Here is a 111,972-nt window from a genome sequence, read left to right on the forward strand (position 1 = left end):
TCACCACGAGCGCCACCGCGCCGCCGACCAGCGGCGTGCTGGCCGGGACCGGGTGCTCTGCCCACGGCAGCAGGGTGGCGAAGCCGGCGGCCGCGACGAGCGCGACGGTGACGGCCAGGCCCTGCGCGTCGCCGGCGCTGCCGATCGGATACCTGCCGTAGATCCGGAACCGCAGCAACGTGAGCACGGCGTACAGCGCCGCGCAGGCCAGCGCCAGGCCGAGGGTGCGGAGGCTGACCGCGGCGGTGAGGTCGAACTCGTACCGGGTCCAGGCGGCGCCGAGAAAACCTCCGCACCACGCGGCCGTGTCCAGCGTTAACAGGGAGGAGGTGGCGGCGCGGTGGGTGATCCGGCCGGAGGGTTGTACGGGGGTGATCGCGTCACGATCCATGTGCTGTCCCTGCATCCTATCCGTATTGAAAGGATTAGACCGTCTATGCCTGTCCGGTCGTTTACTGTCGTCTCATCACGCGAAGTCGTGAATGGGCGATTCGATCCTGGCACGGTTACTGGGGTATTTAGGGGGCTTTCGTGCAGTTTCATGGGCAGACCGGCGTGTCGCGAGGGGGAGCGTGATGGACGTTCTCGGCTACCTGCGGCTGGTCCGACGCCGCTGGTGGATCGTGCTGGTGGTGGTGATGCTCGGTCTGGGCGCCGCCGCGCTGGTGACGGTCCAGACGGCGCCTCGGTACGAGGCCTCGGTGACGTTCTTCGTCACCACGCCCAGCCAGGGGGTCACCGACGCCTACCAGGGCAGCCTCTTCCTCCAGCAGCGGGTGAAGTCCTACGGTGACCTGCTCACCAGCGACCGGCTGGCGCAGAGCGTGGTCGCCGACACGCCGCTCGGCCTCACCGCCGACCAGGTGCGCAGCCGGATCAGCACCGCCACCACGACCGGCACGGTCCTGCTCAAGGCGACGATCACCGACACCGACCAGACCCGGGCGCTGAAGACCACCGAGACGCTCGCGACGAAGTTCACCGAACTGGTCCGCAAGGTCGAGACGCCACCGGACGGCAAGGCCCCACCGATCAAGATCGAGGTGGTGAGCGGCCCGCGCGTCACCTCCAGCCCGGTCTCACCGCAGCCCACCCGCAACCTGGTCCTCGGTGGTGTGCTGGGCCTGCTGCTCGGCGCCGGCCTGGCCGTGCTGCGCGGGCTGGCCGACGTCCGGATGCGCGACGGCGCCGCCCTGCAACGGGTGACCGGCAGTCCGCTGCTGGGCGAGGTCCCGTACGAGGCAAGCGCGCGGTCGGCGCCGCTCATCGTGGGCGACGCGGCCACCTCGGCCCGCGCCGAGGCGGTCCGCAAGCTGCGCACCAACCTGCGCTTCGTGGACGTGCACGAACCGGCCCGGGTCATCGCGGTGACCAGCGCGGTGCAGGGCGAGGGCAAGACCACGATGGCCTGCAACACGGCCATCGCGCTGGCCGAGGCGGGCTGGCGGGTGCTGCTGATCGACGCCGACCTGCGCCGCCCGAAGGTCGCCGACTACCTCGGGCTCGACGGCGGCGTCGGCCTCACCGACGTGCTCGTCGGCGACGTCCAGGTCGGTGACGTGGTGCAGCGCTGGGGGGAGAAGTCGATGCTGGTGCTGCCCAGTGGCGCCACCCCGCCCAATCCGAGCGAGCTGCTCGGCTCCAAGTCCATGGCGGACCTGCTGGTCGCGCTGCGGGACTCGGCGGACATCGTGGTCATCGACACCGCCCCGCTCCTGGCCGTCACCGACGGCGTGGTCGTGGCCGTGCAGGCCGACGGCGCGCTCCTGATCACCCAGCAGGGGCGTACCTCCCGCAGTCAGGTGGCCGCGGCGGCGCACGCGCTCCGCTCGGTCTCGGTACGCCTGCTCGGCTGCGTGCTCAACATGGCCAAGGTGGGCAAGGCGGACGCCTACCAGTACGAGGCGTACAAGGTGGTCCTGCCGCCCGCGGCGCCCTCCGTGCCGGCCGACCGGGCCGGTACCCGCCGCGGCGCGAAGGCCGTGGGCGACCGGACGCAGGAACTCACCCGGCTGTCGCGATGAGCGCGAGCACGGGCCGGATCGACCGCTCGATCTCCTCGGCGCAACGCCGGAAGTCGGCGGGCGAGCCGCCGATCGGATCGCGCAGGTCCTCCGCGTCGGGGGCGGCGGGTTGCAGCCGCCCTCGGGCGCGGACGGCCGCCGACACCGCCGCTCGCAACGGCGTGCCGGCCTCCGCCTCGGCGGGCCGGGCGGCGGTGGCCAGCCGGGCGAACTGCCGCAGCGTGAACGTCCGGGCCAGCGCGGCCGGGGCCAGCGCGGTGCAGGCCGAGCGTTGCCGGCGGGTCGCGGTCAGCACCAGCGCGGCCCTGGTCAGGTGCTCGGGGCGGAGCCGGCGGGTGCGGAAGCCCGCCGGGTCCGCGCCGGTCCGCGCGGTCACCTCGACCGCGTACGGGTGCATGGCCGCGCCGTCGATCGCGTCGGTGCCCGCGCTGGCCACCGCCAGCGGCAGGCCGGCCAGCATCCGGCGGGCGATGAACTCGGCCATCGGTGACCGGCACATGTTCGCGTGGCAGACGAACAGGACCTCGTCGACCATCTGCACCCCTCTCGTCGGCGCGGCCGCGACGGAGGGCGCCGCGACGGCGTTCTTCCGGCGGTCGCGGCCGGACGCAGAGGGGATGCGGGAATGGTACGCGGCGCGGCGCCCGGCCGTCCGGCAAGCCGCGCCGGGAGCGCGGCCATGAGGGTCGGCATCCTGTCCTACCACTTCCCGCCGGAGCCGGCGTTCATCCCCGGCAGCCTGGCCGAGGAACTGGTGGCCCGGGGCCACGAGGTACGGGTGCTCACCGGTTTCCCGGACTACCCGGGCGGCCACGTCTATCCCGGCTGGCGGCAGCGCTGGCGGCACCAGACGCAGAGCGAGCGGCTGACCGTGCGCCGGGTGCCCCGGTACGCCGCTGGTGACGGTTCCGCCCGTGCCCGTACCGCGAGCTGGCTCTCCTTCGCCGCCGGTGCCGCGCTCGCCGGCCGGGGCCTGCTGCGCGACGTCGACGTGCTCTACGTCCACGGCCACCCGGCGGTCACCTTCGCGGCGACCGGGCTGCTGCGGCTGCTCGGCCGTACGCCCACCCTGCTGCACGTACAGGAGGTCTGGACGGAACGGGACCGGCGCACGGCGCCGGACAGCGGGTGGCCGGCGCGGCTGGAGACCGCCACCGGGCGCCTGTACCGGGAGGCCGCGGTGGTGGCTGTCGGTTCGCCGGCCATGGCGGATCTGGTCCACGCCGCCGGCGCCGATCCGGGCCGGGTGCGCACGGTGCCGAACTGGACCGACGAGCGTGTCTTCCGACCCACCCAGGCCGGTCCGGCGGTGCGGCGGCTGGTCCGCCGGGACGACCGCTGCGTGGTGATGCACGCCGGCACGATCGGCGCGCGCCAGGATCTGGAGACGGCGGTCCGGGCGGCGGCGGCGCTCGGCGACCGGATGGACCTGGTACTGGTGGGCTCGGGTCCCGCGGAGCGGCAGGTACGTGGGCTCGCCACCGATCTCGGCGCGGCGAACGTCCGGTTCCTGGAACGACGGTCCGCTGTGGACATGCCGCAGCTCTACGCCGCCGCCGACTACCAGCTCGTGGCGCAGCGGGATCTGCCGGAGCTGCGCGGACGGGTGCCCGGCAAGCTCCAGGCCGCGCTGTCCTGCGCCGCGCCGGTGGTCGCCGCCGCAGCGGGGGAGACGGCGGAGCTGGTGGAGCGGGCCCGCGCCGGCCTGTCCTGCCCGCCGGAGGACTGGGCCGCGCTGGCCGACCGCTTCTGGCTGGCCGCGGCGATCCCGTCGGCCGCCCGGACCGACATGGGCAGGCGGGGCCGCGACGCGTACCTGCGGGACATGGCGATGCGGACCGGTGTGGACCGGATCGAGGCGCTGATGCACGAGGCGACTGAGCGGGCGCCGAAAAGAACAAAAGCCGTGAAGAGCGACTAACCCCGCATGAAGCCTTGAACGGGCACTTACTCGTGCTAAAAACCACTCGACCGCGCATTGTGTCCGATTCGACCGACAGGCAGGGGGAGATCCGTGACCGAAGCTGGGACCACGCCCGGGCGGCGGCGCCGCTCGCGACGGCGCCGGCGCGCGCGGATCCGCCGGATCCTGCTGACCGGGCTGGTCGTGGTGTCGGTGCTGCTCAGCGTCGGCGGTTGGGTCGCGTTCCGGGGCTGGCAGGCCCGGGCCCACCTGGTCAACGCCGCCGGGCTGGCCAAGGAGCTCAGTGCCCAGGTGCTCGACGGCGACGTGGTCCGGGCCCAGCGCACGCTCGCCGCCTTGCAGGAGCAGGCCGCCGCCGCGCGCGGCGCCACCGGGGATCCGGCGTGGTGGGCCGGCCAGCAGACCCCGTACGCGGGCGGCAACCTGGCCGCGGTCCGGCAGATCTCGGTGGCGGTCGACGACCTGGCCCGGCTCGCGTTCCCCACGCTGCTGCGGGTCGACCTCGCCTCGCTGGTGCCCAAGCAGGGCAGGCTGGACCTGGCCCGGTTGCGCGCCGTCTCGGCCGAGGTCTCCGCCGCCGACCAGGCGGTTCGCAGGACCGCCGACCGGCTCCGGCAGGTGACCACCGACGACCTCGTGACGCAGGTACGCGACGCGGTCACCGCGCTGCGTGCGGAGCTGGACCAGCTCGGCGAGCTGACCTCGGCGGCTGATCGCGGGGTGCGGCTGCTGCCGCCGCTGCTCGGCGCGGACGGACCGCGCAGCTACCTGCTGATCTCGCAGAACCCGGCCGAGTTGCGCGCCACCGGCGGCATGTTCGGCGCGTACGCCGTCCTGCGCGCCGAGGACGGCCGGATCAAGCTGGTCAAGCAGGGCAGCTCGTCGGACATGGGCTTGTTCGACCCACCGCTCACGACAGACGCGGAGACGCGGCGCCTCTGGGGGGACCTTCCGGGCATCTATCCGGCGGACGTGAACCTCAACCCGGACTTCCCGGCCGCCGCCGCGCTCTACCGGGACATGGTGCGCCGCCGGATCGGCACCACAGTGGACGGCGTGTTGGCGGTGGACCCCGTGATGCTGTCGTACCTGCTCGGCGTCGTGGGGCCGGTGGCCGTGCCGGACGGGCCGTCGCTGGCGGCGAGCACCGCGGTGCGCACGCTCCTCAGTGACTCGTACCGGGACCTCGGCACCGACGCCCAGGACCGGTTCTTCGCCCGGGCCGCCTCGGGCGTGTTCGACTCCCTGTTCACCAGGGCGGTGGATCCGCGTGCGCTTTTGACCGTTATTGCCCGTTCGGTCCATGAACGCCGGATATTGTTCTGGAGTGTCCGATCCGAGGAGCAGCGCGCACTGGCCGGCAGCGGGCTGGCCGGTCAGCTCCCGGCCAAGGACACCACGCCGACCGTCGGCGTGTTCCTCAACGACGGCAGCGGCGCGAAGCTCGGCTACTACCTCAGGTTCTCGGCCACCGTGACGGTCGGTGAATGCCAGCCGGACGGACACCGCGAACTGAAGCTGCGGGTCACGGTGCACTCCACCGCCCCGAGGTCGGGCCTGACCGAGTCGGTCACCGGGCTGGCCCTGGCCGGCGACAAGTACACCGCGCGCACCTTCGTCTCCGTGCACACGCCCACCGACGGCGCCGTCCTCACCGGCCGGTTGGACGGGCGGGACACCGCGATGGGCAGCGGCACCGACGGCCGCCGCCAGGTGGCGGTGGCGCAGGTGGACACCCGCCCGGGGCAGACCAGGACGCTCGACGTCACCGTTCTCACCGGCCAGACCGGCGCCGGGACGGCCGAACTGGTGCACACGCCCACCGTCACCCCATGGACCACCCAAGTAGTCAACGCATCAAGCTGTGAACAGTAGGAGGGAAACCATCATGCGGCTATCCCGCATCATCATGGCGCTCACGGTGGGCCTGGCCGTCGCGGCCGCGCCGACCGCAGCCGGGGCGGCGCAGTCGCACCCCCCGGTCTACCCGCCCCACCACGGCGCGTGGCTGACCGTCTCACCGCACACCATCTGCGTCGGCGAGACGTTCACCCTGAGTGGCTCGAACTTCGCGCAGAACGAGACGGTACAGATCGCCGTGGAGATCTCCGGTCGGCCCGTGGCCGCCCCCGCCGAAGGGGCCGCGCGGCGCAGCGACGGCAGCACCGTGGCGATGGCACCGGTCGCCTACACGCCCGGCCGCGCCCAGCCGCAGCCCGCGCCGACCACGTTCACCGTGACGACCGACGCCAGCGGCAACTTCACCACCACCTACCGGCCGGACCGGCCGGGCCGGTACACGTTCACCGCCACCGGCAAGCGAACCGCCAGCGCCACCGGTATCGTCCGGCCGCCGCGGCCGACCCCATCGCCGCACCACGGCGGACTGCCGGTCACCGGTGACAGCGTCGGCACGCCGCTGAAGCTCGGTGGGGGCCTCGCCGCCGCCGGCGCGGTGCTGCTGCTGGCCTCCATGGCCTGGCGCCGCCGTCGCCTCGGCTGATCCGAGGCGCGCCGGGCACGACCCGTCCCGCACGTGAGTGCCCGCCGGACCCGGTCCGGCGGGCACTCACGTGTCCGCGCCACGCGACACAATGAGCCATGGACGCGACACCGTGGACCGACCCGGCCGGCCTGCTCACGCTGCCCGGCGGCGCCACCGTCCGCGGGCGCCGGATCGCCGGGCCCGGTTCACCGGCCGACTTCGCCCTGCTGCTGGCACCCGGTCCCGAGCCGGCCTGGCCGTCCCGGCGAGTCCGCTGGCCCGACTTCTGGATCCCGTCCGACCGCGCCGACGCCCTGGACGCGTTGCGGGAGGCGTGGCGGCGCGCGTACGCGGGCGAGCGGGTCGAGATGGCCTGCCACGGCGGCGTCGGGCGCACCGGCACCGCGTTGGCCGCCCTCGCCGTGCTGGACGGGCTGCCGCCCGCGCGGGCGGTGGCCTGGGTCCGGTCCCGCTACCACCGGCGCGCGGTGGAGACGCCGTGGCAGCGGTGGTGGCTGCGCGGCGTGCGCTGAGACCCGCGCCGGTCACCGAGCGGGGCCACGCGATCGGCACGGCGTCACGACACCGGTGAGCCGTTCCGAGCCGATCATCGGGCTCGGTAGGGTGCCTCCTCATGACAGCCCGGGTCCTGGCCGCCGCCACCGCCGTCACCCTGCTCGCCACCGGGGCACCCGCCCCGGCCGCGACACCCGCCACAGTCGCCGCCCCGGGCGCCGCTCCCGCCACCACGCCCTGCCCGCGCCTGCCCGCGCCGAAGGTCAGCCGGCCGCCCCGGCCGACGCCGCCGCCCTCGACGCCCGAACAGCAGGCGGTGGGCGGCGCGGCGCTGGCCGGCGCCGGGCTGGCCATGCCCCCGGGCAGCCCCGCGCCCCCGGCGGTCACCGCCACCACCTGGCTCGTGGCCGACCTGGACACCGGCGCGGTCCTCGGCGCGTGCGGCGCGCACCTCCCCGGCACCCCGGCGAGCACCCAGAAACTGCTGCTGGCCGCCACCATGCTGAGCCGGCTGGACCCGAAGCAGGTAGCCGTGGCGACCCGGGACGACCTGGACATCGAGCCGGGGAGCTCGGCCGTCGGCCTGCTCGTCGGCGGGCGCTACAGCGTGGCGACGCTGTGGCTGGGTCTGCTGCTCCAGTCCGGCAACGACGCCGCGAACATGCTGGCCCGCCTCGGCGCGGGCAGCGCGCAGGCCGGCGTCGCCGAGATGAACGCCGAGGCCCGCCGCCTCGGCGCACGGCAGACGCACGCGGTCACCCCGTCCGGACTCGACGGTCCCGGCCAGTTCACCACCGCGTACGACCTGGCGCTCATCGCGCGCGCCTGCTTCGCCGACGCCGCGTTCCGCCGGTACGCGCGCACCGAGCGCACGCAGATCCCGGCCCAGCCCGCGCTGAAGAAGGGCGGGTTCCAGATCCAGAACGAGAACCAGCTCATCTACCGCTATCCCGGCGCGCTCGGCGGCAAGACCGGCTTCACCGAGCTGGCCCGGCACAGCTACGTCGGCGCCGCCCAGCGCGACGGACGCCGCCTCGTCGTGACGCTGCTCGGCGGCGAGGCCCGCCCGGTGCGCGGCTGGCAGCAGGGCGCCCAGCTCCTCGACTGGGGCTTCCGGTTGCCCCGGGACGCCTCGGTCGGCCGGCTGGTCGAGCCGGGCGAACCGGCCGCCGAGGCGGTGGAGCCCCGGCAGGCGGCGGCCGCCGAACCCACCCGTACCCCCGCCGAGCCCTGGCGGGGGCCGGCCGGTACGGCGCTGCGCCGCATCGGCGACGGGGACTGGCGGATGATCGTGCCGGTCGCCGGTCTGCTGGCCCTCACTGTCGGCGGAGTGGTCGCGGTGCTCGCCGCCCGCCGGGGCCGGCCCGGCCGACGTGGGCGTCGCCGCGCCTGACCCGACACGGGCCGATGACCCTACCGCCTGGCAGCGGCGCCGAGGCCCGAATCCCGGAGCCGGTGACCCGTTCGGGTCGGCGTGGCTAGCGTGCGGGTCATGAGGACCTGGGGATCCTTCGTGGCGCTGGCCGCCGCCCTGCTGCTGCCGGCGTCGGCGACACCCGCGGTGGCCGCCGTCCGCGCGCCCGTACGCCGGCTGCCGTCCGCGCCGCCCTGCCCGAACGTGCCGGCCCCGGCGACCCGGCCGCCCCAGCCGCCGCCGGCGCCCGACCCGGCCGCGCGGGGCGTCGGCGGCGCCGCGCTGGACACCACGGGTCTGGTCGTCCCGCCCGCGTCGACCGCGCCGCCGGCGGTGACCGCCACCTCCTGGGTGGTCGCCGACCTGGACAGCGGCGCGGTGCTGGGCGGCTGCGGCCCGCACGAGTACGGGGTGCCCGCGAGCGTGCAGAAGCTGCTGCTGGCCGCCACGATGCTGCCCCGGCTGGACCCGAACCGGGAGGTGACGGTGACCGCCGGCGACCTGGCAGTCGAGCCGGGCAGCTCGACGGTCGGGCTGGTCGAGGGCGGGCGCTACCGGATCGAGACGATCTGGCTCGGCCTGCTGCTGCGCTCCGGCAACGAGGCGGCGAACGCGCTGGCCCGCCTCGGGGGCGGCCCGGACGGGCTGGCCGGCGGGATCCGAGCGATGAACGAGGAGGCGCACCGGCTCGGCGCCCGGCAGACGCACGCGGTCACCCCGTCCGGGCTGGACGGGCCGGGGCAGTTCACCAGCGCGTACGACCTGGCGCTCATCGCGCGGGCGTGCTTCGCCGACCCGGCGTTCCGGCGGTACGACACCACCCGGACCGCGCCGATCCCGGCCCAGCCGGCGCAGCGGGCGAAGGGGTTCGCCATCTCCAACGACAACATGCTGCTGGACCACTATCCGGGCGCGCTCGGCGGCAAGACGGGCTTCACCGACCTGGCCCGGCACACGTACGTCGGCGCGGCCGAGCGCGGCGGGCGGCGTCTCGTGGTCACGCTGCTCGGCGCCGAGGTGACCACCCAGCGCGGCTGGCAGCAGGGCGCGGCGCTGCTGGACTGGGGGTTCGCCCAGCCCCGCGACGCCTCGGTGGGACGGCTGGTCGAGCCGGGGGAGCTGGACCGGGCCGCGCCACCGGCGGGCGGGGCGGCCTCGGCCTTGGCCGGGCACGCCGGCCTGCGCGGCGGCGGGGCGGCACCCGGACCACGGCCCGGCCCCGGAGTGACGGTCGCGGTGGGCGCGGTGCTGACGGCCGGGGGAGCGCTGCTGCTGGCCCGGCGCCGCCGCAACGCCGCAGCCGTCGCCATGTCGACCGGGCCGGCCCTGCGGGAGCCGGAAATTCCGGAACAGGAGTGAAAGCGGCGGCCCGGATCAGCGGCAGGCGGGCCCCGCGGTGCTGTCCCGCACCACGAGTTCGGTCGCCAGCTCGACCCGGGGCGAGTCGATCTCCTCGCCCTGGGCCAGCCGCAGCACCGTGCGGGCGGCGAGCCGGCCCATCTCCACGAGCGGCTGGCGCACGGTGGTCAGCGGCGGTGAGGCCCACCGCGCCTCGGGCAGGTCGTCGAAGCCCACCACGCTCACGTCGTCGCAGACCCTCAGCCCGCGGCGGCGTATCGCCTCGTACACCCCGAAGGCCATCTGGTCGCTGGCGGCGAAGATGGCCGTGGGCGGGTCGTCGAGGTCGAGCAGCGCACCACCGGCGGTGAACCCGGACGCGTGGTAGAAGTCGCCGGGCTGCACCAGCCGGTCGTCGGCGGTGACCCCGGCGGCGGCCAGCGCGGCCCGGTAGCCGTCCAGCCGGGCCCGGCTGCACAGCAGGTGCGGCGGGCCGGCCACGAAACCGATCCGGCGGTGGCCGAGCTTGAGCAGGTGCTCGGTGGCGGCCAGGCCGCCGGTCCAGTTGGTGGCGCCGATCGCCGGCACGTCGGTGGAGGCCACGCCGGCCGCCGGGTCGACCACGACCACCGGCACGTTGAGGCGCCGCAACTGGGCCTGCACGGGCGGGCTCAGGTGCGAGGTCACCACGATCACGCCGTCGGACGCGCGGGCGCGCAGGTTGTGCAGCCACTGCCGGGTGGAGCTGGACTCGCGGTGGATCGCCGAGACGACGGTGCCCACCCCGGCGGCGTGGCTGACGTCCTCCACACCGCGGATGATCTCCACGGCCCACGGGCTGTCCAGGTCGTTGAAGACCAGGTCGACCAGGTCCGCCCGGCGCACCGTGCGGCTGCCCCGGCGCCGGTAGCCGTGGTGGCGCAACAGCTCCTCGACCCGCTCCCGGGTGTCCGGCGCGACGTCGGAACGCCCGTTGAGCACGCGCGACACGGTCGGCACCGAGACGCCGGCCTCCCGTGCGATAGCGGTGATGGTCACCCTGCGCTCGTCGTCCGCGCTCACCCGTGTTCCCTTCGCCGGCTGCCGGAACCGACCGGTAGACCGTCCCGCCCCACGCACATCTTGCCGTACGGCGAGGGCTTGACGACAGGCCGGACCGGCCCTAGCGTTCGCACGAGTTGCGGAAACGTTCCGGAAATGTGCCAGTCACCTCCGGCGGCTCGCCGTCCACCCCCGACGAACGACGAGGAATCCGAGGCGTGTTCACCGACTTTGCCGAGGCCGGACTCCGTGCCTACCGCAGCGACCTGCGCGAGCCGCCGGACTTCGACGCCTTCTGGGCTGACACTCTGGCACAGGCGCGCTCCTGCGGTGACCCCGTGTCGGTGACCCCGCTGCCCACGCCGCTGACCGGGATCGACGTGTTCGACGTGACCTTCCCCGGCTTCGCCGGCCAGCCGATCCGGGCCTGGCTGCGGGTGCCGCGCGGGGCGACGCAGCCGCTGCCCACGATCGTGCAGTACGTCGGGTACGGCGGCGGGCGCGGCCACGCGCTGGAGAACCTGCTCTGGTCCGCCGCCGGCTTCGCCCACCTCCAGATGGACACGCGCGGCCAGGGCTCGGGGTGGAGCCGGGGCGACACGCCGGACGTCGCCGCCGGCGGACCGCAGGCGCCGGGCATGGCGACCCGGGGCATCGAGGACCCGAACCGGTACTACTACCGGCGCTTCCTCACCGACGCGGTCCGCGCCGTGGACGCCGCGTGCGAGGTGCCGGCGGTGGACAGCGACCGGATCGCCGTTCTCGGGCACAGCCAGGGCGGCGCCGCAGCCCTCGCCGCCGCCGCGCTGGCGCCGAAGGTACGCGCGGCCGTCGCGCTCGTGCCGTTCCTCTGCGACATCCCGCGTGCGATCACCATCACCGACGCCACGCCGTACCGGGAGATCCGCGACTACCTCGCCGTGCACCGGGACCGCGAGGAGCAGGCGCTGCGCACGCTCGGCTACGTCGACGGCGTCGCGTTCGCCCGCCGCGCCACGGTGCCGGCCCGGTTCTCCGTCGCGCTGATGGACGAGATCACGCCGCCGTCCACCGTCTACGCCGCCTACCACGAGTACCGGGGCGACAAGGACCTGACGGTGTGGCGGTTCAACGGCCACGAGGCGGGCGGCATCGACGACGACGCCGCCGCCGTCGACTTCCTCCGTACCGTGCTGGGCGGCTGACCACCGGTTCCGCCGATGCCGGCCCGCCCGGGCTGGTAGACACGTCGGGTGGGCACCGGCAGACGCGCGACGGCGGTCCTGGCCGTCGCGGCCGCGCTGCTCGCCGGCGCCTGCCAGCGGCCCGCCCCGTCCCCGTCGCCGTCCGCGCCGCCGTCACCCACGCCGACCGGCCCGCGCGCCCCGGCGGACTTCGTGGACCTCACCACCGTCGACCCCACCGTCCGCACCGACATCCGGTACACGAGCCCGCACAACTTCGTCGGCCGCCCGATCGACGGGTACGCCGAGCCGCGCTGCCTGCTCACCCGCCCGGCGGCGCAGGCGCTGCACCGGGTGCAGACCGCCGCGCTCGCCGGCGGGCACAGCCTCAAGGTGTACGACTGCTACCGCCCGCAGCGCGCCGCCGACGACTTCGTGGCCTGGGCGAAGCTGCCCGGCGAGCAGCGGATGAAGGGGGAGTTCTACCCCGCCGTGCCCAAGGACCGGCTGTTCGCCGACGGGTACATCGGCGCGCCCACCGCGCACAGCCGGGGCAGCACCGTCGACCTGACCCTGGTCCCGGTCTCCGCCGTCGCGCAGCCCGCGTACACGCCCGGCCAGCCGCTCGTGCCCTGCACCGATCCGGCCGGCCGCCGCTTCGCCGACGACTCGATCGACATGGGCACCGGGTTCGACTGCTTCGACCCGCGCGCCCACACCGCCGACGCGCGGATCAGCGACACCGCCCGCGGCAACCGTGACCTGCTGCGCCGGCTGATGTCCGCGCAGGGCTTCGAGAACTATCCGCTGGAGTGGTGGCACTACCGGTACGTCGACGAGCCGTACCCGGACACCTGGTTCGACTTCCCGGTGGCCGGCTCGTCACTGCGGTGACGCGGTCGTTCCACCATGATCGGTTGCGGCTAGGCTGGGCGCTCATGGACACCGAACGGATCGGCCCGCCGCTGCTCGCCGACGAGCGGGAGTCGTTGCGCGCCTTCCTCGACTTCCACCGGGCCACGCTGGCCCTCAAGTGCGAGGGGCTGACCGGCGAGCAGTTGCGCCGGGCGGCGTCGCCACCGTCCACCCTGTCCCTGCTCGGCCTGGTCCGGCACATGGCCGAGGTGGAGCGCACCTGGTTCCGCCGGGTCATCGCCGCCGAGGACGTGCCGCTGGTGTGGTCGGACAGCGGCGACTTCCAGCAGGCGTACGACGCCCGCGACGCCGACGTGGCGGAGGCGTTCGAGGCGTGGCGGCGGGAGATCGAGCACGCCCGGCGCATCGAGCGGGAGGCCGCCTCGCTCGACGTGACCGGTCACCAGGCGCGCTGGGGCGAGGACGTCTCGCTGCGCCTGGTCATGCTGCACATGCTGCACGAGTACGCCCGCCACAACGGGCACGCCGACCTGATCCGGGAGGCGATCGACGGCACCGTGGGCGTCTGAGCGAGCCCGGTCAGCGCCCGCGCAGCGGCAGCCAGGCGAGCACGTCGGAGATCCGCGCGTCCCAGTACGCCCAGTCGTGGTCGCCCGGACCGAAGTCGACGGTGACCGGCACGTCGCGTTCGCGGGCCACGTCGAGGAACCGCAGGTTGTCCTCGTACAGGAAGTCCTCGGTGCCGCAGGCGACGTAGAGCGCCGGCAGGTCGTCGCCGGAGCGTTGCAGCAGCCCCACCGTGTCGTCGTCGGCGGGCACCGGGCCGTCCCCCCAGACGGTGTGCCACACCGCCGGGTCGACCGGGTGGGTGGGATGGTGACGGCGGCGCGTCACGTCCAGCGCGCCGGACAGGGTGGCCGCCGCCGCGAACCGTTCCGGGTGGCGCAGCGCCCACTTCACCGCCCCGTAGCCGCCCATCGACAGGCCCGCGACGAACGTGTCCTCCCGCCGGTCGGAGAGCCGGAACAACGACCGGCACACCTCGGGCAGCTCCGCGCTGAGGTACGTCCAGTAGCGGTTGCCGTGGACCTCGTCGCAGTAGAAGCTCCGCTGCACCTGCGGCATGACCACGGCGAGCCCCAGCGGCGCGACGTACCGCTCGATCGAGGTGCGCCGGGTCCACACGGTGTCGTCGTCGGTCAGCCCGTGCAGCAGGTAGAGCACCGGCGGGTCACCGCCGGCGGCGGCCCCCGGCATGCCGATCCCGGCCGCGCCGTGGTCGGGCAGCAGCACCGTCATCGAGGTGCCCATGCCGAGCGCCTCGGAGAAGAAGTCACAGCGGATGTGCGCCATGAGGCGGCAGCGTACCCGGAGGGGTTCGATGAGGGCGTTCCTCTTGCCCCGGGCGGTCGGGCGGGACAGGATGGCCGTGCGTGCCGGAAACGTGTTCGTAACCTGCGCGCTGCTGGTCTCTGTCACAAGGAAGTGGGAGTCAGGCATGAGCGACGTGTCCGCCGCACTGGGTGTGCGCCTCTACCCGGACCTGGTCGAGCCGGGCGGTCTCGCGCCCGCGCTCGTGGCGACGGCCGCCGCGCACCAGCTCGACGTCGGCGACGTGACCGCGCCCGAGCAGGGGCGCAGCCGCTTCACCTGCGCCGAGATGACCTCCGCCCGGGGCGTCGTCTGCGTCAGCCTCGGCTCGCAGGCCCGCTACTTCATGATCGATTTGCGGGTGGACGGCGACGTCCAGGCCCGGGGCGACGCCACCGACCTGCTCCAGGTCGCGCAGGTGGCCGCCGCCTGGCGGGCCGGCATCACGCTCGCCGAGCTGACCGCGCGTTACCCGTTCATGGAGGAGATGCGCCGCCATCCGGTGGCGCAGGCCGGCTGACCACGAAGGAATATCGTGTTGCCGCCCGAGTGCGGCGGTCGTACCGTGAGCGGGCAACGTCGATCTGATCCAGGGGAGCGCACCGTGTCGCAGCAGAACCGCACCCGCGCCGAGCGGCAAGCGCCGCGCGCCGGTGTCCTGCTGCCCGAACCGGGCGCGGGCCGCCGCTGTGGCGAGTGGCAACCAGGGTGGTGGCGCGTCTAGCGCCGGCGCGACGATCCGCGCGAACCGCCCGCCCCGACACCGGAGCCGGGCGGTTCTCCGTGTCCGGGGCGTTCCTGCCGACGGCGCCGCGCCGTCCAGGGGCCGTTGGAGCAACTGGCAGCTCACCCGGCTCTCATCCGGGAGGCTACGGGTTCGAGTCCCGTACGGCCTACGTCGAATGGACACGAGCAAGGAGACGACGATGGGTTTCACCCCGCTGGCCGGTACCCGGGCGCCGGTCCGGGTCTGGACCGACCCGTACGCGATCGAGGCGCAGGCGGCCCGGCAACTGCGCAACATCGGCGCGCTGCCGTGGGTGCAGGGCGTCGCGGTGATGCCGGACGTGCACTTCGGCAAGGGCGCCACTGTCGGCTCGGTGATCGCGATGCGGCAGGCCGTGTCGCCGGCCGCGGTCGGCGTGGACATCGGCTGCGGCATGTCCGCGGTACGGACCTCGCTGACCGCCGCCGACCTGCCCGACGACCTCGCGCCGCTGCGTTCGGCGATCGAGGCGGCGATCCCGGTCGGCTTCGCGATGCGCGACGACGCGGTCGACCCGCGCCGGGTCCGAGGGCTGGAGCAGGCGGGCTGGGACGACTTCTGGCGGCGGTTCGGCACGCTGGACCGGAAGGTCGCGCAGCTCCAGACGCGGGCGCAGCGGCAGCTCGGCACGCTCGGCGGCGGTAACCACTTCATCGAGGTCTGCCTGGAGCAGGGCGGCCCGGACGACGGCCGGGTCTGGCTGATGCTGCACTCCGGCTCCCGCAACATCGGCAAGGAGTTGGCCGAGCGGCACATGGCGGTGGCGCGCGGGCTGCCGCACAACACCGGCCTGCCGGACCGCGACCTCGCGGTGTTCCTCGCCGGCACGCCCGAGATGGAGGCGTACCGGCGGGACCTGTGGTGGGCGCAGGAGTACGCCCGGCGCAACCGGGCGGTCATGCTCGCCCTGCTGAGCCAGGTGGTCCGGGAGGCGTTCCCGCACGTCGGCTACGACGAGCCGATCTCCTGCCACCACAACTACGTGGCGGAGGAGAGCTACGACGGGGTGGACGTGCTGGTGACCCGCAAGGGCGCGATCCGGGCCGGCAAGGGCGACCTGGGCATCATCCCCGGCTCGATGGGCACCGGCTCGTACATCGTGCGCGGTAAGGGCAACCTCGACGCGTACTGCTCGGCGTCGCACGGCGCCGGGCGGCGGATGTCGCGGGGGCAGGCGAAGCGGACGTACAGCACCGCGGACCTGGCCGCGCAGACCGCCGGGGTGGAGTGCCGCAAGGACGCCGGGGTGGTGGACGAGATCCCCGGCGCGTACAAGGACATCACCGAGGTGATGGCCCGGCAGGAGGACCTGGTCGAGGTGGTCGCCCACCTCAAGCAGGTCGTCTGCGTGAAGGGCTGAGTGATGGGGCCGGCGTCGAGGGGGCGCCGGCCCTACCGGGTACGCCGGGCGACGCGCACGCCGACGGCGACCGCGCCGATGACGAGCAGCGCGGACAGGAGTTGGAGGCCGGGGGAGTCGTCCGCCTCCCCGTACACGAAGCCGGCGACGCCGAGCGCGACGGCGAGCAGGGCCACGGCGGCGGCCAGGTATCTCATCACTCCTCCTCGTCGGCGACCCATTCGAGCAGGTCGCCGGGCTGGCAGTCGAGCACCCGGCACATGGCCTCCAGGGTGCTGAACCGGACGGCCTTGGCGCGGCCGTTCTTGAGCACGGCGACGTTGGCCGGGGTGAGCCCGACGCGCTCGGCGAACTCGCCGACGCTCATCTTGCGCTTGGCCAGTTCGACGTCGATGCGCACGACGATCGGCATCAGATCACCGCTTCCATGTCGGTGCGCAGCGTGGTGGCCTGGCGCAGCAGCGCGCGCAGGACGACCATCAGCAGCCCCAGCACGCTGACGCCGGTGACCAGCAGGAACAGCAGCAGCGGCAGTCCGGGGTCGTCGGCGTTGAAGCCGACGTAGAGGAACACGCCGACGAGCACCACCCAGGCGGCGGCGACCGCCCAGACGATCCCGTCGACCCAGCCCAGGGACGCCTCGGTGAAGATGCGGTCGCGCTTGACCAGGGTGAGCAGCTGCCAGGTGCAGACGATCACCACCTGCACGCACAGCACCCAGAAGATCGTCACCGCGGTGGCGGGCCACCGCAGGTACGCCATGTCCGGGTTCTCGCGCGCCATGTGGGCGAACTGCCCGGGCAGCGACATGGTCTGGAACAGCACCAGGATCGCGAACAGCAGGACCAGGAATGCGCGGAGTGGCGTCACCGCGCGTTGCGCCGTCAACATGCATCGACTATCGCGCGGAAACTATCGAAAGTCAATCGGTATCGCTCACGCGGCGGCCGACGGCGTATCGGACGTGGACGGCGTACCGCGAGTGGTGCACCGCACGGATCTCCAGGTCGACGTCGCGGTCGAAGCCCTCGAACAGCCGCTTCCCGGCACGGAGGATCACCGGCGCGGCGGACAGGCCCAGCTCGTCGACCACGCCCGCCGCGAGCGCCTGCCGGATCACGTCGGCGCCCCCGCCGATGACCACCGCGCCGTCACCGGCCGTACGCCGGGCCGCCGCCAGCGCCGCGTCGAACCCGTCGACCATGAGGAAACCGGCGCTCGGATCGGGCTGGTCGGCGGTGCGGTGGGTGAGCACGACGAGGGGCGCCTGGAACGGGTTCCGGCCGCCCCACGCGCCGGCGCTGTCGTACATGCCCCGGCCGCACAACGCGGCACCGGTGCCCGCCAGCATCTCGTCGAAGTACGCGCGGTCCTCGTCGGTCATGCCGGCGCCGGGCTCGCGCGGCGAGTCGTACGTCCAGGGACCGCCCATCACCCAGTGGTGCAGCCGCTCGCCGCCGACGCCGAGCCCCTGGCCCGCGTGGTCGTCCGGGCCGGTGACGTACCCGTCCAGGGAGACGGTGACGAACGCCCGTACCCGGCCTCGCGCTTCGCTGGTGCTCATGTTTCCTCCCGGAGATTCGGAGCACACGGACCCAGGGAAGACCACCGGCCGGCGCCGGACTCATCGCCGCGTCGGCGCGGCGTCAGCCGTACACCGGATGCTCGGCCTGGAACGCCAGCCGCCGGTCCGCGCCGGCGGCCAGTTCGGCGAGTACGTCGTCGAGGTCCAGGAACGTCTGCCAGCGCTCCTGGCCGGTGATGCCGGCCAGCCGGTCGACCACGAGCTGTTCCAGGTCGGTGACGCGTCGGCCCTTCCACACCTTGTCGGCGAGGCTGACCAGCAGGTCCTCCAACTGCACGCCGGGGGAGTGCCAGGCGGCGTGGGTGGCGGCGAAGCGGGCCCGCTCCTCCGGTACGCCGAAGCGCAGCAGCAGCTGGTAGCCGGCCTCCTCGTGCGCCGACCCGGGGCCGGTCAGCTCGCCGGGATGCTCGACCTTGCCGAGGTCGTGCACTGCCGCGCCGAACAGCACCGCCTGCCTGTCGAACGGCACCGCGGCGAACCGGTCGGCGAACGCGGCGGTCAGGTGCCAGGCGACGTCGTGCACCAGCCGCAGGTGTGCGCCCAGGCGCGGCGGGGCGGCCAGGGCGTCCAGCAGCTCGACCACTACGCCGGGCAGCGGGAGCAGCGGCGGGTCGCCCGGTTCGGTGAGGGCGCGGCGCAGCGCGTCGGAGGTCACCGGGGCGAGCGTACCGGGCCGCTCCGGGCTCATCGGCGCTGATGGACGAGCAGCCGAGCGTGAAGCGGCCACTCGTCCGATTCCGGTGCGTCGATCCACTCGCGAGGGTGGGGGCCACGTCTATCGCGGGGGTTGTCGAATGACCGCACTGAATCGCCGTGCCCTGCTGCGCACCGCCGCGCTGACCGGCCTGGCCGCCGCGACCGGGCTGGCCGCCGCGTCCGCCGCACCGGCTGCCGCCGCCGACGTGGTGAACGGGTCGTGGCTGGTCAGCGTCGGCTGGGGTGTGCTCCAGGTCGACCCGGGCCGCACCACGCCACGCGAGCTGCTGCCGAACGGGGATCACGCGAAGGCCTCGCCGGACGGCCGGTACGTGGCCTGGGTCAACACGGCCCGCTCGGGCGACGGCACGCTGGAGCCGTTCGTGGCCGTGTACGACCGGATCACCGGCGAGAAGCGCACGCTGCTCGCCGACCCGTTCGGCGTCCGCTACGGCGCGCCCACCTGGTCGCCGGACGGGCGGGAGATCGCCCTGGTCACCGGGGAGAACAACGACCGGCTGATCGCTGTCGACGTCGCGACCGGCGGCACCCGCGTGCTGGTCCAGGGTCACTCCATGGCCGACCCGGACTGGTCCCGGGACGGCTCCATGATCGTCCTGCGGTGGCACAGCCGTTCGGAGGGTCCGCAACTGCGTGTGCTCGAACTGGCGACCGGCACGGCGCGGCGGCTCTACACGCCCGGCGCGCCGGGTGAGCTGTTCGGCTCGCCGGTCTTCACGCCCGACTCCGGGCGCGTGGTGTTCCGCACCGACCGCTGGTATCCCGACCTGGAGTCCAGCAACCACTCGCTGGCATCCGTGCGGATCGGGGGCACCGGGCTGAAGAAGCTCACCGACGAGCCCCGGTTCTACCTGTCGCCGGTGTTCTCCCCGGACGGCCGCTACTGCGCCGCGCTGTCGGTCCCGCCGGAGAACGAGTACCCCGACGGCGGCAACATCATCGTCTTCACCAGCGGCTTCGGCGAGCCGTGGTGGATCCCCGGCGACGAGTACGACGACAGCACCCGGCTGGACTGGGCGCCGGCCGTCTGACGCACCCGATCGACGCGGCGGCCGGACGACCGGCCGCCGCGTCGGCGTACCCCGGGCGGATGTGCACCCTGGAAGGCGGAAGCGGTGCGAGGCTTGGTGCGGACGCCGCCGACGGGGCCGGCGTCCGCTGTGGAGGGGTGATGGCCGAGCCGCCGACCGGGACGTCGTCGCACCGTGCGCAGGCGCACGGCCGGCACGCCAACCACCGCCGCTACCACGACGGCGCCGAGGTCGACGGGTACGTCGACGACCCGTACCACAGGGTGCGCCGCGCGGTCGCGGCCCGGCTGGTGGCCGACGGGGTGACCGGGCGCGGGCCGGTGCTGGAACTGGGCTGCGGGCCGCGCGGCATGCTCGACCCGGCCGCGCTGCCCGGCCCGGTGGTGCTGGCCGACACGGCCGAGGCGGCGCTGGGCGCGGCCCGCGCGGCGGCCGGCGGCCGGGCGCTGCCGGTCTGCCTGGACGCTACCCGGGGCCTGCCGTTCCGGGCGGGCAGCTTCGCCGGGCTGCTCGCCGGGGAGCTGATCGAGCACGTCTACGACCCGCTGGCGCTGCTGCGGGAGTGTCACCGGGTGCTGGCGCCCGGCGGCCTGCTGGTGCTCACCACCCCGAACCTGGCGCCGGTGCAGGACCGGCTGGCGTTCCTGACCGGCCGGGCGCCACGCCAGATCGACCCGCTGCACCCGTACCTGTGGCTGCACATCCGCCCGTTCACCGCCTCGCTGCTGCGCCGCACCCTGCGCCGGGCCGGGTTCACGCCGGTGGCGCTGCGCTCCAACGAGGTCGGCTGGCGGCTGCCGGGCGGCCGGTGGGTGGCCTCACGCCGGCTGGCCCGCGCCGCACCCGGGCTCGGCGGTTCGCTGATCTGCGCGGCCCGCCGGCCGGGCGTGCCGCCACCACCCGGAAACAGGGCGTGATTGCGACATTGACAGCGGGCTATCATGGAGGTTCCGTCGTCGACCGGGGGATGTCATGACGCGCCTGCTCGCCTGGGTCGTGACCAATCTCGACGCGTTCATCGGCCTGGTGCTGGCCATCACCGTCGCCGTGCTCGGCCTGACCAATGACAAGGTCGGCCAGGACGTCGTCAACAGCGCGATCCTGCTGGTGCTGGGCCTGCTCGCGCAGTCCGTGCTGCGGGACCGGCTGCGCCGGCGCACCACCGAGCGGGAGGTCCGCCAGGTCATCGTGGACACCCGCGACCGGCTGACCGACCTGGTGCCGCAGATGCGGGAGATCACCGGCCCGGAGGGCGCGCTGAACCGGGCCCGCGAGGCCATCGACAGCGTCTCCATGGTGCGCGTGCTGCACGGCAGTGAGGTCGGGCAGGCGCTCGCCGAGGCGCGACGGCACACCGACCAGTGGAGCTTCAAGGGCGGCACCGGCACCTACCTGCGTGCGGTGACGCTGCCGGAGTGCCTGGAACACGCCCGGCGGCGCAACGCCACGCTCACCGTCGCGGTCGAGATCATCGATCCGACCGACGAGGAGGTCTGCGAGCGGTACGCGCGGTTCCGGCGCAGCCTCGACCCGGACGCGCCGGGCGAGCCGTGGACCGTCGACCGCACCCGCAAGGAGTCGTACGCGACGGTGCTGGCCGCCTGCTGGCACCTGCAACGCTCCGGCCTGCTCACCGTCGACGTGCGGCTCTCCGCGCAGATGACCACGTTCCGCTACGATCTCTCGTCCTCCTGCGTCGTCATCACCCAGGAGAACCCGCAGACCCCCGCGCTGCGCATCGACCGCGGCGAGGTCTACTACAACCGTTTCAACATCGAGCTGGACTACAGCCGCCGGCAGAGCCGGCGCGTGCCGATCGAGGCCGCAGGCCAGGTCAAGCTCGACGACGAGCCGTCGGTCGAGCAGGTACGGCGGTTGTTCGCCGCCCTCGGCCTGACCCTGCCCCGTGCCTTCGGCGACCGGGAGGTCGCCGACATCATCGGCAAGGCCGTCCAGGCGAGGAACCCCTACTCATGACCAGTTACGCCGACCTGGAACGGGAGATCGACCGGGGCACCCGGCCGGAACTGCTGCGCGGCTGGGTGCTGGACGTGCTCGGCGACGTCGCCGAGGGGCGGCGTCCGCTGCGCGCGGTCCGGCACCCGCTCGGCTTCACCTGCCTGCCGGTGGAACGCGACGGTCCGGACGGCATCTGCGTGCACGCCTGGCCGGCCGACCCGCCGCCGGTGCGCCCGACCACCTCCACCATGCACTCGCACAGCTGGGACCTGCTCAGCCACGTGCTGCACGGCACCGTCCGCAACGAGCTGATCGAGGTCGACGACGCGCCGGCTGACCCGTCCTGGCGGATCTACGAGGTGCACAGCCTCGGCGAGGTGGACGAGATGGCCGCCACCGACCGGCTGGTCACCGCGATGACCGCGGCGGTGGAGACGCACTCCGCCGGCGACTCGTACGCGCTGCGCGCCGGTGGTTTCCACACCTCGGAGGTCGACGCCGGTGAGCCGGCCGTGACAGTGGCGCTGGGCCGGACCACTCCCGGCGCGTGCGACCTGAGCCTCGGCGCGGTGGACGGGCGCAGCCACCGGGTACGCCGGGACCGCTGCGACGCGGCGGAGACCGCGCGGATGGCGCGGGAGATCGCGCGACTGGTGGCACGGGGCTGACTGGCTGGAGGAGCCATGGATGTGGAGCCGAGCAGAGGCGGGCCCGACCTGCGCGAGGCGCACCGGTTCGCGGTGGAGGCCGCCCAGGCGGCGGGCCGCCTGCTGCGCCGGGGCACCCGGGGGGAGGTGCACGCCCGGGCCAAGAACGACACCGGTGACCTGGTGACCGACCTCGACCTGGCCGCCGAGCGGCTGATCGTCGACCGGATCCGGGCGCGCTGGCCGGAGCACGGCGTGATCGCCGAGGAGGGCGGCGAGTACGCCCCGGACACCACCTGGGCGTGGCTCGTCGACCCGCTCGACGGCACCAACAACGTGGCGATCGGGCTGCCCGCGTACGTGGTGGGGATCGCCCTGTGCGACCAGGGCTCGCCGGTGCTCGGGGTGGTGCACGACCCGGTCGCGGGCCGTACCTGGTCGGCGGTGCGCGGCCGGGGCGCGTTCGTGCACGCGTCCGGCCCGGCCGCGCGGCCGCTGCGGCCCGCGCACCGCCCGGTGCCGTCCGCGCCCGTGCTGGCCTGGACCCAGGGACACGAGGTACGCCGGGACGACAGCACCGCCCGGGCGCTGAAGGTGGTGCTGGACACCAGCGCGCGCCGGGTGCTGCAACTGTGGGCGCCGCTGCTGTCCTGGGTGATGCTGGCCCGCGGCGACATCGACGGCATCGTCGGCTACCGCCCCGAGGCGGTCGACCTGCCCGCCGGGATGCTGCTCGCCGTCGAGGCCGGCATGGCGGTGCGCGCGCTCGACGGCGGCACGTTCGACGACCGGTACGGCTGCCCGGCGGACCGGCGCAGCTTCGTGGCCGGGCCACCGGAGACCATCGACCGGCTGGTCAAGCTGGTCACCGCGGCACAGTGGATCGAGCCGCAGGTGCGCCGCCTCACCCCGGTCGGCCTCGGGTCGGTCGGCTGGTGAGGCGGGCCGGCCGGGTCCGCTAGCCTCGGCGGGATGGCCGCCAGACAGCTCAAGCTCGGGCTCCGGGTCCGTGACCTGGACCGTTCCCAGGGCCGGGTCGCCGGGCTCGGTTTCGTGCGCACCGTGCCCACCGCGAACCTGGACGTCACGTACGCGCTGTGGCGTGACGAGGGGCTGCCGGTGACGCTGGAGCCGGAGGACGTGGGGTGGGCGCGGATCTTCTACGGGCTCGACCCGGACGGCTACGAGGTGATGTTCGAGCAGTTCCACCCCGTCACGGGCGCCTGACCGTACGTGCCGGATGCTGCCGCCTGTTCATACGATTCGATGCCACGCCGCCCTGGCTAAGCTCCTCGCGTGTTCTCGCTGAGCAGTCCACATCGGACGGAAATCGACCGGCCGATCGGGCCGCGCCATGGGTGAGCCGGAAGACTACTGGACGGAAGTTCGGGCCCGTTGGTCGCGGGTCGTGTCCGCCGTCGACAACTCCGGGGCCGGCCACCCGGGTGGCCGGCGGGTGTCGATTGCCGAGACCACGCGACGACCCACGCGTGACATCATCCCGGTGCTGGTGGCGGGCCAGCGCGGGGTCGGCAAGAGCGCGCTGTACCAGGCGTTGCTCGGCGACAACGGCTACATCCGGCGACGCGACGAGGACCATGTGCCGCACCGCCTGGTGCTCGGGGCCGGCCGGCGTCAGGCCCATGTGACGCTCGTGGTGAGTCCGGGTCAGACCGCGGGCGGCGACTACTCCTCCGGCGAGGTGGACAAGTGGGACGCCATGCTGAAGCCGCCAAACCACCCGACGGGCGTCATCTACGTCGCCGCGGCCGGGTACGACGAGCCGTGGGATCCCCGCGAGGTCAACGTCCTCGAGGAGCGGCGGCAACGGCGTGAGGACGAGCTCCGCCGGCAGGTCGAAGCCCGGCTCTGGGAGCAGTGGCAGGCATCCCTCGACGGGATGCCCACCGAGGAGGAGCGGCGGGACCGGGCCGAGCAGATCGCCCGCGAGGTCGAGGAGGCGATCCCGTCGCCGTCCGAGCAGCTCTGGGCGCAGAACCGGAACGTCGAACTCGAACACTTCTCCCGGTTCTGCCAGAATCTGCTGCCCTGCTGGGTCGACAATCCGGCCGCCAAGGATCTCTGGTTGGTCCTGGCGGTCACCAAAGCCGACCTTTACTGGACCGACCAGCTGGGCCAGGTCGAGGAGTACTACCTGCCGGGCGCCGACGGTGAGCCCACATCGGACTTCCAGCGACAGTTGGTCACCCTCATCCGTGCCTTCGGCCACCGCAACCGTCCCCGGCTGGCTGTGCTGCCGGTCGCCGGCCGTCGGCAGGACTACCGCTTCATCCCGGGAGTCGGTGAGAAACAGGCGATGTTCGACGACATGAAGTTCGCCGCGGTGCAGCGGAGCCTCCGGACGACAGTGGGAGAGTTCTGTGGCCTGGGATCCTGAGCGGGGCGGTGACCTGTCCGGCCCGGAGTTCGAGCGGCTGCTGGGCGGGGCGGAGCACCTGCTGGCACGGGTGGACGCGGCGCGGGAGCGGCTGCGCTGGTACGAGGCGCTGCGGGCGGTCGTCCTGGCCGTACTGCTCCTCGTCGGCCTGGTGGCGGCCGTGTCGGCTTCTGACTGGTGGACCGGGGCGGGCGTCGCGGCAGGTGCCACGGTGATCGTCGCGTGGTTCGCCGCGACCTTCGCCCGAAGCGTCGTCAAGCCGCTGCTGAGCCAGATCTACCGCGACGAGAAGCTGATGGTCGCCACCGTGAACATGCTGCGTGAGCTGCTGCCGCTGCTGAGCCACGACGAGCGGTGGAGCGAGGTGAGGCAGGATCGAAGCCGCCTGCGTCTCGGCCGCTTCCCCATCGAGCCACGGGGCCTGTGATGGCGCGGACGGAGAACGCGGCAGGCGGTCGGCGCGAGGCCGGCATCTGGCTCGTCGCCGGACGCGTCGGTGTCACCCTCGGTGTGGTCAACGGGATCGTGCAGGTCGTCCGCACCGTCCTCGCCGGGCGGGCCGGCCTGCGAGGTGTGGTTACCGACGGGTGGGTGCTCGGCAGCGCGGTGCTGACCGGAGGCTTCGCCCTGGTGTTCGGAGCGGTGATGGTGCTGTACGCCCGCTTCTGGTTCCGGTCGAGCCCGTTCGACGACTTCCGCCCGGACCGGCAGGCCGTGCGCCGGCGCATCGACCGTGGCGGCTGGAGCCTGGCCGGGCTCGGCGCGGTGATCCTCGCCGTCACCGGGGCGGTCTGGTTGACCCTTCGCTGAGCGGCGCTCCGGCGGGTCAGGTTCTCGCCTTCCCGGTACGCCCGGCCGGCCCGCCCGGGAAACGCGCACCGGCAGCCGCGCCCGGCGCTTCCCGGTGGCCGTCAGGTATCCGGTCAGCAGGTCGACCCGCTGCAACCGCAGCCCGCCCGGCACCGGCACCACCGGGAGCCTCGTCATCGCCGCCAGCATGGACAGCACCAGGTCGTGCACCTGCGCGGCACGCAGCACCGTCCACGGGACGCCGGAGTCCACCGCCGCCGCCCGCGACGGCGACCTCGACATGCTGATCGCGGTGCTGCATCCGGACGTGGTGCTGCGCTCCGACGCCGGGAGCGTCCCGCGCCCGGCACACGGGCGGCCGGATCGCCGCCGTGGACGGTGATCGCCGACCCGCATCGGCTGGTCGCGCTCGGCCTCGCCGGCTGAGCCGCGTCCTACCAGGGCAGCTCGCCGTGCTCGTCCTGCAACGTCTCGGTCGGGCCGTCGGCGTCCGGCGTCGCCAGCCGTACGACCACCCGGGCGCTGTCCCGCGGCGACCGGCCGCCGGCCATCGCGGCGGTCATGTCGGTGGCGGTGAAGCCGGGCTCGACCGCGTTGAACCGGATGCCCGGGTACGCCTTGGCGTACTGGAGGGTCAACATGGTGGCCGCCGCCTTGGACGAGGCGTAGAGCAGTGCGCCGCGCAGGTGGAACTCCGGCCGTTCCGGGTTGGTGGTCGCCCAGAACGACCCGGCGCTGCTGGAGACCGTGACGACCGTGGGGTTCGGTGAGCGGCGCAGCAGCGGAAGCGCCGCCTCGGTGACGCGGACCACGCCTACCGCGTTGGTGTCGAAGACGCGCAGCGCGGTCGGCCCGTCCACCGTGTCGTTGAGCATCCCCGCGTTGTTCACCAGCACGTCGAGGCGGCCCTCGGCCGCGTCGACCGCGGCCAGCGCGGCGGCGACCGACGCGTCGTCGGTCACGTCTAGCGGCACGAACCGCGCGCCGAGCGTGGCCGCTGCCTTCTCGCCCCGCTCGGGGTCGCGGGCCCCGACGTAGACGACGTGCCCCAGGTCGAGCAACTGCCGGGCGGTCTCGAAACCGATGCCCTTGTTGGCGCCGGTGATCAGTGTGACGGTCATGTCTCTCCTCGGATGTGCGCGGCCCGAGCGGGCTGCGACGAACGCTACGAACGGCCGCCTGCCCCGGCCAGAGCCCTGTCGAGCCGGGGGCCTGCCAGGACCCCCTCTGCGGTGCGTCCCCCGCCGTACGGTGGGGGAGTGGACGAGAAGACGAACGCGCTCGGCGCGTACCTGCGGGCGCGGCGGGAACTGGTGACCCCGCGGCAGGCGGGCATCCCGGACGGGGGAGTGCGGCGGGTGCCCGGGTTGCGGCGCGAGGAGGTCGCCATGCTGGCCGGCATCAGCGCCGACTACTACCTGCGGCTGGAGCGGGGCCGGGACCGCCGCCCGTCGGTGCAGGTGCTGGAGTCGATCGCCCGGGTGCTGCGCCTCGACGACGACCACCTTGCCCACCTGCTGACGCTCGTCGCGGAGCAGCCCCGGCGGCGCCGGTCGCCGAGGGAGACGCCGCCGCCGGGCGCGCTCAAGCTCCTGGACTCACTCGCCCAGCCCGCATACATCGAGGGGCGGTACTTCGACATCCTGGCCTCGAACGGGCTCGCCCGCGCGCTGTCGCCCCGGCTCGCCGTCGGTGGCAACCAGCTCCGGGACATGTTCCTGGACCCGGCCGAGCAGGCCCGCTACCCGGACTGGCAGGACCTCACCGAATGCCTCGTCGCGAACCTGCGGCAGGCGGTGGGCACCGACGTGGACGACCCCCGGTTCATCGAGCTCACCGGGGAGCTGGCGCTCGCCAGCGCCCGGTTCCGTCAGCTCTGGGCCCGGCACGAGGTACGGGGACAGAGCGGCGGGCCGATCCGGATGCGGCACCCGCAGCTCGGGGAGCTGACCCTCAACCGGGAGCGGCTGACCATCGGCGGCGCCGAGACGCTGATGTTCGTGGTGTTCCATCCGGAGGCCGGGTCCGGCGACGCCGATAAACTGGCGCTCCTGGCGTCGGCGACGCTCGACGCGTCGGACGGCGGCCGGCGGCTCCAGCGGGCCGAGGCGTGAGGCGGCCGGATCAGTCGGCGACGACCAGGTTGGCCATGTCGACCACAGGCCGGAAACCGAGCCGGGCGTAGAGCCGGCCCGACACCGGGTTGGCCTGGTCGGTGAACAGGCACACCCGCGCGCCCTCGGCGGTGAGCAGCCGGCACACCTCGGCGACCGCGTTTCCGGCCCAGCCGCGTCCGCGCTGCTCGGGTGGCGTGTAGACCGGTCCGACGCGGGCCACGCCGAACGACGTCGGGTTGGCGGCGGTCAGGTGCACCGGAGCGCCCGACCCGTCGGTCCAGAACCAGACCCGCCCGTCCCGGATCCGGCGTAGCAGTTCGGCGCGGTCGGGCGTCTCGTGGGCGCTCGTCCCGCGCGGGCGGCCCGCCTGCTCGTCGGCGTCGGCCGAGAACGCCCCGAACCATGCGGCGACCAGGTCGACCTCGTCCGGCCCGGCGGCCCGCAGCGCGCCGGGCACCGGGGCCGGTGGTGCCAACTGGTCCAGCACGTGCAGCCGGGTGTGCTGGGCGACCTCGACCCGCCCGCCGCCGAGGCGGGCCACCTCCTCGGCGCAGGCGCGCGCGGCGGGCAGCGCGCCGTTCACCGCGCCGACCCGCTCACCGCGCCGGTGCCACTCCCGGGCCAGCACCACGGCGGCCTCCCGCGGCATGGGCAGCAGGAACGGCGGTCGAGGCGGGAACGGCGCGGTCCGCATCGCGGCCCCCACCACCGCCCCGGAGGCGTCCCGCACCACGAGCCACCAGTCGTCCTCGGGCAGCGCGACGCCCTCGGCGCGGCGGGCCGCCATCCGGCGCGTGACGGTGGCGACGACGGTGTTGACCACCGGATCGGCGGCCAGGTACGCCTCGGCGGCGGCGAGGAACTCGCCCGGGTCGGTGCAGAAGTGCAGCGTCGGCGCGGCGGTCATGCGGGCCACGGTAGCCAGCGCCCGCAGCCGCGCCGTAGCGATTTTTCCGCCCCGCCTCAGGGGGCGATGCGCAGTCGCCGGATGCGGGTGTCGTCGTACTCCTCGAACCGGAACCGCAGCCCGGCGAACGGGCTGCCGGGGAAGTCGCCGCTGATCGTGGCCGTCACCACCGTCCCGGCCGGTGTCTGCTCGACGTCGGTGATCTCGTACGACACCAGCGGCGTGCCGCTGCGCCAGGCGCGGATCTCGTCGATCCCGCGGTGGGTGCGTCCCTCGTCCTCGACCACCGCGTCGTCGGCGAACAGCGCGAGGTGGGGCTCCTTGTCGGCCTGGCCGGCGAGCGCGAAGTAGCGGCGGACGATCTCGGGCGTTCCGTTCATGCCCGGGAGCCTAGGCACCGGGTCCGACGAGAAGCGCCGTGACGGTGGCCGTGGTGGCGAGCACGGCGAGCGCGGCGCTGGTGGCCACGAACCGGCCCAGCGGCACGGCCACCCCGGCGGCGCGGCAGCGCTCGTACCAGATCAGCGTGGCCAGCGACGCCCACGGCGTGGCCAGCGGACCCACGTTCGTGCCGATCAGCAGCGCCAGCAGCTGGGTGTGCCGGTCGGCCGCGATCACCGCCTCGCCGGCCAGGTACGCGGGCAGGTTGTTCACCACGTTGCTGAACAGCGCGCCGACCGCGCCCGCCCGCAGCGCCCCCTCCGCGCCCGGGTCGGCGCCGATCAGCGTGCCCATCACGGTGTCCAGGCCGTACCGGCCGATGGTCTGCACCACCAGGAACAACCCGGTCACGAACACCAGCAGTCGCCACGGCACCAGCGCCGGCCGCAGCCGGTGCCGGGCGCGCACCGCGAAGCCTGCCACCAGGATCGCGGCGGCCACCCCGGAGGCGATGCCGATCTCCACCCCGGCGAGGATCCCGGCGACGAACAGCAGGCAGGCGGCGAGCGCGGTGCGGTAGAGCGCCCGGTCCGGCGGCACGTACGGCGGCGGCGGGACGAACGGGTCGGCGCCCGCGCGCGCCGGACGCCAGTACCACCACCACAGCAGCAGCGCGGTCACCGCGACGGCGACCAGCTGCGGCCACCACATCCGGGCCGCCCACGGCACCGGATCCAGGTCGACCCGGTCGCTGGCCAGGATGTTCGTCAGGTTGGACACCGGCAGCAGCAGGCTGGCCGTGTTCGCCAGCCACACGGTGGTCATGGCCAGCGGCGTCGGCGGCACGTTCAGCGCCCGGGCCAGCGCGATCATCACCGGCGTGAGCAGCACCGCAGTGGTGTCCAGGTTGAGCGCGATCGTGGTCACCGAGGCGAAGCCGACGCAGAGCCAGAACAGGGCCCGGAAGCTGCCCCGCGCGGTCACCGCCACCCGCGTGGCCAGCGCGTCGAACACCCCGGCCACAGCGGTCAGCTCGGCCAGCACCACCACGGTGCCGAGAAAGATCAGGATGGGGATGATCCGCCGCATCGTGCCCTCGGCGTCGGCGCGGGGCAGCAGCCCGGTGAGCACGCACACCACCCCGAGCACGGCCAGCCCGATCGCGATCCAGTCGAGCACGTGCAGGCGGCCCCAGCGGGAGCGGTCGGGCACGGCGTTCGGCGGATCGCCGGGGGTCTCCACGAGGGATGATCCTCGCACATGCCCAGGCGGGCAGAGGAGCCCGACGCGGGCGGATCCGAGCTGCCGAGGGTGTCGATCTGTTGACCGTCGGTGGCCATAATGACCGTGTGGTTGTAGGCGCGCACCCCACCCGGTCCGACCGCCCCATCGATTTCTTCATCAGCTACTCGCCCGCGGACGAACGCTGGGCCACGTGGCTGGCGTGGGAGTTCGAGGCCGCCGGCTACCGCACGTTGTTGCAGGCGTGGGACTTCGTGGCAGGCACCAACTTCATCGACTTCATGGACCGAGGCGTCCGTGAGGCCGAGGTGGTGGTGGCGGTGCTGTCCGAACGCTACCTGCACTCGACCTACGGCAAGCTGGAGTGGCAGGCCGCGCTGCGCGCCGACCCGGACGGCACCGGCAACAAGCTCGTCACGGTACGCGTCGAGGACTGCCCGATCGACGGCCTGCTCGCCACCATCACCTATGTGGACCTGGTCGGCGTGGACGACCCGGCGCAGGCCCGCAACCGGGTGCTCGACCGCATCCGGGAGGCGCTCGACGGCCGGGCCAAGCCGATGCGGCAGCCGGTCTTCCCGCATCACCCGGCCGACCCGCACGGGGTGCTCGCCGCGCCCGCCACCGGAGCGCCCGCGCCCCGCCGCGCCCGGCGTACCCCGATCAACCCGCCGCCGTTCCCGCCCGCCGCGGCGGCGCCGCCGACGGCCCGGGACACCGTCACGGTGCTCCAGGTCGCCGGGCCGCGCTTCGGCCGGGGCGTGATCACCCCCGGCGCGCCGGTCACCCCCGGCGAGGTGCAGGAACACCTGATGGGCGACCTCACGCTGCTGATGAACGACGGCGTGCCCCGGCCGGACCTGCTCGTCGTCGGCGGCAACCTCACCGAGTCGGGCAGCCCGCGCGAGTTCTCCGACGCGCTGAGCTTCCTCACCGGCCTGCGGGTGCTGCTCGGGCTGGAGCCGCACCGCCTCGTCGTGGTGCCCGGCCCGCGCGACGTGACGATGGCGGCCTGCCGCGCGTACTTCGCCACGTGCGAGGCCGACGACGTCGACCCGCAGCCGCCGTACTGGCCGAAGTGGCGGCACTACGCGCGCCTGTTCGACGACCTCTACCAGGGCCTCGACGACCGGATCTTCGACAGCGAGCAGCCCTGGACGCTGTTCCCGGTGCCTGACCTGCGGGTGGTGGTGGCCGGGCTGAACTCCACCATCGCCATCACCCACCGCGAGGAGGACCGGTACGGCTTCCTCGGCGAGGCGCAGTCCAGCTGGTTCGCCCAGCGGCTGCGCCACTACCAGCAGTCCGGCTGGCTGCGACTGGGCGCGATGGCGCACGCCCCGGGGGCGCGCAGCCCGTACGCCGACGAGGTGCCGCCGGACCCGGTGTCGCTGCGCGACCGGGGCTCGGTCAACCGGCTGGTCGGCCCGATGCTCAACCTGCTGCTGGCCGACGCCGCGCCGTCGGCCCGGGTCGACCCGGTGGTGCCGCTGGCCGCCGCGCCCCGCGACGGCCGGGCGCAGGTGCTGCGGCTCGGCGCGGACGGGATGACCCGCTGGGTGCTCGGCCGCGACGACCGGCTGGACGGCGGCGCGGTCACCGCGGTGTCCTGGCCGCACGCGGAGGCCACCTTCGGCGCGTCCGGCCCGGCCCAGGTGCCGGACCCGCGGCGTCCGGTCGCCGTCGAGGGGGCCACCCAGGCCGCCGCGGCGGCCGCCGCGCCGGTCGCGCCGGTGCAGCGGCTGCTGGACCGGCTCGCCGAGGTCTGCGAGGCCCGCTACGACCGCGTGGTGGTACGCCGCGTCGGCACCGACCCGCCGCACCTCTACATCAGCTACCGCTCCGACGGGGTGGTCCGCCAGCAGCGCGTCGGCGCGCACGTGGGCACCCCCACCGCGGCCGACCTGGACGCCTTCGCCCGCCGGGTGCACGCCACCGACCCGGACATCGCCTCCGAGCTGGTCTACGACGGCGACCGGGTGCCGCGCGGGCTGGCCGAGGAGGCGCAGCGCCGCGGCGTACGCGTGCTGCACCTGACCGAGTTCCAGGGCCTGCTCGACCTGCGCGAGTACGTCGCCGCGCAGACCGCCCGGCTCCAGGCCGACCGGCTCTACCCGCCCGGGCAGTACGTGCCGCAGCGTTACCGCCACCTCGTCGGCGCCGACCAGCGCGTGCGCGACGACGTGGTGGACGAGCTGCTGGAGACCGTCTCCGCGCCGGACGGCCGGTTCGTGCTGGTGCTGGGCGACTTCGGCCGGGGCAAGACGTTCGCGTTGCGGGAGGTGGCCCGCCGGCTGCCCACCGCCGCGCCGGACCTGATCCCGATCCTGGTCGAGCTGCGCGCGCTGGACAAGGCGCACTCGGTGGACGGCCTGGTCGCCGCGCACCTGGCCAACCACGGCGAGCAGGTGATCGACCTCAAGGCGTTCCGCTACATGCTGCGCCAGGGCCGCATCGTGCTGCTGTTCGACGGATTCGACGAGCTGGTGGCCCGGGTCACCTACGACCGGGCGGCCGACCACCTGGAGACGCTGCTCCAGGCGGCCGAGGGCAACGCGAAGATCGTGGTGAGCAGCCGGACCCAGCACTTCAAGACCAACTCGCAGGTGCTCACCGCGCTCGGCGAGCGGGTCGGCCTGCTGCCGCACCGGCGCGTCCTGGCGGTGGAGGACTTCACCCCCGGGCAGATCGAGGCGTTCCTGCGCAACCGGTACGGCGGCGACGAGCGGGCCGCCCGCGAGCGGATGGACCTGCTCGCCGGCGTGAAGGACCTGCTCGGCCTCTCCCGCAATCCGCGCATGCTCGGGTTCATCGCCAACCTCGACGAGGGCCGGCTGGCCGCCGTGGCCGGGGCGGGCGGCACGTTCAGCGCCGCCGGGCTGTACCGGGAGATCCTGGAGTCCTGGCTGGACTTCGAGGAGCGTCGCACCCAGGGCATCCCGGGCGCGCCGGTGAGCCTGCGCCGGCCCGAGCTGTGGCAGGCGGTGAGTCGGCTGGCGTTCCAGCTCTGGGAGAGTGGCGAGGCCTATCTGCGCCTGGCCGAGCTGGCCGACTCCACCGGCCGGCTCGCCGGGCGGGCCGACTCGCGGCTGTCCGGCCCGCAGGCGGCGCACGCCGTCGGCGCGGGCAGCCTGCTGGTCCGCACCGATGACGGGCTGTTCGGGTTCATCCACACCTCGGTCATGGAATGGCTGGTCGCCGAGGGGGTGGCCGAGCAGCTCAACCGGGGTGAGGAACCGGCCGCACTGGCGGTGCGGTCGCTGTCCGCGCTCGCCGTGGAGTTCCTCGGCGACCTCGCGGACCCGGCCCGCTGCACCGCGTGGACCGCCCGCGTGCTCGGCGACGAGTCGGCCGGCGAGACGCTGCGCGCCAACGCGCTGCGGCTGTCCGCCCGGCTGCGCCTGCCCGACCGGGCCGACCTGCGCGGCGCGGTGCTGCGCGGCGAGGACCTGTCGCACCGCGAACTCGCCGGCGCCGACCTGACCGGCGCCGACCTGACCGACGCGCGGCTGGTCGCCACCAACCTGACCGAGGCGCGCCTGGAACACGCCCGGCTGCGCGGCGCCCGCCTGGACCAGGCCCGCCTCGCCGGGGCGGACCTGCGCGACGCGGAGCTGGCCGGGGCGCGGCTGTTCCGTACCGACCTGCGCGGGGCCCGGGTGGCCGGCAGCAGCTGGCACCGCACCGCGCTGATCGACGTCAGCGCCGACGCGGCGCTGCTGCGCGCCCCGGAGCTGCGCGGCGCCGTCGTCGCGCCGGGCCGGCCGGTCGCGCCCGGCCTGGCCCCACCCGCCGTGGGCGTCGGCTACGGCTTCGAGGTGGGCCGGCTGCCGGTGCCGGTGGCGTACAGCCCGGACGGCGCGGTGCTCGCGGTGGGCAGCGACGACGGTGGTGTGCTGCTCTGCGACACCGCTACCGGGCTGCCGGTGCGCACGCTCCAGGGACACCGGTCCCGGGTGTACGCGGTCCGCTACGACGCCGCCTCGCACCAGCTCGTCACCGGCTCGGCCGACCTCACCGTACGGCTGTGGGACGCCGACCACGGCGACGTGCGGCACGTCATCGAGGACGTCTTCGCCGGCTGGGTGTGGCCGCTGCTCACCGACGGCCGCCGGGGCCGCCTGGTGGTCGGCGACGCCGCCGGCGTGGTGCGCCTGTACGACACCCGCGGCGCCCGGCTGCGCCACGAGTGGCCCGGCCACGCCGCGCCGATCTGGGGCACCTCGTTCAGCCCGGACGGGCGGCGGGTGGTGGTCGCCGACAGCGCCGGCACCGTACGCGGCTGGGACGTCCCCACCGGCAAGCTGGCGTTCGAGGTCCGCGAGCCGGAGGTGGTCTACCGGGTGGTGCACTCGCCGGACGGCCGGCTGCTGGCCGCCGTCGGGCAGCACGGCCGGGTCTGGGTCCGCCGGGCCGCGGACGGGGAGTTGCTGCGCGCGCCGCGCGGTCACGAGGCCGACGTGTACGCCCTGGACATCAATCCCGACGGCACGCTCATGGCCACCGGCGACACGCACGGCGCGCTTCGGCTGTGGGAGACCGAGACGGGCCGCCCGGTGCGGGTGCTCGGGCGGCAGCGAGGCGCGATCTACAGCGTCCGGTTCAACGGCGACGGCAGCCTGCTCGCCACCGCCGCCAGCGACGGCGCGATCCAGCTCTGGGACACCGACGACGGGCAGGTGCGGCACGAGCTGACCCGGCACCGCGGCTCGGTCTGGCCGGTGGTCTGGCGGCCGGACCAGAACCAGGTGGCGACCAGCAGCAACGACGGCACCACCCGGCTGTGGGACGTGCGTACCGGCCAGCTCCAGCACACGCTGCGCGGGCACGGCCGCCGGGTCACCGCGCTGTCCTTCCGCGACGACGGCGAGGTGCTCGCGGCCTGCGGCAACGACGGCGTGATCCGGCTCTGGGAGCCGCGTACGGGCCGCCTGCTGCGCCAGCTCGCCAGCCCGGCCGACCGGCTGCTGTCGGTGGTGTTCTGCCCCGAGGAGCCGCTGGTCGCCACACCCAGCGGTGACGGCGGCGTGCACCTGTGGAACACCGACACCGGTGCCGACGAGCGCGAACTCAACGTGGACACCGACCACGTCTGGGCGGTCGCGTTCAGCCCCGACGGCGACGCGCTGGCCACCGCGAACGACGACGACACGGTACGCCTGTGGTACCGCCGTACCGGCCGGCACTTCGCCACGCTCACCCCGCACCGGGGGCGCGTGCGCACCGTGGCGTTCAGCCCCGACGGCGAGACCATCGCCACCGGCTGCGACGACCAGACGGTACGGCTCTGGGACGCCGCCACCGCCACCTGCCGGCTCACCCTCGACCACCACACCGACCGGGTCTACTCGGTCTGCTTCAACAGCGAGGGCACGCTGCTCGCCAGCGCCGGCAACGACGGCACGGCCGTGGTCTGGGACGCGGTCACCGGCGAGCGGCGCCTGGTGCTCACCGAACACGACGGCCGGCTGTGGTCCTGCGCGTTCAGCCCGGACGGCAACCTGCTCGCCACCGCCGGCGACGACCTGGTGATCCGGCTCTGGGATCCGGTCACCGGCCGGCTGCACGGCACCCTGGCCGCGCACACCCGGCGCGTCTGGTCGGTGCACTTCAGCCCGGACAGCAGCCTGCTCGCCAGCGCCGGTGACGACGGCACGGTACGGCTGTGGGACGTCGCCGACCCGGAGCACGCCCAGTTGCGGACCACGCTGATCGGCCTGCCGGACGGGTGGGCGGCGGTCAGCCCGGACGGCCGGTACAAGCTGGACGGCGACCCGGGCGGCCAGTTCTGGCATGTCATCGGCACGTGCCGCTTCGAGGTCGGCGAGCTGGATCCCTACCTCACCCAGGTCCGCCGCCTCCCCGTGGACGCCCCCTTCTAGCCCTTACGCCTTTCCCGGTGATCAAGGGGCCCGGTCCAGCGGACCTCGCCGTCCTGCCACACGTCGGTGGGGGCCAGGCCGCAGGCCGTGGCCACCGCCGCCGACGCGCGGTGGTCGGGATGGACGTGGGCCATGAGGGTACGCACACCGCGTCGCCCCAGCCAGCCGACCATTCCACGGGCGGCCTCGGTGGCGATACCGCGCCCCTGCCAGGGCGTCCCCACCACCCAGGCGATCTCCGCGACCGGTCCCGCGGTGGCCGGTGTCGCCTCGTCGAGGTGCCGGTGGCCGACCGCGCGCGCACCCGCCGTGGCGGTGTCCGCCGCCGTCCCGTGTGGCTCGGTGACTGTGGCCTGGACGAAGCCGGCCAGCCGGCCGTCGTCCCGGAGCTGGATCACCCAGTTGCACCACGACTCGGCCGGGTCGGGCGAGCCGGCGACCAGCCGTTCGTAGCGGGCCCGCAACGCCGCCGGGGCCGCGGGCTCGCCGCCGATGAACGTGTGCAGCGCCGGGTCGGCGAGGACGGCGGCCATCTCCTGGGCGTGCTCGACGGCCAGGGGCAGCAGGTTCAGCCGTGCGGTGGGGACGGGTTCCGGCGTGAACCCGCTCATCGGGGTCAGCGCGCCGGTCGGGTCATCCATGATCGCGCTTCCAGAAGATCGATGGTCCGGTCTCGCGGGAGCGAAACGGACCTCACGGTAACCCAGACCGCCCACCGGGACGCAACGCCATTCGTGCCGCCACCGGGGCGGGCGGGGTGTGGCGCCCGCCCCGGGCCTCGGGGGTGCCGGTCAGCGCCGCCACTTCTGGTTGGCGGCGCCGGTGCAGTCCCAGATCTGCAGCCGGGTGCCGTCGGCCGAGCTGGGACCGGTGGCGTCCAGGCACTTGTTCGCCTGGGGATTGACGATGTCGCCGGCCGCGCTGAACACCCACTTCTGCGCGCCGGTGCCGTTGCAGTCGTAGAGCTGCACCTTGGCGCCGCTCGCGGTGGATCCGGCGGCCACGTCGAGGCACTTGCCGAGCGCGCGTACCGAGCCGTCGGCGTTCCAGCTCCACCGCTGGGCGGCGGTGCCGTTGCAGGTCCAGAGCTGCACCGGGGTGCCGTTGGCGGTGTTGGCGCTGGCCACGTCGACGCACTTGTCGCCGTACCCGACGATCTGACCGCCGGTGCCCCCGCCGCCGTTGTCCCAGGCCTGGACCCGGACGTAGTCGATCGTCATGGTCTGCGGGAACGTGGTGCCGCCGTCCGGCGAGCCGGGCCAGTTGCCGCCGACCGCGACGTTCATGATCATGAAGAACGGGTGGTCGAAGACCCAGCGGTTGCCCCCGATGTCGGCGGGCGTCTTGCGCGAGTACGCCACGCCGTCGAGGTACCAGGTGATCGAGTCCGGCGCCCAGTCCACGGTGAAGGTGTGGAAGGCGTCGGCGAGCGCCTGCCCGCCCGGCGTCGAGGTGGACGCGCCGACGCCGCTGCCGCCCGAGTAGCCGGGGCCGTGCAGCGTGCCCCAGACGGTCGACGGCGCGTAGCCGACGTTCTCCATGATGTCGATCTCGCCGCTGCCGGGCCACGGGTTCGTGCCGATGTCGTTGCCGAGCATCCAGAACGCCGGCCACAGTCCCTGTCCACGCGGGACCTTGATGCGCGCCTCGAACCGCCCGTACGCCTGGGCGAACGTGCCGTTGGTGAGCAGCCGGGCCGAGGTGTACTGGCAGCTTCCGTACCAGCAGGAGTAGCCGGACGGGTTCTCCTTGCGGGCGGTGATGACCAGGTTGCCGTTGCCGTCGAGCGCGGCGTTGCGGGTGCTGTTGGTGTAGTACTGCAACTCGTTGTTGCCCCAGCCACCGCCACCGATGTCGTAGCGCCACTTGCTCGCGTCGGGGGCGGCGCCGGCCGGGCCGTTGAAGTCGTCGGACCAGGTGACCGCCCCGGGGGCGGCGATCGCGGGGGAATCGGGGACGGTGGCGAGGGCGGCGGTGAGGCCGACCGCTGTCACCGCCAGGGCGGCGAGGGTACGGATGGTGCGCACGGGGCGCCTCCTGCGGGATGGTGGCCGTCACCGTCGCGGCGGCCGGCCCCGCCCGACGGTTAACAAACCATACAAATAGACTTCGATGAAGGTATGAACGAAGTCGGTCGATGTCAAGAGAGCGCTTCCCGCTGGCGCTCCGGCGTCGGCTCGGGCTCACGCTGCCGTACCACTGTGGGCCGGCGCATGTCCCGCCACGGACCGCCCAGCAGCGGCGTCAGCACCACCAGCAGGTAGCAGGCGCCCATCACGACGAGCGTGGACGTGGGGCCGAACCGGTCCGCGGCGAATCCCGCGCCGACCGCGCCGGCCGGCATGGCCGCCCACGCGCCCGCGCCGATCACGCCGTACACCCGGGCCCGCATCGCCGGTGGCACCCGCTCCAGCTCGACGGCGCCCATCAGCGGGTTGAGCGAGCCGGCGGCCAGCCCGGCCACCGCGACCACGGCCACCACGACCGGTAGCGGCGGCGCGGCGGCGAGCGCCCACAGTGGCGGCGCGCCGCAGAGCGCGAAGGCGGTGACGAACGTGGCCCGGCGGGGCAGCCGGTGCCCGATCGCGCTGAACACCAGCGAGCCGACCAGTGCGCCGCCGCCCATGACGCCGACCAGCAGGCCGAACGCGGCCGGGCCGCCGAGTTCCCGGTCGGCGACCACCGGCAGCAGGACCTGGCTCTTGGCCGCGTCGAACAGGTTCGTCACCAGCACCAGCAGGACCATGGCGCGCAGCAGCGGCTCGCGGACCAGGAAGCGCAGCCCGGCGGCGAACTGCCGCCAGTAGCCTCCGGTCTCCGGCTCGCTCTCGTCGCCGGAGGGCCGAAGGCCGCGCGGCACCAGCAGCGTCACCACGAGCGCCGACGCCGCGAACGTCGCCGCGTCCAGGGCCAGCACCGGCAGTGCGCCGAACACGCCGACGAGCAGGCCGGCCAGCGGCGCGCCGATCATCCGGGCGCCGCGCGAGGTCGCCTCGGCCCAGCCGACGGCCCGTTCGATCGGCACCCCTGCCGCCGCCGCGGCCTCCGGCAGCAGCGCCTCACGCGCGGTCTGCCCCGGCGTGTCGAGCAGGCCGCTGACGAAGACGAGGGCCAGCAGCGCCGGGAACGGCAGGCCGACGGTGGCGTGCAGCAGGGGTACGGCGGCGATGGTCAGGCCGGAGATCACGTCGGCGAGCACGCTGGAGCGGCGGTAGCCGATCCGGTCGACCAGCACCCCGCCGAACGCGCCGCCGAGCACCACGGGCGCGGTGGCGAACGCCCCGGCCAGCCCGGTGGCCGCCGGTGAGCCGGTCTCGGCCAGCACGTAGAGCGGCAGCGCGATGAGCGTGAGCACGTTGCCGGTCAGCGAGACGGCGTGCCCGATCAGCAGTCCGGTCAGGGGCCGGCGGTCGCGGTTCACTGCGGCCCCCGGTACGCCTGCCAGATCAGCGTGACCATCTCGGCACCGGGCCGCCCGGGTGCACCGCGTTCCCGCCAGCGCCGGCCCAGCGCGGACAACTCGTCGCGCAGCTCGACCAGTTCCTCCGGCGTCAGGCGCAGCACCATGTCGCTGCTGGTGGTGCCGCGTACCCAGGCCGGGTCGAGGCTCGCCTCGGAGTCCAGGTACGCCTGGTAGCGGTCCACGTAGCGCTGCATGGCGGCCTGGCGCAACAGGTTGCCGGCGAGCCGGCGCTCCGGGTCGTCGAGCAGTTCCAGCGGATCCCAGTCGGTGGTGGCGTGCGCGGCCCGCCACCACCGCTCGCGGCGGTCCCGGGCCAGCTCGGGGGCGGCGGTCACGAAGCCGTGTTCGGCCAGCTTGCCGATGTGATAGCTGACCGAGCCGACCGCATCGCCGGTCCGCTCGCTCAGCATGCCGACCGTCTGCGGGCCGCGCAGGCGCAGCTCGCCGAGCAGCCGCAGCCGAGTGGGGTGGGCCAGCGCCCGCATGGCTCGCGGGTCGCTCACGCGCCGGTTGCCGGTCTCGTCCGCCATACCGACAGGCTAGAACAACAAGAAGTGATGTACAAGACGTCTTGTATATCGGCGGAGTCAGTCCAGGCAGAACTCGTTGCCCTCCGGATCGGTCATCAGCAGGTGGCCCGCGTCCAGCGGGGGAGCGGGCTCGTGGCGCTCGACGCGCGTCGCGCCGAGCGGGACGAGCAGGTCGGCCGTCGCCTCCAGCGCCGCCATCCGGGCCTCGCCGGTCAGCCCGGGCGCGGCCCGGACATCCAGGTGCACCCGGTTCTTGACCCGCTTGGGCTCCGGCACCCGCTGGAAGAACAGTCGCGGACCGGAGCCCTCCGGGTCGACCACGGCCGAGGCGTCGTTGTGCCGCTCCGGCGGAACGCCCATCGCGGTCAGCGCCTGCTCCCACGAGCCGAAGCCCTCCGGCGGGCCCTGGATCCGATAGCCGAGAACCTCGGCCCAGAACGCCGCGAGCTTCGCGGGATCGGCGCAGTCGATGGTGATTTGCACGTCGCGAGCCATGGCAGCTCCCCTTCCGTCCGGTCCACCGGCGAACCGGCGGTAGGTGTGATCGGTCGCCCTCCACCCTGCCGGAACCAGCGGACAGGAACTGTCCGCGACATGTGGCGGATCAGGTGCGACGGCCGGCTGCGCGGCCCTTGAGGCGCCGGCCCATCTCCCGGGCGATCTCCTTCTTGGCGTCCCGCTCGGCCAGCGCCTGGCGCTTGTCGTACGAGCGGCGACCCCGGGCCAGGCCCAGCTCCACCTTGGCCCAGCCGTCGGCGAAGTACATCGACAGCGGCACCAGCGTGACGCCGCCGTCGCGCAGCTTCTCCAGGATCCGGGCGATCTCCACCCGGTGCAGCAGCAGTTTCCGGGTGCGCCGGGGCGCGTGGTTGGTCCAGGTGCCGAAGCCGTACTCGGCGATGTGCAGGCCGTACAGCATGATCTCGCCGTCGCGCTCCTGGGCGAACGCGTCGACCAGCGACACCCGCCCCTCACGCAGCGACTTCACCTCCGTGCCGGCCAGCACGATGCCCGCCTCGTACGTCTTGAGGATGTCGTAGTCGTGCCGTGCCTTCTTGTTCGAGGCGATCAGCTTGCGCCCGTTCTCCCTGGCCACGCGAGCAGGGTACCGGCCGGCGGCGGCTGCGGGCCGGTCGCCGGGCGCGTCGCGGTCACCCAGCCGGTGGTGATCAGCAGCAGCGCGGCGCAGTAGGTGACCATCACCAGCAGGCCCCGCCCGGGCAGCTCCACCCCGGCCGCGCCGATGCCGATGAGCAGGTCGGAGACGAGGAAGAGTGCCCCGCCCACGGCGACCCGGGCGGACACCCCGGTCGCGGCGGCGGCCATCAGGCACAGCGCCAGGCTGTAGCCGAGCACCGGCAGCCGCAACGGCCCGAGCATGCTCCACAGCAGCGCGTTCGCGCCCGCCCAGGCGAGCAGGTAGCCGGCCCACGCCACGGCCCGGGCCCGCCGGTACCGCACGAAGGCGGTGATGAACGCGATCTGGGCGACCAGGAAGAAGCCCATGCCGGCCAGGAACGCGGTGTCGCCCCGCAGGAGCAGGGCGACGTCGCCGGCGGTGGCGGCGACCAGGCCCACCGCCACCGCGTCCCACCGGCGCCGGTGCGCCAGGAGGTACGCCAGCAGCACCGGCGCCAGCAGCGGCTTGGCCAGCCACTGGAGCACTGACGAGTCGAGCGCGACGCCGATCAGTTCGACGGCGGCGACCAGCCCGAACAGGGGCAGCAGCCGCCTCATCGGACGGGCTGCCAGCCGGGACGGCCGAGCAGGTAGCCCAGCCGGTGCCGCCAGCAATCGGCCCGGCGTACGTCGGACCAGATGGCGGCGAACTCGTGGGTGGCCACCCGCAGCGGGTTGTAGGTGCCGATGTTCCTGGTGAGCCCGTAGCGCGCGGGGGCGCGCTCGGGCTCGAAGCTGCCGAACAGCCGATCCCAGACGATCAGGATGCCGCCGTAGTTGCGGTCCAGGTACTCGGTGTTCGAACCGTGGTGCACCCGGTGGTGCGACGGGGTGTTGAAGATCCATTCGATCGGCCGGGGCAGCACGTTGATCCTCTCGGTGTGCAGGAAGAACTGGTAGAGCAGACTGACCGACTGCTGCAGGAAGATCATCCACGGTGGGATGCCGAGCAGCGCCAGCGGTAGCCAGAACGGCAGCGAGGTCATCGGCGTCCAGCTCTGCCGCAGCGCCGTCGACAGGTTGTAGTGGACGCTTGAGTGGTGCACGACGTGGCTGGCCCAGAGCACGCGTACCTCGTGGTGGGAGCGGTGGAACCAGTAGTACGCCAGGTCGTCGGCGAAGAACAGGATCACCCAGGTCCACCAGTCGCCGGGGGACAGCTGCACCGGCGCCACGGTCCACAGCCCCGCGAACAGGCCGACGGTGAGCAGCTTCCACGGGATGCCGATGATCTGGCTGCCCAGCCCCATGGACAGGCTGGTGGCGGTGTCGCGCACCTCGTAGCCGCGTTCGTCGTCGTCGGGCAGGAAGCGGTAGGAGACCGCCTCGATCACGATCAGGAGCAGGAACGCCGGGACCGCGTACAGCACGGCGGGGATCATGCGCGCGCTTCCCTTCGGGGGGTGGGGGAGAGGGGGGTGGTGACCGGCGCGGTCAGCAGCGCCCGGGCGTGCCGGGCCGCCGCCGCGCCCTGACCGGAGGCGACAGCCGCGGCGAGACTGCGGTGCCCGGCGACGTCGAGCAGTTCGGCCGCGCGGGCGTCCGGGGGTACGTCGCCGACCGCGAACGTGCCGGCCACCAGGCTGTTGAACGCGAGCTGGTAGGCGGTGTTGCCGCTGCCGCGCACGATCAGCCGCCAGACGGCGATGTTCGCCTCGTGCATCAGGTCCAGGTCGGGGGCCAGTTCGCCGTACTCCTCGGTGGCCCGGACCACCGCGGCGACCACCGCCGCGTCCCCGCGCTCGGCGCAGAGCCGGGCCGCGTCGGTCCCGACGCAGGCCCGCATCTCCAGCATGTCGCGCACCAGCGTCTCGACCGGGAGTACGTCACCGGAGCGCGCCAGGGACAGCGCCAGGTCCAGCCCCGCGTGGACCCGCCAGTCCAGTACCCGGGTCGCGCCGCCCTGACTGACCCGGACCAGGCCGAGCTGTTGCAGGCGGCGCAGTGCCTCCCGGACCGCGTGCCGGTTGACGGCGAACGCCCCGGCCAGCTCCCGCTCGCCGGGCAGCGTCTCGCCCGGCGCGTAGCGGCCGGACACGATCGCGTCCCGAAGCCGGCCGAAGACGTGGTCGGAGACCGAGACACGAGGCGCGGGATCGAAGGTCATGCGCAGCAGTGTGGCCCGAACAGATCAACCCGTCAACTGGTTGGACCAGCCGGTTTCGGGGGCGGCCGGTGCGTGCCGCGATGGTCACGCCTCGTATCCTTTCCGCCGTAGGCCCGCCAGAGTGGAAGGGAGTCGGTGTGAGCGAGACGTTGGAGTTCCAGGCCGAGGCCCGTCAGTTGCTGCAACTGATGGTGCACTCGATCTACTCGAACAAGGACGTCTTCCTGCGCGAACTGATCTCGAACGCGTCCGACGCGCTGGACAAGCTGCGGCTGGAGTCGCTCGTCGACAAGGAGCTGTCGGCCGACACCGCCGACCTGCACATCGAGATCGAGGTCGACAAGGACGCCCGTACGCTCACCGTGCGGGACAACGGCATCGGCATGACCCGCGACGAGGTGGTCGGCCTGATCGGCACGATCGCCAAGTCCGGCACCGCCGAGCTGCTGCGCAAGCTGCGCGAGTCCGCCGACGCCGCCGCGTCCCAGGAGCTGATCGGCCAGTTCGGCGTCGGCTTCTACGCCACGTTCATGGTGGCCGACAAGGTGACGTTGCTGACCCGCCGCGCCGGGCGGTCCGGCGGCACCCGCTGGGAGTCCAGCGGCGAGGGCACGTACTCGATCGAGGAGGTCGAGGAGGCGCCTCAGGGCACCTCGGTCACGCTGCACCTCAAGCCGACCGACACCGAGGACAACCTGCACGACTACACCGCCGAGTGGACCATCCGCGAGATCGTCAAGCGCTACTCCGACTTCATCTCCTGGCCGATCCGGATGACTGTCGACAAGCCCGGCGAGGACGGCGCCACCATCCGCGAGGAGCAGACGCTCAACTCGATGAAGGCGCTCTGGGCGCGCTCGCGGGACGAGGTCGACGAGGCCGAGTACAAGGAGTTCTACCGGCACGTCGCGCACGACTGGGCCGACCCGCTCGAAACCATCCACATGCGCGGCGAGGGCACCTTCGAGTACGAGGCGCTGCTGTTCCTGCCCTCGCACGCCCCGCTCGACCTGTTCTCCCCGCAGGGCCGCCGCGGCGTGCAGCTCTACGTCAAGCGCGTGTTCATCATGGACGACTGCGACGCGCTGATGCCCAACTACCTGCGCTTCGTCAAGGGCGTGGTGGACGCGCACGACCTGTCGCTGAACATCTCGCGGGAGATCCTCCAGCAGGACCGGCAGATCCGCGCGGTGCGCCGCCGGCTGGTCAAGAAGGTGCTCGCCACACTCAAGGACATGTCCGCCGAGTCGTACCGCACGTTCTGGACCGAGTTCGGGCCGGTGGTGAAGGAGGGTCTGCTGGAGGACCCGGACAACACCGAGACGCTGCTGGAGCTGGTGCGCGCCGCCAGCACCCACGACCCGGCCGAGCCGACCTCGCTGCGCGCGTACGTGGAGCGGATGCGCGACGGCCAGACCGAGATCTACTACGCCACCGGTGAGAACCGGACCACCATCGAGAACTCGCCGCACCTGGAGGCGTTCCGCGCCAAGGGCTACGAGGTGCTGATCCTCACCGACCCGGTGGACGAGGTGTGGGTCGAGCGCGTCGGCGCGTACGACGGGAAGACGCTGCGCTCGGTCGCCAAGGGCCAGGTGGACCTGGAGACCGAGGAGGAGAAGGAGAAGGCCGAGGCGGACCGCCAGGAGTACGCCGACCTGCTCATGTTCCTCGGCGGCGCGCTCGCCGACAGCGTCAGGGAGGTGCGCCTGTCCACCCGGCTGACCACCTCACCGGCCTGCGTGGTGGGCGACGCGCACGACATGACGCCGACGCTGGAGAAGATGTATCGGGCCATGGGCCAGGAGGTGCCCCGCGTCAAGCGGATCCTGGAGCTGAACCCGGCCCACCCGCTGGTCACCGGGCTGCGTAAGGCGCACGGGGAGGGCGGCGACACGGCCGCGCTGACCGAGACCGCCGAACTGCTGTACGGCATGGCACTGCTGGCCGAGGGTGGCGAGCTGGCCGACCCGGCCCGGTTCACCCGGATCCTCGCCGACCGCCTGGCTCGCGGCCTGTAGCCGTAGGGAGGGGCCCTTTCTTGTCGCCTGCGCGACAGAGAAGGGCCCCCGTTCAACGCCTGGCGCTCAGGGGAGCGCGGGGTAGAGCGCGGCCACTCCGCCGGACAGTCCGGCCCGGACCCGGCGCGCGACGTCGTCGGCCAGGATCTCGTAGCTGTCCGACTCGATGCCGTCCGCCGCGAGCCGGGCGATCTCGGCCGGGTCGGTCTTCGGGCCGGTCACAGCGGCGGTCATCTCGGTGTCCGTGTAGCCCACGTGCAGGCCCGCGACGCGGACGCCCCGGCCGGCCAGCTCGAGGCGCAGGGTGTTCGTCATCGACCACGGTGCCCGGGTTGCGGGCGGCGGCCCAGACCGTGGCGCCACGCGCGACGAGTTCGGCGGCCAGGTGCCGGCCGAAGCCGCGGTTGGCGCCGGTGACCAGGGCGGTGCTCCCAGCGATCTTCATGTCTCGCTCCGGGGTGTGGGAAGGGGTGCGTCAGGCGGACAGCAGGCCCGGGCCGGGCAGAACGGCCAGCTCACCGGGCGGTACGTCGTGCCCGGCGTCGCAGCGCAGCCGGGCGTGCACCGCCGCGCCGCACTCGTCGTGGGTCACCCGGACCGCCGGGCCGGCCTCGTCGGCGGCGTACGCGTCGCCCCACTGCCGCAGCGCGACGAGCACCGGGATGAGGTCGCTTCCCTTGGCCGTGAGCACGTACTCGTCGCGGGTGCGCTGCCCGGGCTCGCGGTAGGGGCGCCGGTCGAGCAGCCCGTCGCTGACGAGCTGCTTGAGGCGTGCGGCGGCCACCGGCTCGCTGACGCCGACCCGCCGGGCGAAGTCGTCGAAGCGGCGGGTGCCGAACGACGCCTCCCGCAGCAGGAGCAGCGTGGTGCGGTTGCCGACCACCTCCAGCGCCCGGGCGATCGAGCAGTTGGCGGTGGACCAGGAGTCACGCTGGGCGAGGAGGTCCGTCACGGCGTCGACGGTACCCCCTGACTTAGGAAAGCAAAAGCCAGCTGTCTCACAGCTGGCCGGGGAAGAACCCGTACCGGGCCAGCGGCTCGACGATCTGGTGCTCCTCGTACGACAGGTGCGACAGCAGCGTGTCGGTGAGCAGGTCCACCGCCTCCTGGAGGCCGGTGAAGTCCCCGGGCCGGCGGACCAGCTCCACGAGCGCCCGGTCGACGCTCTCCACCACGCCGTGGATCACCACGTGCTCCTCCTCCAGGCGGTCCAGCACGGCGGCCAGCCCGGCCTCGGAGCGGCGCAGGTGCGGGAAGATCGAGGCGTCCTCCAGCCCGTGGTGCTGGGTGACCATGGTGCAGTACGCCGCGCAGTACGCCCCGAGCGTCCAGTTGTTCTGCCGCATGGTCATCTCGTTCAGCGCGGCCCGCGCCCGGCCCGGCGACACCGTGCCCCGCTTGACCTGTTCCAGCAGGTCGCGCACCTGGGCGAGCTCCTGGCGCAGGTGGTCGTGCACGTCGACCAGGTGCTGCCCGGCGGCCTGTCCCCGGGGCGGGTAGGCGTGCCCGGCCGGCGGCGGCGGGGCGCTCGGGCGGGTGGACTCGTCCCAGGGGCGGCGTGCGCTCAGGCGTACCCCCGGGTCCGGGGTGGGGGTGACCCCGAGCGTGCCGGCGCCGCCGCCGGCGGCCTGTTGTCCAGCGGCCGGGCGGGGCTCGGGCGCGGTGCGCTCGGCGGCGACCAGCTCGCGCACCGCGGGCGCGACCTCCTGGCCGAAGATCTGGATCGCGCGCGGCTCGTCGCTGCCGAGGATGAACGTGGTGATGCCGTGCTCCAGCGTGAGCCCGGCCAGTTCCTCCACCCACTGCTCCGGCGGCCCGGCCAGGAGGCCGCCCGACGAGCGGGCGAACGTGCCGGTCACGTTGAGCATGCGGCGGATCGCGGCCGGATCGCGTCCGGCGGCCCGGGCGCCCTCGTCCACCAGGGCGTTCAGGGCGGGCAGCTCGTCGGGGCCCTTCGGCAGGTACGACAGGGACGGCAGCCAGCCGTCCGCGGCGCGGCCGACCAGGCGCAGCATGCGCGGCTTGTACGCGCCGACCCAGATGCCCACCGGGTGCGCGGGCGCCGGGCCGCGCTTGGCGCCGACCACCTGGTAGTGCTCGCCGTCGACGCGGATCATGCCGCGGCGGTCGGTGTCCCAGACCTCGCGGATCACCCGGATCGCCTCGTCGAGGGCATCGACGGCCGCGCCCGGGGACAGGCGTCGCCCGCCCGCCGCCTCGATCGCGTCCCAGAACGCGCCCGCGCCGAGTCCCAGCTCGACCCGGCCGCCGGTGAGCAGGTCCAGGCTGGCGACGCTGCGGGCCAGCACCACCGGCTGGCGCAACGGCAGGTTCAGTACGTTTCCGGCCAGGCGGACGCGTTCGGTGGCGGCAGCCACGTAGGACATCAGCGTCCAGGTGTCCAGGAAGCCCGGCTGGTACGGGTGGTCCTGGAACGTGACCAGGTCCAGCCCCACCTGCTCGCAGAGCCGGGCCAGCGCCACCACCTGGTCCGGCTGCGCGGCGGCGGGGGTGAGGAAACCGCCGAAGGTCAGCTCGTGTCCGTGATCGGTCATCTGTCCCGCCTCCCGTGATCTTGCCCAGCCCTGCCACGGTAGCGCCCGGTAGCCCGGCCGGGTGAAGGGCATCACAAGAAGTGGACGATCGACGCAAAGCGCTCTTAGCGTCGGTTTCGTTCGCAGTAGCGGACACCGCAGGCCGGAAACGCCAAATCCCGCCGTCGGCCGCGGTCACCGAACCTCGTGCGGGAGCGGGGGAACCACACGTTCCACGGTGCATCGTCACCTCGGGGTGAAGCCGCCACCGGCGGCCGGGCTCCTCGGCCCGAACCCGACAGCTCACCTCGTCGGCGTGGAGGAATCCACATGGCAACTGAATACTCAGCCCGAGGCCGCCGTACCGCTCTCGGAGCGGTGATGGCCGGCGCCGCCCTCGGCGCCGCGACCCTGTTCGGCTCGGCCGCTCCGGCCAGCGCGGGCGTCAACTGGGACGCTGTCGCTCGCTGCGAGTCGGGCGGCAACTGGAAGATCAACACCGGTAACGGCTACTACGGCGGGCTCCAGTTCTCCCGCGCCACCTGGAACGGCTACGGCGGCCAGAAGTACGCCGCCCGCGCCGACCTGGCCAGCCGGTCCGAGCAGATCGCCGTCGCGGAGAAGGTGCTGCGCGGGCAGGGCATCGGCGCCTGGCCGGTCTGCGGCAAGAAGGGCGGCTCGGCGAAGAAGGGTTCCGGGTCGGCCACTGCCGACAAGCGGTCAGGCGTGAAGAAGGCCGCGCCGCGGCGTCCCGCCACGAAGAGGGCCGCACCGGAGCGGGCCCTCGTCGCGCCGCGGCCCGGTACCGGCGCCGGGACGTACCTGGTCCGGCCCGGGGACACACTGTCAGAGATCGCCGTGGCGCAGCGCGTCGACGGCGGCTGGCGTGCCCTGCACGAGCGCAACCGCACAGTGGTCGGTGACGACCCGGGGCTGATCTTCCCCGGTCAGCGGCTGCGCCTGCGCTGAGCGGTTCCGGCGGCGCCCGGCCGGTTCACCCCGGCCGGGCGTTCGCCCGTCCGCGACACGCCGCGTCAACGGGTCTCCGCCTGGGCGCGACACGCCGCACCACGGGCGTCCGGCCTGCTCGCGGTGCCGGAGGGCGACCCACGCCGGCAGGTGAGCGCGATTCGTCGGGGCCGGTTGCTAGGGTTCCGGTGCTCGGCTAAGACGTGAAGAAAGCGCGGATATGACCAACGACCCGTTCTCGGCGGCCGCGAGCCTCGATGAGCTGCTGACCCGTACCCAGCAGGCGCTCACCTCGATGCGCTCGCGGGCCTCGGCGCATGCCGACGGCGAGGCGGGCGACCTGCTGCGCGCCGAGGGCACGGCCGCCGGCGGCCGGGTCCGCGCCGTCGCCGTCCAGGGTGGCCGGCTGGATTCCGTGACGATCGACCCGGAGCTGGCCGGCGAGCCGCTGGGCGTCCTCTGCGAACACCTCGTCGCCGCCGCCAACGCGGCGCTGTCCGAGCTGGACGCCCAGGTCAGCGCGTCCGCGCGGGCCGACGCCGACGCGCTCGCCGCCCGGCTCGGCAGCATGGGCGACCAGGCCGAGCTGTTCGGCCGCGCGATGCACGAGGCGGCCGCGCGGATCCACCGCGACCGGGGCGCCGCGTCCCAGGGCGCGCGCCCGGCCTGACGCATCGGTGCCGGCCGGACGACGCGCTCGGCCCGGCGTGACGAAGCGGCCGGCCCGGCGCGACGGCAACCGGCCGGGCGCGACGAGGCGGCCGGCCGTCGGGAGGACGACGACCGGCCGCGCTACGCCACGGGTCAGCTCAGGTTGACCGCGGTGTCGTCGACGACGAAGGACGTCTGCAACGAGCTGTCCTCCACGCCGCTGAACGAGATGGTCGCCGTGGTGCCGGCCAGCGACGAGATGTCGAAGGACCGCTGCACGTAGCCGGTGGCCTTGTTCAGGTTGGAGTAGGTGGCCAGCGTGGTGCTGCCCGCCTTGACGGTGAGCTTGTCGTACGCGGTGCTGGTGGTCGACTCCGCGCTGTCGATGTGCAGCCAGAAGCTCAACGTCGCACGGCATCCGGCCGGGATCGTCACCGACTGACTGAGCGTGTCGGTGTGCGACGAGCCGTATCCGTCCAGCCACGCCTTGTACGAGCCGCCGTGCGCGGCCTGGCCGCTGTTGGTGGTGATGACGCCGGACGAGGCGCTCCAGCTCACGTTGCCCGACTCGAAGCCCGGGTTGGCGAGCTTGTTGCCGGAGCAGCCGCCCGGCGGCGGGGTGGTCGTGGTGCTCGGGGTGGGCGTCGGGCTGCCGCCGGAGCAGGTCGGGTCACCGGACTGGGCGGGCACGCTCACCGCGTCCCAGGCGGCCTTGACCGTGTTGAACTCCGCGCAGCTGCCGGGGTAGAGGTTCTTGGCCGCCTGCAGCGTCCAGGTGCGGTACTTCAGGTACGACGAGGACGAGGTCTTCAGCAGCATGCCGTTGTACATGATCTTGATGGCCTTCTGGATGCCCAGGCCGGTCACGCTGCTGCTGTTGCAGGTCGAGCTGGACGGCTGCCCGTTCGTCGGGCTGCTGCCGTTCGCCAGCAGGTAGAACCAGTGGTTGCCCGGCCCGGCCGCGGCGTGCACCTCGGTCGACGGGATGCTGCTGGAGTAGCAGTTCGGGTCGCCGAGCGCCGACGGGTTGTACATGTTGCGGATCGGGCCGGAGCCGACCAGGTTGATCTTCTCGCCGACCAGGAAGTCCGGCGCGTCGTAGCTGGACGGCTCGTTGGCGAACCACTCGGTGGCCGCGCCGAACGTGTCCGCCACGAACTCCTGCGTGCCGCCGCCGGAGATGCCGCCCGGGGTGTTGTCGTCGATGCCGTGGCCGATCTCGTGCGCCACCACGTCCAGCGAGCCGATCCACTGACCGGCGGTGTTCTTGCCGATCTGCACCTGGCTGCCGTCGTAGTAGGCGTTCTGGTCGTTGAGGCCCACCCGGATCGGCCAGTAGCCGCCGTTGCCGTTGGCGCCGTTGCGGCCCAGCCACTGGGCGAGCATCTTGTGCTCGGTCTGCGCGGAGAACAACGCGTCCACGCAGCCGGTCTCCTTGTTGGTGCCGGTGCCGTTGCCCCACACGTCGTCGGAGCCGCTGAACGTGGTGTTGTTCGCCGCGTCCTGGCAGCTCAGGTTCGTGACGGTCGGGTCCTTCATGGTGTACGTGGAGCCCGACTGGGTGGTGTTGAGCGTGAGCGGGCTGGGTCCGTTCCAGGCGCCGGTGCCGGTGCCGCGTACCACGTGCTCCTGCTGGCGCAGGACCGCGCCGGTGCGGGCGTCGACGTCGACGGTGAGCCGGCTGGGGCCGTCCGCGCTGGTGCCGCGTACCGTGGTCTCCCAGGCCAGCGCCGGTGCGGCGCCGAGCGTGTAGACCACGAGCGTGGTGCCCTCGACCGCGCTCACGGTCTTGAGCTGTGCGCGTGCCGTCTTCGCGGCGGCGGCCCGGGTCAGCGCGGGCGTGGTGGCGAGGGCGCCGATCGGGCGCTGCTGGGCGACCGAGGCGTACTTCAGGTTGCCGGCGGAGTCCGTGGCGAGCACGAAGTCGCCGCCGACCACCGGCAGTCCCTTGTAGGTGCGCTCGTAGGGCACGTACTGGGTGCCCTCGGAGGAGATGACCGGCTTCTGGACGAACGCGTCGTCAGTGCCGGCCTGCAGGTACGCGGGGCGGTCCGCGACCAGGGCGCGGGCCGAGTCGGCGGCGGCCGCACGGGCCTGGGCCGGGTTCGGGGCGGCGGGTCCGGGTGGCGCGGCCTGCACGGCCGCGGCGGTGCCGGCGGCGAGGATGCCGGCCGCGGCCGCGCCGGTGAGCGCGGCGAGGCGAGGTGAGAGTTTCACGGAGGTCTGCTCCTGTTCTACAGGTGCGCCGCACGGAGCCCGGTGGGGTCGGGCGGCGCGGTGGTGCGAGGCAGGGTGACGGCCGGTCACCGGAGCTGCCGGCGTGGCTCCGGGTCGACAGATCGACCGTCGTGAGTCGCCGGGGGTCGGCGGCTCGCTGGTGCACAATCACACGCCGCCCGAGCCCGGAGCAATGGGTGACCTGGGCAACCGACACTCGCCGTGCGCCCCGCCGCGGACCTCCACGCACGCAGCCATGATCTTCAATAGCCCCTGATCAGGGCGAATATCGTCGATGGTGAATGGGTGCCGGTGCAAATTGCGGACGTTGCCGCTGTGCGCGGATGGCGCACATAGACGCGAGGCGACAGCGGGTCAGCGCGGACCGCGGGTCCGCGTCGGCGCCCCGGTGGGCGGCGGCGGTAGTGACGGCGTCAGCGTCGGCCGCGAAGTCGGCCGTCCGGTCGGGTCCGGGCTGGGGCTCGACGAGGAGGGACTCGGGCTCGGGCTCGGCGACTCCGACGGCGTCGGCGCGGCGGTGGTCGGCGGCGGTGGCGCCGACCGGGTCGGCTCCGGGGTCTCGCCGGGGAACTTCGGCTCACCGAAGCGGTACTTGTCCGGGTCGAGTCTCATCGCCTCGGTGGCCTTGGTCATGAACTGCCGCCAGATCGGCGCGGCGCCGGTCGAGCCGTACACCTCGTAGCTGCCGCCCCTGGTCCGCAGCGGTTTGCCGTCGGTGGTGCCCAGCCACACCGCCGAGGCGAGCGCGCCGGTCCAGCCCACCATCCAGGTGTGCACGTTCTGCGTGGTGCTCTGCCCGGCCTGCCAGGTGCCGGTCTTGCCGGCGGAGTCCCAGCCGTTGCCCAGTTCGGCGGCCCGGACCCGGCGCAACGTCCAGTCGAGCTGGTCGATCGCCTCTCGGTCCAGCCCCAGGTCCGTCGTGCGCAGTTGCTCGGTCCACACGTCCTCGTCGTCCTTGCTCACCGACCGGACGAAGTGGGCGTCGGCGCGCTTGCCGCCGGCCGCGAACGTGGCCATCCCGTTCGCGTGGTCCTGCACGGTGATGCCGTACTGCCCGATCCCGACCTCGGTGGAGAACCGCTTCGCGACCTGATCGGCGGGGTCGCTGCGCAGGTCGACCCGCTGCGGCCGGGGGTTGCCCCGCACCGTCTCCCACATCGACTCCACGCCGGCCTGCCGCGCCGTCTCGATCACCTTCGCCGTGCCCAGCTTCTCGGTCAGCTCGAAGTAGGTGACGTTGAGCGAGGCGACGGTGGCCTCCCAGAGCGCGCAGTCCGGCTGGCAGGCAGCGTGCTCGGCGTTGCGGATCGGCCCGGCCGGGCTCCCCTTGGTGCGCCCCGAGGCCGGGAACTCCTTGGTGTCCGGCGAGTCGAACCGCTGCTTCACCGAGATCCCGTCGCGGACGGCGGCGGCCAGGTCGTACACCTTGAACGACGACCCCGGCGGGTGCTGGCCGAAGCCGCGGGCCTCGCCGTTCTCGTCGGAGTACCAGCCGGCGTAGTCCGCGCCCGAGCCCTTGTCGCCGCCGTAGTAGCCGAGCACCCGGCCGGTGCCCGGCTCCACCGCCACCAGCGCCGCCTGCCAGTTGCGCGGCTGGCCGCGAACCGCCCTGGGCGCGGTGTCCCGGCGGATGTCCGCCGCCGCCTCGGCCGCGTCCTGCACGCGCTTGTCGATGGTGGTGACGATCCGGTAGCCGCCGTCGCGGATCACCTCGTCGGGCTTGCCGCGGAACGGCTCGATCCCGCGCAGCTCGGCGAGCACGTGGTTGACCACCAGACCGGTCGGGCGGTCCAGGTCGGACCGCCCCGCGTCCTTGTCGATCGGCCGGACCGTGTCCGGGTACGCGAGATCGGCCGCCTGCTGCGGCGTCAGATAGCCGAGCTTGACCATGCCGTCGCGGATGTAGTTCCACCTGTCGATCGAGTTCTGCCGGGCCAGCGCGTTGCGGCGCGGGTCGTAGCCGGGCGAGCCCTCGGGGTCGGCCGGGTCCGCCTCCGGCTGCTTCACCATCGCGCAGAGCACCATCGCCTCGGCCGGGGTGAGCTGCCGGGCAGCGGGCTCGTCCCGGCGCACCGTCTTGCCGAAGTACGTCTGCGCGGCCGCCTCGATGCCGTACGCGCCCCGGCCGAACGGCACGGTGTTCAGGTAGAAACCGAGGATCTCGTCCTTGGAGTACGCGTCGTCGAGCTTCCAGGCGATCACCGCCTCGCGCAGTTTCCGCGAGTAGGTGACACCGCGCAGGTCGGCGGCGATGCGCGCGTACTGCTGGGTGAGGGTGGACGCGCCCTGCCGCTGCCCGCCGCTGACGTTCGCCCAGGCCGCGCGCAGCACACCCTTGAAGTCGATGCCCTGGTTCGTCCAGAAGGTGCGGTCCTCGGCCGCGACGATCGCCTGCTTCGCCGAGTCGTTCATCTGGTCGTACGGCACGATGGTGCGGTTCTGCGCGCCCAGCTTCGCCATCGGCGTGCGCCCGTCGGCGTAGTAGACCGTGGTGGACTCGGGCAGCTTCAGGTCGCTGGGCGTCGGCACGCTGTCGAAGTAGTACCCGCCGGCGACCAGACCGCAGCCGGCCAGCAGCGCGCAGACCGCGAGGACGACCAGCAGACGCCGCCGCCTGCGCCGGGGACGCGCCGCAGGCGCGTCGCCCGGTCCCGGTGTGGTTCCGCTGTTCCGCACGCGATACCTCCGACTGCTCGGCTGAGTCGTGCCCGGCTCGCAGGCTAACCGAGCGGCGCCGACGGCACCGGCCGACGCCGTCGACCGGTGTGGCGCGGGCGGGGCGCTCGACCGGTCAGCGCGCCGTCCACCCGGCGGCGCTGTCGTCGCGTTCCCGTCGGCCGGCGCGGCGGGTCCGCCACCTGTCGTTGGCGCTCGCGTGGAACGGCGCCGGCCGCCACAACGACCACACCCGTGTGCCGTCCGGGACGGCGAAGGTCTCCCGTTCGGCGTACCCGAGCCGCCGCAGCAGCTCCTCCTGCTGCCCGGCGCACGGGTGCGCGTACGTGGGCAGGCTCAACGTGTCCATCCGGCGCTGCGCCGCGGTCAGCGCCTGCGTCGCGCCGCCCCGGGGCGCGGCCAGCAGCGCCAGATGGTTGTGCGCCTCCACCGGCCGGCGTGCCGCCAGCTCGTCATCGAGGCGGCGGAACCGGCCCTCGTCCGGCCCGGCGGCGCCGGCGAGCCGGTCGGCGTACCGGTGGGGGGCGGGGATCGGCCGGTAGCGGTGGAACCACACGCTGGCGGCGCTGCCGTCGGGCAGCAGGAACGCATCGCCGAACAGCATCGCGTGTTCGGTCCAGATCCGCGCCACGGCGGCGAGGACCGGCAGGCGGCGCGTCGTGTCGGGGACGAGCCAGGCGGCCAGGGCGGTGGGCGCGAGCGCCTCGGCGACGAGATCGGCGATCCGGCCGATGTCGCACCAGCGGGCGCGGACGACGGTCAGGGCTGTGCTCATGGACGGACTCCTGTGTCCAGGGTGGTCGGGTGGGGTCGGTTGCGGGCGCCGGACGACAGTCGACGGCGCGGCCGCGGCGGGCGGCGGTCGGACGGGACGCGTACGTGCTCCGGGGTCGGAGCCGGCGCCGGTGGACAGCCCGCTCAGGCGGGCCTGGTGTCGGGGCGCGACGTGCGGGAGGGCGGCAGCGGTTCGGCCGCGGTCGGCGCGTACCGGTGGGTCAGCGTCGGCAGCCGCCAGCGGTTCGCGTCCGCGTCGGCGACCTCGCTGTGCACCGCGCCGCCGCTGTGGGTGACCCGTTCGTGCGGCGGCACCGCGGGACCGGTCGTGGCGTGCGCCGCCGGTGCCCGGCTGCGTGCGGGGCCCACCCACCGCGTGCTCGCGGCGGTGAGGGAATACGCCGCCGGCGGTGTGTCGCCCGCCCGCGCGGGAGCCGGTGCGGGGGATGCGGCCGGACCGGCCGGATCGGCCGGGCCGACCCGATCAGCCGGACCGGTCATCGCCTCCGGCGTGTGGGGGAGCGCCCCGGCGGTGGCGGTGAGCGGGCCGGACGGCTGCCGGTCGGCGGCGAGCGCATCCGGGCCGGAGGTGACCCCCTGGGTGCCCCAGGCGACGGCCAGGCCGCCGAGCAGCAGACCGAGGCGCAGCGTGTAGCGCGCCACCCGACCGGTCCGTCCCGACATTCCGCACCCTTCGGATCCGCGCCCGGCGGCACGGATCGACGTTCCGCACTGTACCGAACGTGGTGGCCCGGGCACAGGAACGCCGCCGCCGGGGCGCCGGGCGCGTCGCGCCGGGCGCAGGCGTGGGAAACCGGCGGTCCGGGTACCAGCGGGGCCATGGACACGCGCACGGCCGAACGCCCGGACACCGCCACCGCCCTCGCCCCGCCCCCGGTCGGTGTGGTCGCTGTCGTCGCCCACCGGAAGAAGACGTTCGGGGGCGGCCTCGACGAGCTGCGCTCCCGCCTCGTCGGCGCCGGCGTCGGGAAGCTGCTCTGGTACGAGGTGCCCAAGAGCCGCAAGGCGCCCGAGCGGGTCCGCGCGGCGCTGGACGAGGGCGCCGAGCTGGTGCTGGTGTGGGGCGGCGACGGCATGGTGCAGCGATGCGCCGACGCGCTCGCGGGCAGCGGCGTGCCGATGGGGATCCTGCCCGCCGGCACCGCCAACCTGTTCGCGGTCAACCTCGGCATCCCGGTCGACCTGCCCGAGGCGGTCCGCATCGCGTTGCACGGCCGCCGCCGCGACCTGGACCTGGGCCGGATCAACGGGGAGCACTTCGCGGTGATGGCCGGCGCGGGATTCGACGGCGACCTGATCCGTGACGCCGACCGGCAGCTCAAGGGCCGCTTCGGCCGCATCGCGTACGTCTGGACCGGGCTGCGTCACGTGCGCGGCGAGTGCGTGCGGACCCGGGTCCGGGTCGACGGCGCGGACTGGTTCGACGACGAGGCGAGCTGCGTGCTGTTCGGCAACGTCGGCACCATCACCGGCGGCATCCCCGCCTTCGACGACGCCCGCCCCGACGACGGGGCGCTGGAGGTCGGCGTGTCCACCGCCAGCGGTGCCGTGGACTGGGCGCGCACGCTGGGCCGGATGGCCGCCGGGCGCTCCGAGGAGTCGCCGTTCGTGCGGATCACCCGGGGCCGCAGGATCACCGTGCGGTTCGACGCGCCGAAGACGTACGAGCTGGACGGCGGCGCCCGGGGCAAGGCGAAACGGCTCAAGGTCAAGGTCGTCCCGGGCGCGCTGACCGTGTGCTGCCCCGACCCGGCGGACTGACCGCGCCCGGCCCGGGGCAGGATGCCGGAGTGCCCGACGACATCCGCGACTACCTGGCCGAACTGCTCCGCCGCTGCCGGGACGTGCTCGGCGACGACCTGGTCGGCGCGTACGCCACCGGGTCGGTCGGGCTGGGCGCGTACCAGCCGGGACGCGGTGACGTGGACGTGGCGCTGCCGGCCGCCGCGCCGTTGCCTGAGACGACCAAGCGGACGCTGGTGGACCGGCTGCGGCACGAGGCGCTGCCCTGCCCGGCGCGCGGCCTGGAACTGGTGGTCTACCGGCGGGACGTGGCCGCCTCCGGCACCCCGGAGCCGGGCTTCGAGGTCGAAGTGAACACCGGCGCGGCCATGCCGTTCCGGGCCACCTACGCGGCCCGCCGCGGCGGCCCGCCGCCGTCCGGCCCGGCTGCCCGAGCGTGCCAGCGGCGGGTGCTGGACCTCATCACCGCGCAGTGAGCCCCGCCGTGCGTGACTACTGTGAGTCGGGGAGGTGCGGTGATCATGACGGAGTTGAGCGCGTCCGCGCGGGCCGGACTGGAAGCGGTGGTGCCCGGCGGCGTGACGACCCGGGCCGCGGACCGGCTGCGGATGGCCCACGACGCCTCGCACTACCTGCTGCACCCCGGCGCGGTGATCACCCCGTCCGACGCCGGCCAGGTCGCCGCGCTGCTGGCGTACGGCGGCCGCACCGGCACGGGCCTGACGTTCCGCTCCGGCGGCACCAGCCTCAGCGGCCAGGCCGTCACCGACCGGCTGCTGGTCGACGTGCGGCGGCACTTCCGTGACCTGAGCGTGCTCGACGACGGGCGGCGGGTACGGGTGCAGCCGGGAGTGGTGCTGCGGCACGTCAACGCGCGGCTGGCGCCGTACGGCCGCAAGCTCGGTCCTGACCCGGCCAGCGAGTCCGCCTGCACCGTCGGCGGCGTGGTCGCCAACAACTCCAGCGGCATGACCTGCGGCACCGAGTTCAACACCTACCGGACGTTGGAGTCGCTGGTCCTCGCCCTGCCCAGCGGCACCGTGCTGGACACCGGCGCTCCCGACGCCGACGCCCGGCTGCGCGCCGCCGAACCGGACCTGCACGCCGGGCTGCTGCGGCTGCGCGACCGGGTGCGCGGCGATTCCGACTCGGTGCGCCGCATCCGCGCCCAGTACGCCATGAAGAACACCATGGGGTACGGGGTGAACGCGTTCCTCGACCACGACGACCCGGCCGACCTGCTCACCCGGCTCGTGGTGGGCAGCGAGGGCACGCTCGCGTTCGTCGCCTCGGCGACGTTCCGCACCGTACCCGTGCACCCGCACGCCGCGACCGGCCTGCTGGTCTTCGACTCCCTCGGTGCGGCGATGGCCGCCATGCCGGCGCTGGTGGCCGCCGGGCCGGCGGCTGTCGAACTGCTCGACGCCGCCGCACTGCGGGTCGCCCAGCGCGACCCGAAGGCGGACGCCACGCTGCGCGGCCTGGCCGTGCGCGGGCACGCCGCGCTGCTCGCCGAGTGGCAGGAGTCCGACCCGGCGGCGCTGGCCGACCGGGTCGCAGACGCCGGGCCGGTGCTGGCCGGCCTGCCGCTGAGCGCCCCGGCCCGGCTCAGCGGCGAACCCGCCGCCCGGGCCGCGCTGTGGCACATCCGCAAGGGCCTGTACGCGGCGGTGGCCGGCGCCCGCCCGTCCGGCACCACGGCGCTGCTGGAGGACATCGCCGTCCCGGTCGAGGCCCTGGCCGCCACCTGCGCCTCGCTGGCCGAGCTGTTCGAGCGCCACCGGTACGCCGACAGCGTGATCTTCGGGCACGCCAAGGACGGCAACCTGCACTTCATGCTCAACGAGCGCTTCGACGGCGGGCAGGCTCCGGCACGGTACGCCGACTTCACCGAGGAGATGGTCGACCTGGTGCTCGGCCACGGCGGCACGCTCAAGGCCGAGCACGGCACCGGCCGGGTGATGGCCCCGTATGTGCGCCGCCAGTTCGGCGACGAGCTGTACGAGGTGATGCGCGAGTTGAAGACGCTCTGCGACCCGGCGGGCGTGCTCAATCCCGGCGTGCTGATCGGTGACGACCCGGAGATCCACATGCGGCACCTCAAGACCGTGCCGACGGTGGAGGAGGAGGTGGACCGCTGCGTCGAGTGCGGCTACTGCGAGCCTGTCTGTCCCAGCCGCGACCTCACCACCACGCCCCGGCAGCGCATCGTGCTGCGCCGGGAGATCGCCGCCGCGCGGGCCGCCGGCGACACCGCACTGGTCCGGGAGCTGACCGACGCGTACGACTACGACGCGGTGCAGACCTGCGCGGTCGACGGCATGTGCGCCACCGCCTGCCCGGTGCTGATCAACACCGGTGACCTGGTCAAGCGGCTGCGCGCCGAGGAGCACGGCCAGGCGGCGGGCACCGCGTGGCGCGGCGCGGCCCGGCGCTGGGACGCCACCACCCGGGGCATGGCCCGGGGACTCGACCTGGCCGGGGCACTGCCGCCCGCGCTGCCCGAGGCGGCCACCCGCGCCGCCCGCGCGGTCCTCGGCGCCGACCGGGTGCCGCGGTGGCAGCGGGACCTGCCCCGCGGCGGCACCCCACGCCGCCCTCAGCCGGCCGACGACCCGGACGCCGTTTTCGTCCCGTCCTGCCTCGGCACGCTGTTCGCCCCGGCGCGGGGCGGCACCGGCGTGGCCGCCGCGCTGCTCACGCTCGCCGAGCGGGCCGGCGTGCGCCTGCTCGTGCCGGACGGCGTCGGCGACCTGTGCTGCGGCACCCCCTGGTCGTCGAAGGGGCTCACGGACGGCTACCGGGCGATGCGCGACCGCGTGCCGCCGGTGCTGCGCGCTGCCAGCCGCGACGGCACGTTGCCGGTGGTCAGCGACGCCGCGTCCTGCACGGAGGGCTTCGAGCGGCTGCTCGACGGCGCCGGGGACGTGCGGGTCGTCGACGCGGTCGCGTACACCGCCGGCACGCTGCTGCCCCGGCTGACCGTGCGCCGCCGGATCGGCTCGCTCGCGCTGCACCCGACCTGCTCGTCGGTCCGGCTCGGCCTGGACGACGCGCTGCTCACCGTGGCCCGCGCGGTCGCCGACGAGGTGGTGGTCCCGGAGGGCTGGCAGTGCTGCGGCTTCGCCGGTGACCGAGGGCTGCTGCACCCGGAGCTGACCGCGTCGGCCACCCGGGCCGAGGCCGCCGCCGTCGCGGCACGCCCCTTCGACGGGTACGCCTCGGTGAACCGCACCTGCGAGATCGGGCTGGCGCGGGCCACCGGGCAGCCGTACCGCCACCTGCTCGAGCTGCTGGCCGAGGTGACCGCCTGATGCGCAGCTGGCGGCTCGCCGCGCTGATGCTGGCCGTCGGCGTGGCGGTGGGCGCCGGTCAGGACACGTGGGTGTCGTCGGTGGTGGGCTTCCTCGCGTTCGCCGCGGTGGCGGTGCTCTTCTCGCCGCTGGCCTTCCCCCGGTCGCTGACCGCGGCGCAGGCGCGGCTGCGCAGCGCGGACGACGGCCGGCCGGTCATCTACTGGCGGCCCGGCTGCACGTACTGCCTGCGGCTGCGTCTCCGGCTGGGCGGGCGGGCCCGGCGCGCGTACTGGGTGGACATCTGGCGTGACCCGGAGGCCGCCGCCGCTGTCCGGGCGGTGACCGGCGGCGACGAGACGGTCCCCACAGTGGTGCTGCCGGACGGGGCGGTGGTCAATCCCGACCCGGCGTGGTTGCGGGCGCGGCTCGGGGCCTGACCGGCGAACCCCGGCTCGGGGCCTGACCGGGCGAACCCCGGCACGGGACGGCCCGGCGGGCATACCGTGCGAAGAGGGCGTCACGGACGGTGCCCGCGGAGGGGGAACGATGTCGGCCGGGACGTTGTCGGGGCGGGTCGCTGTGGTCACCGGCGCCGCGCGGGGGATCGGCCGGGCCGGATGGTCAGCGGCACGTCCTTCGCCGCGACGGCGGGCGACAGCGCGCACGTGACCGCCTGACCGCGCCGGGGTGCCGGTGAGGGCGGTCCTGGCTAGGCTCGGGCGATGCATCGATCGCGGTTGTGCGCCCTGATCATCGACGCGCCGCGGGACGAGGCGGGGGAGGCGGCCGCGTTCTGGTCCGCCGCGCTCGGCGCGGAGCTGCGCACCGAGCCGGCCGAACCGGAGTTCACCGGCCTGGCCGACGTGGTGCCCGGGCTGGTCACCGCCGTGCAGTCGGTCGGCGACGCGCCCCGCTACCACCTCGACATCGAGACCGACGACGTGGCCGCCGAGGTCGAGCGGCTGTGCGCACTGGGCGCCACGCCCGTCTCCCGCTGGCTCGACTGCCACGTGCTGCGCGCGCCGGGCGGGCACCTGCTCTGCGTCATCCCGGTGGCGAGCGACAGCGAGCTGTTCGAGACCACCACCGCCCGCTGGCCGTGACCTCGGACGTGAACCGGCGCCCCGGCGGTGAGCCGGGGCGCCGGAACCGGTGCCGTCAGCGGTACGGCAGCGTGACCGTCGAGGTGTTGCCGACGCCGAGGATCGTGGGCGCGCCGCCGATGGCGTTCCACACCTCGACGCGTACCGTCCCGCCCGACAGGTTGCCGAGCGTGCCGGTGGCCGAGAGCAGGCCCTGGGTCTGTAGGTAGCGCTCCGCGCCCGGCATCGGGTCGGTGGCGAAGTACCGGTAGGTCTCCACCCGCTCGGCGCTGCCGTTGCCGGTCAGGTCGTAGGAGACCCGGATCTGGACGCCGTTGCCGACCGCGGTGCCCGCGTCGACGGCCAGGTCGAACGCGGTGGCGCCGCCGGTGTACGTGCCGGTCAGCCCGGTGGCGGTGAACACCTGCGGGTTCTTCGGCGTGCCGTCGGAGTTGCCGTTCGCCGCCGCCACGTTCACCGTGCCGCTCGTGCCGGCGGCGCCGTCGAGCCCGCCGCCGGAGCGCAGGTACCGCACCGGCTTCAGCGTCGCCGGGCTGCTCGTGCTCGGGCTGGGGCTCGCGCTGGTCGGCGTGGGACTCGCGGTGGTCGGGGTGGGGCTGGGCGTCGAGGTCGTCGGGGTGCCGGTCGGCACGGTTCCGCCGCCGGTGGCGTTGCCGCCGCTCCAGGTGTACGCCCCGGAGGTCGCCGTCTTCCCGGCCGGCACGGTGAGCGTGACGCCGGTGGAGAACGTGACGGTGAGCGGCCGGGCGGTGATGTTCGACGCCACGTAGGTGCGGACGCCGTTCTTGACGAACACCTTCGCCAGCGGGTGGTTCGCGGTCACAGTGGTGTCCACCGTGCCGAGCGCGGCCAGGTTGCGGATCCAGTGGAACGTGTGCGCCTTGCTCTCGCCCTCCTCGCTGGTGAATCCGCTGTTGGCACGGAAGTTGCGCAACGCCTGCTCGCCGTCGCCGAGGGCCAGGAACTCCCAGACGATGTCCTGCCACACCGTCGGCGGGCCGCCCTTGTTGGTGACCAGCTCGGCGTAGTTGGCCTTGACGTACTCGGGGAAGTCGCCCAGGTAGAGGTGACCGCCGGTGATCGGCAGCATGTTGATGCCCTGGATCATCTCCGGCGCGGCGGAGAACCACGTGGAGTACGACCCGCCGTCGCCCCACACCATGCCGACGGTCTTGTGCCCGAACGCGGACGGGAAGTTCTGGTCGTACACGTCGAACCAGTACTCGGAGATGGCCGCGGACTGGGTGGTCCACAGGTAGACCCCGGCGTCGCGGACGGCGGTGTCGCCGGTGGCCTGACCCCACTGGATCAGCGCGTTGGCGAAGTTCATCCCCTCCGAGGAGGACTCCTGGTTGTTGCCGGCGAAGAACGGCGCCAGGCCGGAGGCCCAGTCGTGCCCGGCGTAGATGTCGAAGTCCCGCAGGTAGGGGAAGCGGCTGTCGGCGCGGTCGTAGTTGTTGGCGTCGCGGATGAGCAGGTCCACCATGCCGCCGTAGCGGCTGTCGTCGGCCCAGCCCGAATCGAACTTGGCGAGCGTGGCGGCGGCGGCGATGAAGTAGCCGTAGTGGAAGTGGTGGTCGTTGAGGTCCTCGTCGGAGCCGTACGACGCCGGGTAGCCGATCAGCGTGCCCCAGTTGCGGTCGTAGTAGAACAGCTGGCCGCTCTCGCCGGAGCCGGCGGTGAGCCAGTTGGTCAGCCGGTTCCGTATCGCGTTCAGCGCCGCGTCGCGGACCGAGGTCTGCCCGAGCTGGTCGGCGATCTCGGCGATCCGGGCGGACCGGCCGAGCCCTTTGCCGGCCCAGTACGTGTCCGGGCCGCTGACGCCCTCCGGGTTGCCCTGCTCGGCGTTGAGGTAGCCGGTGACGGTGGACAGGTCCGCGCCGCTGGAGTCGCCGACGGCGGGCACCTCGGGCAGCACGCCGGTGAAGCGCATGGTGGTGGTGAACGACGGCACGCCGGTGAGCACTCGCATGGCTCCGCGCGCGGAGACGTACGTCTGACCGATCGGGGTGGCGCCGGTGAGGCTGCGCCACTGGTGCGGGTAGAGCGAGATCACGGTCTTCGTCTCGCTGCCCTCGCGGGGTGTGGTGGTGAACGCGTACGTGGTGCGCACCGTGCCGGCGGACGGGTCGTACGCGTAGCTCATCCGGGTGCCGGTGACGTGGGCGTGGGCGTACCGGCCGTAGGTGTCGGCGAGGGCGGCCCGGTCTCCGCCGCCGGGCAGCACGGCGACCGAGAAGTATCCCTTGCCGGCCAGCGTCGAGCTGATGTCGGTGCCGCTGACGGTCCAGGTCGCGCCGGTCGGCGCGTACGCGACGTAGTCGTGGCCGCGGACGGTGAAGCCGATGGTGGCGCCGGAGTTGCGCCAGACGGTGGGCGTCCCGGCGGTGGTGAGCTGCGCGGTGCCGCCGTTGACCGTGTAGTAGCTGAACGGCAGTCCGTGGCCGATGGTGGCGCGCATGGTGCGGCTGCCGTCGCTCCAGTCGGCGGTGACCGTCCAGTCGGTCCAGCCGGCCGCCTTCACCACCGGCGCGGTCAGTCCGGCCAGCCCGACGCGGACGTCCTCGGTGTACGGGTAGTGGAACTCGCCGACGCCGGTCGCGGTGCCGCTGATCGCGGGCGTGGTGGTGTACGACAGGCCGAGCCCGCTGTTCTCCGCCTTGTAGGCCAGCGGGTGGGCGTGCAGGACCTCGCTGCCCGTGCAGTTGTTGCGCTTCCAGATCAGCGAGGACCACCAGTCGTTGGTGGGGATCGCGCCGGCCGGCGCGTCGGCGGTGGCGAACGTCCTCGGGTTGGTGCTGACCGCCCCGCAGCCCTTCGGCAGCAGGGCGCCGGCCGGTCGCGTCTCGGTGTAGCTGCCCGCGCCGACCGCGCCGGCCGTGGCGGTGCCGCCGCCGCCGACCACGACGCCGAGGAGGCCGGCGGCGAGCACTGAGGCGGCGACGAGGGCGGCGGCCCGCAGGCCACGTCGGCGGGCCGGGGACGGGCCGGTTGCGGTCGGGGGCACGGGGTCGGGGGAGAAGTCCCGCAGGAGGGTCATGGAGGTCCCCTTCACGAGGAGAAGGCGGGGTTCGGGGTGATGGTCCGATGGCGTGAGAGCGCTCTCTTGAGATGCGACATTAAGGTTCGGGTTACGGATCCGTCAATGTCCTGTTACTAGAGAGAGCGCTCTCCGGCGCTCACGACCGACCCACCGGTCCTCTCCGGAGGCGCGCTGACCAGCGTCGACACACGCCAGAGCGCCGCCCCCGGCCGGGCGGCCGGGGGCGGCGCGAGGGATACGTGCGCCTACCCGCAGTCAGGCGGCGGTGGCGGTGAGGCTGCGCGCGTCGGTCCGCGCCGCGACCGTGCCCGGCGCACCGGGCTGCCCGGCGACGACGGGACGCGGCGAGGTGGACTGCGGCGAGGCGGCCGGTTGCCGGGGCGCGGCGGGCTGCCGCGGCGTCCGGGCGGCGCTCAGCCCCGCCTGCGCGTTGTTCCAGGCGGCGCACGGCCACGCCGCCCCGGCGCAGCTCGGGCTGGCGCAGACGCGCTCGTCGTCCGGCTGGTGCGCGTCGGCCACCGCGGCGGCCAGGCCCCACAGCAGCGGATCGGTCACCTCCGCGGGGCGGTCGGCGACGCGGTCTGTGCTGGCTTCGGACATGATTCGGTCCCCCTGTCGTGAACGGCCCCCACCTGTTTCCGGAATCCGCCCCGCCCAAACCTGCGCCCGCCGGGGCGCGGACATAGGCTGGCCGGCGTGGCGAGGTACTACGACCTGCATCCGGACAACCCCCAGCCCCGCGTGATCCGGCAGGTGGTGGACCTGCTGCGTGCCGACGGGGTGATCGCCTACCCGACCGACTCCTGCTACGCGCTCGGCTGCCGGATCGGCAACCGCGACGGCGTGGAGCGGATCCGGGAGATCCGGCGGCTCGACGACCGGCACCCGTTCACGCTGATGTGCGCCGACTTCGCCCAACTCGGCCAGTTCGTCAAGCTCAGCAACGCGGTCTTCCGGCAGGTGAAGTCCGTCATCCCGGGCAGCTACACGTTCCTGCTCCCGGCCACCGCCGAGGTGCCGCGCCGGTTGCAGGACCCGCGGCGGCGGGTGGTCGGCGCGCGTGTGCCCCGGCACACGGTGACCCAGGCGCTGCTGGCCGAACTCGGCGAGCCGCTGCTCACCAGCACGCTGCTGCTGCCCGGCGAGGACGAGCCGATGACCCAGGGCTGGGAGATCAAGGAGCGGCTCGACCACCTCGTCGACGCTGTGGTCGACGCCGGCGACTGCGGGCTGGAGCCGACCACTGTCGTCGACCTGTCCGGCCCGGAGTCGGAGATCCTGCGCCGGGGCGCCGGCGACCCGGCCCGCTTCGAGTAGCGGTCACCGATTCCGTCCCGCCGGGCCGCCGCCGTAGGGCACGGTGGGACCGGCGGACGGTGACGGGGGTACGGCGTGGAAGCACTCGTGCTGATCACGGTGCTGGGCGCCACTGTGCTCGTCGGCACCACCATCGGCGGGCGGTACAGCGTCGCGCCGCCGGTTCTGCTGATCGCCATGGGCGCGCTGATCGGCCTGCTGCCGCCGTTCGACGACCTGGTCCTCGAACCCGAGGTCGTGCTGGTGCTGTTCCTCCCGGCGATCCTCTACCGGGAGAGCCTGGTCGTCAGCCTGCGGGAGATCCGCGCCAACCTCACCGTGATCGTCGGGCTCGCCGTGGTGCTGGTGATCGTCACGACGGCCGCCGTCGCGTACACCGCGCAGGCCCTCGGCGTGCGGCCGGCCGCCGCGTGGGTGCTCGGCGCGGTCCTGGCCCCGACCGACGCCGCCGCCGTGGCCGGCCTGGCCAAGCGGATGCCCCGCGGCATCCTCACCACGCTGCGCGCGGAGAGCCTGGTCAACGACGGCACGGCGCTCGTGCTGTTCGCCGTGGCGGCCGGCGTCGTCGCGGGCGGGACGGTGCCCGGCGCGCTGACGCTCACCGGCGAGTTCGTCGGCAAGTCCGCCGGCGGGGTGGCCGCCGGCCTGCTCGTCGGCGCGGTGGTGGTGCTGATCCGCAAGCACGTCGACGATCCGATGCGCGAGGGCGGGCTGAGCATCCTCACCCCGTTCGTCGCGTTCCTGCTCGCCGACGCGGTGCACGCCAGCGGTGTGCTCGCGGTGGTGGTGTCCGGCCTGCTGCTGTCGTACGCCGCGCCCCGGGTGATCCGGGCCCGTTCCCGGATCACCGCGTTCGCGTTCTGGGACCTGTCCACCTTCATGATCAACGGCGGCTTGTTCGTGCTGCTCGGTACGCAGGTGCCGCGCTCGCTGCGCGGCATCACCAGCCACTCGCCCGCCGCGTCGCTCGGCATCGCGGCGCTCGTCGCGGTGGTCGTGGTGGTGATCCGGCTGGCCTGGGTGCACCTGTCGGTGTCGGTGCTGCAACGGGTGGACCGGCGGGAGTCGAGCCGGGCGCGGCACTTCGACGGCCGGATGCGTACCGCCGCGGGCTGGGCCGGCTTCCGCGGCGCCGTCTCGCTCGCCGCGGCACTCGCCGTGCCGGTCACCATGCACGACGGGAGCCCGGTGCACGAGCGCGACCTGATCATCTTCGTCACCGTCGTGGTGATCGTGCTGATCATGCTGGTGCAGGGCACCACGCTGCCCGCCGTGGTCACCTGGGCGGGCCTGACCGGCGACCGGGAACGCGACGAGGAGGTGCGCTGGGCCCGGATCCGGGCCACCGAGGCCGCCCTGGAGGCGCTGCCCCACGCCGCCAGCGACGTGGGCGCCGCGCCGGACACGGTGGACCGGCTGCGGGCCGACTACGAGGAGCACCTGGCCGCCGTCCGCGATCCACGCGGCGAGGACGCGCAGGGGGAGCGGGAGCTGGCCCGGCAGTTGCGGCTGCGAGTGCTCGACCACAAGCGGCAGGAGATCACCCGGCTGCGCAACACCAGACAGATCGACGACGTGGTGCTGCGGCAGCTCCAGGCGGCCATCGACATCGAGGAGATCCGGCTGCTCGGGCCGGAGATGGAGGACTGAGCCGGGCCGGCCGCCACCGGACGGGTGGCGGCCGGCGTGGCTCAACGCGCGTCGACAGCGACCACCGTGTACGGGGTGGTCGGCGTCGGCGGGGTGGTGAACCGGCCGTTCGGCAGGTAGAGCCGGCCGAGCGCGGCGGCCACGGTGGTCGGCACGTCGAAGCCCGGGTCGGTGATGACGCCGCGCGCGACGCCGGCCGTGCCGGAGCGGTTCAGGTCGACCACGGCGACCTGGTTGAGGAAATTCTGCACCACGTACAGCGTGCGGCCGAGCAGCAGCAGACCGTCACCGTTGAGGAACGTCGCGCCCGGCACGTCGACGGCGGTGGTGACGCCGGTGGCCGGGTCCACCCGGAACAGCGTGCCGGTGTTCGACTGCACGACGATCAGGGCCCGGCCGTCCGGGGTGGGCGCGATGCCGTTGAGGTTGACGCCGGTGCCGGTCTGCTGGAAGTCGCCGGTCAGCGGCAGCGTGGTGAAGCCGTCGGCGGGCGGCAGCGTGCCGCCGCGTCCCAGCGGCAGGCGGTAGAGCACCGGCCGGTTCGAGTCGGTGAACCAGGCGGCGTCGCGGGTGAGCGTCACGTCGTTGACGAACGTCGGCGCCTCGGCGAACCGGTAGCTGGCGAGCACGGCGCCGGTGCGCGTGTCGATCACCCGGGCGTCACCGGCGGTGCCGCCGGCGACGAAGAGCCGGCCCCGCGCGTCGACCTTCAGGCCGAGTGAGGGCGTGCCGGTGGCGGGGCTGACCTGCTTGCCCGCTCCGGTGATCAGGTCGGCGCGGTAGATCTCGCCGGTGGCCCGCGACCCGAACCAGGCGTACCGGCCGGCGGCGGCGACGCCCTCCGGCTGGAAGCCGTCCGGCAGCGCGATGACGCTCGGGCGGCGGTCGTGGGCGGTGGCGGGGGCCGGGGCGGCGGTGGTGACGAGGGTGGCGGTCAGGGCGACGCCGAGGGCGGTCCTGATGCGTCGGTTCACTGTGGTCCTTCCGGCGAAACGGTGGAACAGGACCTACCCCACTGTACGGTCGCGGACCGGCGTCCGCCGGGGACGCGACCCGGCACGGTGGTCCCGTGCCGGGTCGCGCCGACTGTCAGCCGGCCGCGCAGGTCGGCGTGCCGGAGGGCGCGGTACCGGTGCCCTGGAATCCGAACTCGGTGGTGCCACCGGCACCGACCTGGCGGTTGTAGTCCACGTTGCGGAAGGTCACCGCACCGCTGGTGCCGCTGGCCTGGGCGCTCCAGGTGTTCGTGATCGCCGAGCCCGACGGCACGGTGAGCGACACGGCCCAGCCGTTGAGCCCGCTGGAGCCCGCGGTGATGCGGACGTTGGTGACGAAGCCGCCCGGCCACTGGTTGGTGGTGAACGTGGCGGTGCAGGCGCCGGTCGGCGGGGGAGTCGTCGGCGGCTCGCTGGTCGGCGGCGTCGAGGTGGGCGGGGCCGAGGTGGGCGGGGTGCTGGTCGGCGGCGCGGTGGTCGGCGGCGGGGTGCCGCCCTCGTTGAGCGCGTTCAGCACGGCGGTGTACGCCTGCTTCTTGTTGCCGCTGCCGTCGAACAGCAGCGGGGTGCCGCTGGCCCGCCAGGAGTCGGTGTCCCGGATGCCCCAGACGGTGATGCCGTTGCAGCGCGCCACGGCCAGGCAGTCCCGGGTCACGTTGCCGTACGAAGTGGCCTGGCTGCTGCCCGAGCCCTCGATGTCCAGCTCGGTGATCTGCACGTCGACGCCGAGCGCGGCGAAGTTCTGCAGCGTGGTGCGGTAGTTGCTCGGGTACGGCGACCCGCTGTTGAAGTGCGACTGGAAACCGACGCAGTCGATCGGCACGCCCCGGGACTTGAAGTCCCGCACCATGTTGTAGACGCCCTGGGTCTTGGCCCACGACCAGTTGTCGGTGTTGTAGTCGTTGTAGCAGAGCTTGGCGCCCGGGTCGGCGGCGCGGGCGGCACGGAACGCGGCCTCGATCCAGTCGCCGCCGGTCTGCTGGAGGTTCGAGTTGCGGCGGGCGCCGTTGTTGCCGTCGTCGAACGCCTCGTTCACCACGTCCCAGGAATAGATCTTGCCCCGGTAGTGGGTGGCGACCTGGGTGACGTGGTTGAGCATCGCCTCGCGCAGCGCGCTGCCGGACAGGCTTCCCGTCCACCCGGGCTGCTGCTGGTGCCAGAGCAGCGCGTGGCCGCGTACCCGCATGCCGTTGGCCTGGGCGTGCGCGACGAGCCGGTCGCCGTTGGTGTAGTTGAACTGGTTGCGGGACGGCTCGGTGGCGTCCCACTTCATCTCGTTCTCGGCGGTGACCATGTTGAACTCGCGGTTGAGGATGCCGACGTACGTGCTGTCGGACAACTTGTTCACCGCGACCGCCGTACCGAAGTAGCGGCCCTGTTCCGCCGCCGACGCGCCGAGCGTCGTGCCGGCGCTGGCGCTGGTCGCCACCGCTATCGTGGCGGCGACCACCGCGGCCCCCGCCACCATCGCGACCACTGCGGTCCGCGGGCGTGACCGGGCTGCCGCGCTCCCGCTGCCGCGGGCGAGCACCTTGTCCATCTGTTCGCCTCTCTAGCCTGTCAATGGGATCGGCTCGCCTCGGCCACCGCCCGCCACGACGTCGGCTCCGCGCGGCCGCCCGGTGGCCGCGCCAGGTAGGGGAGTGACTCCCCGGCACATCGTGAGTGGATCGAAGCGAATCTCTGTCCGGAGTCTACCGGAAGAGTTCCGAAAACTTAATCACCTCGATACGTCGACATCGCCGCACGCGGCACGGGGTGGGTGAGTGAATCCGCGGGCGGGCGCGGCAGTCGGGCGCGAACGCGCCACCCGGCGCGGCTCCGGAAGTTTCGGTGACCGCCCGCCGCCCGGGCCGGCGCGGTGCTGCGCCACGAAGCCGGGCGGCTGCGCCCGCTCGTCGCCGGCGGCCAGGCGGTGCGGGCCGGAGCGCCCTCAGGCGCCCCGGCCGCTGCTCAGCCTGCGCAGTTGTTGTTGCGCACCGGCTGGGTCAGCCGCTCCTGGGCCCCGAACGCCGCGTAGACCCGCAGGTAGCACGGCAGGTCCACGTCGCCGTAGTAGCTGACGACCTGGTCGTCGTAGTGCGTGGTGCCGCTGTCGGTCACCTGCCACACGCCGCCGTCGCCGGACCGGATCTCCCAGTAGACGTCGCCCGCGCAGCCGTCCAGGCCGCGCGACCAGGCGATCATGTTCGCGCCGTTGTAGATCTCCGACTGCACCAGGGTGCAGGTCGCGGCCTGGGCCGGTGTCCCGGCCGCGACCAGGCCCGCCACAGTCATCGCTGACACACCGAACGCCGCCATCAGCTTGCGCATGCTCCAGCTCCTCCACGGTGGATGGTGGATCTTCCCGCCGAGGGTAGCGGGGGCTGAAGACAAGCTTCAATACCTGGCGGCAAACGGTGGGAAAGTTTCACCTCAGGCGCCGCCGGGCACCGCCATCTCGCCCAGGCGCGACCAGTCCTGCTGCGGCACCGTCACGTTGACGATCCGGGGCGTCTCGGCCAGATGCGGCGGCAGCGTGCGCTGGGCGGCCCGGAAGTGCTCCGACTGCACGTGCGCCGCGCCCGCCTCGTCGTCGCGGAACGCCTCGACCAGCACGTACTCCGTCGGGTCGTCCAGGCTGCGGGACCAGTCGAACCACAGGCAGCCGGGCTCGGCCCGGGTCGCGGCGGTGAAGTCGGCGGCGATCTGCGGCCAGCGGTCGGCGTCTTCCGGGCGGACCCGGAACTTGGCGGTAATGAAGATCATGGGATCAGGCTACCCAGGCCCGGCTGCCGCCGGGCCGCATCAGCTCCCGGCCGTGCGGCGTCAGCTCTTGGCCGCCGGGCCGAGCAGTTCGGCCGCACGCCGGTCGGCGAACGCGGTGACCGCCTGCTGCCCGGCGCCGAACACGATCGCCAGGCCGAGCAGCGCGGCGGTGCTGCTCACGCTGGTCTCCACCAGGCCGCCGACGACCAGCATGATCCCGACCAGCGCCACCAGCGGGCCGACGGCGAGCTTCAGCAGCCCCTGCTGGAACGGCAGCTTGTAGGGCAGCCCGCCGGACCGCGCGGTGATCATCGAGGGCAGCGCGCTGAGGAACGCGCCGAGCGCGCCGGCGACCAGCACGAAGAACAGCAGCCGCCAGGCCGGCACGCCACCGGCGTCGCCCGGCGCCTCCAGCAGCCGCACGTCGGTGCTGCGCCACTGCACCACCACCATCAGGACCTCCGCCACCAGCGCGAACACCGACAGCCCCAGGATCCGGTTCCGCAGCCGCCGGGCCGACTCGTGGAACTGGTCGGACGCGGAGTGGTAGCGGGTCAGCAGCCCCTGCACCCGGGCGCGCAGCAGCGCCTCGGACATCCCGCCGGCCACCGGGTCGAGGTCGGTGAACACCTTGTCGTCCGGCGGCAGGATCCGCGCCGCCGCGCTGCGGTACGCGGGGAGCAGCCCGATCAGTTCGTCCCCGGTGCGCAGCGCCACCATGGCCCGCTCCACGGAGTGGATCGTCTGCCACGCGTACTCCAGCTTCCCTCCGCGCAACCACTCGACCACGCCGCTGTGTCCGAGCACCCCCTCCACCCGCGACAGCAGCGCGAGCAGCGCCGCAGCCCGCCCGGGGTCGCGCTGGGAGAGCGCGGTGAGCTGCTCGTACAGGTCGTCGAGCTTGGTCCGCACGCGGACCTCCCAGACCGCGCGGGAACCGGCGCGGTGGGCGGGGCCGCCTGGCCCGCCGGCGTGCGGGGCCCGGGTATGACCCCGGCTGGGTCTCGTGTCCGATCATGTGCCCCACCTCTTCCCCCCACCCGACGCGGGGCGGGCGCGAGCCTGCCACCAGTATTCGCAGGTCAGTGCCATCATCGCCAGACCACAACGGAGAGTCGTCCGGGCCGCGACGACGCCCGGGCCGACCTGACGGACGACACCGCCGGGGCCGGGCGGTCGATAGCCTGAGCCGGTGACCGTCTATGCCCTCGCGCAGCTCACCATCCACGACCGGGCGCGCTACGACAGGTATGCCGCCGCCTTCCCGCCGGTGCTGGCCCGCTACGGCGGGAAGCTGCTCGCCGCCGACATCGCCCCTCGCGTGGTGGAAGGCGACTGGCCGCACCAGAAGGCGGTGCTGCTGTCGTTCGACAGCCGCGAGGACTTCGAGCGCTGGTCCACCTCGCCGGAGTACCGGGAGATCTCCCGGGACCGGGAGGCGGCCACCGAGGGTGTCGTCCTGCTGCTCGACGGGATCGGCCACGCCTGGCCGGCCTGACCGGTGGGCCCGCCCGGAGGGGGTGCCCGCACCACACGTCGGGCTCGACGTACGCGGCGCGGTCGTGGTCGACGTCGACGCGGCCCGGACCGCATGCCGGTCACCGTCGCGCCGCTGGTTAGGCTGCCGGCATGGCAGATCCGTTCCGGGTACGCGTCACCGTGCGCGGCTACGAACTCGACACCCAGGGCCACCTCAACCAGGCGGTCTACCTCCAGTACGCCGAGCACGCCCGCTGGGAGTGCCTGCGGGCGGCCGGCGTCGGCCAGGAACGGCTGCTCGCCGGCGGTGTCGGGCCGGTCGCGCTGGAGGTGACGGTGCGCTACCTGCGGGAGCTGCGCGGTGGCGACGAGGTCGACGTCACCTGCGAGTTCCACTGGGGCGAGGGCAAGACGTTCCGGATCAGCCAGGAGTTCACCCGCGCGGACGGCATCCCGGTCGCCTCGGTCAGCGGCATCGGCGGCCTGCTCGACCTGGCCGAGCGGCGGCTGGTGCCCGACCCGCGCGAGCGGTTCCGGGCGCTGGTCACCGACCCGGCGCCGATGAGCCTGTAGCGCCGGTCAACTCTCCGCGCGCAGGTAGGCGAGCACCGCCAGCACCCGGCGGTTGCTGTCCTCGTCCGGCGGCAGGCCGAGCTTGGCCAGGATGTTGCCCACGTGCTTGCCGACGGCCGCCTCGGTGACGTGCAGGCGGGCCGCGATCGCGGTGTTGGAGTGGCCCTCGGCGACCAGTCCCAGCACCTCCCGCTCCCGCCGCGACAGCGCGGCGAGCGGGTCACGCGGGCGGCGCAGCAGGTGCCGCACCACGTCCGGGTCGACGGCGGTGCCGCCGGCCGCCACCCGGCGCAGCGTCTCGGCGAACTCCGCGACGTCGGCGACCCGGTCCTTGAGCAGGTAGCCGACCCGGTTGCCGTCGCCGCTGTCGAGCAGCGCGGCGGCGTACCCGCTCTGCACGTGCTGGCTGAGCACCACCACCGCGAGGTCCGGGCGTTCCGCGCGCAGCGCGACCGCCGCGCGCAGGCCGTCGTCGCGGTGCTGCGGCGGCATCCGGATGTCGGTGATCAGCAGGTCGGGCCGGTGCGTGCGGACCGCGTCGAGCAGCTCCGGGGCGGAGCCGACGGCGGCGTCCACAGCGAAGCCGAACCGGGTCAGCAGGCCCACCAGGCCCTCCCGGAGCAGCACCTCGTCCTCGGCCAGGACGGCCCGGATCACGGACGGCACGGCAGCTCCACCCGCACGAGGGTAGGCCCACCGGGCGGGCTGGACAGCAGCAGCCGCCCGTCCACCGCCGCCACCCGGTCCGCGAGCCCGGTCAGGCCGGTGCCGCGCGCCGGGTCGGCGCCGCCCCGGCCGTCGTCGCGCACCTCCACCACCAGCCGCCGGTCGTCGCGGGTCAGCCGCACCTCGGCCCGGCCGGCCCCGGCGTGCCGGGCGACGTTGCCGAGCGTCTCGGAGACCATGTACCAGGCGGTGGTCTCGACCAGCTCGGGCACCGGGCGGGTCAGGTCCGCGCGCACGGTGACCGGGACGACCGACCGCGCGGCCAGCTCGCCGACCGCCCCGGCCAGGCCGAGTTCGGTGAGCTGCTGCGGGCGGATGCCCTGGACGATCCCGCGCAACGTCACCATCAGCTCCTTGGCCTGCTCGTGCGCCACCGCGAGCGGCTTCGCCGCCGGGGATTCGTCCGGCACGTCGAGGCGGGCCAGCCCGAGCTGAAGCGTCAGGGCGGTCAGGCGCGGCTGCGCGCCGTCGTGCATGTCCCGTTCGATGCGGCGGCGCTCCGCCTCGTAGGCGCTCACCAGGCGGGCGCGCGACCGGGCCACCTCGCGCAGGGCAGCCCCGCCGGGCGCGTCGTCGAGCAGCCGGCGGGCCGCCGCCGCCTGGGCCGCGACCAGCAGCCCGGCCAGGTAGACCAGCGCCGGGACGGCCAGCAGTCCGGCGAGCGCGTACGGGACCGCCTCGGCCGGGGAGTCGACGGTGGCCCAGACCAGCACGATCCGGTCCTCGTCGCCGGCCAGCCACGGACCGGCGACGAGCGCCACGTCCAGCAGCACGAGCAGGCCGAACATCCCGTACGCCAGCGGCACCGCCACCCCGAGCACGGCCAGGTACGCGCCCTCCCGCCATCCGGTGGCGGTGGTGAGGCGCGCGGCGAGCCCTCGCCACCTCGGCGCGGTCACCGGACGGTCGTCGACCACGCCGAGGCGCCACCGCTCGACCGCCGCGACCGGCGCGCCGGCCAGCGGGGCGAGCGCCACCACCGCCAGTGCCACCACGGCCAGCACCGCCAGCACCCCGGCGTCGACCGGGCGGCCCCGCCGCAGCGCGCCGACGACCAGCAGCAGCGGCGCGGCGACCACCGCCGCCCCGAACGCCGCCGCGCCGGCCAGGGGCAGGGTCGTGAGGGCGTACGCCAGGGCCCGCCACGGCCACGCGGAGAGCAGGTAGCGGCGGCGGCGCAACGCAGCGGCCAGCCCGTGATCAACGGTCATGGCCCGACGCTAGCCAGGCCCCGCCGCCCGGCCCAGCCGGCTGGACCCCGCTTCCCGGGTAGGTCTGGCCCTACCCCGAACCGGCCCGCCACGCCCCGTGCGCCGGGCCGCCCGCGACCGGTGCACTCGGCGGATGAGAAACCGCCTCGCGGGCGCCTGCTGGCTGCTCGCCACCGCGTCGTTCCTGGTCGCCAACGTCATCGTGGGCCTGGCCTGGGAGCAACCCCGGTTCAGCTGGGCCGAGCACAACATCAGCGACCTGGGGAACGTGACCTGCGGCGTGTGGGACACCAGCCGGCCCCGCCCGGTCTGCTCGCCGTGGCACCCGGCCATGAACGCCGTGTTCGTCGGCGCCGGGCTGCTGCTCGCGCTCGGCGCGCTGCTCGCACACCGGGCGCTGCGCCCGGGCCGCGCCGCGGCCGTCACCGTCGCGTCGATGGTGGCCGCCGGTTTCGGGTACGTGCTGGCCGGTGCCTATCCGGCGGACGTGGACGAGAACCTTCACGTGCTCGGCGCGCTGCTGGTCTTCGCCCTCGGCAACGCCGCGATGCTCGCCGCCGCGTTCGCCGGGCGGTCGCCGCTGCTGCGCGAGCTGCGGACGGTCAGCGCGATCCTGGGCCTGCTCGGGCTGGCCGGCGTCGTGCTGTTCCTGGCCCGGGTGGACGTCGGCATCGGCGTGGGCGGCATGGAACGCGTCGCCGTGTTCCCGCTGTTCGCCTGGGTGACGGCGGCCGGGCTGCGGCTGCTCCGGTTCCGTCGGTCCCGGCCCCTATCCTGAGCCGATGGAGCTGGCGTTCAGCGGCGAGGTGTGGTTCTGGCGCGGCCCGGCGCCGTACCACTTCGTCACGGTGCCCGACGAGCAGAGCGCGGCGATCGAGGCCGCCTCGGCGTCGGTCACCTACGGCTGGGGCATGATCCCGGTGACGGTGAGCATCGGCGGCACCGACTGGCGGACGTCGCTGTGGCCGAAGGACGGGCGGTACGTGGTGCCGCTGCGGGTCGCGGCGCGCCGGGCCGAGGGCATCGAGCTGGGTGACCGGGTCGACGTGCGGCTGACGGTGGACGTGTGACCGGGCCGGAGCTGGCCGAGGCGGGCCGGCTGCTCGCCGCCGCGCGGCGGCCGGTGGTCTTCACCGGCGCCGGCATGTCCGCCGAGAGCGGCGTGCCGACGTTCCGGGACGCCCAGACCGGGCTCTGGCAGCGCTACGACCCGCAGGAGCTGGCGACCCCCGCCGCGTTCCGGGCCGACCCGGCGCTGGTGTGGGGCTGGTACGAGGCACGGCGGCGCGGGGTACGCCGGGCCCGCCCGAATCCGGGACATCTGGCCGTGGCCGCCATCCAGGCCCGGCTGCCGGAGACGGTGGTGATCACGCAGAACGTCGACGACCTGCACGAGCGCGGCGGCGTCCCCGCCCCGGTACGCCTGCACGGCAGCCTGTTCGCGCCCCGCTGTTCGGCCTGCGCCCGGCCCGCGCCGCTACCCGCCGACCCGCCGCAGCCGCAGCCGCACGGCGCGCCTGCCCCCGACGGCGCGCCTGCGCCGCACGACCGGCCGGACGGGCCGCTGGCCCCGCCCGCGTGCGCCGGCTGCGGCGCACCGGTGCGTCCCGGCGTGGTGTGGTTCGGCGAGGCGCTGCCGCATGCCGCGCTCGACAAGGCGGTCGAGGCGGCGTCCACCTGTGACCTCCTGCTGACGGTGGGCACCTCCGCGCTCGTCCATCCGGCCGCCGAGATCCCCCTTGTCGCGGCCCGCCTCGGCGTCCCGGTGGTGCAGGTGAACCCGGTGTCCACACCGCTGGACGCGATCTGCGCGGTGAACCTGCGCGGCCCGGCCGGCGAGGTGCTGCCGGCGTTGGTCCGCGCCGCCTGGCCGGACGCCGACGCCGGCTGAGCACGGTTCCGGCACGTCACGCTGCCCCAAGGCTTGAAGGTGATCCTGGACCGGTTCGGCTACGGCGGCGAGCAGCAGTGGGAGGTGGTCCTCGCCGCCAGCGTGATCGCCACCGTACCGATGATCGTCCTGTTCTTCCTGGCCCAGCGGCACCTCGTCGAGGGGATCGCGACGGGCGGGCGCAAGGGGTGAGGCTCAGGTGTCGCGCGGCGGCCGGCCCATCGCCGCGCCCAGCTCGGCGCGGCTGGCGATGCCCAGCTTGCGGTAGACCCGGGCCAGGTTGGCCTCCACCGTCTTCGGGCTGATGTAGAGCGCGTCGGCGATGAGCCGGTTGGTCTGGCCCCGCGCGGCGAGCCGGGCGACCCGCTCCTCGGTAGCGGTCAGCGCCGTTGGGGCCGGGGTGCGGGCGCCGATGCGGCCCAGCTCCGCCCGCGCCCGGTCGGCGAACGCGGACGCGCCGAGCGCGTCGAACTCGGCCACCGCCGCGTCGAGCGCCGCCCGAGCCTCCCGCCGTCGCCGCACCCGCCGGTACGCGCGTCCGGCGGCGAGCAGGCAGCGGGCCCGGTCCAGCGGCAGCACCGTCTCCGGCACCGCCGCCCGGGCCCGCGTCAGCGCGTTCAGCGCCTCGCCCGGATCCGCACCGGTCGCCCCGGCCAGCAGCACCCGGCTGCGGGCCAGCCCGAGCGTCGTCCACGGGCGCGGCAGCCGTTCGTGGCGCCGGACCAGCCGGTCCAGCGCGGCGTGCGCGGTGTCCAGGTCACCGGCGCCCACGCACGCCTCGATCCAGTCCGGCTCGAAGCGCTGCCCCAGCGGCTCGGCGATGCCGGATTCGTCCAGGTCGGCGGCGAGCGCGCCGTACGCCGTCGCGGCGGTGGCCCACTCGCCGGAGGCCAGCGCCACCAGCCCGGTGAGCTGGTGGTGCAGCCGCCGGCTCCAGGCGTCGCCGAGGTCGTCGTCGCGGCGCAGCCCGGCCGCGGTGGCGCCCGCCCGGGCCAGCCGCCCCCGGTGCGCGTCGAGCACGCCGGCCAGCCAGCTCTCGCCCACCAGGCCGGTGCCCAGCTGCTCACCCAGATCCCGGGCGGCGGCGATGTGCGTACCGGCCTCGGCGAAGCGCCCGGCCAGCAGTTCCGTCTCGCCGAGATGGGTGAGCACCTCGTGGCGCAGCGGGTCGTCGCCGCGCGCCACCGCCAGGTCCAGCATCAGGTGCAGCCGGGCCCGCGCCCGGTCGTGGTCGTCGACCGACTTCCACCAGATGGCCGGCACCGAACCGGCCAGGAAGGAGGGTTCACCCGCCTCCAGCGCCAGCGCCCAGTCCAGCAGTTCGGTGGACGCCGGGCCGCCGGCGCGTACCTCGTGGAAGAACAGCAGCAGCAGCGCGGCGGTGAGCAGCGGACGGTGCTCGTCGTGGTCGGACAGGCGGGCGATAGCGGCCCGCGCGTGCCGGCACGCGGGCTCCGGCTGGTCGTGGAACATGGTCAGGTGGGTGTGGATCCGCCCGGCCAGGTCGCCGTCCGGCCCGGCGGCGGCGAGCGCCTGCTCGGCGACGCGGACGGCGGTGACCAGCTCGTCGGCGCACCAGGCGACGAGCGCGCGCAACAGCAGCGCCTCGCCCCGCTCCGCGCCGGTCAGCTCGCCGGCCGCCGCCTCGGCCGCCCGCCCGGCCGCCGCGTAGTCGCCGCTGTCGATGCGGCACTGCACCGCCTCGAGGCGGCGCCGGTTGCGGTCGGCGGCAGCGGACGGCGGGGTCAGCTCGGCGGCCCGGGTGTACCAGTCGGCGGCGAGCGCTGACGCGCCGCGCAGTCGTTGCCGGGCCGCCGCGGCGGCCAGGTCGGCGGCCACGGCGGCGTCCGGCGCGACTGTGCACCGGGACAGGTGCCGGGCCTGCTCGTCCGGGTCGGCGACGGCGCCGGCGAGCAGCGCGTGCAGCCGCCGCCGGGCCCCCGGCGGGATGCTCTCGCGGACCGCCGCCGCGTACCGGGGGTGCGCGAAGTCGATCCGGTTCGGCGTGACCACGACCAGCCCGGCGTCCTCGGCCGCGTCCAGCGCCCCGGCCGGCACGCCGGCCGCCGCGAGATCCCGCGGCGTCGGCACGGTCAGCAGTGCGGCCAGCCGCACCGCGTCCCGGCCCGGGCCGGGCAGCGCCCGCAGCGTCCCGGCCAGCAGCAGACGCAGCGACGACGGTACGGGCAGGTCCTCGTCGTGCGCGGGCGGCCGGGGCAGCCGCAGCACCGCCCGGGCGAGTTCGATGGCCAGCAGCGGATTGCCGTCGGCGTCGCGGGCCAGCCGCTCGGTGAGCGGTCGGCTGAGCGTGCCGCCGAGCCGGGCCGCCAGGACGCGGTGCAGGTCGGGCGGGGTGAGCGGGGGTACGTCGGCGCGCAGCAGCCGGTGCCGTCCGGTCGGGTCGTCGTCCAGCCCGAGCGGCATCGGGACCGCCGGGCTGTCCCCGGTGCGGTGGGTGGCCAGGACGGCCGGCCAGCGGGTCAGCCGGCGCAGCGCGAACCGCAGCGCGCGGGCGCTCGGCGGGTCCAGCCACTGCGGGTCGTCGACCGCGAGCAGGACCCGGGGCGCATCGGTGACCGCCGCGTCGAGCAGGGTACGGGTGGCCGCGCCCACCGCCCGTTCGTCCACCGCGCCGTCGTGCTCGCCGGTCAGCAGCACCATCTCGGCGGCGGCCCGTTGCGGCGCGGGCAGCAGTGGTAGCGCGTCGGCCAGCGGGCGGAGCACGTCGGCGAGTGCCGCGTACGGCAGCGCGGTCTCGGCCTCGGTGGGCGCGGCGGCGAGAACCCGCCAGCCGGCGCGCCCGGCGTGGGCGACCACTGCCCGCCAGAGGGCGGTCTTGCCGATGCCGCTGGGACCGTCGAGCAGCACCGGCGTACCGGCGGTCAGGGCACGCCACACCCGCTCGACGACCGCGTCGCGGCCGACCAGTGCGGCGTCCATGGCGGGATGGTGGCACAGCCGCGCCCGCGAACCCAGCGTCGGCGCGGCCTAGCCCGGCAGCTGTTCGCATATCGAGACGGGCGGGATCACCTCCTGGTTGCGGTAGACGTCGGCGCTCCAGCTCGGCCCGCCCGAGGCCACGATCGGCGGTATCCGTGGTGCCCGGGACGGGCTGAGCAGGCTGAGGAACTTGTTGATCACCTGGATGACGGGTTCCAGGATCCGGTAGCCGATCCCGAATCTCGCCCGCACGCCGAGCCCGACACCCCGGCACAGCGCGTACGGCGCGCCGAGCGCGGAACCGATGGTGGCGCCGTACGAGGTGATCAGCTCGAACCAGATGCCGGCGGTGAACAGGAACGCGCTGATGCCCATGGTGAACCGCACGCCGTGCCGGACGACCAGGCCCATCACGCCGACCGGCACGCCGGTGAGCGAGTCGAGCAGGCTCACCCGGCGGGCGAAGCCCTCCGTCACACGCGAGCCCACCTGGCCGCCGGCGTAGCCGAACCCGAGCTTGCCGGCCAGCGCGTACTCGCCGGCGCCGCGGAACGTGCCCCGGCGTGCGCCGAACGCGGTGGCCACCTCCAGCGTCTGGCTCACCGTGAACGACAGCGGCAGGCCGGCGACCAGCCCGATCGGGAACGCGATGTCGACCGGCACCGGAAACGTGCGGCGGTGGTTCTGCCCGCCGTCGATGCCGGCGGTGAAGTCCACCTTGATGCCGAAGCCGCCGCCGATCTCCAGTTCGGCCCGATTCACCTTGCCCGCGCCGATGGCCAGGTGGAACGACGCGGCGGGCCGCCCGACCGTCAGCGTCGCGGTGCCGGCGAGCCGGAGCCCGCCGTCGTCGTACGTGAAGTGCGTGCCGACACCACCGGCGCAGCAGAACGTCCGCACCCGGTAGCCGTGTGCGGTGGCGCCCGCCTGCCCGCCCGGTGCCGGTGGCGGTTGGGCGGGCGCCACGGAGAGCGGGCGGGAGCGGCCGAGCGTGCCGCCGGCCGCCGCGGTCTCCCGGGTCCACGACGGCTCGCCGGCCACGTAGACCGTCGGGCGGTCGAGGGTGACGTCGTCCCCACCGAAGGTGCCGTCCCGGATCACCTCGGTGAGCGTGACCGGGCCGATCGTGACGACCAGGTCGCCGCCGTCCTCGGCCAGGTCGAGCACCCGGCCCACGCCGCGTCCGGTGAGGAACATGACCCGGCCGGGTGCGAGCCGGTCGGCGTCGCGCGCGTCCGGGTCCAGCCGCCAGATCAGCCCGTCCGGGCTCACCGACCGCACGGTGCGGCTGCCCCCGCCGACAAGCACCACGTCCGGTTGCAGCGTGACGTCCTTCCCCGGCGCCGGCGCCCGCCCGTACCGGGGCTGCTCCCCGTCGCCCGCGCCGGCCGGGTCCGGCGTGGACCCGCCGCAGCCGGTCACCAGGAGCAGCACCGCCAGACCGGCCGCGAGCAGCCGCCGGCCGCGCACCGCCGCCGTCACATCCGGCCGGCGACGGTACGGGCGAGTCGTTCCAGCGGCGCCCGGTTCTCCTGTGGGTCGTTGAGCCGCACCAGCCGCACCGCGACCCACAGGTCCCCCTTGCGGAGGAAGAACGCCTCATAGGTGAGCAGTGCCTCGTCGGCCACTCCGGTCAGCTCGCGGATCTCGTGCCCGAGCTGCCGCTCGATGTCGAGGTACTTCTTGGCGCCCTCGCCCACGAACACCTCGACCTGGGCGGTCGGCCCGCTCGTCGGTGCGGTGAAGGTGCAGGACTGCCCGGCCACCACCGGTTCGTCGAGCGGCGTGCCGGCGAGGCGTTCGGCGTCGGCCTCGGGCACCAGGGCGCAGGCGTCCGGCGCGTCGGCGGCGTCCACCGATTCGGTGCTCGGCTCGGCCGGCGCCTCCCCGGTCGGGTCCGCGACCGGCGTGCCCGCGCCGGGCGCTGCGCCACCGGCGGCCGGCGGGTCGTCGCCGCCGCAGCCGGCCGGCGCAATGAGCAGGGTCGCGGTCAACGCGAGCGCGATCAGTCGGCGGGTTCGCACGCCTGCCCCGCTCAGGCCGGGATCGCGTCGAGAGCGCGACGCAGGATCTGTTCGTTGCCGGTGGTGCCGCCGCTGAAGCTGCTGATGGTCACCGTGTACGCGCCCTTGCCGTCGATCAGCACCGCCTCGCCGCGCACGTCCTTGACCGCGAGGTAGCCCTGCTCGCCCCGGTCCAGGTCGACGACCTTCTCGTACTGCTCGACGGCCTGGTTGTGCTGGTAGTTGTAGGTGGTCTTGCCGGCGGTGACGGAGGCGGTGGTGACCGACAGCTGGGCGATGCCGTCGCCGAACGAGCAGTTGCCCTCGTCGCGCAGCTTCCGGTCGACCAGTTCGGAGACCTGGGCGGCGGTGAACGGGCACGGTGGCCGCACGTCGTCCACCGCGCCCGCGTCCGGGTCGCCGCCGTCCTCGCCCGCCACGGTGTCGGCCGAGCCGCCGTCGAACACGTCGCCGCCGGAGTCGCACCCGGCCGGCGCGAGCAGGGCGAGCAGCACCAGGGGCAGCGCCAGGCGGGCGCGGTGGAGACGGGCGGTCCGGACCGGGGTGAGCGCGTCAGTTGCCATGCCTGCGACGCTAGGCGCGACGTCACCGCCCGTAATCGGGGATTTCCCTATGCGGTGACCTTGGCGACGGGCTCGTCCGCCCCGGCGGGCGGCGCGTCCGCGTCGCTGCGCCGCCCCACCCGGATGGCGAGCCGCTCCACGTAGCCGATCATGAGCGCGGCGAACAGCAGCACGAACAGCACCAGCATCGGCAGCGGCAGGATCAGGCCCAGCGGAAGCTCACCGCCGCCGCCGAACGCGCGGTTCGCGATCATCGTCACCAGCGCGGGCGCGGTGAGGCTGTCCGGACCCTTACCCACCAGTGTCGTCCACAGTGGCGACTGGGCGTGCGCCAGCCAGGTCAGCAACGCGGTCACGGCCAGCATCGGCAGCGCCGGCAGCAGCAGCGTACGGCTGGCGCCACCGCCGGAGCGCCACCGCTCGTGCTGGCCCCGGAACAGCAGCGTGAACGCGAACAGCGCGGGCACCGACAGCCAGGTCGGCGGCACCAGGGCGAGGAACAGGCCCAGCTGTTCGCGCTCCATTGTGCGTTCGAAATTGGCGATGGCCAGCGGGCCGGCACCGACGAACAACCAGGGCGCGAACGGCACCAGCAGCAGTTCGCTCCAGCGTCCGAGCGGTCGCAGCGCGCCGATCCCGAATCCGGCCAGCGCGGCGAGCGTCACCGCGACGAGTGTGGACAGCAGGGGCGGCACCCAGGTGTTGGCGAACACGTTGGTGGTCTCGATCCCCCGCGGCAGGGGCCCGGTATCGGCGGAGAAGTTCCGCAGCCACGGCAGCGACGCCCAGACGGTCACGCCGACGACCACGACGAGCGCGGCGACGGTCGACCCGACGAGCAGCGGTCGGCGGCCGGCGAAGGACTCCGCCTCCCGGACGGCCGGGCCGTCCCGCCAGCCGTCGAATTCGATGCGCAGCCGGGTCGCCAGGATCAGTCCCACCGCGGCCAACCCGAGCAGCCCGAGCAGAACCAGCAGCAGCGTCGACGTGGCCGATCCGACGCCCAGGCGCAACGTCCGGAACGAGGTCTGCGCGATGCTGAACACCGGCGTCGCCGTGTAGTCGCCGCCCGGCCCGGCGCCGGTCAGGATGTACGGGGCGGTGAACGTCTGCAGGCCGACCGCGAGGACGCCCAGCCCGAGCAGCCCGCCGACGGCCAGCATGGCGGGCGCGGGTCGCTGGTCGAGGTCACGGCGGCGCAGTGCGCTCAGGTACAGCGTCGCGGCTACCGCGACGACCAGCCCGAACGTCACCTGTGCCAGCGCCGAGACGAGGAACGTCCGGGGGGACTGCAGATTCTCGGTGTAGGTGCCGCTCTCGATGTTCTCGGTGCGTCGGCCGAGGTACACGGCGACCGGCGCGTACGCGGCGAGCGGCAGCGCCAGCACGCCCCGGGTGACCAGGCGGGCGACCCGGCCGGCCCGGTCGGCGAGGACGGCGAGCAGCGGTGCGGCGAGCAGCGCCACCGCCAGCGGGATCAGGCTGAGCAGCACCGCGAAGCCGACCTGTCCGACGAACCCCGAGGCGAACACGGACTCGTAGTTCGACGCACCGGCCGCCTGATCCGGGCGGCGCGGCCCGTCGTTGTCGAAGCTGCGGGCCACTGTGGAGAGGGTGGGCAGGACGTACGACCAGATCCAGGCGATCACCGCCGGGACGACCAGTGCCAGCCCGATCAGGGTCCGCCCCGGACGACTCCGCGGTGCGGTCGGGGGACCAGGAACTGTCGCCTGCGGCGCTGCGGGCTGACTCATCTGGACAACCACCCTCCAAGCTCGATGATCTCGACCGCCGCGACGATAACCGACCCGCTCAACACCGGCAGTGCGACCGGCCCACGGCCGCGGGCGGCTACTGTCGCACCCGTGCGGACCAAGCAGGAACTGTCGGCGGCGATCCGGGAACGGCGGCGGGCGGCGCTGGTGGTCAACGCGCACTCCCGCCGTGGCCGGCGGCTCTACGACACCGTCCACTCGCGCCTGCGCGCGGCCGGGTTCACGCTGCTCGGCGCCTACCCGGTGGACCGGCCGGGCGAGCTGGACCAGGTGCTCGCCGAGGCCGCCGGCCTCGGGCCGGACCTGCTGGTCACCGGCGGCGGCGACGGCACCGTCGGCGCGGCGGCCCGGCTGCTCGCCCACCGGGACATCGCGATGGGCCTGCTGCCGCTGGGCACCACGAACAACTTCGCCCGCACCGTCGGCGTCCCGCTCGACCTGGACGCCGCGATCGGAGTGCTCACCGACGGCAAGGTGATCGACGTCGACCTGGGCCTGATCGGCGACACCCGGTTCACCAACCACGTCGGGATCGGGCTGTCCGCCGACATCATGCAGGCCGCGCCGCCGCGGCTGAAACGGATCGTCGGGCGGCTGGCGTACCCGCTGACCGGGCTGGGGCTGCTGGCCCGGCACCGCCCGCTGGCCGTGACGGTCCGCGCCGAGGGCCGCGAGCACACGTTCACCACGCACCAGGTGTACGTGGCGAACGGCGGCTTCCACGCCGGCCGGCCGATCACCGCCGACGCCACCGCCGACGACCGGCTGCTGGTCGCGTACCCGGTGGGCGGGCCGACCCGGCGCGGGCTGCTGCGCGAGACGGCGCGCAACGCGGCGGCCGGCCACCGCCGCACGCTCGGCGAGGAGCCGTTCCTGGCGGTCCGCCAGGTGTGGCTGGACACCGACCGGCCGGCCCGCATCGAGGTCGACGGCGAGCCGTACGGGCGGACCCCGGTCCGCATCGGCCTGGACCCGAACGCGCTGCGGCTGATGGCCCGCCCGGACAGCCCGGATCACTGACCGGTCAGATACCTGGCGCTCTGGTCGGCGACCTCGCCGTACTCGGCCGGGAGTTGCCCGACGACCTGGGCGTAGGCGGCCGGGTCGACGGCGTCGCGCAGCACGTCGAACACCGCGGTGACCCCGTCCCGGGCGGCGTCCGCGTCCACGTCGGCGCGCCCGCTCACCCGCTCCACGAACACGTCGAGGCCGAACGGCTCGGCATCCTCGGCCGGGCCGAAGGCGTACGCCCGCAGCGCCTCCGGCAGCCGGTCCGCGAGGTCGCGGGCTTCCCCGCCGTCGATGCGCTCGGCCAGCGTGGTCAACGTGGCCCGGGTGACGGCGGTGGCCTGCTCCGCGGACGCGCCGCACCGCTGGGCCACCGCGTCGATGAACTGGTCCTGGTCCATCTCGCCGCCTTCCTCCGCCGGGAGTGCGGGATTCCCGCCCTGGACCTCCGCAAACGGCCGGTGCGCCCTCGGGTGCCGGCGTCGTCGGGCCCGGGTAGCGTGCAGCGCGAACCCGCAGCGAGGAGGCCCCGACAGTGCAGCCGACGACCGTGGACGTGCCCACCCCCGACGGGACGGCCGACGCCTACCTGGCCGTGCCGGAGGCCGCCGGGCCGTTCCCGCCCGTCCTGCTGTTCATGGACGCGTTCGGGCTGCGGCCCCGGGTGGCGGAGATGGCCGCCACGATCGCCGCCCGCGGCTACGTGGTGCTGGCCCCCAACCTGTTCCACCGCTCCGGGCGCGCGCCGCTTGTCGACCTCGGCGCGCTCGCCGACGACAGCCGCCGGGCCGCCCTGTTCGAGCGGCTCGGGCCGATGATGGCCGCGTTGACGCCTGATGCGGTGGCCCGCGACACCGCCGCCTACCTGGACTTCCTCGCCGCCCGCCCGGATGTCGCGCCGGGCCCGGCGGTGCTCACCGGCTACTGCATGGGTGGCACGAACGCGCTGCGCGCGATCGAGGCGCTTCCGGACCGGATCGCCGCGGTGGCCGCGTTCCACGCCGGGCGGGTGGTCACCGACGCCCCGGACAGCCCGCACCTGGCCGTCGGCGCGGTGACCGGCGAACTGTACTTCGGGCACGCCGACGCCGACCCGTCGATGACCGCCGAGCAGATCGCCACGCTGGAGAGGACGCTGGACGACGCGGGTGTGACCTACCGCTCCGAGGTGTACGCCGGCGCCCGCCACGGCTACACCCAGTCGGACACCCCGATGTACGACGAGCGGGCCACGCAGCGGCACTGGACGGCCCTGTTCGACCTGCTCGACCGCACGTTCGGGCGCTGACCCGCCCCGGCGTGCGGGGTCCGGCCGGGGGAGGATCCACCGGGCCGGGCCGGGCCGCAGGCCACCGGGTGCCGACTGGCACCTGCCCGCGCCGCTCCGGCTGGTTAGCGTCGGCGCATGGACACCCGTCACGACGAGCCGGCCGCGCGCTTCGCCGCGCTGAGCACCGCCCACGTCGCCGACGCCTGCCTGCGCGCCGGCGTCCCCGTCCGCTGCGCCCCGGCCGCCGTCGTCCCGGTGCTGCCCGGCCGGCGCCTGGCCGGCCGGGTTCGCCCGGCCCGGCACGCCGGTAGCGTGGACGTCTTCCTGGAGGCGATCGAGCAGGCCGCCGACGGGGACGTGCTCGTCGTCGACGACGGCGGGCGCACCGACCGGGCCTGCGTCGGTGACCTGGTGGTGCTGGAGGCGCGGGCCGCCGGCCTGGCCGGGCTGGTGGTGTGGGGCGCGCACCGCGACACCGCGGACCTGGTCGCGGTCGGCCTGCCGGTGTTCAGCCTCGGCGCCACCCCGAGCGGGCCGCTGGAACTGGACCCGCGCCCGGACGGTGCGCTGGAGCAGGCCCGGGTCGGTCCGTTCACTGTCGGCCCGCGGGATCTGGCGCTGGCCGACGACGACGGCGTGCTGTTCGTACCCGCCGATCGGGCCGGGGAGCTGTTCGAGCTGGCCGAGTCCATCCGGGACACCGAGCGGCGGCAGGCCGACCGGATCCGGGCCGGGCAGTCGCTGCGCGCGCAGGTCGGGTTCGGCGCGTACCTGGCGGCCCGGGCCGCCGACCCGGCGCTGACGTTCCGGGCGCACCTGCGCGCGGTGGGTGGCGCGATCGAGGAGTGACCCGGTCAGTCCGGCAGCCGGGGCGTCTCGACGCCCGGGTCGCGGCCGAGCAGCACGCCGCGGGTCAGCGCCCGTGATCCGAAGCGGTCTCGCACCGCGTCGACGGCGGCGTCCAGCGCCGGGCCCGGGTCGGCGGTGAACGGCAGGGTGAGCTGCGTGTGCCCGCCGCCCAGGTTGCCCACGGAGACGCCGAGCAGCGTGACGCCACGTTCTGCGATCTGCGGGAGCGCGGCGCGCAGCAGGTCACCGGCGGCGGCACGCAGCGGCCCGGTCTGCGCGGTCGGCTCGTCGAGCGTGTGCGACCGGGTGGCCCGGGTGTAGTCGGCGAAGCGCAGCCGCAGCGTCACGGTGCGGCCGGTGCGCCGGGCGGCGCGCATCCGCCCGGTGACCCGGTCGACCAGGCCGGCCAGCACCGCGTCCAGGTCGGCGGGGGAGTGCGGCCCGCGTCCCAGCGCGTGCTGCGCGCCCATCGAGGAACGGCGGCGGCCCACCTGCACCGCCCGGGGGTCGCGGTTGTGCGCCAGGGCGTGCAGGTGCCGGCCGGCGCCCGCGCCGACCAGCGACACCAGCGTCGGCTCGTCCAGCCGGGCCACCTGCCCGACGGTACGGATGCCGCGCTCGCGCAGCCGGGCGGCGGTGACCGGGCCGACGCCCCACAGCCGTTCGACGGGCAGCGGGTGCAGGAACGCCAGTTCCCGCTCCGGCTCCACGACCAGCAGCCCGTCCGGCTTGGCCACGCCGCTGGCCACCTTCGCCAGGAACTTCGTCCGGGCCACGCCGACGGTGATCGGCAGGCCGACCTCGCGGCGTACCCGATCCCGCAGCACGGCCGCGATGCCGGCCGGCGGCCCGGCGAGCCGCCGCAGCCCACCCACGTCGAGGAACGCCTCGTCGATGCTGAGCCCTTCGACGAGCGGGGTGGTGTGCCGGAAGATCTCGAACACCGCCCGGCTGGCGGCGGTGTACGCGGCCATCCGGGGCGGCACCACTGTCGCGTCCGGGCAGAGCCGCCGCGCCTGCCGGCCGCCCATCGCGCTGCGCACGCCCCGCGCCTTGGCCTCGTAGCTGCACGCGAGGACCACGCCGCCGCCGACGATCACCGGCCGGCCGCGCAGCCGGGGGTCGTCGCGCTGCTCGACCGACGCGTAGAACGCGTCCAGGTCGGCGTGCAGGATGGTGGCCTCGCTCGACACCCCGACATTCTCGCACACATGTTCGAATTGGCGGGACTGACCTGCCCGGACACAGGCGACCGGCCGGCGGGAGCACCCGCCGGCCGGTCGCGAGCGGTCACCGTCCGTAGACCTCGAACTCGTAGAGCGAGAAGCCGTACGAGGTGGCCCGCGTGACGCCGTACATCCGTACGTAGCGGGCGCCGACCGGGGCGAACGTCGCGTTGTCGACGCCGCCGTTGCCGGTGGTGGTGCTGAACACCGGCTGCCAGGAGTTGCCGTCACCGGAGACCTCGATCCGGTAGCCGGTGGCGTACGCCGCCTCCCACCGCAGCACCGCCCGGCTGATCGTCCGGGCCGAGCCGAGGTCCACCCGCAGCCACTGGTTGTCGTTGTAGCTGCTGGACCACCGGCTGCCGAGACTGCCGTCGACCGCCTTGGCCGGGGTGTTGCTGGTCAGGAGTTGGGTGCTCGACGCGGTGGCGGTGCGGCCCTGCGCCAGGTTGGTCACCGCGTCGCCCCGGCGCGCCGGGAACGAGACGACCTGCTGGTAGGTGGGCCGGTTCTGCCAGGCGATGAGCGGGTGGGTGATGCCGCCGAGCCCGGACTGGGCGATCGAGTCGGCGCACCACTGGTCGCCGGCCCCGCAGGACGAGTCGCCCGGGTAGACGGTGGTCGCCGGCGCCGCCGCGGCTTGGCCGAGCGTGTCGAGCAGCGCCTGCCGGCACGCGCCCAGGTTGCCGTTGCCGCAGTAGGTGCGCCCGAGCCCACCGGCCACCGGGTCGCCGAGCACGGCACGCAGGTCCTTGTCGACGTAACCCCACCAGCCGTACTGGAACGACGAGCCCTTGTGCGCCTGCCCCTGCGACGCCCAGTTCACGGTGCCGTCGCGCGCCGCGTTCTGGCCGCCCGAGGGCGACTCGTTGACCTGGAGGGCGCCGACGAGCGCGCCGTACAGGTCGGGGCCGAGACCGGGCCGGAACTGCGCCGAGGCCAGCAGCGGCCACCAGGCGTCGAAGATCCGGATGGCGTCGGCGTGCTGGTAGATCTTCGACCCGGGCGACGTCTCCACCCGCCGCGACCCGGCCTGCTGCCAGGCCCGCAGCTTGCTCACCGCGGCGGCCAGCGCCGGATCGGTGACCGGCGTGCTGTCCAGCACCCGCAGCAACTCGCCGAGGACCTGCTGGCCGCGCAGGTCGGTCACCGCCGCCTCGGCGGTGATCCGCACGACGTCGGCGCGGCCGACCTTGCGCTGGGCGATGGCCGCCTTGACCGGGCCGTCGAGAAGTTGGGCGCGGTGCACCGCGCCGTAGCTGAAGTTGCCGTCGGCCGCGCCGAAGTCGCGCGCCTGCTTGTTGTTCCAGCTGACGTAGTAGTCCTGGTTGACCGACTGCGGGTGGGCCGACGCCGGGGCGTACGTGGCGTCGTTGGTGTCCGGGTTCCAGCCGGCCCACTCGTACGCCGGCTCCGCCTTGGCCGGCAGGTTCGGGTCGAGCCCGGACGGGCGGACCGGGTTCGCGCCGGAGTTGAAGTACGCCGCCTCGGTCGAGTTGACGTAGAACCAGTTGAACGCGTACCCGACGCTGGCCGCGGACGCCTGGAACGCCGCCGCGCTGCCCATCGCCGCCGGGTCGTTGTACGCCTGGAAGCCGATCGCCGAGTCGGCCTCGTGCCGGTAGGTGGAGCGCAGCTTGGTGAACGCGGTGGGCTGCCCGTTCACCAGCCCCCGGTAGGCCACCAGCCCGTACTTGGTGCGCAGCGAGCGCAGCGTGTACGCGCCGGCCGGGGTGGAGTCGGCGAGCGTCGGCGACCAGGAGTTGCGCTTCTCCAGCACCTCCATCGCGACGCACTGGCCGCGGTAGAGGTAGCGGTTGGAGCGCAGCGTCGGCGCGGTGCCGTCGGTGGTGCACAGCGGCACCGCGTACGTGTCGGTCAGGTCCTGGTTGGCGGAGGTGGCGCTCCACGCGTAGTCCTGGCCGCGGCCGAGCAGCACGTAGAGGTTCAGCCCGGCGAACGCGGCGCCGCGTGCGCTGATCCCTGGCCCTTGGAGTTCCTGGAGCATCAGCAGCTGCGGAGCGAAGTAGCCGGTCTGCGGGCCGAACACGGCCACCGGGTTGCCGCTGGTGGTGTGCCGTCCGGAGACCACCACCGCGTTGGACATGCCGTGCGACCGCAGGGTGGACAGGCCGCCGAGCAGGTCCTTGGTGGCCGCGCTGGTGCCGGTGCGGGCGGCGGCCCCGCCGGTGGCGTCGTACGCGAGCGGCTCGGCGACCACGGTGCCGGCGTCCGGCAGCACCGCGCTGGTGGCGCCGGGCGGCGTCGCGCCGTAGGGGAAGCTCTGCCCGGCGTGCAGCGTCAGCACGGTCTCCGGGTCGTTCTGCGAGCGGAACGCCGTCCAGACCCGGTCGCCCTCGGTCGGCCCGTACTTGGCCCGGGCGGCCACCCGGACCAGCGCGGACTGCATCTCGCTGCCGCCGCCTCCGCCGAACAGCCCGCCGATGACACCGGCGGTGGCGATCAGGTCGGTCATGGTGAAGTGCTTCGGCTTGCCGGCGCCGGTGAGCACGTACTCGCCGGGGTAGTTGTCGTCGGCGATCGACTTGTCGATGTAGGCGTTGATGCCGGCGATGTAGTCGGCCACGTCGGTGTGGAGCTGCTGGCCCCGGGTGCCCTTGAGGCGCAGCGCGTCCACCTGGGCCTGGAGGTCGGCCTCGGTGTAGGGCGAGTTGGCCCAGACGCTCTGCTCCAGCTCCCGGTTGCCGGGGGCGCCGCCGGCGAACGAGGTGACGTTGCCGCGGCCGACGTGCCGCAGCAGGTCCATCACCCAGAGCCGGTCCTGGGCGCCGGCGTAGCCGGCCCCGAACATGGTGCCGGCGCGGGTGGTGCCGGTGACGTGCGGGACGCCGGTGGCCTTGTCCCGCACGATGGTGACGTCCGAACGCGGCGAGATCCTGCTCTCGACCTGCGCGTCGGGGACGCCGAACGAGGCGTCGTTGTAGAAGTGGGCGATCTGCTCGTCGGTCAGCCCGGCGTAGTTGTAGACCAGGTTGGCGTACTCGTCGAGCTGGTCGCTGGAGTGCGCGGGCCGGGTGCCGAGCGCCTGGTGGGCCAGGATGCCGGCGAGCGTGGCGTTGCCGTTCTGGCCGGGCGGCAGGATGTCGGCGCACTGGCCGAGGCAGTAGTCGTCGGGGGTGAACGTGGTGTCGGCGAGCGCCGGTGACGGCGGGGTGACCGTCAGGACGCTCGCGGTGAGGACGGCGGCGGTGAGCGCCGCGAGGCGGGCACGGATGGCGGGTCGTGGCATGGCGATCCTCCGGGGACGCGGAGTCGGGCCGTTCGGTACGCCCGGCTGACGGTGTCTCGCCCTCCGCGCCGGGCGTCGTGCCCGGAGGTGAGAATGACTCATATCTATCTGCGGGCAATGATCGGTGCATCACCGGCGTCCGGGATAGCCGTTGTTCACCAGTCGTCAATGCCGACGTTTCGCCGCGTTCCGCACCACAACGAGGCGGTGGGGGTGGCGCGTCGCCACCCCCACCGCTCTCCCCGCCGGTGCGCCGTCAGTGCTTGTGGAACGACTGGCGCACCACACCCCCCACCAGCGCGCACCAGGTGGTGGTGCTGATCTTGCCGTTGGGCGGTAGTCCGTGCAGGTGCTGGAGGTCCTTCACCGCCGTGCGGGTGGCGTGGTCGTACTCGCCGGTCGGGACGACCTCGGCGTAGCCCTTGGAGGCGAGCATGAACTGCGCGGCGGTCACCGGGATCCCGCTCGACTTCTGGTCCAGCTCCGGCGCCAGGGTCTCCCAGGTCGGCGCCGTGAGGGTGGCGTCGACGTCGACAGGGATGCCGTTGCGGGCCTGCCAGTCCTGCACCGCCGCGACGGTGGCCGCGTCGAACACGCCGGTGACCGGCACGGTGTAGCCCTGGAACGTCAGCAGGTACTGCGCGACCCGGACCACCGGCCCTCCGACGAAGCGCCAGATGTCCGGCCAGCGGCGGGCCGGCACGTCGCCCAGGTCGGTGCCGAGTTCCTTGAACACCGCGCGGCGCAGCGCCGGGAACTCCCGGTAGAACATCGCGCCCGGGCAGAGTGTGGCGCGGAAGTCCCAGTGGCCGAAGATGTCGTGCGCGTGCAGTCCGTACTGCCGGCAGATCGCGGTGCACAGCCGGGCGAGGGAGTCGAGCAGCTCCTCCGGCGGCGTCTCGGTGACGTAGGTGCCCTCGTTCTCGATGCCGATGGCCCGCCCGTTCTCGCCCGGGCAGTGCGCGGCGATCATCTGCCGGTCGCCGGCCCGCAGCCGGTCCAGGCTGCCGTGCCGTCCTTCCAGGACGTGGCCGCCGCGGCTCACCGTGAAGTGCTGCCCGGTGTCGGACCAGCCATTGCCGTCCATGTGCAGGTCCTGGCAGTCGCGGGCGAGCTGCCTGGCGTGCTCCTCGGAGTAGTCGGTGACGTTCGGGAACGCCATGTGGTGCACGATGATCTTGTTGGTCGGGATCGCGCTCACCGACAGCGGGTCGGCCGGCGGGCGGGCGGCCCACTCGTCGCAGCTGATGATCCAGTCGAGGTTCGCGCCCGGCGCCGCCTGCGCGGCGGCCGGCAGGGCGAGCTCGCTCCCGACGACCGCGACCGCGGCGGCGCCGAGGCCGGCCCGCAGCAGCGTACGGCGGTCCAGCTCGGGGTGGTCGAAGTGCATCTCGCCTCCTCGATGGCCCGGCCAGCGCCGGGCGATGTAAAGGAACTGCAAAGAATGCGCGCGTGGTGGAGAATATTGCCGGGCGCGCGCGGTGCGCCAGAGGACAAAAGCGACGTTCGCCGGTCGTTCCTACCGCCGGAGTAGGCGATCTCATATTCGCTGACCGGGACGGACCATGTCCTTCCGCTGTCCGCCGTCACAGCCTGGGCCGGTGCAGTCGCCCAGCCCGGCCGGGATCGTCGTGCTCCTCGCGGTGCTCGTGGCCGCCACCGCGTTCGGCTGGTGGCGCCGCCGCCACGACGGGCGGCTGCGCGCCGTCCGGAATCGCCCATCGACCGCCGCCGACGCGCCGCACCGGGCCAGCCTCACCGCCCTCGGGGTACGCCCCGGCGAGGTCACGCTGGTGCAGTTCTCCGCCCCGGTCTGCGCGCCCTGCCGGGCCGCCCGCCGGGTGCTCGCCGACGTCGCCACCCGCCTCGGCGGCGTGACGGTGCTGGAGGTCGGCGTGGACGAACACCTCGACGCGGCCCGGGAACTGAACGTGTGGCGCACCCCGACCGTGCTGGTGGTGGACGCGGCCGGCCGCGTGGTGCGCCGGGCCGCGGGCGTGCCCGACCGCCGCGCTCGCCGCCCGGGTGGCGGTGCCCCCGCGTTGACGTTCCGCACGTACGCTGGCCCCGGCGGGATGGGGGAGTGGCATGGCGGGTCGCGGGCGGCTGGACCGGCGTAGCCTGCTCGCCGCCGCCGGCGGGCTGGCGGTCGCCGGGATCGGCGTGCCGGTGGGGCTGGCCGCCACGCACGACAGGCCGCCGCCCCCGCCACGCGGCCGGCGGCCGGTCAGCATGGCGATGCACCTGCACGCCTCGTTCAGCGAGGGCGTGGCCAGTTACGCCGCCCACCTGGACCAGGCCCGCCGCAACGGCGTCGACGTGCTCTGGTGGACCGACCACGACTTCCGGGTCGCCGCCCACGACCACCGCCGCGTCGTCCACTTCGACGGTCCGGAGGAACGCGAGGGCGGCCTGGCCTGGACCTGGCAGCCGGCCACCGAGGGGCGGCTGTCCGCCTCGGCCGCCGACTTCGTGGACGCGCCGGACGCCCTCGACGGCCCGGGCCGCGCGCTGCGCCTCACCGCCGCCGGTTCCGGCACCTTCTGGTATGCGGGCAAGGCGTGGAACTGGACGCACACCGCCAACATCTCCGACACCACACTGCACCTCGACGTCCGCCGCGAGGCCGCCGGCCGGGACGCCACGCTCACCGTGGAGCTGGCGCTCTCGCACCACCCGGCCGGACCCGGCCGGCCCGCCGGGCAGCTCGTGCTGCGCTACCGCCTCGGCGGAGTGGACACGGTCCGGCACACGGTCGACGGCCGGCACGGCACAGTGGAGCTGCCCGCGCCGGCCGGTGCGTGGCGGCCGTACACGTTCGACCTGCTCGCCGACGTGCGGCGGCTCTGGCCGGACCTGGTCGCCGGGGACAACTCGCTGCGCGGGCTGCGCCTCGGCGTGACGGTGGCCGGTGGCGCGCGCGGCGCGTACCTGGTGGACCGGCTCGTCTTCGACCGCGCCCGCCGCGCCGGGCAGGCGGGCGAGGAGTTGCGCGCCGAGGTGCTGCGCGGCTACGACGGGGCGTACCCCGGCGTCACCCACCACCGCGCGTACGAGGTGTCGATGGTGCGGCACCTCAACTGGTTCGGTGGCGACGGCACGCTGCCGCGCTTCCCGTCCCCGCCGCACCGGGACAACGACGTCGACGCCACCGAGAAGATGGTGGAGTTCCTGCACTCGCACGGCGGCGTCGTCTGTTGGAACCACCCGCTGGACGCGGAGCGCCGCGAGTCGCTGGCCCGGCTGCTGGTCAGCCGCGACGCGCTCGGCGTCGACCTGATCGAGATCGGCCGGAGACCGGTCGAGGACCACCTGTGGGCGTACGACGTGGCAGCCCGCAACGCGATCCCGCTCACCGCCGTCGGGGTCACCGACGACCACGACGGCACCGACTGGCGGGCCGGCCGGGACCGGAACGTCACGTCGGTCTGGGCGGCCTCGACCGGCCGGGACGACCTGGTCGCGGCGCTGCGCGCCGGGCAGGCGTGGTTCGCCGACCTGGCCGGCTACCGGGGCGCGCTGGACCTGGAACTGGGTGGCCGCAGCGCCATGGGCGCGCTCGCCGTGCTCGCCGAGGACACCGTCACGGTGCGGCTGCGCGCCACCGACCTGCCCGCGGGCGCCACGCTGGAGACGGTCACCGGCGAGGTCGACCGGGCCGGTGTCGCGGACCCGACACCGGCGGTCCGGGTCGGGCAGGTCCCCTGGCGGCAGTTGCGGCAGGGCTGGCACGACCTCCCGGTGCGCGTCGGCGCCGGCACGTACGTGCGCACCCAGATCCGCGACCGCGACGGCGAGATAGTGGGCGCGAGCAACCCCGTCTGGCTGCTCCGCACCCCTCCACCGGCCGGCATCCGCCCACCCCGCCGCTTCTGACGCTCCTTACCCCCGCCGCTCCGCTTCCTCTCCGCCGATCATGAGGTTGGCGGCGATATCTGCCCTTTTTATCCCTGTCAACTTCATGATCGATGAGGCGGGAGCGGTTGCCGGGGTCTGGTACTCGTGACGGTGTGTCCGATACCGACCACGTGCCGGGCGGCGCTGCGCCGTACCGGGAACCGGGCGCCGACCGGCGTCCGGAAGCAGCCGTTGCGGCGATGGCCGGCGGCTGCGCCACGGTGAGAATGACGAGCGAGGCGGCGTCCGACATCCGCCCCTGGGACGCCGTGGAGTCTGTCGCATGAGCGGCTGGGAACTGTCCGGATACACGCAGGTCCGCCGGCTCGGCGCCGGAGCGTCGGGCAGCGTCGTGCTCGCCATCCACGATCCGACCGGCACCCCGGTCGCGATCAAGTACCTGGTCCGCGACCTGGGCGCGGACTCGGCGTTCCGGACCGCGTTCCGCACCGAGGCCCGGCTGCTCGGCGAGATCGACGACCCGCACGTCAGCCGCCTCTACGAGTACGTGGAGAGTCCGCACGGCGCGGCGATCGTGATGGAACTGGTCGACGGCGTCTCGCTGCGCCAGATGCTGCGCGAACACGGCCCGACCACGCCCGAGGCCGCGCTGTGCGTCCTCAAGGGCTCACTCGCCGGCCTGGCCGCCGCACACGCCCACGGCGTCGTGCACCGCGACTACAAGCCGGAGAACGTGCTGGTCACCGGCGGCGGGGTGAGCAAGCTCGCCGACTTCGGCATCGCCATGCCGACCGGCCAGGGCTCCGGCGCCACCGTCTCCGGCACGCCCCGCTACATGGCCCCCGAGCAGTGGACCGGCGCCCCGGCCAGCCCGGCGTGCGACGTCTACGCCGCCACCGCCACGTTCTTCGAGTGCCTCACCGGCCGGCCCCCGTACCAGGGACCGGACCTGCTCTCCCTGCGCGACCAGCACGCCGGCGCGCCGATCCCCGCCGAGGCGGCGCCCCCGCCGGTGCACGACCTGCTGCGTCACGGCATGGCCAAACGCCCCGACGACCGTCCGTCGTCCGCCGAGGCGTTCCTGGAGCTGCTGGAGCGTGTCGCCGGCACCGGCTACGGGCCGGACTGGGAGGAACGCGGGCTGCGCGAGCTCGCGCGGCGGGCCGCGCTGCTCGCCGCGCTGTGGCCGTTCCCGGACCGGGCCGAGGGGGCCACCGCGGTGGCACACACCGCGCTGGGCGGCACCACCGGCCGGGGTGGACGGTTCCGCGGTGGCCGCACCCGTACCGCGCTCGCCGCGGGCGCCCTGGTCGCCGCCGTCCTGGCCGGGGGCGCCGGCTACAGCTACGCCGCCCACGACGGCACGCCCGCCGCGGGCCCGGCCGGCCCGGGGAGCGCCGGTCCCGCCACCACCGGCGCACCCACACCGGACCCGAGCGGCGCCGAGTCGCCGAGCCCGTCCCCGACGCCCAGCCCGTCCACCGCGTCCGCCGCACCGCCACCTCCCGCGCCGTCAGCCACCTCCGACCCTTCCGGGACGCCGACCCGTACCGGCACGCCCACTACCGGCGCGTCGCGCAGCAGCCCACCACCGCCGGACGTGACAGCGCCGGTCGTGGACGGCGTCCGCGCCGACCCGGGCGAGCTGGACCCGAAGGGCTGCCCCTACGGCGCCAAGAGCAGCACGGTCACGGCCACCGTCACCGACGACCGCAGCGGCCCGGCCGCGCTCACCGTCACGTTCGGCTACACCATCGACGGCGCCACCGGCACGATCCGGATGGTCGCCACCGGGCGCGGCGTGTTCACCGGCACGCTCGGCCCGCTGTCCACGCCCAGGCGCAGCACCCGGATCCTCGTCCGGGTCACCGCCGCCGACGCCGCCGGCAACGCGACCACATCGGCGTCACCGGTGTACGTGACGCTCTACCACGACTGCACCCCCGGCTAGGAGTACGACAGTGCCCACCGCAACGCACCGCAGCCCGTCCCGGGGAACCTCCGCGTGACCCGCCCCGACGAGCCCACCGAGGCGCTGCCCACCCGCGCCCTGCCCCTCACCGGGGACGCGGACGCCGCTGATTCGACCGTCCACCTGAGCGGTGTCCAGAGCGGGGACGACCGCACAGCAGACCTCGCCGCCTCGGCCACGCCGACGCCTCCAGGCGCGGAGCCGACCGTGCACCTGCACCCGGGCCGGGCAGACGAGGCGACGATTCGTCTCCGCGCAGCCACGGACAGTCCAGCCGGCGAGCCGACGGTGGGTCTGCGTCCGGCTCCGGCGAAGCCGATGGATGAGGCGACGGTCCATCTGCGCCCGGGAAACACGACCGGGCAGGCCACCGTCTACCCGCGTCCGACGGCGGGGCCGACCCAGCGCCCCGGCGCGGAACCGACCGCATCGTGGCAGCCCACCGCGTCGTGGCAGCCCACCGGCGTACCGCCCCGGGGCCACGCCACCGGTGCGGCGGCGGGCGCCGGGGCGTACCCGGATCGGACCGGCGACGCGCGGGCGGTGAGCGGCGGGCCGCCCTCGGGCGGCGAGCTGCGCTTCGGGCCGGGCGTGCCGGCCACGCCGCCGCCCGCGCCGCAGTGGCCCACCGCGCCCTCGATCCGCCCGCGTCCGGTCTGGCGCCGCGTCGCCTCGGTGCTGTCCACGCTGCTCACCGCGGTGCTGCTGCTGGCGGCCGGCCTCTACCTGTGGCAGCGGTTGCATCCGCTGGAGGTCGAAGGGGTTACCGTCGCGGTGTCCCGGCCGGCCGGTGTCGCCTGCGACGTGACAGTCGACGTGGTCGCCACGGTGCGCACCAACGGACGCGGCGGGACGATCCGGTACCAGTGGTTCCGCTCCGACGCGCCACCCGGCGCCGTGCTCACCGAACGGGTCGGCAGCGGGCAGCGGACCGCCGCGCTCACACTCAAGTGGACGTTCACCGGGGTCGGTGCCACCACCGGCATCGCCACCGTCAACATCATCGAGCCGGCGTCGGCGCAGGCGGGCACCCGGGTCGTCTATCGCTGCCCCGGCGGCTGACCGCGTTTCCCCGCGCGCGGGTCCGGGTAGCCCCACCCGAACGAAAACGTGACCATGTACGTGGAGGACCTTGATGAGAGACAACTTCGGGGACGCGGTGGGCGACGCGTTCCGTTCGGTGATGCTGTTCCTGCCCAAGGCGGTCGCGTTCATCGCGATCCTGGTCGCCGGCTGGCTGATCGCCAAGGCCGTGCTCAAGCTCGTCGACAAGGTGCTGGAGCGGGTGCACTTCGACCGGGCCGTCGAGCGCGGCGGAATCAAGACCGCGCTGGCCCGCTCGAAGTACGACGCCAGCGACATCGTCGCGAAGCTCGCCTACTACGGGGTGCTGCTGGTCACGCTCCAGCTCGCGTTCGGCATCTGGGGCCCGAACCCCATCTCCGACCTGATCGCCGGCGTGATCGCCTGGCTGCCCCGGGCGTTCGTCGCCATCGTCATCGTGGTGGTCGCGGCGGCCATCGCCCGCGCGGTCAAGGACATCATCTCCAGCGCGCTCGGCGGCCTCTCGTACGGCCGGGTGCTGGCCAACCTCGCCTCGGTGTTCATCCTGGGTCTCGGTGTCATCGCCGCGCTCAACCAGATCGGCGTCGCCACCACGGTCACCACGCCGGTGCTGATCGCGGTGCTCGCCACCGTCGGCGGCATCCTGGTCGTCGGCGTCGGCGGCGGGCTGGTCCGGCCGATGCAGAGCCGCTGGGAGAACTGGCTGACCCGGGCCGAGGAGGAGTCGCGCACCATCGCCACGCACGCCCGCGCCTACCGGGCCGGCCGGCGTGACGTCGAGGCCCGCCTCGCCGCCACCGGTCCGTACGCGGACTCCGAGCTGACTCAGCCGGTGAGCCGCGACGCCGAGGCGGACCGCACGCAGCCGGTTCCGGCCTACCCGGCCACCCCGTCGGTGCCGGCCGTCGCCGAGGCCACCGAGCCGGTGCCGTCGCAGGCGGGCGCGGAGGCCACGCAGCACATTCCGGCGTACGCCGACTCCGAGCGCACCCAGCCGACCACGCCGCGCCAGCCGACGGCCGAGCAGGCCGCGGACAGCGAGGCCACGATGGTCATCCCGCAGGCGGACGTGGAGAAGTTCCGCCGCTGATCCGGCCGCGACGAATCGGGGCGGGACCGCACGGTCCCGCCCCGATCTCGTGCCCGCCGGGGACCACCGGGGCGCCGCGCCGGACGGGCGGGACGCGGGCGACGAGCCGGGGAAGGGGCCGGGTGACGACGAGCCCGGCTGGCTGGACAGCCTGCGTCTCGGACTGGCCGAGGTGCGGGCCGACCGCCGTGTCCGCGCCGCCGTGCTGCTGGTCGCGGCCGTGACCGCGATCTGGGGCGGGCTCGACGAGTACACCGGGCTGCTGGCCGCCGACACCGGCATGGCCGAGGTGGGCGTTCCGCTGCTGCTCCTGCTCGTGTGGGCCGGGATGACAGTGGGCGGGCTGCTGGCGCCGCTGGGCGAGCGGCTGACCCACCGCGGGTACGCCGGTCTGCTGGTGTTCGCGGCGACCGCGACGGCGGCCGGGGCGCTGCTGCGGCACCCGGCGGGGTTCGTGCTGCTGGCGGCCGCGTTCGCCGCGTTCCAGCTGGCCACCGTGCTCGCCGACGTGCGGCCCCAGGCCCGGATCGCCGGGTCGGCCCGGGCCACCGTCACCTCGCTGGCCGGGATGGCCACCGATCTGACAGTCGTGGCCTTCTACGGCGGGTACGGGCTGCTCGCCGGCGCGGTCGGTAATCCGGCGGCCTTCGCGGTCGCGGTGCTGCCGTACCTGCTGGTGGCGCTCTGGCTGCTCACCGGCCGGGCGTGAAACACCAGAAAGGGGACCAACGGTCGCCTTGGTGGCCTAGCGTTGGTCCGGAAGTTCGGCGACCCGGGAGACGATCGCGGTGACGTTGCAAGCAGAGCGCACCCTGCGCGACGAGGAGCTGACCGGGTTGGCCGAACTGGCCGCCCAGCTGCGGGTGGACGCCATCAGGTGCAGCACGATGGCCGGCTCCGGGCATCCCACGTCCAGCCTGTCGGCCGCCGACCTGCTCGCCGTGCTCGTCGCCCGGCACCTGCGCTACGACTGGTCCTACCCGGGCAACCCCGGCAACGACCACCTGATCTTCTCCAAGGGGCACGCCTCCCCACTGCTGTACGCGGTGTTCCGGGCCGTCGGCGCGATCAGCGAGCAGGAGCTGCTGGAGACGTACCGGCGGGCCGGCTCGCGCCTGCAGGGCCACCCCACCCCGGTGCTGCCCTGGGTGGACGTGGCCACCGGCTCACTCGGGCAGGGCCTGCCGGTCGGCGTCGGGGTGGCGCTGGCCGCCCAGTACCTCGATCGCTCGCCCGCGCACGTCTGGGTGCTCTGCGGCGACAGCGAGACCGCCGAGGGCTCGGTGTGGGAGGCGTTGGACAAGGCCGGGCACTACGGGCTGCGCAACCTCACCACGATCATCGACGTCAATCGGTTCGGCCAGCGCGGTCCCACCGAGCTGGAGTGGGACCTGGACACCTACCGGCGGCGCGTCGAGGCGTTCGGCTGCCAGGCGATAGTCGTCGACGGTCACGACCTCGGCGCGATCGAGGAGGCGTACGGGCAGGCGCGTGACGCCACCGGGCCGACCGTGGTGCTGGCCCGTACGGTCAAGGGCAAGGGTGTGCCCGAGGTGGAGAACGACCCGTCCTGGCACGGCAAGCCGTTCGACCCGGAGCTGGCCGACCGGGCCGTCCGGGCGCTCGGCGGCCCTCGCCGCATCCGGGTCGCCGCACCGAAGCCACCTGCCGCGCCGCGTACCGCCCCGGCCGAGCACGGGCAGCCGGAGCTGCCCCGGTACTCCCGCGGCGCGAAGGTCGCCACGCGGGACGCGTACGGCGACGCGCTGCGCGCCCTCGGCGCGGCCCGGCCCGACGTGGTCGCGCTCGACGGCGAGGTCAGCGACTCCACCCGGGCGGATCGCTTCGCCGCCGCGTACCCGGATCGGTTCTTCCAGATGTTCATCGCCGAGCAGCAGCTCGCCGCCGCGGCGGTGGGGATGGCGGTGCGCGGCTACCGCCCGTTCGCGGCGACGTTCGCCGCGTTCTGGTCCCGGGCGTACGACTTCATCCGGATGGCCGGCATCTCCCGGGCCGACATCGCGCTGGTCGGCTCGCACGCCGGAGTGGAGATCGGCCCGGACGGCCCGTCCCAGATGGGGCTGGAGGACATCGCGGCGCTGCGCGCGGTGCCCGGCTCCACGGTGCTCTGCCCGGCCGACGCGGTCTCCTGCGCGGCCCTGGTCGCGCAGCTGCCGGACCACCCGGGGGTCAGCTACCTGCGGACGACACGCGGCGCGTACCCGGTGCTCTACGACGACGCCGAGCCGTTCCCGATCGGCGGCAGCCGGATGCTGCGCGACGGCGGGGACGTCGCGCTGCTGGGCACCGGCGTGACCGTGCACCTCTGCATCGCCGCCGCCGACGAGCTGACCCGTGAGGGTATCGAGGCCCGGGTGATCGACCTGTACTCGATCAAGCCGGTGGACCGGCAGCGCCTTGCCGAGGCCGTGGTGGAGACCGGCGGGCGACTGCTGGTGGTCGAGGACCACTACCCGGAGGGCGGGCTGGGCTCCGCAGTGCTGGAGGCGCTCGCGGACCTGGGCGAGCCGGCCCGGGTCAATCACCTGGCGGTACGCGGGCTGCCCGGCTCCGGCACCCCCGCCCAGCAGCTCGACCGGGCCGGCATCGGCGTCGGCGCGATCGTCTCGGCGGCGCGGGCCCTGGCCTGAGCCGGTGCTCGCCCCGGCGGCGCGGGGCGGTGTTTGCCGGGGCCGGCGGCGGGTAGCCACGCTGCCGGTGCGACGGGAGGACAGACGATGGCCGAACCGGAGTTCTACGCGCGGGTGTCCGCCCGCGCCGGCGTGCCGGTCGAGACGGCCCGCGCACTGACCGAGGCGACACTGCGCACGCTCGCCGAGCGGATCAGTGGCGGCGAGGCCGACGACCTGTCCGCGCACGTCGCGCACGAGCTGCGCCCGCTGCTGGCCCGCGCCCGGGTCGACGATCCCGAGGTCTTCGGGTATGACGAGTTCCTGCGCCGGGTCGCCGAACGCTCCGGCGCGACACCGTCCGACGCCGAGCGCGGCGCCCGTGCGGTGTTGCAGGCGCTGCACCGGGTGGTCGGGCCGGCCCAGTTCAACCGCGCGCTGTCCCAGCTGCCGCGCGAGATCGCCGAGCTGGCCCAGCCCACCCCGCGCCCGGCTTGACCGTCACTCGGGCAGCGCGTCCAGGTAGACCCAGCGGCCGTCCTCGCGGGCGAAGCGGCTGTGCTCGGCCAGCAAGCCCGCCCGGCCGCCCTCGCGGTAGTGCGCCCGGAACCGGACCGTGCCGGCGCTGTCGAACAGGCCGCCCTGCCCGGTCTCCACGATCTCCAGCCGGGTCCAGCGGGTGCCCGGGTCCAGCTCCAGCCGCTCCGGGCGGGTGGTGGAGTGCCAGCTGTGCCGCAGGTAGGCGGCGTCGCCGAGCGCGAACGCGCTGAACCGGGACCGCATCAGCGCCTCCGCGGTCGCCGCCGTCGCCTCGCCCCGGTGGACCGGGGCGCAGCAGTCCGCGTACGGCCGGCCGGTGCCGCACGGGCAGGCCGCCGTCCGTTCACCCCGTTTCGCCATGCCACGATTCTCCCAAGCGCCGGGGCCGGCGTTCGGCAGGGGCCCTTCCCGGCACCTCGACGCACTAGGCTCCCCGGACCATGAGCGTGAGTCCGACTCAGCGTGCCCTCGACTCCGCGCAGGTCCGCCGCTACCTCACCGCCTCGCTCGGACCCGGCGCCGAGGTGGCCGACTGCGGCCCGCTGACCGGTGGCGGCTTCGCCGCCGTCTGGTGGGTGCGCCTCACCGACGACCGGGACGTGGTGCTCAAGGTCGGTCCGCCGCCGCACGTGCCGCTGCTGCGCTACGAGCGCGACATGATCGGCGCGGAGGCGCACTACCTGCGCCTGGTGGCCGACCGCGCACCGGGGGTGCCCACACCGGCGCTGCTGCACCACGGCACCGCCCCCGACCTCGGTGACTGGCTGCTCATGGCGCGACTGCCAGGTCGTACCCTCTGGGACCTGACCCGGGCCGGCGCGGACGTCGGGCCGCTGCGCGCCGAGTTCGGCCGCGCGCTCGCCGCGCTGCACACGGTCACCGGCGAGCGGTACGGCTACGACGGCGACCGGGCCTCCGGCCCGACCTGGCGGGACGCCTACACGGCCATGGTGGACGACCTGCTCGCCGACGCCGCGGACTGGTCGGTGCCGCTGCCGGTGCCCGCGTCCCGGATCCGTGAGCTGGTGGCCCGGCACGCGGCGGTGCTCGACGCGGTCGACCGTCCGGCGCTGCTGCACTTCGACGGCTGGGCCGGGAACGTGCTGGCCGTCGACGGGCCGGACGGCACCCCCCGGCTCACCGCCCTGGTCGACGGCGAGCGGTACCTGTGGGGCGACCCGCTGATGGACCTCGTGTCGCCGCTGCTGTTCCGCCGCGCCGAGGACGAGCCGGACGACCCGCTGGTGCGCGCCTACCGCGAGGCGGCGCCGTTCCCGCTCGACGGCGGGGCGCGACGGCGGCTCGGGCTCTACCGGCTGTACCTCTACCTGCTGATGACTGTCGAGATGCCCAGCCGGAACATCACCGCCGACAACGACCCGGGCCGGGTGGACCTGCTGGCGGATCTGCTCGACGCGGAACTGGCCGACCTGGCGGGCTGAGCGTCACCGGGTCGCGGTGGCGAAGACGACGATGTTGTCCGGGTAGCTGCCGGTCCGCGGGTCGAACCGCCCGCCGCACGTGATCAGCCGCAACCGGGCCGCCGCGTCGCCGCCGTAGACCCGCGCGGTGGGGAAACGCTCCTTGGGGTACGCGCCGACGCCGTCCACAGTGAACGTCGCGGTCCGGCCGTCGGCCCGCAGCACCCGGATCGTGTCGCCGCCGCGCAGCCGCCCGAGGTCGAAGAAGACCGCCGGGCCGTGCTGCGAGTCGACGTGCCCGACCAGCACGGCGTTGCCGGCCTGGCCGGGGGCGGGACCGGGGTGGTACCAGCCGGTGACCTCCGGCCGTTCCAGCGGCGGCACCTCGAGCGCGCCGTCGGCGTCGGTGGCGACCGGGACGATGTCGGCGTCCACGCCGATGCGCGGGATGGTGACCCGCACCGGCGTGGCGCGGGGCAGCACCGGGCCGGTCGTGCCGGGGCGTTCGGTGGCCGGCGCGGCGGAGCCGCCGGGCTGCGGCGGTGGCGTCGACGTGCTGCCGAGCCCGGCCGAGACCAGCCCGGCGCCGGTGGCGGCGGCGAGCGTGACGGCGGTGACCACGACGACTGTGTGCAGGCGCGCCCGCCGCTGCGACTCCGACAGCATCCCATCTCCGTCCGACAGGGACGCGGCGCCCGCGCCGGGACGTCCGGCGCGGGCGGGCCGCTCGGCGGGCCGGTCAGGCTGCGGCGCCCGCGCGACGCCGGCGGATGACCGCGTACGCGCCGCCGGCGAGCGCCCCGGCGGCCAGCACGCCACCGGTGACGAGCACGCCGGTGTCGCCGTCGCGTCCGCCGCCACCGGCCTGCGCGCCGCCGATCGGCGTGACGGCGAACGTGGCGCTGCCGCCGTCGCTGCCGTCGCCGCACGTGGTGGCCACCGTGTACGTGCCGAGCGTGAACCCGGCGGTGAACAGTTCGGCGCTCAGGCCACCGCCCGCGGCGGCCGTGGTGGACCGGACGTTCTGGTCCCGGTCCGGGCCGGTGACCCGGAAGATCGCGTCACCGGCGTTCGGGTTGCATGTGGTGGTCAGCACGACGGTGCCGCCGACCGGGGTGGTGGCGGGTGAGACTCTGGTGTCCGCCAGCGCGGCGGCCGGGAGCAGCAGTGCGCCGAGGCCCACGCCGAACGCCGCCGATCCGAGAAATGACTGTGCCTTCATCCGCGTCTTCCCTCACTTTTCGTCCGCTGTAGGCGTGGGACGTCGTTCGGGTGGCCAACTCCGTGACGAGCACCGGTGTCGCCAACACTAGGAGGGTTGCGGTGGTCACTGGGGGTAATTGAGAAATCTTCGTTGCCGTCCGGTGTGCTCCCTGCCGCCACGAGACGGCGGACATGCCGGGCCAGGCCGGGCGGCGGAAGATCCCGATCCGGCGGGTCTGGGTCCGGTGTCCGATTGGCGCCTACCGGACCGGTGGCTCCGGCCGGACCAGCCCGGTGTCGTACGCGAGCACCACCGCCTGGATCCGGTCGCGCAGGCCCAGCTTGGTCAGGATCGCCGAGACGTGCGTCTTCACGGTGGCGGTGCTCAGGTGCAGCCGCGCGGCGATCTCCGCATTGGACAGTGCCCGTGCGGTGAGCGTCAGCACCTCCCGCTCGCGGGCGGTCAGCGGGGCGAGCGCGTCGCCGGTGGGCGCGGGCGCGGGCAGCCGGCCGGCGTACCGGTCCAGCAGCCGCCGGGTCACAGTGGGCGCGAGCAGCGCCTCGCCCCGGGCCACCACGCGTACCGCCTCGGCGAGGTCGGCCGGGCGGGTGTCCTTGAGCAGGAACGCACTCGCCCCGGCGCGCAGCGCGGCATAGACGTGCTCGTCCAGGTCGAACGTGGTCAGCATGATCACCCGCGCCGGGTTGCCGGCCGTGACCAGGTCGCGGGTGGCGGCGATGCCGTCGCGCCGGGGCATCCGGACGTCCATCAGCACCACGTCCGGCCGGGTGCGGGTCGCCACCGCCACCGCCTCGACGCCGTCGGCGGCCTCGCCGACCACCGTGAGGTCGGGCCGCGCGTCGAGCACTGTGCGCAGCCCGGCGCGGATCAGCTCCTGGTCGTCGGCGACCACCACCCGCACGGTCACCGGCCCGCTCCCACCGGCAGTCGTGCGTGGACCCGGAACCCGCCGGCCGGCAGCGGGCCGGCGTCGAGCGTGCCGCCGAGCAGCCGGGCCCGCTCCCGCATCCCGACGATGCCGCGCCCGGTAGGCGTACCGGGCCGGCGGGCGGGCGCCGGGCCGTCGTTGACGACCTCCAGCCGCAGTACGCCGTCGAGGTAGCGGACGTCCACGTCGGCGCGTGTGGCGTGCCCGTGGCGCAGCGCGTTCGTGAGCGACTCCTGCACGATCCGGTACGCCGACAGCTGCACCCCGCCGGGCAGCGCCTCGCCGTCACCCTCCCGGCGCAGCGTCACGGGCAGGCCGACCGCGCGTACCGCGTCGGCGAGCGCGTCGAGCTGCGCCAGCCCTGGCTGTGGCCCGCCCTGCCCGGACCCGTCGTCGACGGCGAGCGCGTGCAGCATGGCACGCAGGTCGGCGAGCGCAGACCGGGCCGCCACGTCGATCGCGCCGAGCGCGGCCCGCGCCTGGGCCGGCTGCGTGTCGAACACGTCCTCGGCGGCGGCGGCCTGTACGGCGATGACCGCGACGTGGTGCGCCACCACGTCGTGCAGCTCCCGGGAGATGCGTTCCCGTTCGGTCGCGAGTACGTGCCGTTCCCAGGCGCAGCGCCGCTGCGCCTGGCCCCGCTGCAACTCGCCCAGCGTCCAGCTCAGGCCCAGCGCGGTCACCGCGAGCAGCAGGTCCCGCCAGCCGCCGGTGACCAGCTTCCACGGCGTGGGCGCCAGCAGCAGCCCGAGCGCCACCAGCGAGTACCGGGGTGGGCGCAGCCGGGCCACGTACGCCATCGGCACCGCGACCAGGCCGAGCCAGCCGAGCTGCGGGCAGAGCGCCTCCAGGCCGACGCCTGCCAGCGCGGCGGCAGTGAGGGCGTACCCCGGGTGGCGCCGGATCCACAGCAGACAGCCGGCCTGCGCGACGGCGAGGGCGACCGCGACGGCGGTCGCGCCGGTCGTGTCCGGGCCGGCGTCGGAGGCCAGCAGCGCGAGCAGGCAGACGGCGAGGCTCGCGGTGGCGACTCCGCCGTCGAGCAGCAGCAGGAACCGGGACCGGGACGCGCATGTCATGTCCGGATGCTAGGCCGCCGGTTCACCGCATCTCATCGGTCGCCAGACGGAGATCCGGGCCGGTGGTCGTTCCGGCGGCGGAGCCGGGAACCGCTCCGCCGCCCGATCCGCGCGACGCCCCGCCGGACCTAGCGTTTCCGGCAGTCGTCCCGATGTGGAGGAGTCACCGATGGAGACCACGATCCCGACCGTCGCCGCCCGCCCGAATCGCCGCCGGGACCGTCTGCTCACGGTGCTCGCGGCGACCGCCGCCACGCTGCTGGGCTGGGTGGTCGCGGTACCGGTGGCCGGGGTGGAGCTGATCGCGCGCACGGGCTCCACCGACCAGCGGGTGACCCCGGTGGCCGTGGTGGTGAGCACGCTGCTCGCCGGGCTGGCCGGCTGGGCGCTGCTGGCCCTGCTGGAGCGGGTCACCGCCCGCGCCCGGACCGCGTGGACGGTGGTCGCGGTGCTGGTGCTGCCAGTGTCGGTGCTCGGGCCGCTGGGCGGGGGAGTGGGCGGCGCGGCGACGCTGACGCTGGTGGCGTTGCACCTGGTCGCGGGCGTGGTGCTGATCACCGGCCTGCGCCGGACCGCCGCCCGCTGACGGCCGGGCGATCCGATGACGGGTCCGGGCCGCCGCGACGGGGGCAGGCGACCCGGACCATCAGAACTAGCCTCCTAGGATGCCCTACGCGATGTGTCGCCCGAAATTTCTCCGCCACCGATGTCGAGAACGCCAGAGCGGCTTCGTCCCCGGAGTGAACGCGGCCAGAATGGGTCGCACCCTCCACGAGGAGACACAGATGAAGTACCTGCTCCTGAAGCACTACCGCGGCGGCCCGACGCCGGTGTCCGACATGCCGATGATCGACAAGTGGACGCCGGAGGAGATCTCCGCGCACGTGCGCTACATGCAGGAGTTCGCGGCGCGGCTGCAGGAGAGCGGCGAGTACGTCGACGGTCAGGCGCTCGCCCCGGAGGGCACGTTCGTCCGCTACGACGGCGAGGGACGCCCGCCGGTCACCGACGGCCCGTTCGCCGAGACGAAGGACCTCATCGCCGGCTGGATGGTGATCGACGTGGACAGCTACGACCGCGCGCTCGAACTGGCCGCCGAGCTGTCGGCCGCGCCGGGGCAGGGCGGCAAGCCGATCCACGAGTGGCTTGAGCTGCGCCCGTTCCTGACCGGGCCGCCCACCATCACCGAGTGACCCGGCCGATGGACGAGGTCGCGCTCCGCAGCCTCATCCCGGGCGTGCTCGGTGTCCTCGTCCGCCGCGGAGTCGACTTCGCGGCGGCCGAGGACGCCGTGCAGGACGCGCTCGTGGAGGCGCTGCGTGTCTGGCCGGCCGACATGCCCCGCGATTCGAAGGGCTGGCTGGTCACCGTGGCGTGGCGGCGGATCCTCGACGTGGCTCGCGCCGACGCCGCCCGGCGCCGGCGCGAGGACGCCGTGGACGAGGAGCCGCCGTCCGGCCCCGTGTCCGCTGTGGACGACACGCTGCGGCTCTACTTCCTCTGCGCGCATCCGTCGCTGAGCCCGTCGTCGGCCGTCGCGTTGACGCTGCGCGCCGTCGGCGGGCTCACCACCCGGCAGATCGCGCAGGCGTACCTGGTGCCCGAGGCCACCATGGCGCAGCGGATCAGCCGGGCGAAGCGCACCGTGTCCGGGGTGCGCTTCGACCAGCCCGGCGATGTGGCCACCGTGCTGCGGGTGCTGTACCTGGTGTTCAACGAGGGCTACTCCGGCGACGTGGACCTGGCCGCCGAGGCGATCCGGCTCACCCGGCAACTCGCCGCCGCCATCGACCACCCCGAGGTGGCCGGGCTGCTCGCGCTCATGCTGCTGCACCACGCCCGTCGCGCCGGCCGGACCGCGCCCGACGGCAGCCTGGTGCCGCTGGCCGAGCAGGCCCGCAGCCGGTGGGACACCACGCTGATCGCCGAGGGCGTCGGCGTCCTGCAGACCGCGCTGTCCCGCGACCGGCTCGGCGAGTTCCAGGCCCAGGCCGCGATCGCGGCGCTGCACGCGGACGCGCCCACCGCGGCCGAGACCGACTGGGTGCAGATCGTCGAGTGGTACGACGAACTCGTCCGCCTGACCGGCAACCCGATCGCCCGCCTCAACCGGGCGGTCGCCGTCGGCGAGGCGGACGGCCCGCGCGCCGGGCTGGCGGCGCTCGCGGCGCTCGACGACACTTTGCCCCGGTACACGGCGGTGGCCGCCTACCTGCACGAACGCGACGGCGACCCGGACCGGGCGGCCGCGCTGTACGCGGAGGCGGCCCGTCGCGCGGCCAGCCTGGCCGAACGCGACCACCTGAACCGGCAGGCGGCCCGCCTCAACTCCCGCCGCCCGCCGGGGGCGCGCGGATGAGCGGGACGCGGGCGCAGGTGCTGGCCCGGCTCGCCGACGACCTCGCCGCCCGGCACGCGGACGTGGTGCTCGACGTGGCCGATCCGCCCGCGCCGGTGGTGGTGGCCCGGCGGTAAAACCGGTCGGCAGGGTTCATCGTCGCTGGTAGGTTGCCTCGCCGTGACGGGGAAACGGCTCGGCGGGCGCTTCGCCCGACTGTGGACGGCGAGCACGCTTTCCGCGCTGGGCAGCGGGACGGCGACGGTGGCCGCGCCACTGTACGTGGCGTCGATCACCGACGATCCGCTGGTGGTGTCGGCCGGGGCTGCGGTGTCGTGGCTGCCGTGGCTGCTGTTCGCGCTGCCCGGTGGCGTGCTGGCGGACCGGGTGGACCGGCGCCGGCTGATGGTGCTCATCGACTGGGTACGCGTCGCCGCACTCGCCGCGCTGGCGGTGGCCATGCTGCTCGACCGGGCCGGGATCGCGCTGCTCTACGCGGTGCTGTTCGTGGTGAACACCGGCGAGGTGGTGTTCCGTACCGCCGCGCAGGCGGTGCTGCCGGCGGTGGTGCCGCGCTCGCTGCTGGAACGCGCCAACGGGTGGCTGGGTGGCGGCACGCAGGTGATGCAGAACATGATCGCCGGCCCGCTCGGCGGGTTCCTGTTCGCGCTGGCGGCGTCGCTACCGTTCGCGCTCAACGCCGGCACGTACGCGCTGTCCGCCGTCCTTGTCGGTCTGCTCGCCGGTACGTACCGTGCCGGGCCGGCGCCGCAGGAGCAGCCGTCGGTGCGGGCGGAGGTCGCGGAGGGGTTCCGCTGGCTGTGGGGGCAGCGGCTGCTGCGCACCATGACGGTGCTGATCGGCCTGCTGAACGTCACGCTCACCGCCGCGGTGGCGGTGCTGGTGCTGCTCGCCACCGAGCGGCTGGGGCTGGGCTCGGTGGGCTACGGCGCGTTGTTCACCTGCATGGCAGTGGGTGGCGTGCTCGGCTCGCTGGTGGGGGACCGGCTGATCGCCGCGATCACACCCACCTGGACGGTGCGGACGGGTCTGCTGGTCGAGGCGGGGTTGCACCTGGCGCTCGCCGCGTCCCGCAGCGCGATCGTGGTCGGGTTCGCGCTGTTCGCGTTCGGGGCGCACAGCGCGTTGTGGAACATCGTGGCGAACTCGCTGCGGCAGCGGCTCACCCCGCCCGCGTTGATGGGCCGGGTCGGCAGCACCACGTTGTTCGTCGCGGCGGGCGGCAACTGCGTCGGCGCGCTGCTCGGCGGCGTGGTGGCGGCCCGGTTCGGCATCACCGCGCCGTACTGGGTGGGCTTCGTGGTGGCGGTCGCGGTGATCGCCGCGACGTGGCGGGTCTTCGACCGGGCGACGGTGGCCGCCGCCTACGCCGAGCCGGCGCCGCAGAAGCCCGCGCCGGTGGCCTGAGCGCGGGTCGGCCGGTTGCCACCTCCGCCGATGTGACAGCGTGGCCGGATGCACGCATCCTTCCCGGTCGACGTCGACCTCGCGCTGGTCGGCGGCGGCGGCGCCGCGTCCCTGGTCCTGGCCGCGCTGGGCCGGCACGGCGTGTCCGGGCTGCGGGTCGCGGTGGTCGACCCGGTGCACAAGCGTGGCCAGGACCGCACCTGGGCGTTCTGGGGCCTGCCCGGCGACGACCTGGACCCGCTGCTGAGCGCGAGCTGGTCGCAGGTCGACGTGGTCACGCCCGCCGGCCGCCGCGTCCTGACGCTCGACCCCCTGCGGTACGCCATGCTCCGCTCCGCCCCGGTCTACGACCGGGCTGCCGAGGCCGAACGGCGGCTGGACGCGGTGCGGATCAGCGCCCCGGCGGGGGAGCTGCACGACGACGGTGAGACGGTGACGGTCCGCGACCCGGACGGCCGGGATCTGGTGCGGGCCGGGTGGGTCCTCGACTCCCGGCCCCGGCGGCCGAAGCGGCCGGGGCGCACCAGCTGGTTGCAGCACTTCCGCGGCTGGTGGCTGGCCGCCGACCGGCCGACGTTCGACCCGGATCGGGCGGTGCTGA

Annotated in this window: 107 protein-coding genes, 1 tRNA gene, 2 pseudogenes and 1 riboswitch (2 of these 111 cut by a window edge); of the genes and pseudogenes, 58 read left to right on the plus strand and 52 right to left on the minus strand. The window is 74.3% G+C overall.

The window, feature by feature from the left end; genetic code table 11:
• Positions 1-391 carry the 5' portion of a polysaccharide biosynthesis protein gene (locus tag ACFYO8_RS02845; protein ID WP_357707910.1) on the minus strand. 1,457 nt of this gene lie to the left of the window's left edge, so 391 of the gene's 1,848 nt are visible here — the first part of the coding sequence; the start codon lies at positions 389-391; the stop codon falls past the left edge of the window.
• A gap of 184 nt (positions 392-575) precedes the next feature.
• On the opposite strand from ACFYO8_RS02845, the gene ACFYO8_RS02850 reads away from it, so the two are divergent.
• The gene (locus tag ACFYO8_RS02850) at positions 576-2,024 is read left to right on the plus strand and encodes a polysaccharide biosynthesis tyrosine autokinase (RefSeq protein ID WP_387256706.1); all 1,449 of its coding nucleotides are present in this window, start codon (positions 576-578) and stop codon (positions 2,022-2,024) included.
• Here the strand turns inward: ACFYO8_RS02850 and ACFYO8_RS02855 are convergent.
• Entirely contained in the window at positions 2,005-2,559 is a 555-nt protein-coding gene (locus tag ACFYO8_RS02855) for a low molecular weight phosphatase family protein (protein WP_354863526.1), read from the minus strand. The two genes, ACFYO8_RS02850 and ACFYO8_RS02855, sit on opposite strands and share 20 nt — an antisense overlap.
• 144 nt (positions 2,560-2,703) lie before the next feature.
• Between ACFYO8_RS02855 and ACFYO8_RS02860 the strand changes: the two genes are divergently transcribed.
• The 6 genes from ACFYO8_RS02860 to ACFYO8_RS02885 all read left to right on the plus strand — a co-directional run bounded on the left by ACFYO8_RS02860 (position 2,704) and on the right by ACFYO8_RS02885 (position 9,722).
• On the plus strand, positions 2,704-3,945 hold the full coding sequence (locus tag ACFYO8_RS02860) for a glycosyltransferase family 4 protein (protein WP_355096523.1): 1,242 nt from the start codon (positions 2,704-2,706) through the stop codon (positions 3,943-3,945).
• Between the two features lie 93 nt (positions 3,946-4,038).
• On the plus strand, positions 4,039-5,823 hold the full coding sequence (locus tag ACFYO8_RS02865) for a DUF4012 domain-containing protein (protein ID WP_355096521.1): 1,785 nt from the start codon (positions 4,039-4,041) through the stop codon (positions 5,821-5,823).
• Between the two features lie 13 nt (positions 5,824-5,836).
• Positions 5,837-6,451: a hypothetical protein gene (locus ACFYO8_RS02870; RefSeq protein ID WP_355096519.1), complete on the plus strand. Its 615-nt coding sequence runs from the start codon at positions 5,837-5,839 to the stop codon at positions 6,449-6,451.
• Positions 6,452-6,549: 98 nt separating this feature from the next.
• The gene (locus ACFYO8_RS02875; protein WP_354863518.1) at positions 6,550-6,966 is read left to right on the plus strand and encodes a protein phosphatase; all 417 of its coding nucleotides are present in this window, start codon (positions 6,550-6,552) and stop codon (positions 6,964-6,966) included.
• A gap of 101 nt (positions 6,967-7,067) precedes the next feature.
• On the plus strand, positions 7,068-8,342 hold the full coding sequence (locus ACFYO8_RS02880) for a serine hydrolase (RefSeq protein WP_357707904.1): 1,275 nt from the start codon (positions 7,068-7,070) through the stop codon (positions 8,340-8,342).
• A gap of 99 nt (positions 8,343-8,441) precedes the next feature.
• Positions 8,442-9,722, plus strand: coding sequence for a D-alanyl-D-alanine carboxypeptidase (locus ACFYO8_RS02885; RefSeq protein WP_357707902.1), 1,281 nt, complete (start codon positions 8,442-8,444; stop codon positions 9,720-9,722).
• Between the two features lie 15 nt (positions 9,723-9,737).
• On the opposite strand, the gene ACFYO8_RS02890 is transcribed toward ACFYO8_RS02885, so the two are convergent.
• Positions 9,738-10,763 carry a LacI family DNA-binding transcriptional regulator gene (locus ACFYO8_RS02890; RefSeq protein WP_357707900.1) on the minus strand — a complete coding sequence of 342 codons (1,026 nt, stop codon included), beginning with the start codon at positions 10,761-10,763 and terminating at the stop codon, positions 9,738-9,740.
• 197 nt (positions 10,764-10,960) lie between these two features.
• On the opposite strand from ACFYO8_RS02890, the gene ACFYO8_RS02895 reads away from it, so the two are divergent.
• The 3 genes from ACFYO8_RS02895 to ACFYO8_RS02905 are packed head-to-tail and all read left to right on the plus strand — an operon-like array spanning position 10,961 to position 13,350.
• Positions 10,961-11,926 carry an acetylxylan esterase gene (locus ACFYO8_RS02895; RefSeq protein WP_387256708.1) on the plus strand — a complete coding sequence of 322 codons (966 nt, stop codon included), beginning with the start codon at positions 10,961-10,963 and terminating at the stop codon, positions 11,924-11,926.
• A 48-nt stretch (positions 11,927-11,974) separates the two neighbouring features.
• Positions 11,975-12,799 (plus strand): M15 family metallopeptidase, encoded by an 825-nt coding sequence (locus ACFYO8_RS02900; RefSeq protein WP_387256710.1) that lies wholly within the window; start codon positions 11,975-11,977, stop codon positions 12,797-12,799.
• Positions 12,800-12,843: 44 nt separating this feature from the next.
• On the plus strand, positions 12,844-13,350 hold the full coding sequence (locus tag ACFYO8_RS02905; RefSeq protein ID WP_354863507.1) for a DinB family protein: 507 nt from the start codon (positions 12,844-12,846) through the stop codon (positions 13,348-13,350).
• 10 nt (positions 13,351-13,360) lie between these two features.
• Here the strand turns inward: ACFYO8_RS02905 and ACFYO8_RS02910 are convergent, their stop codons facing one another.
• Positions 13,361-14,134 (minus strand): alpha/beta hydrolase family protein, encoded by a 774-nt coding sequence (locus tag ACFYO8_RS02910; protein WP_354863505.1) that lies wholly within the window; start codon positions 14,132-14,134, stop codon positions 13,361-13,363.
• 145 nt (positions 14,135-14,279) lie between these two features.
• On the opposite strand from ACFYO8_RS02910, the gene ACFYO8_RS02915 reads away from it, so the two are divergent.
• The 3 genes from ACFYO8_RS02915 (at position 14,280) to ACFYO8_RS02925 (ending at position 16,278) form a co-directional block, all read left to right on the plus strand.
• Complete coding sequence (locus ACFYO8_RS02915) at positions 14,280-14,672, plus strand: hypothetical protein (RefSeq protein ID WP_354863504.1); 393 nt, start codon at positions 14,280-14,282, stop codon at positions 14,670-14,672.
• Positions 14,673-14,975: 303 nt separating this feature from the next.
• Positions 14,976-15,048 (plus strand) — tRNA-Glu (locus tag ACFYO8_RS02920).
• A 30-nt stretch (positions 15,049-15,078) separates the two neighbouring features.
• The gene (locus tag ACFYO8_RS02925) at positions 15,079-16,278 is read left to right on the plus strand and encodes an RtcB family protein (RefSeq protein ID WP_354863502.1); all 1,200 of its coding nucleotides are present in this window, start codon (positions 15,079-15,081) and stop codon (positions 16,276-16,278) included.
• A gap of 32 nt (positions 16,279-16,310) precedes the next feature.
• Here ACFYO8_RS02925 and ACFYO8_RS02930 read toward each other — a convergent pair whose 3' ends face one another.
• From ACFYO8_RS02930 to ACFYO8_RS02950, 5 genes are all read right to left on the minus strand, one after another.
• Positions 16,311-16,475: a hypothetical protein gene (locus ACFYO8_RS02930; RefSeq protein ID WP_354863500.1), complete on the minus strand. Its 165-nt coding sequence runs from the start codon at positions 16,473-16,475 to the stop codon at positions 16,311-16,313.
• Complete coding sequence (locus tag ACFYO8_RS02935) at positions 16,475-16,690, minus strand: helix-turn-helix transcriptional regulator (protein ID WP_354863498.1); 216 nt, start codon at positions 16,688-16,690, stop codon at positions 16,475-16,477. The genes ACFYO8_RS02930 and ACFYO8_RS02935 overlap by 1 nt, the downstream gene beginning before the upstream one ends.
• Positions 16,690-17,169, minus strand: a complete 480-nt coding sequence (locus ACFYO8_RS02940; RefSeq protein ID WP_387256712.1) for a DUF2975 domain-containing protein — start codon at positions 17,167-17,169, stop codon at positions 16,690-16,692. The genes ACFYO8_RS02935 and ACFYO8_RS02940 overlap by 1 nt, the downstream gene beginning before the upstream one ends.
• Positions 17,170-17,200: 31 nt before the next feature.
• Complete coding sequence (locus tag ACFYO8_RS02945) at positions 17,201-17,842, minus strand: dihydrofolate reductase family protein (RefSeq protein ID WP_387256714.1); 642 nt, start codon at positions 17,840-17,842, stop codon at positions 17,201-17,203.
• A gap of 82 nt (positions 17,843-17,924) precedes the next feature.
• On the minus strand, positions 17,925-18,518 hold the full coding sequence (locus tag ACFYO8_RS02950; RefSeq protein ID WP_355096514.1) for an HD domain-containing protein: 594 nt from the start codon (positions 18,516-18,518) through the stop codon (positions 17,925-17,927).
• A gap of 139 nt (positions 18,519-18,657) precedes the next feature.
• On the opposite strand from ACFYO8_RS02950, the gene ACFYO8_RS02955 reads away from it, so the two are divergent.
• The 10 genes from ACFYO8_RS02955 (at position 18,658) to ACFYO8_RS03000 (ending at position 25,807) form a co-directional block, all read left to right on the plus strand.
• Positions 18,658-19,611: an LpqB family beta-propeller domain-containing protein gene (locus tag ACFYO8_RS02955; RefSeq protein WP_355096512.1), complete on the plus strand. Its 954-nt coding sequence runs from the start codon at positions 18,658-18,660 to the stop codon at positions 19,609-19,611.
• A 140-nt stretch (positions 19,612-19,751) separates the two neighbouring features.
• On the plus strand, positions 19,752-20,528 hold the full coding sequence (locus ACFYO8_RS02960; RefSeq protein WP_355096510.1) for a methyltransferase domain-containing protein: 777 nt from the start codon (positions 19,752-19,754) through the stop codon (positions 20,526-20,528).
• A gap of 55 nt (positions 20,529-20,583) precedes the next feature.
• On the plus strand, positions 20,584-21,588 hold the full coding sequence (locus tag ACFYO8_RS02965; protein WP_355096508.1) for a hypothetical protein: 1,005 nt from the start codon (positions 20,584-20,586) through the stop codon (positions 21,586-21,588).
• Positions 21,585-22,238 (plus strand): hypothetical protein, encoded by a 654-nt coding sequence (locus tag ACFYO8_RS02970; protein ID WP_355096506.1) that lies wholly within the window; start codon positions 21,585-21,587, stop codon positions 22,236-22,238. The genes ACFYO8_RS02965 and ACFYO8_RS02970 overlap by 4 nt, the downstream gene beginning before the upstream one ends.
• A gap of 15 nt (positions 22,239-22,253) precedes the next feature.
• Positions 22,254-23,156 carry an inositol monophosphatase family protein gene (locus ACFYO8_RS02975; protein WP_387256717.1) on the plus strand — a complete coding sequence of 301 codons (903 nt, stop codon included), beginning with the start codon at positions 22,254-22,256 and terminating at the stop codon, positions 23,154-23,156.
• A 33-nt stretch (positions 23,157-23,189) separates the two neighbouring features.
• Positions 23,190-23,444 carry a hypothetical protein gene (locus ACFYO8_RS02980; protein ID WP_355097182.1) on the plus strand — a complete coding sequence of 85 codons (255 nt, stop codon included), beginning with the start codon at positions 23,190-23,192 and terminating at the stop codon, positions 23,442-23,444.
• 229 nt (positions 23,445-23,673) lie between these two features.
• Positions 23,674-24,615, plus strand: coding sequence for a hypothetical protein (locus tag ACFYO8_RS02985; protein ID WP_387256719.1), 942 nt, complete (start codon positions 23,674-23,676; stop codon positions 24,613-24,615).
• Positions 24,599-25,042, plus strand: a complete 444-nt coding sequence (locus tag ACFYO8_RS02990; RefSeq protein ID WP_355097178.1) for a hypothetical protein — start codon at positions 24,599-24,601, stop codon at positions 25,040-25,042. The genes ACFYO8_RS02985 and ACFYO8_RS02990 overlap by 17 nt, the downstream gene beginning before the upstream one ends.
• On the plus strand, positions 25,042-25,425 hold the full coding sequence (locus ACFYO8_RS02995; RefSeq protein WP_387256721.1) for a hypothetical protein: 384 nt from the start codon (positions 25,042-25,044) through the stop codon (positions 25,423-25,425). The genes ACFYO8_RS02990 and ACFYO8_RS02995 overlap by 1 nt, the downstream gene beginning before the upstream one ends.
• Positions 25,426-25,612: 187 nt before the next feature.
• A complete protein-coding gene (locus ACFYO8_RS03000; RefSeq protein ID WP_387256723.1) occupies positions 25,613-25,807 on the plus strand; it encodes a hypothetical protein in 195 nt (64 codons plus the stop codon).
• A gap of 52 nt (positions 25,808-25,859) precedes the next feature.
• Here the strand turns inward: ACFYO8_RS03000 and ACFYO8_RS03005 are convergent, their stop codons facing one another.
• The gene (locus ACFYO8_RS03005) at positions 25,860-26,546 is read right to left on the minus strand and encodes an SDR family NAD(P)-dependent oxidoreductase (RefSeq protein ID WP_387256725.1); all 687 of its coding nucleotides are present in this window, start codon (positions 26,544-26,546) and stop codon (positions 25,860-25,862) included.
• A gap of 138 nt (positions 26,547-26,684) precedes the next feature.
• Between ACFYO8_RS03005 and ACFYO8_RS03010 the strand changes: the two genes are divergently transcribed.
• Positions 26,685-27,539, plus strand: coding sequence for a helix-turn-helix transcriptional regulator (locus tag ACFYO8_RS03010; protein WP_355097361.1), 855 nt, complete (start codon positions 26,685-26,687; stop codon positions 27,537-27,539).
• A gap of 10 nt (positions 27,540-27,549) precedes the next feature.
• Here ACFYO8_RS03010 and ACFYO8_RS03015 read toward each other — a convergent pair whose 3' ends face one another.
• Genes ACFYO8_RS03015 through ACFYO8_RS03025 form a run of 3 tightly spaced genes read right to left on the minus strand, consistent with a single transcriptional unit; the run spans position 27,550 to position 30,072 of the window.
• Positions 27,550-28,449 carry a GNAT family N-acetyltransferase gene (locus tag ACFYO8_RS03015; protein ID WP_387256727.1) on the minus strand — a complete coding sequence of 300 codons (900 nt, stop codon included), beginning with the start codon at positions 28,447-28,449 and terminating at the stop codon, positions 27,550-27,552.
• Between the two features lie 56 nt (positions 28,450-28,505).
• Positions 28,506-28,829, minus strand: coding sequence for a nuclear transport factor 2 family protein (locus ACFYO8_RS03020; protein WP_355097155.1), 324 nt, complete (start codon positions 28,827-28,829; stop codon positions 28,506-28,508).
• A gap of 10 nt (positions 28,830-28,839) precedes the next feature.
• Positions 28,840-30,072, minus strand: a complete 1,233-nt coding sequence (locus tag ACFYO8_RS03025) for an SLC13 family permease (RefSeq protein ID WP_355097156.1) — start codon at positions 30,070-30,072, stop codon at positions 28,840-28,842.
• Between the two features lie 107 nt (positions 30,073-30,179).
• Here ACFYO8_RS03025 and ACFYO8_RS03030 point away from each other — a divergent pair, with 107 nt between their 5' ends.
• Positions 30,180-35,954, plus strand: a complete 5,775-nt coding sequence (locus ACFYO8_RS03030; RefSeq protein WP_387256729.1) for a TIR domain-containing protein — start codon at positions 30,180-30,182, stop codon at positions 35,952-35,954.
• Here the strand turns inward: ACFYO8_RS03030 and ACFYO8_RS03035 are convergent.
• From ACFYO8_RS03035 to ACFYO8_RS03075, 9 genes are all read right to left on the minus strand, one after another.
• Positions 35,951-36,595: a GNAT family N-acetyltransferase gene (locus ACFYO8_RS03035; RefSeq protein ID WP_387188446.1), complete on the minus strand. Its 645-nt coding sequence runs from the start codon at positions 36,593-36,595 to the stop codon at positions 35,951-35,953. The two genes, ACFYO8_RS03030 and ACFYO8_RS03035, sit on opposite strands and share 4 nt — an antisense overlap.
• Before the next feature lie 150 nt (positions 36,596-36,745).
• Positions 36,746-37,981: a ricin-type beta-trefoil lectin domain protein gene (locus ACFYO8_RS03040; RefSeq protein WP_387188444.1), complete on the minus strand. Its 1,236-nt coding sequence runs from the start codon at positions 37,979-37,981 to the stop codon at positions 36,746-36,748.
• Positions 37,982-38,094: 113 nt separating this feature from the next.
• Positions 38,095-39,375 carry an MFS transporter gene (locus ACFYO8_RS03045; RefSeq protein ID WP_387188442.1) on the minus strand — a complete coding sequence of 427 codons (1,281 nt, stop codon included), beginning with the start codon at positions 39,373-39,375 and terminating at the stop codon, positions 38,095-38,097.
• Positions 39,372-39,947, minus strand: coding sequence for a helix-turn-helix domain-containing protein (locus ACFYO8_RS03050; RefSeq protein WP_387188440.1), 576 nt, complete (start codon positions 39,945-39,947; stop codon positions 39,372-39,374). The genes ACFYO8_RS03045 and ACFYO8_RS03050 overlap by 4 nt, the downstream gene beginning before the upstream one ends.
• A 57-nt stretch (positions 39,948-40,004) precedes the next feature.
• Positions 40,005-40,442, minus strand: coding sequence for a VOC family protein (locus tag ACFYO8_RS03055; protein ID WP_354863471.1), 438 nt, complete (start codon positions 40,440-40,442; stop codon positions 40,005-40,007).
• A gap of 109 nt (positions 40,443-40,551) precedes the next feature.
• Positions 40,552-41,043 (minus strand): SsrA-binding protein SmpB, encoded by a 492-nt coding sequence (gene smpB, locus ACFYO8_RS03060; protein WP_354863470.1) that lies wholly within the window; start codon positions 41,041-41,043, stop codon positions 40,552-40,554.
• Positions 41,016-41,684 (minus strand): lysoplasmalogenase, encoded by a 669-nt coding sequence (locus ACFYO8_RS03065; protein WP_354863469.1) that lies wholly within the window; start codon positions 41,682-41,684, stop codon positions 41,016-41,018. The genes smpB and ACFYO8_RS03065 overlap by 28 nt, the downstream gene beginning before the upstream one ends.
• The gene (locus tag ACFYO8_RS03070) at positions 41,681-42,508 is read right to left on the minus strand and encodes a sterol desaturase family protein (protein WP_387188437.1); all 828 of its coding nucleotides are present in this window, start codon (positions 42,506-42,508) and stop codon (positions 41,681-41,683) included. The genes ACFYO8_RS03065 and ACFYO8_RS03070 overlap by 4 nt, the downstream gene beginning before the upstream one ends.
• Positions 42,505-43,233, minus strand: coding sequence for a GntR family transcriptional regulator (locus ACFYO8_RS03075; RefSeq protein ID WP_354863467.1), 729 nt, complete (start codon positions 43,231-43,233; stop codon positions 42,505-42,507). The genes ACFYO8_RS03070 and ACFYO8_RS03075 overlap by 4 nt, the downstream gene beginning before the upstream one ends.
• Before the next feature lie 137 nt (positions 43,234-43,370).
• Here ACFYO8_RS03075 and htpG point away from each other — a divergent pair, with 137 nt between their 5' ends.
• Positions 43,371-45,254, plus strand: coding sequence for a molecular chaperone HtpG (gene htpG / locus ACFYO8_RS03080; protein ID WP_354863466.1), 1,884 nt, complete (start codon positions 43,371-43,373; stop codon positions 45,252-45,254).
• A 66-nt stretch (positions 45,255-45,320) separates the two neighbouring features.
• Here the strand turns inward: htpG and ACFYO8_RS03085 are convergent, their stop codons facing one another.
• From ACFYO8_RS03085 to ACFYO8_RS03095, 3 genes are all read right to left on the minus strand, one after another.
• Complete coding sequence (locus tag ACFYO8_RS03085) at positions 45,321-45,569, minus strand: hypothetical protein (protein WP_387256733.1); 249 nt, start codon at positions 45,567-45,569, stop codon at positions 45,321-45,323.
• A gap of 160 nt (positions 45,570-45,729) precedes the next feature.
• Positions 45,730-46,206 (minus strand): winged helix-turn-helix transcriptional regulator, encoded by a 477-nt coding sequence (locus tag ACFYO8_RS03090; protein ID WP_387256735.1) that lies wholly within the window; start codon positions 46,204-46,206, stop codon positions 45,730-45,732.
• A 46-nt stretch (positions 46,207-46,252) separates the two neighbouring features.
• Complete coding sequence (locus tag ACFYO8_RS03095) at positions 46,253-47,809, minus strand: LLM class flavin-dependent oxidoreductase (RefSeq protein WP_354863463.1); 1,557 nt, start codon at positions 47,807-47,809, stop codon at positions 46,253-46,255.
• Positions 47,810-47,974: 165 nt separating this feature from the next.
• A riboswitch (cyclic di-AMP (ydaO/yuaA leader) is annotated at positions 47,975-48,120 on the plus strand.
• On the opposite strand from ACFYO8_RS03095, the gene ACFYO8_RS03100 reads away from it, so the two are divergent.
• Both ACFYO8_RS03100 and ACFYO8_RS03105 read left to right on the plus strand, forming a co-directional pair.
• Entirely contained in the window at positions 48,119-48,757 is a 639-nt protein-coding gene (locus ACFYO8_RS03100) for a transglycosylase family protein (RefSeq protein ID WP_387256737.1), read from the plus strand. It overlaps the preceding riboswitch by 2 nt.
• 220 nt (positions 48,758-48,977) lie before the next feature.
• Entirely contained in the window at positions 48,978-49,427 is a 450-nt protein-coding gene (locus ACFYO8_RS03105) for a YbaB/EbfC family nucleoid-associated protein (protein WP_354863461.1), read from the plus strand.
• 134 nt (positions 49,428-49,561) lie between these two features.
• Here ACFYO8_RS03105 and ACFYO8_RS03110 read toward each other — a convergent pair whose 3' ends face one another.
• From ACFYO8_RS03110 to ACFYO8_RS03125, 4 genes are all read right to left on the minus strand, one after another.
• On the minus strand, positions 49,562-51,625 hold the full coding sequence (locus ACFYO8_RS03110) for a M4 family metallopeptidase (RefSeq protein WP_354863460.1): 2,064 nt from the start codon (positions 51,623-51,625) through the stop codon (positions 49,562-49,564).
• 375 nt (positions 51,626-52,000) lie between these two features.
• The gene (locus ACFYO8_RS03115; protein WP_354863459.1) at positions 52,001-54,322 is read right to left on the minus strand and encodes a transglycosylase domain-containing protein; all 2,322 of its coding nucleotides are present in this window, start codon (positions 54,320-54,322) and stop codon (positions 52,001-52,003) included.
• A gap of 115 nt (positions 54,323-54,437) precedes the next feature.
• Positions 54,438-55,097 (minus strand): hypothetical protein, encoded by a 660-nt coding sequence (locus tag ACFYO8_RS03120; protein ID WP_387188429.1) that lies wholly within the window; start codon positions 55,095-55,097, stop codon positions 54,438-54,440.
• A gap of 143 nt (positions 55,098-55,240) precedes the next feature.
• Positions 55,241-55,780, minus strand: coding sequence for a hypothetical protein (locus tag ACFYO8_RS03125; RefSeq protein WP_387188427.1), 540 nt, complete (start codon positions 55,778-55,780; stop codon positions 55,241-55,243).
• Between the two features lie 156 nt (positions 55,781-55,936).
• Between ACFYO8_RS03125 and ACFYO8_RS03130 the strand changes: the two genes are divergently transcribed.
• The 5 genes from ACFYO8_RS03130 (at position 55,937) to ACFYO8_RS03150 (ending at position 61,259) form a co-directional block, all read left to right on the plus strand.
• Positions 55,937-56,878, plus strand: a complete 942-nt coding sequence (locus ACFYO8_RS03130; RefSeq protein WP_387188425.1) for a diacylglycerol/lipid kinase family protein — start codon at positions 55,937-55,939, stop codon at positions 56,876-56,878.
• 29 nt (positions 56,879-56,907) lie between these two features.
• Positions 56,908-57,336, plus strand: a complete 429-nt coding sequence (locus ACFYO8_RS03135) for a hypothetical protein (protein WP_387188424.1) — start codon at positions 56,908-56,910, stop codon at positions 57,334-57,336.
• 45 nt (positions 57,337-57,381) lie between these two features.
• A complete protein-coding gene (locus ACFYO8_RS03140) occupies positions 57,382-60,174 on the plus strand; it encodes an FAD-binding and (Fe-S)-binding domain-containing protein (RefSeq protein WP_387188422.1) in 2,793 nt (930 codons plus the stop codon).
• Complete coding sequence (locus ACFYO8_RS03145) at positions 60,174-60,593, plus strand: glutaredoxin domain-containing protein (RefSeq protein ID WP_387256740.1); 420 nt, start codon at positions 60,174-60,176, stop codon at positions 60,591-60,593. Before ACFYO8_RS03140 ends, ACFYO8_RS03145 begins: the two co-directional genes overlap by 1 nt.
• A gap of 285 nt (positions 60,594-60,878) precedes the next feature.
• Positions 60,879-61,259 carry a VOC family protein gene (locus ACFYO8_RS03150; RefSeq protein ID WP_387256742.1) on the plus strand — a complete coding sequence of 127 codons (381 nt, stop codon included), beginning with the start codon at positions 60,879-60,881 and terminating at the stop codon, positions 61,257-61,259.
• A gap of 55 nt (positions 61,260-61,314) precedes the next feature.
• Here the strand turns inward: ACFYO8_RS03150 and ACFYO8_RS03155 are convergent, their stop codons facing one another.
• On the minus strand, positions 61,315-64,299 hold the full coding sequence (locus ACFYO8_RS03155) for a glycosyl hydrolase (RefSeq protein ID WP_387256744.1): 2,985 nt from the start codon (positions 64,297-64,299) through the stop codon (positions 61,315-61,317).
• A gap of 258 nt (positions 64,300-64,557) precedes the next feature.
• Entirely contained in the window at positions 64,558-64,902 is a 345-nt protein-coding gene (locus tag ACFYO8_RS03160; RefSeq protein WP_387256746.1) for a hypothetical protein, read from the minus strand.
• Between the two features lie 96 nt (positions 64,903-64,998).
• Here ACFYO8_RS03160 and ACFYO8_RS03165 point away from each other — a divergent pair, with 96 nt between their 5' ends.
• Complete coding sequence (locus tag ACFYO8_RS03165; RefSeq protein WP_387256748.1) at positions 64,999-65,619, plus strand: L-threonylcarbamoyladenylate synthase; 621 nt, start codon at positions 64,999-65,001, stop codon at positions 65,617-65,619.
• Positions 65,620-65,694: 75 nt separating this feature from the next.
• Positions 65,695-67,269, plus strand: coding sequence for a Na+/H+ antiporter (locus ACFYO8_RS03170; RefSeq protein ID WP_387256750.1), 1,575 nt, complete (start codon positions 65,695-65,697; stop codon positions 67,267-67,269).
• Positions 67,270-67,310: 41 nt separating this feature from the next.
• On the opposite strand, the gene ACFYO8_RS03175 is transcribed toward ACFYO8_RS03170, so the two are convergent.
• From ACFYO8_RS03175 to ACFYO8_RS03195, 5 genes are all read right to left on the minus strand, one after another.
• Positions 67,311-68,243 (minus strand): superoxide dismutase, encoded by a 933-nt coding sequence (locus ACFYO8_RS03175; protein ID WP_354863446.1) that lies wholly within the window; start codon positions 68,241-68,243, stop codon positions 67,311-67,313.
• 115 nt (positions 68,244-68,358) lie between these two features.
• Entirely contained in the window at positions 68,359-69,804 is a 1,446-nt protein-coding gene (locus ACFYO8_RS03180) for an endo-1,4-beta-xylanase (RefSeq protein ID WP_387256752.1), read from the minus strand.
• A 413-nt stretch (positions 69,805-70,217) separates the two neighbouring features.
• On the minus strand, positions 70,218-70,577 hold the full coding sequence (locus ACFYO8_RS03185; protein WP_354863444.1) for a hypothetical protein: 360 nt from the start codon (positions 70,575-70,577) through the stop codon (positions 70,218-70,220).
• Positions 70,578-70,679: 102 nt separating this feature from the next.
• On the minus strand, positions 70,680-71,012 hold the full coding sequence (locus tag ACFYO8_RS03190) for a putative quinol monooxygenase (protein WP_357707868.1): 333 nt from the start codon (positions 71,010-71,012) through the stop codon (positions 70,680-70,682).
• Positions 71,013-71,072: 60 nt separating this feature from the next.
• Positions 71,073-71,924 (minus strand): hypothetical protein, encoded by an 852-nt coding sequence (locus tag ACFYO8_RS03195; protein ID WP_387256754.1) that lies wholly within the window; start codon positions 71,922-71,924, stop codon positions 71,073-71,075.
• Between the two features lie 280 nt (positions 71,925-72,204).
• On the opposite strand from ACFYO8_RS03195, the gene ACFYO8_RS03200 reads away from it, so the two are divergent.
• Positions 72,205-72,510, plus strand: coding sequence for a DUF1330 domain-containing protein (locus tag ACFYO8_RS03200; protein ID WP_354863440.1), 306 nt, complete (start codon positions 72,205-72,207; stop codon positions 72,508-72,510).
• A gap of 131 nt (positions 72,511-72,641) precedes the next feature.
• The gene (locus ACFYO8_RS03205; RefSeq protein ID WP_387256756.1) at positions 72,642-73,064 is read left to right on the plus strand and encodes an acyl-CoA thioesterase; all 423 of its coding nucleotides are present in this window, start codon (positions 72,642-72,644) and stop codon (positions 73,062-73,064) included.
• 6 nt (positions 73,065-73,070) lie between these two features.
• Here ACFYO8_RS03205 and ACFYO8_RS03210 read toward each other — a convergent pair whose 3' ends face one another.
• Together ACFYO8_RS03210 and ACFYO8_RS03215 are read right to left on the minus strand one after the other, a co-directional pair.
• The gene (locus tag ACFYO8_RS03210) at positions 73,071-73,721 is read right to left on the minus strand and encodes a response regulator (RefSeq protein ID WP_387256779.1); all 651 of its coding nucleotides are present in this window, start codon (positions 73,719-73,721) and stop codon (positions 73,071-73,073) included.
• Positions 73,718-75,001 (minus strand): sensor histidine kinase, encoded by a 1,284-nt coding sequence (locus ACFYO8_RS03215; RefSeq protein WP_387256758.1) that lies wholly within the window; start codon positions 74,999-75,001, stop codon positions 73,718-73,720. The genes ACFYO8_RS03210 and ACFYO8_RS03215 overlap by 4 nt, the downstream gene beginning before the upstream one ends.
• A gap of 133 nt (positions 75,002-75,134) precedes the next feature.
• Here ACFYO8_RS03215 and ACFYO8_RS03220 point away from each other — a divergent pair, with 133 nt between their 5' ends.
• Genes ACFYO8_RS03220 through ACFYO8_RS03235 form a run of 4 tightly spaced genes read left to right on the plus strand, consistent with a single transcriptional unit; the run spans position 75,135 to position 77,084 of the window.
• On the plus strand, positions 75,135-75,779 hold the full coding sequence (locus ACFYO8_RS03220; protein WP_357707862.1) for a DUF998 domain-containing protein: 645 nt from the start codon (positions 75,135-75,137) through the stop codon (positions 75,777-75,779).
• A gap of 4 nt (positions 75,780-75,783) precedes the next feature.
• The gene (locus tag ACFYO8_RS03225; protein ID WP_184686102.1) at positions 75,784-76,071 is read left to right on the plus strand and encodes a DUF1905 domain-containing protein; all 288 of its coding nucleotides are present in this window, start codon (positions 75,784-75,786) and stop codon (positions 76,069-76,071) included.
• Complete coding sequence (locus ACFYO8_RS03230; RefSeq protein ID WP_387256760.1) at positions 76,068-76,892, plus strand: NAD-dependent deacetylase; 825 nt, start codon at positions 76,068-76,070, stop codon at positions 76,890-76,892. Before ACFYO8_RS03225 ends, ACFYO8_RS03230 begins: the two co-directional genes overlap by 4 nt.
• A 33-nt stretch (positions 76,893-76,925) precedes the next feature.
• Positions 76,926-77,084, plus strand: a complete 159-nt coding sequence (locus ACFYO8_RS03235; protein WP_387188314.1) for a hypothetical protein — start codon at positions 76,926-76,928, stop codon at positions 77,082-77,084.
• A 3-nt stretch (positions 77,085-77,087) separates the two neighbouring features.
• Here the strand turns inward: ACFYO8_RS03235 and ACFYO8_RS03240 are convergent, their stop codons facing one another.
• From ACFYO8_RS03240 to ACFYO8_RS03260, 5 genes are read right to left on the minus strand one after another with little or no spacing between them, the layout of a single operon-like run.
• A complete protein-coding gene (locus tag ACFYO8_RS03240; protein ID WP_387256762.1) occupies positions 77,088-79,832 on the minus strand; it encodes an ATP-binding protein in 2,745 nt (914 codons plus the stop codon).
• A 48-nt stretch (positions 79,833-79,880) separates the two neighbouring features.
• Complete coding sequence (locus ACFYO8_RS03245; protein ID WP_357707853.1) at positions 79,881-81,314, minus strand: hypothetical protein; 1,434 nt, start codon at positions 81,312-81,314, stop codon at positions 79,881-79,883.
• Complete coding sequence (locus tag ACFYO8_RS03250; RefSeq protein ID WP_357707851.1) at positions 81,311-81,856, minus strand: hypothetical protein; 546 nt, start codon at positions 81,854-81,856, stop codon at positions 81,311-81,313. Before ACFYO8_RS03250 ends, ACFYO8_RS03245 begins: the two co-directional genes overlap by 4 nt.
• Positions 81,857-81,867: 11 nt before the next feature.
• Positions 81,868-82,419: a hypothetical protein gene (locus tag ACFYO8_RS03255; RefSeq protein ID WP_357707849.1), complete on the minus strand. Its 552-nt coding sequence runs from the start codon at positions 82,417-82,419 to the stop codon at positions 81,868-81,870.
• 47 nt (positions 82,420-82,466) lie between these two features.
• Entirely contained in the window at positions 82,467-84,173 is a 1,707-nt protein-coding gene (locus ACFYO8_RS03260; protein WP_357707847.1) for a sugar ABC transporter permease, read from the minus strand.
• A 111-nt stretch (positions 84,174-84,284) separates the two neighbouring features.
• Here ACFYO8_RS03260 and ACFYO8_RS03265 point away from each other — a divergent pair, with 111 nt between their 5' ends.
• On the plus strand, positions 84,285-85,214 hold the full coding sequence (locus ACFYO8_RS03265) for a diacylglycerol/lipid kinase family protein (protein WP_387256764.1): 930 nt from the start codon (positions 84,285-84,287) through the stop codon (positions 85,212-85,214).
• Here ACFYO8_RS03265 and ACFYO8_RS03270 read toward each other — a convergent pair.
• Complete coding sequence (locus ACFYO8_RS03270) at positions 85,208-85,603, minus strand: DUF2267 domain-containing protein (protein WP_354863427.1); 396 nt, start codon at positions 85,601-85,603, stop codon at positions 85,208-85,210. The genes ACFYO8_RS03265 and ACFYO8_RS03270 overlap by 7 nt on opposite strands.
• Before the next feature lie 134 nt (positions 85,604-85,737).
• On the opposite strand from ACFYO8_RS03270, the gene ACFYO8_RS03275 reads away from it, so the two are divergent.
• Together ACFYO8_RS03275 and ACFYO8_RS03280 are read left to right on the plus strand one after the other, a co-directional pair.
• On the plus strand, positions 85,738-86,490 hold the full coding sequence (locus tag ACFYO8_RS03275) for a dienelactone hydrolase family protein (protein ID WP_355097453.1): 753 nt from the start codon (positions 85,738-85,740) through the stop codon (positions 86,488-86,490).
• A gap of 117 nt (positions 86,491-86,607) precedes the next feature.
• Entirely contained in the window at positions 86,608-87,321 is a 714-nt protein-coding gene (locus ACFYO8_RS03280; protein WP_387188412.1) for an RraA family protein, read from the plus strand.
• A 5-nt stretch (positions 87,322-87,326) separates the two neighbouring features.
• On the opposite strand, the gene dinB is transcribed toward ACFYO8_RS03280, so the two are convergent.
• The 3 genes from dinB to ACFYO8_RS03295 all read right to left on the minus strand — a co-directional run bounded on the left by dinB (position 87,327) and on the right by ACFYO8_RS03295 (position 93,187).
• Positions 87,327-88,514, minus strand: coding sequence for a DNA polymerase IV (gene dinB, locus ACFYO8_RS03285; protein ID WP_355095978.1), 1,188 nt, complete (start codon positions 88,512-88,514; stop codon positions 87,327-87,329).
• Positions 88,515-88,611: 97 nt separating this feature from the next.
• Entirely contained in the window at positions 88,612-91,797 is a 3,186-nt protein-coding gene (locus tag ACFYO8_RS03290) for a penicillin acylase family protein (RefSeq protein ID WP_387188410.1), read from the minus strand.
• A gap of 256 nt (positions 91,798-92,053) precedes the next feature.
• Positions 92,054-93,187, minus strand: a complete 1,134-nt coding sequence (locus tag ACFYO8_RS03295; protein ID WP_354863422.1) for an N-acetylmuramoyl-L-alanine amidase — start codon at positions 93,185-93,187, stop codon at positions 92,054-92,056.
• A gap of 211 nt (positions 93,188-93,398) precedes the next feature.
• Here ACFYO8_RS03295 and ACFYO8_RS03300 point away from each other — a divergent pair, with 211 nt between their 5' ends.
• The 8 genes and pseudogenes from ACFYO8_RS03300 to ACFYO8_RS03335 all read left to right on the plus strand — a co-directional run bounded on the left by ACFYO8_RS03300 (position 93,399) and on the right by ACFYO8_RS03335 (position 102,910).
• The gene (locus ACFYO8_RS03300; RefSeq protein ID WP_354863421.1) at positions 93,399-93,917 is read left to right on the plus strand and encodes a thioredoxin family protein; all 519 of its coding nucleotides are present in this window, start codon (positions 93,399-93,401) and stop codon (positions 93,915-93,917) included.
• Entirely contained in the window at positions 93,886-95,673 is a 1,788-nt protein-coding gene (locus tag ACFYO8_RS03305) for a hypothetical protein (protein WP_354863420.1), read from the plus strand. Before ACFYO8_RS03300 ends, ACFYO8_RS03305 begins: the two co-directional genes overlap by 32 nt.
• Before the next feature lie 304 nt (positions 95,674-95,977).
• Positions 95,978-97,606, plus strand: a complete 1,629-nt coding sequence (locus ACFYO8_RS03310; protein WP_354863419.1) for a serine/threonine-protein kinase — start codon at positions 95,978-95,980, stop codon at positions 97,604-97,606.
• A gap of 54 nt (positions 97,607-97,660) precedes the next feature.
• Positions 97,661-98,689 (plus strand): hypothetical protein, encoded by a 1,029-nt coding sequence (locus tag ACFYO8_RS03315; protein ID WP_354863418.1) that lies wholly within the window; start codon positions 97,661-97,663, stop codon positions 98,687-98,689.
• A 73-nt stretch (positions 98,690-98,762) separates the two neighbouring features.
• A pseudogene (locus ACFYO8_RS03320) lies at positions 98,763-99,485 on the plus strand (hypothetical protein); the annotation flags it as partial.
• A gap of 403 nt (positions 99,486-99,888) precedes the next feature.
• Positions 99,889-100,491: pseudogene (locus ACFYO8_RS03325) on the plus strand (MFS transporter); the annotation flags it as partial.
• Between the two features lie 79 nt (positions 100,492-100,570).
• A complete protein-coding gene (locus tag ACFYO8_RS03330; protein ID WP_387256767.1) occupies positions 100,571-102,433 on the plus strand; it encodes a transketolase in 1,863 nt (620 codons plus the stop codon).
• 87 nt (positions 102,434-102,520) lie between these two features.
• Positions 102,521-102,910: a DUF2267 domain-containing protein gene (locus ACFYO8_RS03335; RefSeq protein ID WP_357707834.1), complete on the plus strand. Its 390-nt coding sequence runs from the start codon at positions 102,521-102,523 to the stop codon at positions 102,908-102,910.
• Between the two features lie 3 nt (positions 102,911-102,913).
• Here the strand turns inward: ACFYO8_RS03335 and ACFYO8_RS03340 are convergent, their stop codons facing one another.
• The gene (locus tag ACFYO8_RS03340; protein ID WP_357707832.1) at positions 102,914-103,312 is read right to left on the minus strand and encodes a YchJ family metal-binding protein; all 399 of its coding nucleotides are present in this window, start codon (positions 103,310-103,312) and stop codon (positions 102,914-102,916) included.
• An 80-nt stretch (positions 103,313-103,392) separates the two neighbouring features.
• Here ACFYO8_RS03340 and ACFYO8_RS03345 point away from each other — a divergent pair, with 80 nt between their 5' ends.
• The gene (locus ACFYO8_RS03345; RefSeq protein WP_387256769.1) at positions 103,393-104,394 is read left to right on the plus strand and encodes a phosphotransferase family protein; all 1,002 of its coding nucleotides are present in this window, start codon (positions 103,393-103,395) and stop codon (positions 104,392-104,394) included.
• A gap of 3 nt (positions 104,395-104,397) precedes the next feature.
• Here the strand turns inward: ACFYO8_RS03345 and ACFYO8_RS03350 are convergent, their stop codons facing one another.
• From ACFYO8_RS03350 to ACFYO8_RS03365, 4 genes are all read right to left on the minus strand, one after another.
• Positions 104,398-105,039: a class F sortase gene (locus ACFYO8_RS03350; RefSeq protein WP_354863411.1), complete on the minus strand. Its 642-nt coding sequence runs from the start codon at positions 105,037-105,039 to the stop codon at positions 104,398-104,400.
• 73 nt (positions 105,040-105,112) lie between these two features.
• Entirely contained in the window at positions 105,113-105,595 is a 483-nt protein-coding gene (locus ACFYO8_RS03355; protein ID WP_354863410.1) for a hypothetical protein, read from the minus strand.
• A gap of 241 nt (positions 105,596-105,836) precedes the next feature.
• Complete coding sequence (locus ACFYO8_RS03360) at positions 105,837-106,505, minus strand: response regulator (RefSeq protein WP_387256771.1); 669 nt, start codon at positions 106,503-106,505, stop codon at positions 105,837-105,839.
• Positions 106,502-107,605: a histidine kinase gene (locus tag ACFYO8_RS03365; RefSeq protein WP_357707828.1), complete on the minus strand. Its 1,104-nt coding sequence runs from the start codon at positions 107,603-107,605 to the stop codon at positions 106,502-106,504. Before ACFYO8_RS03365 ends, ACFYO8_RS03360 begins: the two co-directional genes overlap by 4 nt.
• Before the next feature lie 169 nt (positions 107,606-107,774).
• On the opposite strand from ACFYO8_RS03365, the gene ACFYO8_RS03370 reads away from it, so the two are divergent.
• The 5 genes from ACFYO8_RS03370 to ACFYO8_RS03390 all read left to right on the plus strand — a co-directional run.
• Positions 107,775-108,191 (plus strand): DUF6069 family protein, encoded by a 417-nt coding sequence (locus tag ACFYO8_RS03370; protein WP_354863407.1) that lies wholly within the window; start codon positions 107,775-107,777, stop codon positions 108,189-108,191.
• 199 nt (positions 108,192-108,390) lie between these two features.
• On the plus strand, positions 108,391-108,798 hold the full coding sequence (locus ACFYO8_RS03375) for a YciI family protein (RefSeq protein ID WP_354863406.1): 408 nt from the start codon (positions 108,391-108,393) through the stop codon (positions 108,796-108,798).
• An 8-nt stretch (positions 108,799-108,806) separates the two neighbouring features.
• On the plus strand, positions 108,807-109,964 hold the full coding sequence (locus ACFYO8_RS03380) for a DUF6596 domain-containing protein (protein ID WP_354864474.1): 1,158 nt from the start codon (positions 108,807-108,809) through the stop codon (positions 109,962-109,964).
• A 159-nt stretch (positions 109,965-110,123) separates the two neighbouring features.
• Positions 110,124-111,371, plus strand: a complete 1,248-nt coding sequence (locus ACFYO8_RS03385; protein WP_354863405.1) for an MFS transporter — start codon at positions 110,124-110,126, stop codon at positions 111,369-111,371.
• Positions 111,372-111,419: 48 nt separating this feature from the next.
• Positions 111,420-111,972: the 5' portion of a lycopene cyclase family protein gene (locus ACFYO8_RS03390; protein WP_354863404.1), read on the plus strand. Its footprint extends 632 nt past the window's final position; 553 of the gene's 1,185 nt are visible here — the first part of the coding sequence; its start codon is at positions 111,420-111,422; the stop codon falls past the right edge of the window.

Origin of the sequence: Micromonospora sp. NPDC005257, from assembly GCF_042872445.1 — a bacterium.
Lineage (GTDB): Bacteria > Actinomycetota > Actinomycetes > Mycobacteriales > Micromonosporaceae > Micromonospora.

Bases quoted from the DNA above. Each gene is read 5' to 3' on its own strand.
- ACFYO8_RS02850 (WP_387256706.1), top strand. From the start codon at position 576: ATGGACGTTCTCGGCTACCTGCGGCTGGTCCGACGCCGCTGGTGGATC.
- ACFYO8_RS02855 (WP_354863526.1), bottom strand. From the start codon at position 2,559: ATGGTCGACGAGGTCCTGTTCGTCTGCCACGCGAACATGTGCCGGTCA.
- ACFYO8_RS02860 (WP_355096523.1), top strand. From the start codon at position 2,704: ATGAGGGTCGGCATCCTGTCCTACCACTTCCCGCCGGAGCCGGCGTTC.
- ACFYO8_RS02870 (WP_355096519.1), top strand. From the start codon at position 5,837: ATGCGGCTATCCCGCATCATCATGGCGCTCACGGTGGGCCTGGCCGTC.
- ACFYO8_RS02875 (WP_354863518.1), top strand. From the start codon at position 6,550: ATGGACGCGACACCGTGGACCGACCCGGCCGGCCTGCTCACGCTGCCC.
- ACFYO8_RS02880 (WP_357707904.1), top strand. From the start codon at position 7,068: ATGACAGCCCGGGTCCTGGCCGCCGCCACCGCCGTCACCCTGCTCGCC.
- ACFYO8_RS02885 (WP_357707902.1), top strand. From the start codon at position 8,442: ATGAGGACCTGGGGATCCTTCGTGGCGCTGGCCGCCGCCCTGCTGCTG.
- ACFYO8_RS02905 (WP_354863507.1), top strand. From the start codon at position 12,844: ATGGACACCGAACGGATCGGCCCGCCGCTGCTCGCCGACGAGCGGGAG.
- ACFYO8_RS02910 (WP_354863505.1), bottom strand. From the start codon at position 14,134: ATGGCGCACATCCGCTGTGACTTCTTCTCCGAGGCGCTCGGCATGGGC.
- ACFYO8_RS02915 (WP_354863504.1), top strand. From the start codon at position 14,280: ATGAGCGACGTGTCCGCCGCACTGGGTGTGCGCCTCTACCCGGACCTG.
- ACFYO8_RS02925 (WP_354863502.1), top strand. From the start codon at position 15,079: ATGGGTTTCACCCCGCTGGCCGGTACCCGGGCGCCGGTCCGGGTCTGG.
- ACFYO8_RS02930 (WP_354863500.1), bottom strand. From the start codon at position 16,475: ATGAGATACCTGGCCGCCGCCGTGGCCCTGCTCGCCGTCGCGCTCGGC.
- ACFYO8_RS02935 (WP_354863498.1), bottom strand. From the start codon at position 16,690: ATGCCGATCGTCGTGCGCATCGACGTCGAACTGGCCAAGCGCAAGATG.
- ACFYO8_RS02940 (WP_387256712.1), bottom strand. From the start codon at position 17,169: ATGTTGACGGCGCAACGCGCGGTGACGCCACTCCGCGCATTCCTGGTC.
- ACFYO8_RS02945 (WP_387256714.1), bottom strand. From the start codon at position 17,842: ATGAGCACCAGCGAAGCGCGAGGCCGGGTACGGGCGTTCGTCACCGTC.
- ACFYO8_RS02955 (WP_355096512.1), top strand. From the start codon at position 18,658: ATGACCGCACTGAATCGCCGTGCCCTGCTGCGCACCGCCGCGCTGACC.
- ACFYO8_RS02960 (WP_355096510.1), top strand. From the start codon at position 19,752: ATGGCCGAGCCGCCGACCGGGACGTCGTCGCACCGTGCGCAGGCGCAC.
- ACFYO8_RS02965 (WP_355096508.1), top strand. From the start codon at position 20,584: ATGACGCGCCTGCTCGCCTGGGTCGTGACCAATCTCGACGCGTTCATC.
- ACFYO8_RS02970 (WP_355096506.1), top strand. From the start codon at position 21,585: ATGACCAGTTACGCCGACCTGGAACGGGAGATCGACCGGGGCACCCGG.
- ACFYO8_RS02975 (WP_387256717.1), top strand. From the start codon at position 22,254: ATGGATGTGGAGCCGAGCAGAGGCGGGCCCGACCTGCGCGAGGCGCAC.
- ACFYO8_RS02980 (WP_355097182.1), top strand. From the start codon at position 23,190: ATGGCCGCCAGACAGCTCAAGCTCGGGCTCCGGGTCCGTGACCTGGAC.
- ACFYO8_RS02995 (WP_387256721.1), top strand. From the start codon at position 25,042: ATGGCGCGGACGGAGAACGCGGCAGGCGGTCGGCGCGAGGCCGGCATC.
- ACFYO8_RS03000 (WP_387256723.1), top strand. From the start codon at position 25,613: ATGGACAGCACCAGGTCGTGCACCTGCGCGGCACGCAGCACCGTCCAC.
- ACFYO8_RS03005 (WP_387256725.1), bottom strand. From the start codon at position 26,546: ATGACCGTCACACTGATCACCGGCGCCAACAAGGGCATCGGTTTCGAG.
- ACFYO8_RS03015 (WP_387256727.1), bottom strand. From the start codon at position 28,449: ATGACCGCCGCGCCGACGCTGCACTTCTGCACCGACCCGGGCGAGTTC.
- ACFYO8_RS03020 (WP_355097155.1), bottom strand. From the start codon at position 28,829: ATGAACGGAACGCCCGAGATCGTCCGCCGCTACTTCGCGCTCGCCGGC.
- ACFYO8_RS03035 (WP_387188446.1), bottom strand. From the start codon at position 36,595: ATGGATGACCCGACCGGCGCGCTGACCCCGATGAGCGGGTTCACGCCG.
- ACFYO8_RS03050 (WP_387188440.1), bottom strand. From the start codon at position 39,947: ATGGCGGACGAGACCGGCAACCGGCGCGTGAGCGACCCGCGAGCCATG.
- ACFYO8_RS03055 (WP_354863471.1), bottom strand. From the start codon at position 40,442: ATGGCTCGCGACGTGCAAATCACCATCGACTGCGCCGATCCCGCGAAG.
- ACFYO8_RS03065 (WP_354863469.1), bottom strand. From the start codon at position 41,684: ATGAGGCGGCTGCTGCCCCTGTTCGGGCTGGTCGCCGCCGTCGAACTG.
- ACFYO8_RS03070 (WP_387188437.1), bottom strand. From the start codon at position 42,508: ATGATCCCCGCCGTGCTGTACGCGGTCCCGGCGTTCCTGCTCCTGATC.
- ACFYO8_RS03075 (WP_354863467.1), bottom strand. From the start codon at position 43,233: ATGACCTTCGATCCCGCGCCTCGTGTCTCGGTCTCCGACCACGTCTTC.
- ACFYO8_RS03085 (WP_387256733.1), bottom strand. From the start codon at position 45,569: ATGACGAACACCCTGCGCCTCGAGCTGGCCGGCCGGGGCGTCCGCGTC.
- ACFYO8_RS03095 (WP_354863463.1), bottom strand. From the start codon at position 47,809: ATGACCGATCACGGACACGAGCTGACCTTCGGCGGTTTCCTCACCCCC.
- ACFYO8_RS03100 (WP_387256737.1), top strand. From the start codon at position 48,119: ATGGCAACTGAATACTCAGCCCGAGGCCGCCGTACCGCTCTCGGAGCG.
- ACFYO8_RS03105 (WP_354863461.1), top strand. From the start codon at position 48,978: ATGACCAACGACCCGTTCTCGGCGGCCGCGAGCCTCGATGAGCTGCTG.
- ACFYO8_RS03120 (WP_387188429.1), bottom strand. From the start codon at position 55,097: ATGAGCACAGCCCTGACCGTCGTCCGCGCCCGCTGGTGCGACATCGGC.
- ACFYO8_RS03125 (WP_387188427.1), bottom strand. From the start codon at position 55,780: ATGTCGGGACGGACCGGTCGGGTGGCGCGCTACACGCTGCGCCTCGGT.
- ACFYO8_RS03130 (WP_387188425.1), top strand. From the start codon at position 55,937: ATGGACACGCGCACGGCCGAACGCCCGGACACCGCCACCGCCCTCGCC.
- ACFYO8_RS03140 (WP_387188422.1), top strand. From the start codon at position 57,382: ATGACGGAGTTGAGCGCGTCCGCGCGGGCCGGACTGGAAGCGGTGGTG.
- ACFYO8_RS03145 (WP_387256740.1), top strand. From the start codon at position 60,174: ATGCGCAGCTGGCGGCTCGCCGCGCTGATGCTGGCCGTCGGCGTGGCG.
- ACFYO8_RS03150 (WP_387256742.1), top strand. From the start codon at position 60,879: ATGCATCGATCGCGGTTGTGCGCCCTGATCATCGACGCGCCGCGGGAC.
- ACFYO8_RS03155 (WP_387256744.1), bottom strand. From the start codon at position 64,299: ATGACCCTCCTGCGGGACTTCTCCCCCGACCCCGTGCCCCCGACCGCA.
- ACFYO8_RS03160 (WP_387256746.1), bottom strand. From the start codon at position 64,902: ATGTCCGAAGCCAGCACAGACCGCGTCGCCGACCGCCCCGCGGAGGTG.
- ACFYO8_RS03180 (WP_387256752.1), bottom strand. From the start codon at position 69,804: ATGGACAAGGTGCTCGCCCGCGGCAGCGGGAGCGCGGCAGCCCGGTCA.
- ACFYO8_RS03185 (WP_354863444.1), bottom strand. From the start codon at position 70,577: ATGCGCAAGCTGATGGCGGCGTTCGGTGTGTCAGCGATGACTGTGGCG.
- ACFYO8_RS03190 (WP_357707868.1), bottom strand. From the start codon at position 71,012: ATGATCTTCATTACCGCCAAGTTCCGGGTCCGCCCGGAAGACGCCGAC.
- ACFYO8_RS03205 (WP_387256756.1), top strand. From the start codon at position 72,642: ATGGCAGATCCGTTCCGGGTACGCGTCACCGTGCGCGGCTACGAACTC.
- ACFYO8_RS03215 (WP_387256758.1), bottom strand. From the start codon at position 75,001: ATGACCGTTGATCACGGGCTGGCCGCTGCGTTGCGCCGCCGCCGCTAC.
- ACFYO8_RS03220 (WP_357707862.1), top strand. From the start codon at position 75,135: ATGAGAAACCGCCTCGCGGGCGCCTGCTGGCTGCTCGCCACCGCGTCG.
- ACFYO8_RS03225 (WP_184686102.1), top strand. From the start codon at position 75,784: ATGGAGCTGGCGTTCAGCGGCGAGGTGTGGTTCTGGCGCGGCCCGGCG.
- ACFYO8_RS03240 (WP_387256762.1), bottom strand. From the start codon at position 79,832: ATGGACGCCGCACTGGTCGGCCGCGACGCGGTCGTCGAGCGGGTGTGG.
- ACFYO8_RS03255 (WP_357707849.1), bottom strand. From the start codon at position 82,419: ATGGCAACTGACGCGCTCACCCCGGTCCGGACCGCCCGTCTCCACCGC.
- ACFYO8_RS03260 (WP_357707847.1), bottom strand. From the start codon at position 84,173: ATGAGTCAGCCCGCAGCGCCGCAGGCGACAGTTCCTGGTCCCCCGACC.
- ACFYO8_RS03270 (WP_354863427.1), bottom strand. From the start codon at position 85,603: ATGGACCAGGACCAGTTCATCGACGCGGTGGCCCAGCGGTGCGGCGCG.
- ACFYO8_RS03280 (WP_387188412.1), top strand. From the start codon at position 86,608: ATGGACACCCGTCACGACGAGCCGGCCGCGCGCTTCGCCGCGCTGAGC.
- ACFYO8_RS03290 (WP_387188410.1), bottom strand. From the start codon at position 91,797: ATGCCACGACCCGCCATCCGTGCCCGCCTCGCGGCGCTCACCGCCGCC.
- ACFYO8_RS03295 (WP_354863422.1), bottom strand. From the start codon at position 93,187: ATGCACTTCGACCACCCCGAGCTGGACCGCCGTACGCTGCTGCGGGCC.
- ACFYO8_RS03305 (WP_354863420.1), top strand. From the start codon at position 93,886: ATGGCGGGTCGCGGGCGGCTGGACCGGCGTAGCCTGCTCGCCGCCGCC.
- ACFYO8_RS03310 (WP_354863419.1), top strand. From the start codon at position 95,978: ATGAGCGGCTGGGAACTGTCCGGATACACGCAGGTCCGCCGGCTCGGC.
- ACFYO8_RS03335 (WP_357707834.1), top strand. From the start codon at position 102,521: ATGGCCGAACCGGAGTTCTACGCGCGGGTGTCCGCCCGCGCCGGCGTG.
- ACFYO8_RS03340 (WP_357707832.1), bottom strand. From the start codon at position 103,312: ATGGCGAAACGGGGTGAACGGACGGCGGCCTGCCCGTGCGGCACCGGC.
- ACFYO8_RS03345 (WP_387256769.1), top strand. From the start codon at position 103,393: ATGAGCGTGAGTCCGACTCAGCGTGCCCTCGACTCCGCGCAGGTCCGC.
- ACFYO8_RS03350 (WP_354863411.1), bottom strand. From the start codon at position 105,039: ATGCTGTCGGAGTCGCAGCGGCGGGCGCGCCTGCACACAGTCGTCGTG.
- ACFYO8_RS03355 (WP_354863410.1), bottom strand. From the start codon at position 105,595: ATGAAGGCACAGTCATTTCTCGGATCGGCGGCGTTCGGCGTGGGCCTC.
- ACFYO8_RS03365 (WP_357707828.1), bottom strand. From the start codon at position 107,605: ATGACATGCGCGTCCCGGTCCCGGTTCCTGCTGCTGCTCGACGGCGGA.
- ACFYO8_RS03370 (WP_354863407.1), top strand. From the start codon at position 107,775: ATGGAGACCACGATCCCGACCGTCGCCGCCCGCCCGAATCGCCGCCGG.
- ACFYO8_RS03375 (WP_354863406.1), top strand. From the start codon at position 108,391: ATGAAGTACCTGCTCCTGAAGCACTACCGCGGCGGCCCGACGCCGGTG.
- ACFYO8_RS03380 (WP_354864474.1), top strand. From the start codon at position 108,807: ATGGACGAGGTCGCGCTCCGCAGCCTCATCCCGGGCGTGCTCGGTGTC.